The 108,143-nt window shown below is 71.0% G+C and carries 112 protein-coding genes, 34 tRNA genes, 1 other RNA gene, 4 pseudogenes and 1 riboswitch (2 of these 152 only partly in view); of the genes and pseudogenes, 90 read left to right on the forward strand and 61 right to left on the reverse strand.

The window, feature by feature from the left end; translation table 11 throughout:
* The 4 genes from AC4H2G_RS11010 to AC4H2G_RS11025 all read right to left on the reverse strand — a co-directional run.
* A protein-coding gene (locus AC4H2G_RS11010) for a serine protein kinase RIO (protein WP_494365811.1) crosses the window boundary here: on the reverse strand, positions 1-294 show its 5' portion. Its footprint begins 642 nt before the window's first position; the window shows 294 of its 936 coding nt (coding positions 1-294); its start codon is at positions 292-294; its stop codon lies beyond the left edge, outside the window.
* Between the two features lie 225 nt (positions 295-519).
* Positions 520-1,347: a metal-dependent hydrolase gene (locus tag AC4H2G_RS11015; RefSeq protein WP_494365812.1), complete on the reverse strand. Its 828-nt coding sequence runs from the start codon at positions 1,345-1,347 to the stop codon at positions 520-522.
* 226 nt (positions 1,348-1,573) lie between these two features.
* The gene (locus AC4H2G_RS11020) at positions 1,574-2,170 is read right to left on the reverse strand and encodes an RNA polymerase sigma factor (RefSeq protein ID WP_494365813.1); all 597 of its coding nucleotides are present in this window, start codon (positions 2,168-2,170) and stop codon (positions 1,574-1,576) included.
* A complete protein-coding gene (locus tag AC4H2G_RS11025; RefSeq protein WP_494365814.1) occupies positions 2,149-2,805 on the reverse strand; it encodes a hypothetical protein in 657 nt (218 codons plus the stop codon). The genes AC4H2G_RS11020 and AC4H2G_RS11025 overlap by 22 nt, the downstream gene beginning before the upstream one ends.
* A gap of 128 nt (positions 2,806-2,933) precedes the next feature.
* Here AC4H2G_RS11025 and AC4H2G_RS11030 point away from each other — a divergent pair, with 128 nt between their 5' ends.
* From AC4H2G_RS11030 to AC4H2G_RS11045, 4 genes are all read left to right on the forward strand, one after another.
* Positions 2,934-3,332 carry a DoxX family protein gene (locus AC4H2G_RS11030; RefSeq protein WP_494365815.1) on the forward strand — a complete coding sequence of 133 codons (399 nt, stop codon included), beginning with the start codon at positions 2,934-2,936 and terminating at the stop codon, positions 3,330-3,332.
* Between the two features lie 150 nt (positions 3,333-3,482).
* Positions 3,483-3,614 carry a hypothetical protein gene (locus AC4H2G_RS11035; RefSeq protein ID WP_494365816.1) on the forward strand — a complete coding sequence of 44 codons (132 nt, stop codon included), beginning with the start codon at positions 3,483-3,485 and terminating at the stop codon, positions 3,612-3,614.
* A gap of 221 nt (positions 3,615-3,835) precedes the next feature.
* Positions 3,836-3,906 (forward strand) — tRNA-OTHER (locus tag AC4H2G_RS11040).
* 117 nt (positions 3,907-4,023) lie between these two features.
* A complete protein-coding gene (locus AC4H2G_RS11045; RefSeq protein ID WP_494366108.1) occupies positions 4,024-5,196 on the forward strand; it encodes an RtcB family protein in 1,173 nt (390 codons plus the stop codon).
* A 101-nt stretch (positions 5,197-5,297) separates the two neighbouring features.
* On the opposite strand, the gene AC4H2G_RS11050 is transcribed toward AC4H2G_RS11045, so the two are convergent.
* The 3 genes from AC4H2G_RS11050 to AC4H2G_RS11060 are packed head-to-tail and all read right to left on the reverse strand — an operon-like array spanning position 5,298 to position 8,411.
* Positions 5,298-6,176 (reverse strand): DUF2705 family protein, encoded by an 879-nt coding sequence (locus AC4H2G_RS11050; RefSeq protein ID WP_494365817.1) that lies wholly within the window; start codon positions 6,174-6,176, stop codon positions 5,298-5,300.
* Positions 6,163-7,149 (reverse strand): ABC transporter ATP-binding protein, encoded by a 987-nt coding sequence (locus AC4H2G_RS11055; protein WP_494365818.1) that lies wholly within the window; start codon positions 7,147-7,149, stop codon positions 6,163-6,165. The genes AC4H2G_RS11050 and AC4H2G_RS11055 overlap by 14 nt, the downstream gene beginning before the upstream one ends.
* Positions 7,146-8,411 (reverse strand): LolA family protein, encoded by a 1,266-nt coding sequence (locus AC4H2G_RS11060; RefSeq protein ID WP_494365819.1) that lies wholly within the window; start codon positions 8,409-8,411, stop codon positions 7,146-7,148. Before AC4H2G_RS11060 ends, AC4H2G_RS11055 begins: the two co-directional genes overlap by 4 nt.
* A gap of 104 nt (positions 8,412-8,515) precedes the next feature.
* On the opposite strand from AC4H2G_RS11060, the gene AC4H2G_RS11065 reads away from it, so the two are divergent.
* Complete coding sequence (locus AC4H2G_RS11065; protein WP_494365820.1) at positions 8,516-9,223, forward strand: response regulator transcription factor; 708 nt, start codon at positions 8,516-8,518, stop codon at positions 9,221-9,223.
* A 16-nt stretch (positions 9,224-9,239) separates the two neighbouring features.
* A complete protein-coding gene (locus AC4H2G_RS11070; RefSeq protein WP_494365821.1) occupies positions 9,240-10,640 on the forward strand; it encodes a sensor histidine kinase in 1,401 nt (466 codons plus the stop codon).
* A 28-nt stretch (positions 10,641-10,668) separates the two neighbouring features.
* Here AC4H2G_RS11070 and AC4H2G_RS11075 read toward each other — a convergent pair whose 3' ends face one another.
* Positions 10,669-12,165, reverse strand: a complete 1,497-nt coding sequence (locus AC4H2G_RS11075) for an MFS transporter (RefSeq protein WP_494365822.1) — start codon at positions 12,163-12,165, stop codon at positions 10,669-10,671.
* Between the two features lie 210 nt (positions 12,166-12,375).
* Between AC4H2G_RS11075 and AC4H2G_RS11080 the strand changes: the two genes are divergently transcribed.
* On the forward strand, positions 12,376-13,119 hold the full coding sequence (locus AC4H2G_RS11080) for an MBL fold metallo-hydrolase (RefSeq protein ID WP_494365823.1): 744 nt from the start codon (positions 12,376-12,378) through the stop codon (positions 13,117-13,119).
* A 132-nt stretch (positions 13,120-13,251) separates the two neighbouring features.
* On the opposite strand, the gene AC4H2G_RS11085 is transcribed toward AC4H2G_RS11080, so the two are convergent.
* The 3 genes from AC4H2G_RS11085 to AC4H2G_RS11095 all read right to left on the reverse strand — a co-directional run bounded on the left by AC4H2G_RS11085 (position 13,252) and on the right by AC4H2G_RS11095 (position 17,500).
* Complete coding sequence (locus tag AC4H2G_RS11085; RefSeq protein WP_494365824.1) at positions 13,252-15,525, reverse strand: LamG-like jellyroll fold domain-containing protein; 2,274 nt, start codon at positions 15,523-15,525, stop codon at positions 13,252-13,254.
* A gap of 938 nt (positions 15,526-16,463) precedes the next feature.
* The gene (locus tag AC4H2G_RS11090; RefSeq protein WP_494365825.1) at positions 16,464-17,171 is read right to left on the reverse strand and encodes a cation efflux transmembrane domain-containing protein; all 708 of its coding nucleotides are present in this window, start codon (positions 17,169-17,171) and stop codon (positions 16,464-16,466) included.
* Positions 17,168-17,500, reverse strand: a complete 333-nt coding sequence (locus tag AC4H2G_RS11095; RefSeq protein ID WP_061269479.1) for an ArsR/SmtB family transcription factor — start codon at positions 17,498-17,500, stop codon at positions 17,168-17,170. The genes AC4H2G_RS11090 and AC4H2G_RS11095 overlap by 4 nt, the downstream gene beginning before the upstream one ends.
* On the opposite strand from AC4H2G_RS11095, the gene AC4H2G_RS11100 reads away from it, so the two are divergent.
* The 6 genes from AC4H2G_RS11100 to AC4H2G_RS11125 all read left to right on the forward strand — a co-directional run bounded on the left by AC4H2G_RS11100 (position 17,499) and on the right by AC4H2G_RS11125 (position 21,033).
* Complete coding sequence (locus AC4H2G_RS11100; RefSeq protein WP_494365826.1) at positions 17,499-17,945, forward strand: ArsR/SmtB family transcription factor; 447 nt, start codon at positions 17,499-17,501, stop codon at positions 17,943-17,945. The genes AC4H2G_RS11095 and AC4H2G_RS11100 overlap by 2 nt on opposite strands.
* Complete coding sequence (locus AC4H2G_RS11105) at positions 17,939-18,550, forward strand: cadmium resistance transporter (RefSeq protein ID WP_494365827.1); 612 nt, start codon at positions 17,939-17,941, stop codon at positions 18,548-18,550. The genes AC4H2G_RS11100 and AC4H2G_RS11105 overlap by 7 nt, the downstream gene beginning before the upstream one ends.
* On the forward strand, positions 18,547-19,158 hold the full coding sequence (locus AC4H2G_RS11110; protein ID WP_494365828.1) for a flavin-containing monooxygenase: 612 nt from the start codon (positions 18,547-18,549) through the stop codon (positions 19,156-19,158). Before AC4H2G_RS11105 ends, AC4H2G_RS11110 begins: the two co-directional genes overlap by 4 nt.
* Positions 19,127-19,600: an NAD(P)/FAD-dependent oxidoreductase gene (locus AC4H2G_RS11115; protein WP_494365829.1), complete on the forward strand. Its 474-nt coding sequence runs from the start codon at positions 19,127-19,129 to the stop codon at positions 19,598-19,600. Before AC4H2G_RS11110 ends, AC4H2G_RS11115 begins: the two co-directional genes overlap by 32 nt.
* 111 nt (positions 19,601-19,711) lie before the next feature.
* The gene (locus tag AC4H2G_RS11120; protein WP_494365830.1) at positions 19,712-20,089 is read left to right on the forward strand and encodes an ArsR/SmtB family transcription factor; all 378 of its coding nucleotides are present in this window, start codon (positions 19,712-19,714) and stop codon (positions 20,087-20,089) included.
* Positions 20,089-21,033, forward strand: coding sequence for a cation diffusion facilitator family transporter (locus AC4H2G_RS11125; RefSeq protein ID WP_494365831.1), 945 nt, complete (start codon positions 20,089-20,091; stop codon positions 21,031-21,033). Before AC4H2G_RS11120 ends, AC4H2G_RS11125 begins: the two co-directional genes overlap by 1 nt.
* A gap of 18 nt (positions 21,034-21,051) precedes the next feature.
* Here the strand turns inward: AC4H2G_RS11125 and AC4H2G_RS11130 are convergent, their stop codons facing one another.
* On the reverse strand, positions 21,052-22,017 hold the full coding sequence (locus tag AC4H2G_RS11130) for a cytochrome c oxidase assembly protein (protein WP_494365832.1): 966 nt from the start codon (positions 22,015-22,017) through the stop codon (positions 21,052-21,054).
* A gap of 104 nt (positions 22,018-22,121) precedes the next feature.
* Here AC4H2G_RS11130 and AC4H2G_RS11135 point away from each other — a divergent pair, with 104 nt between their 5' ends.
* The 6 genes from AC4H2G_RS11135 to AC4H2G_RS11160 all read left to right on the forward strand — a co-directional run bounded on the left by AC4H2G_RS11135 (position 22,122) and on the right by AC4H2G_RS11160 (position 25,622).
* Positions 22,122-22,514 carry a hypothetical protein gene (locus AC4H2G_RS11135; protein WP_494365833.1) on the forward strand — a complete coding sequence of 131 codons (393 nt, stop codon included), beginning with the start codon at positions 22,122-22,124 and terminating at the stop codon, positions 22,512-22,514.
* A gap of 174 nt (positions 22,515-22,688) precedes the next feature.
* The gene (locus AC4H2G_RS11140) at positions 22,689-22,880 is read left to right on the forward strand and encodes a hypothetical protein (RefSeq protein ID WP_494365834.1); all 192 of its coding nucleotides are present in this window, start codon (positions 22,689-22,691) and stop codon (positions 22,878-22,880) included.
* On the forward strand, positions 22,877-23,977 hold the full coding sequence (locus tag AC4H2G_RS11145) for a flavin-containing monooxygenase (protein ID WP_494365835.1): 1,101 nt from the start codon (positions 22,877-22,879) through the stop codon (positions 23,975-23,977). The genes AC4H2G_RS11140 and AC4H2G_RS11145 overlap by 4 nt, the downstream gene beginning before the upstream one ends.
* A complete protein-coding gene (locus AC4H2G_RS11150; protein ID WP_494365836.1) occupies positions 23,974-24,210 on the forward strand; it encodes a hypothetical protein in 237 nt (78 codons plus the stop codon). The genes AC4H2G_RS11145 and AC4H2G_RS11150 overlap by 4 nt, the downstream gene beginning before the upstream one ends.
* Before the next feature lie 30 nt (positions 24,211-24,240).
* Positions 24,241-24,897 (forward strand): DsbA family protein, encoded by a 657-nt coding sequence (locus AC4H2G_RS11155; RefSeq protein WP_494365837.1) that lies wholly within the window; start codon positions 24,241-24,243, stop codon positions 24,895-24,897.
* Positions 24,894-25,622: a cytochrome c biogenesis CcdA family protein gene (locus AC4H2G_RS11160; protein WP_494365838.1), complete on the forward strand. Its 729-nt coding sequence runs from the start codon at positions 24,894-24,896 to the stop codon at positions 25,620-25,622. The genes AC4H2G_RS11155 and AC4H2G_RS11160 overlap by 4 nt, the downstream gene beginning before the upstream one ends.
* Positions 25,623-25,862: 240 nt before the next feature.
* Here the strand turns inward: AC4H2G_RS11160 and AC4H2G_RS11165 are convergent, their stop codons facing one another.
* From AC4H2G_RS11165 to AC4H2G_RS11180, 4 genes and pseudogenes are all read right to left on the reverse strand, one after another.
* Positions 25,863-26,453: a DUF305 domain-containing protein gene (locus tag AC4H2G_RS11165; RefSeq protein ID WP_494365839.1), complete on the reverse strand. Its 591-nt coding sequence runs from the start codon at positions 26,451-26,453 to the stop codon at positions 25,863-25,865.
* A 71-nt stretch (positions 26,454-26,524) separates the two neighbouring features.
* Positions 26,525-26,653, reverse strand: a pseudogene (locus AC4H2G_RS11170) (cation transporter); the annotation flags it as partial.
* Positions 26,619-27,677 carry a cation diffusion facilitator family transporter gene (locus tag AC4H2G_RS11175; RefSeq protein WP_494365840.1) on the reverse strand — a complete coding sequence of 353 codons (1,059 nt, stop codon included), beginning with the start codon at positions 27,675-27,677 and terminating at the stop codon, positions 26,619-26,621. The gene AC4H2G_RS11175 and the pseudogene AC4H2G_RS11170, both read right to left, overlap by 35 nt.
* Positions 27,674-28,048 carry an ArsR/SmtB family transcription factor gene (locus tag AC4H2G_RS11180; RefSeq protein ID WP_494365841.1) on the reverse strand — a complete coding sequence of 125 codons (375 nt, stop codon included), beginning with the start codon at positions 28,046-28,048 and terminating at the stop codon, positions 27,674-27,676. The genes AC4H2G_RS11175 and AC4H2G_RS11180 overlap by 4 nt, the downstream gene beginning before the upstream one ends.
* On the opposite strand from AC4H2G_RS11180, the pseudogene AC4H2G_RS11185 reads away from it, so the two are divergent.
* A pseudogene (locus AC4H2G_RS11185) lies at positions 28,004-28,240 on the forward strand (hypothetical protein); the annotation flags it as partial. The gene AC4H2G_RS11180 and the pseudogene AC4H2G_RS11185 overlap by 45 nt on opposite strands.
* A pseudogene (locus AC4H2G_RS11190) lies at positions 28,131-28,844 on the forward strand (transposase); the annotation flags it as partial. The pseudogenes AC4H2G_RS11185 and AC4H2G_RS11190, both read left to right, overlap by 110 nt.
* 396 nt (positions 28,845-29,240) lie before the next feature.
* Here AC4H2G_RS11190 and AC4H2G_RS11195 read toward each other — a convergent pair.
* Positions 29,241-29,825 carry a TetR/AcrR family transcriptional regulator gene (locus AC4H2G_RS11195; protein WP_494365842.1) on the reverse strand — a complete coding sequence of 195 codons (585 nt, stop codon included), beginning with the start codon at positions 29,823-29,825 and terminating at the stop codon, positions 29,241-29,243.
* 86 nt (positions 29,826-29,911) lie between these two features.
* Here AC4H2G_RS11195 and AC4H2G_RS11200 point away from each other — a divergent pair, with 86 nt between their 5' ends.
* The 7 genes from AC4H2G_RS11200 (at position 29,912) to AC4H2G_RS11230 (ending at position 38,098) form a co-directional block, all read left to right on the forward strand.
* Positions 29,912-31,312, forward strand: a complete 1,401-nt coding sequence (locus tag AC4H2G_RS11200; RefSeq protein WP_494365843.1) for an MFS transporter — start codon at positions 29,912-29,914, stop codon at positions 31,310-31,312.
* Between the two features lie 662 nt (positions 31,313-31,974).
* On the forward strand, positions 31,975-32,361 hold the full coding sequence (locus tag AC4H2G_RS11205) for a four-helix bundle copper-binding protein (protein WP_494365844.1): 387 nt from the start codon (positions 31,975-31,977) through the stop codon (positions 32,359-32,361).
* Between the two features lie 68 nt (positions 32,362-32,429).
* Complete coding sequence (locus tag AC4H2G_RS11210) at positions 32,430-32,861, forward strand: DUF6153 family protein (protein WP_494365845.1); 432 nt, start codon at positions 32,430-32,432, stop codon at positions 32,859-32,861.
* Positions 32,862-32,959: 98 nt separating this feature from the next.
* Complete coding sequence (locus AC4H2G_RS11215; RefSeq protein ID WP_494365846.1) at positions 32,960-33,583, forward strand: DUF305 domain-containing protein; 624 nt, start codon at positions 32,960-32,962, stop codon at positions 33,581-33,583.
* Between the two features lie 111 nt (positions 33,584-33,694).
* Entirely contained in the window at positions 33,695-34,582 is an 888-nt protein-coding gene (locus AC4H2G_RS11220; protein ID WP_494365847.1) for a F510_1955 family glycosylhydrolase, read from the forward strand.
* Positions 34,583-34,731: 149 nt separating this feature from the next.
* Positions 34,732-34,890: riboswitch (cyclic di-AMP (ydaO/yuaA leader) on the forward strand.
* Positions 34,890-35,693 (forward strand): C40 family peptidase, encoded by an 804-nt coding sequence (locus tag AC4H2G_RS11225; protein WP_494365848.1) that lies wholly within the window; start codon positions 34,890-34,892, stop codon positions 35,691-35,693. It overlaps the preceding riboswitch by 1 nt.
* A gap of 110 nt (positions 35,694-35,803) precedes the next feature.
* Entirely contained in the window at positions 35,804-38,098 is a 2,295-nt protein-coding gene (locus AC4H2G_RS11230; protein ID WP_494365849.1) for a heavy metal translocating P-type ATPase, read from the forward strand.
* On the opposite strand, the gene AC4H2G_RS11235 is transcribed toward AC4H2G_RS11230, so the two are convergent.
* Entirely contained in the window at positions 38,089-38,265 is a 177-nt protein-coding gene (locus AC4H2G_RS11235; RefSeq protein WP_494365850.1) for a hypothetical protein, read from the reverse strand. The genes AC4H2G_RS11230 and AC4H2G_RS11235 overlap by 10 nt on opposite strands.
* Positions 38,266-38,322: 57 nt before the next feature.
* Here AC4H2G_RS11235 and AC4H2G_RS11240 point away from each other — a divergent pair, with 57 nt between their 5' ends.
* The 3 genes from AC4H2G_RS11240 (at position 38,323) to AC4H2G_RS11250 (ending at position 39,458) form a co-directional block, all read left to right on the forward strand.
* Positions 38,323-38,541, forward strand: a complete 219-nt coding sequence (locus AC4H2G_RS11240; protein ID WP_494365851.1) for a hypothetical protein — start codon at positions 38,323-38,325, stop codon at positions 38,539-38,541.
* A gap of 32 nt (positions 38,542-38,573) precedes the next feature.
* Positions 38,574-39,050, forward strand: coding sequence for a hypothetical protein (locus AC4H2G_RS11245; protein ID WP_494365852.1), 477 nt, complete (start codon positions 38,574-38,576; stop codon positions 39,048-39,050).
* A 96-nt stretch (positions 39,051-39,146) separates the two neighbouring features.
* Positions 39,147-39,458: a DF family (seleno)protein gene (locus tag AC4H2G_RS11250; protein ID WP_494365853.1), complete on the forward strand. Its 312-nt coding sequence runs from the start codon at positions 39,147-39,149 to the stop codon at positions 39,456-39,458.
* Positions 39,459-39,478: 20 nt separating this feature from the next.
* On the opposite strand, the gene AC4H2G_RS11255 is transcribed toward AC4H2G_RS11250, so the two are convergent.
* Positions 39,479-40,003, reverse strand: coding sequence for a DUF2306 domain-containing protein (locus tag AC4H2G_RS11255; protein ID WP_494365854.1), 525 nt, complete (start codon positions 40,001-40,003; stop codon positions 39,479-39,481).
* A 33-nt stretch (positions 40,004-40,036) separates the two neighbouring features.
* On the reverse strand, positions 40,037-40,411 hold the full coding sequence (locus AC4H2G_RS11260) for an ArsR/SmtB family transcription factor (protein WP_494365855.1): 375 nt from the start codon (positions 40,409-40,411) through the stop codon (positions 40,037-40,039).
* Between the two features lie 83 nt (positions 40,412-40,494).
* Between AC4H2G_RS11260 and AC4H2G_RS11265 the strand changes: the two genes are divergently transcribed.
* Together AC4H2G_RS11265 and AC4H2G_RS11270 are read left to right on the forward strand one after the other, a co-directional pair.
* The gene (locus AC4H2G_RS11265; protein ID WP_494365856.1) at positions 40,495-41,913 is read left to right on the forward strand and encodes an FAD-dependent oxidoreductase; all 1,419 of its coding nucleotides are present in this window, start codon (positions 40,495-40,497) and stop codon (positions 41,911-41,913) included.
* Positions 41,910-42,410, forward strand: a complete 501-nt coding sequence (locus AC4H2G_RS11270) for a GNAT family N-acetyltransferase (RefSeq protein ID WP_494365857.1) — start codon at positions 41,910-41,912, stop codon at positions 42,408-42,410. Before AC4H2G_RS11265 ends, AC4H2G_RS11270 begins: the two co-directional genes overlap by 4 nt.
* A gap of 61 nt (positions 42,411-42,471) precedes the next feature.
* Here AC4H2G_RS11270 and AC4H2G_RS11275 read toward each other — a convergent pair whose 3' ends face one another.
* From AC4H2G_RS11275 to AC4H2G_RS11310, 8 genes are all read right to left on the reverse strand, one after another.
* Positions 42,472-42,909, reverse strand: a complete 438-nt coding sequence (locus AC4H2G_RS11275; protein ID WP_494365858.1) for an arsenate reductase ArsC — start codon at positions 42,907-42,909, stop codon at positions 42,472-42,474.
* A gap of 26 nt (positions 42,910-42,935) precedes the next feature.
* Positions 42,936-43,946, reverse strand: coding sequence for a metalloregulator ArsR/SmtB family transcription factor (locus AC4H2G_RS11280; protein ID WP_494365859.1), 1,011 nt, complete (start codon positions 43,944-43,946; stop codon positions 42,936-42,938).
* Complete coding sequence (gene arsB, locus AC4H2G_RS11285) at positions 43,943-45,046, reverse strand: ACR3 family arsenite efflux transporter (protein WP_494365860.1); 1,104 nt, start codon at positions 45,044-45,046, stop codon at positions 43,943-43,945. The genes AC4H2G_RS11280 and arsB overlap by 4 nt, the downstream gene beginning before the upstream one ends.
* Complete coding sequence (gene trxA / locus AC4H2G_RS11290; RefSeq protein ID WP_494365861.1) at positions 45,043-45,366, reverse strand: thioredoxin; 324 nt, start codon at positions 45,364-45,366, stop codon at positions 45,043-45,045. The genes arsB and trxA overlap by 4 nt, the downstream gene beginning before the upstream one ends.
* Complete coding sequence (trxB, locus tag AC4H2G_RS11295) at positions 45,363-46,376, reverse strand: thioredoxin-disulfide reductase (RefSeq protein WP_494365862.1); 1,014 nt, start codon at positions 46,374-46,376, stop codon at positions 45,363-45,365. The genes trxA and trxB overlap by 4 nt, the downstream gene beginning before the upstream one ends.
* A gap of 811 nt (positions 46,377-47,187) precedes the next feature.
* Positions 47,188-47,883: a hypothetical protein gene (locus tag AC4H2G_RS11300; RefSeq protein ID WP_494365863.1), complete on the reverse strand. Its 696-nt coding sequence runs from the start codon at positions 47,881-47,883 to the stop codon at positions 47,188-47,190.
* Between the two features lie 132 nt (positions 47,884-48,015).
* Positions 48,016-48,909: a hypothetical protein gene (locus AC4H2G_RS11305; protein ID WP_494365864.1), complete on the reverse strand. Its 894-nt coding sequence runs from the start codon at positions 48,907-48,909 to the stop codon at positions 48,016-48,018.
* A complete protein-coding gene (locus tag AC4H2G_RS11310; protein WP_494365865.1) occupies positions 48,906-50,033 on the reverse strand; it encodes a site-specific integrase in 1,128 nt (375 codons plus the stop codon). Before AC4H2G_RS11310 ends, AC4H2G_RS11305 begins: the two co-directional genes overlap by 4 nt.
* Positions 50,034-50,265: 232 nt before the next feature.
* Between AC4H2G_RS11310 and AC4H2G_RS11315 the strand changes: the two genes are divergently transcribed.
* From AC4H2G_RS11315 to AC4H2G_RS11350, 8 genes are all read left to right on the forward strand, one after another.
* Positions 50,266-51,267 carry a ribonuclease HI gene (locus tag AC4H2G_RS11315; RefSeq protein WP_494365866.1) on the forward strand — a complete coding sequence of 334 codons (1,002 nt, stop codon included), beginning with the start codon at positions 50,266-50,268 and terminating at the stop codon, positions 51,265-51,267.
* A gap of 10 nt (positions 51,268-51,277) precedes the next feature.
* Complete coding sequence (locus AC4H2G_RS11320) at positions 51,278-51,562, forward strand: hypothetical protein (RefSeq protein ID WP_494365867.1); 285 nt, start codon at positions 51,278-51,280, stop codon at positions 51,560-51,562.
* The gene (locus AC4H2G_RS11325; RefSeq protein ID WP_494365868.1) at positions 51,552-53,156 is read left to right on the forward strand and encodes a P-loop NTPase; all 1,605 of its coding nucleotides are present in this window, start codon (positions 51,552-51,554) and stop codon (positions 53,154-53,156) included. Before AC4H2G_RS11320 ends, AC4H2G_RS11325 begins: the two co-directional genes overlap by 11 nt.
* Positions 53,153-54,121: a riboflavin biosynthesis intermediates N-glycosidase gene (gene ybiA / locus AC4H2G_RS11330; RefSeq protein WP_494365869.1), complete on the forward strand. Its 969-nt coding sequence runs from the start codon at positions 53,153-53,155 to the stop codon at positions 54,119-54,121. The genes AC4H2G_RS11325 and ybiA overlap by 4 nt, the downstream gene beginning before the upstream one ends.
* 172 nt (positions 54,122-54,293) lie before the next feature.
* Entirely contained in the window at positions 54,294-54,959 is a 666-nt protein-coding gene (locus AC4H2G_RS11335; protein WP_494365870.1) for an HAD domain-containing protein, read from the forward strand.
* 50 nt (positions 54,960-55,009) lie between these two features.
* Positions 55,010-55,318, forward strand: a complete 309-nt coding sequence (locus AC4H2G_RS11340) for a hypothetical protein (protein WP_494365871.1) — start codon at positions 55,010-55,012, stop codon at positions 55,316-55,318.
* Positions 55,319-55,392: 74 nt separating this feature from the next.
* A complete protein-coding gene (locus AC4H2G_RS11345) occupies positions 55,393-56,040 on the forward strand; it encodes a hypothetical protein (RefSeq protein WP_494365872.1) in 648 nt (215 codons plus the stop codon).
* Positions 56,041-56,125: 85 nt separating this feature from the next.
* On the forward strand, positions 56,126-56,446 hold the full coding sequence (locus AC4H2G_RS11350; RefSeq protein WP_494365873.1) for a hypothetical protein: 321 nt from the start codon (positions 56,126-56,128) through the stop codon (positions 56,444-56,446).
* A 152-nt stretch (positions 56,447-56,598) separates the two neighbouring features.
* Here AC4H2G_RS11350 and AC4H2G_RS11355 read toward each other — a convergent pair whose 3' ends face one another.
* Positions 56,599-57,156: a uracil-DNA glycosylase family protein gene (locus AC4H2G_RS11355; RefSeq protein WP_494365874.1), complete on the reverse strand. Its 558-nt coding sequence runs from the start codon at positions 57,154-57,156 to the stop codon at positions 56,599-56,601.
* A 364-nt stretch (positions 57,157-57,520) separates the two neighbouring features.
* Between AC4H2G_RS11355 and AC4H2G_RS11360 the strand changes: the two genes are divergently transcribed.
* From AC4H2G_RS11360 to AC4H2G_RS11390, 7 genes are all read left to right on the forward strand, one after another.
* Entirely contained in the window at positions 57,521-57,814 is a 294-nt protein-coding gene (locus tag AC4H2G_RS11360; protein WP_494365875.1) for a hypothetical protein, read from the forward strand.
* Positions 57,811-58,272, forward strand: coding sequence for a hypothetical protein (locus AC4H2G_RS11365; RefSeq protein ID WP_494365876.1), 462 nt, complete (start codon positions 57,811-57,813; stop codon positions 58,270-58,272). Before AC4H2G_RS11360 ends, AC4H2G_RS11365 begins: the two co-directional genes overlap by 4 nt.
* Positions 58,273-58,274: 2 nt before the next feature.
* A complete protein-coding gene (locus AC4H2G_RS11370; protein ID WP_494365877.1) occupies positions 58,275-59,072 on the forward strand; it encodes a DUF2637 domain-containing protein in 798 nt (265 codons plus the stop codon).
* The gene (locus AC4H2G_RS11375; RefSeq protein WP_494365878.1) at positions 59,069-60,028 is read left to right on the forward strand and encodes a hypothetical protein; all 960 of its coding nucleotides are present in this window, start codon (positions 59,069-59,071) and stop codon (positions 60,026-60,028) included. Before AC4H2G_RS11370 ends, AC4H2G_RS11375 begins: the two co-directional genes overlap by 4 nt.
* 80 nt (positions 60,029-60,108) lie before the next feature.
* Complete coding sequence (locus AC4H2G_RS11380) at positions 60,109-60,318, forward strand: hypothetical protein (protein WP_494365879.1); 210 nt, start codon at positions 60,109-60,111, stop codon at positions 60,316-60,318.
* The gene (gene orn, locus AC4H2G_RS11385; RefSeq protein ID WP_494365880.1) at positions 60,315-60,875 is read left to right on the forward strand and encodes an oligoribonuclease; all 561 of its coding nucleotides are present in this window, start codon (positions 60,315-60,317) and stop codon (positions 60,873-60,875) included. Before AC4H2G_RS11380 ends, orn begins: the two co-directional genes overlap by 4 nt.
* A gap of 37 nt (positions 60,876-60,912) precedes the next feature.
* Positions 60,913-61,383, forward strand: a complete 471-nt coding sequence (locus AC4H2G_RS11390) for a hypothetical protein (RefSeq protein ID WP_494365881.1) — start codon at positions 60,913-60,915, stop codon at positions 61,381-61,383.
* A 67-nt stretch (positions 61,384-61,450) separates the two neighbouring features.
* On the opposite strand, the gene AC4H2G_RS11395 is transcribed toward AC4H2G_RS11390, so the two are convergent.
* The 4 genes from AC4H2G_RS11395 to AC4H2G_RS11410 all read right to left on the reverse strand — a co-directional run bounded on the left by AC4H2G_RS11395 (position 61,451) and on the right by AC4H2G_RS11410 (position 65,058).
* Positions 61,451-61,744, reverse strand: a complete 294-nt coding sequence (locus tag AC4H2G_RS11395; RefSeq protein ID WP_494365882.1) for a glutaredoxin domain-containing protein — start codon at positions 61,742-61,744, stop codon at positions 61,451-61,453.
* Positions 61,745-61,817: 73 nt separating this feature from the next.
* A complete protein-coding gene (locus AC4H2G_RS11400; protein WP_494365883.1) occupies positions 61,818-62,573 on the reverse strand; it encodes a hypothetical protein in 756 nt (251 codons plus the stop codon).
* Positions 62,570-63,718: an AAA family ATPase gene (locus AC4H2G_RS11405; RefSeq protein WP_494365884.1), complete on the reverse strand. Its 1,149-nt coding sequence runs from the start codon at positions 63,716-63,718 to the stop codon at positions 62,570-62,572. Before AC4H2G_RS11405 ends, AC4H2G_RS11400 begins: the two co-directional genes overlap by 4 nt.
* Before the next feature lie 65 nt (positions 63,719-63,783).
* Complete coding sequence (locus AC4H2G_RS11410; protein ID WP_494365885.1) at positions 63,784-65,058, reverse strand: vWA domain-containing protein; 1,275 nt, start codon at positions 65,056-65,058, stop codon at positions 63,784-63,786.
* Positions 65,059-65,128: 70 nt separating this feature from the next.
* Between AC4H2G_RS11410 and AC4H2G_RS11415 the strand changes: the two genes are divergently transcribed.
* The 4 genes from AC4H2G_RS11415 to AC4H2G_RS11430 all read left to right on the forward strand — a co-directional run bounded on the left by AC4H2G_RS11415 (position 65,129) and on the right by AC4H2G_RS11430 (position 68,058).
* On the forward strand, positions 65,129-66,247 hold the full coding sequence (locus AC4H2G_RS11415; RefSeq protein ID WP_494365886.1) for a hypothetical protein: 1,119 nt from the start codon (positions 65,129-65,131) through the stop codon (positions 66,245-66,247).
* Between the two features lie 215 nt (positions 66,248-66,462).
* Positions 66,463-67,578, forward strand: a complete 1,116-nt coding sequence (locus tag AC4H2G_RS11420) for an AAA family ATPase (protein WP_494365887.1) — start codon at positions 66,463-66,465, stop codon at positions 67,576-67,578.
* Positions 67,575-67,850 (forward strand): hypothetical protein, encoded by a 276-nt coding sequence (locus AC4H2G_RS11425; protein ID WP_494365888.1) that lies wholly within the window; start codon positions 67,575-67,577, stop codon positions 67,848-67,850. The genes AC4H2G_RS11420 and AC4H2G_RS11425 overlap by 4 nt, the downstream gene beginning before the upstream one ends.
* Positions 67,843-68,058 (forward strand): hypothetical protein, encoded by a 216-nt coding sequence (locus tag AC4H2G_RS11430; RefSeq protein ID WP_494365889.1) that lies wholly within the window; start codon positions 67,843-67,845, stop codon positions 68,056-68,058. The genes AC4H2G_RS11425 and AC4H2G_RS11430 overlap by 8 nt, the downstream gene beginning before the upstream one ends.
* 1 nt (position 68,059) lies before the next feature.
* Here the strand turns inward: AC4H2G_RS11430 and AC4H2G_RS11435 are convergent, their stop codons facing one another.
* On the reverse strand, positions 68,060-69,109 hold the full coding sequence (locus AC4H2G_RS11435; protein ID WP_494365890.1) for a KTSC domain-containing protein: 1,050 nt from the start codon (positions 69,107-69,109) through the stop codon (positions 68,060-68,062).
* 246 nt (positions 69,110-69,355) lie between these two features.
* Here AC4H2G_RS11435 and AC4H2G_RS11440 point away from each other — a divergent pair, with 246 nt between their 5' ends.
* The 36 genes from AC4H2G_RS11440 (at position 69,356) to AC4H2G_RS11615 (ending at position 74,901) form a co-directional block, all read left to right on the forward strand.
* Entirely contained in the window at positions 69,356-69,502 is a 147-nt protein-coding gene (locus AC4H2G_RS11440; RefSeq protein WP_494365891.1) for a hypothetical protein, read from the forward strand.
* 90 nt (positions 69,503-69,592) lie between these two features.
* Positions 69,593-69,665 (forward strand) — tRNA-Trp (locus AC4H2G_RS11445).
* Between the two features lie 221 nt (positions 69,666-69,886).
* Positions 69,887-69,968: transfer RNA gene (locus AC4H2G_RS11450), tRNA-Tyr, on the forward strand.
* 263 nt (positions 69,969-70,231) lie between these two features.
* Positions 70,232-70,305, forward strand: a tRNA-Lys gene (locus AC4H2G_RS11455).
* A gap of 146 nt (positions 70,306-70,451) precedes the next feature.
* Positions 70,452-70,524, forward strand: a tRNA-Met gene (locus AC4H2G_RS11460).
* 56 nt (positions 70,525-70,580) lie between these two features.
* Positions 70,581-70,655: transfer RNA gene (locus AC4H2G_RS11465), tRNA-Val, on the forward strand.
* Positions 70,656-70,679: 24 nt separating this feature from the next.
* Positions 70,680-70,757: transfer RNA gene (locus tag AC4H2G_RS11470), tRNA-Glu, on the forward strand.
* Positions 70,757-70,831, forward strand: a tRNA-Met gene (locus AC4H2G_RS11475). Before AC4H2G_RS11470 ends, AC4H2G_RS11475 begins: the two co-directional genes overlap by 1 nt.
* 38 nt (positions 70,832-70,869) lie before the next feature.
* A tRNA-Arg gene (locus AC4H2G_RS11480) sits at positions 70,870-70,941 on the forward strand.
* Between the two features lie 36 nt (positions 70,942-70,977).
* Positions 70,978-71,063 (forward strand) — tRNA-Leu (locus AC4H2G_RS11485).
* Between the two features lie 4 nt (positions 71,064-71,067).
* Positions 71,068-71,140 (forward strand) — tRNA-Thr (locus AC4H2G_RS11490).
* Between the two features lie 2 nt (positions 71,141-71,142).
* Positions 71,143-71,219, forward strand: a tRNA-Leu gene (locus AC4H2G_RS11495).
* Between the two features lie 7 nt (positions 71,220-71,226).
* Positions 71,227-71,300 (forward strand) — tRNA-Leu (locus AC4H2G_RS11500).
* Positions 71,301-71,399: 99 nt separating this feature from the next.
* Positions 71,400-71,490, forward strand: a tRNA-Ser gene (locus AC4H2G_RS11505).
* Positions 71,491-71,614: 124 nt separating this feature from the next.
* Positions 71,615-71,687: transfer RNA gene (locus AC4H2G_RS11510), tRNA-Ala, on the forward strand.
* Between the two features lie 77 nt (positions 71,688-71,764).
* A tRNA-Asp gene (locus tag AC4H2G_RS11515) sits at positions 71,765-71,838 on the forward strand.
* 24 nt (positions 71,839-71,862) lie between these two features.
* Positions 71,863-72,218: a transfer-messenger RNA gene (gene ssrA / locus AC4H2G_RS11520) on the forward strand.
* A 39-nt stretch (positions 72,219-72,257) separates the two neighbouring features.
* Positions 72,258-72,330, forward strand: a tRNA-Thr gene (locus tag AC4H2G_RS11525).
* Positions 72,331-72,355: 25 nt separating this feature from the next.
* Positions 72,356-72,428, forward strand: a tRNA-Thr gene (locus AC4H2G_RS11530).
* A 19-nt stretch (positions 72,429-72,447) separates the two neighbouring features.
* Positions 72,448-72,520, forward strand: a tRNA-Glu gene (locus tag AC4H2G_RS11535).
* A 29-nt stretch (positions 72,521-72,549) separates the two neighbouring features.
* Positions 72,550-72,622 (forward strand) — tRNA-Asn (locus AC4H2G_RS11540).
* Positions 72,623-72,626: 4 nt separating this feature from the next.
* Positions 72,627-72,713 (forward strand) — tRNA-Ser (locus AC4H2G_RS11545).
* 117 nt (positions 72,714-72,830) lie between these two features.
* Positions 72,831-72,918 (forward strand) — tRNA-Ser (locus AC4H2G_RS11550).
* Between the two features lie 114 nt (positions 72,919-73,032).
* A tRNA-Gly gene (locus AC4H2G_RS11555) sits at positions 73,033-73,106 on the forward strand.
* A gap of 47 nt (positions 73,107-73,153) precedes the next feature.
* Positions 73,154-73,225 (forward strand) — tRNA-Gly (locus AC4H2G_RS11560).
* 1 nt (position 73,226) lies between these two features.
* Positions 73,227-73,299, forward strand: a tRNA-Pro gene (locus tag AC4H2G_RS11565).
* A gap of 85 nt (positions 73,300-73,384) precedes the next feature.
* A tRNA-Arg gene (locus AC4H2G_RS11570) sits at positions 73,385-73,460 on the forward strand.
* A 1-nt stretch (position 73,461) separates the two neighbouring features.
* Positions 73,462-73,536, forward strand: a tRNA-Val gene (locus tag AC4H2G_RS11575).
* 43 nt (positions 73,537-73,579) lie between these two features.
* Positions 73,580-73,652 (forward strand) — tRNA-Phe (locus tag AC4H2G_RS11580).
* A 2-nt stretch (positions 73,653-73,654) separates the two neighbouring features.
* A tRNA-His gene (locus AC4H2G_RS11585) sits at positions 73,655-73,730 on the forward strand.
* Between the two features lie 116 nt (positions 73,731-73,846).
* Positions 73,847-73,917: transfer RNA gene (locus AC4H2G_RS11590), tRNA-Cys, on the forward strand.
* A gap of 1 nt (position 73,918) precedes the next feature.
* Positions 73,919-73,993: transfer RNA gene (locus AC4H2G_RS11595), tRNA-Arg, on the forward strand.
* A 127-nt stretch (positions 73,994-74,120) separates the two neighbouring features.
* A tRNA-Pro gene (locus tag AC4H2G_RS11600) sits at positions 74,121-74,197 on the forward strand.
* A gap of 1 nt (position 74,198) precedes the next feature.
* Positions 74,199-74,275 (forward strand) — tRNA-Ile (locus tag AC4H2G_RS11605).
* Positions 74,276-74,334: 59 nt separating this feature from the next.
* Positions 74,335-74,407, forward strand: a tRNA-Pro gene (locus tag AC4H2G_RS11610).
* A 53-nt stretch (positions 74,408-74,460) separates the two neighbouring features.
* Positions 74,461-74,901, forward strand: a complete 441-nt coding sequence (locus AC4H2G_RS11615) for an HNH endonuclease (RefSeq protein WP_494365892.1) — start codon at positions 74,461-74,463, stop codon at positions 74,899-74,901.
* A 118-nt stretch (positions 74,902-75,019) separates the two neighbouring features.
* On the opposite strand, the gene AC4H2G_RS11620 is transcribed toward AC4H2G_RS11615, so the two are convergent.
* The 3 genes from AC4H2G_RS11620 to AC4H2G_RS11630 are packed head-to-tail and all read right to left on the reverse strand — an operon-like array spanning position 75,020 to position 78,019.
* A complete protein-coding gene (locus tag AC4H2G_RS11620; RefSeq protein WP_494365893.1) occupies positions 75,020-76,180 on the reverse strand; it encodes a hypothetical protein in 1,161 nt (386 codons plus the stop codon).
* On the reverse strand, positions 76,177-77,247 hold the full coding sequence (locus AC4H2G_RS11625) for a hypothetical protein (RefSeq protein ID WP_494365894.1): 1,071 nt from the start codon (positions 77,245-77,247) through the stop codon (positions 76,177-76,179). The genes AC4H2G_RS11620 and AC4H2G_RS11625 overlap by 4 nt, the downstream gene beginning before the upstream one ends.
* Before the next feature lie 40 nt (positions 77,248-77,287).
* Entirely contained in the window at positions 77,288-78,019 is a 732-nt protein-coding gene (locus AC4H2G_RS11630; RefSeq protein ID WP_494365895.1) for a hypothetical protein, read from the reverse strand.
* 84 nt (positions 78,020-78,103) lie between these two features.
* Between AC4H2G_RS11630 and AC4H2G_RS11635 the strand changes: the two genes are divergently transcribed.
* Both AC4H2G_RS11635 and AC4H2G_RS11640 read left to right on the forward strand, forming a co-directional pair.
* Positions 78,104-78,634 (forward strand): hypothetical protein, encoded by a 531-nt coding sequence (locus tag AC4H2G_RS11635; RefSeq protein WP_494365896.1) that lies wholly within the window; start codon positions 78,104-78,106, stop codon positions 78,632-78,634.
* An 82-nt stretch (positions 78,635-78,716) separates the two neighbouring features.
* A complete protein-coding gene (locus tag AC4H2G_RS11640) occupies positions 78,717-79,847 on the forward strand; it encodes a DUF8462 domain-containing protein (RefSeq protein ID WP_494365897.1) in 1,131 nt (376 codons plus the stop codon).
* 20 nt (positions 79,848-79,867) lie between these two features.
* On the opposite strand, the gene AC4H2G_RS11645 is transcribed toward AC4H2G_RS11640, so the two are convergent.
* From AC4H2G_RS11645 to AC4H2G_RS11760, 24 genes and pseudogenes are all read right to left on the reverse strand, one after another.
* Positions 79,868-80,059: a hypothetical protein gene (locus tag AC4H2G_RS11645; RefSeq protein WP_494365898.1), complete on the reverse strand. Its 192-nt coding sequence runs from the start codon at positions 80,057-80,059 to the stop codon at positions 79,868-79,870.
* Between the two features lie 8 nt (positions 80,060-80,067).
* A complete protein-coding gene (locus AC4H2G_RS11650; RefSeq protein ID WP_494365899.1) occupies positions 80,068-80,526 on the reverse strand; it encodes a hypothetical protein in 459 nt (152 codons plus the stop codon).
* Between the two features lie 233 nt (positions 80,527-80,759).
* Positions 80,760-81,476: a CPBP family intramembrane glutamic endopeptidase gene (locus tag AC4H2G_RS11655; protein WP_494365900.1), complete on the reverse strand. Its 717-nt coding sequence runs from the start codon at positions 81,474-81,476 to the stop codon at positions 80,760-80,762.
* Between the two features lie 141 nt (positions 81,477-81,617).
* Complete coding sequence (locus AC4H2G_RS11660) at positions 81,618-82,304, reverse strand: hypothetical protein (protein WP_494365901.1); 687 nt, start codon at positions 82,302-82,304, stop codon at positions 81,618-81,620.
* Positions 82,304-85,156 carry a hypothetical protein gene (locus AC4H2G_RS11665; protein ID WP_494365902.1) on the reverse strand — a complete coding sequence of 951 codons (2,853 nt, stop codon included), beginning with the start codon at positions 85,154-85,156 and terminating at the stop codon, positions 82,304-82,306. Before AC4H2G_RS11665 ends, AC4H2G_RS11660 begins: the two co-directional genes overlap by 1 nt.
* 8 nt (positions 85,157-85,164) lie before the next feature.
* The gene (locus tag AC4H2G_RS11670) at positions 85,165-85,863 is read right to left on the reverse strand and encodes a hypothetical protein (RefSeq protein ID WP_494365903.1); all 699 of its coding nucleotides are present in this window, start codon (positions 85,861-85,863) and stop codon (positions 85,165-85,167) included.
* A 15-nt stretch (positions 85,864-85,878) separates the two neighbouring features.
* Complete coding sequence (locus AC4H2G_RS11675) at positions 85,879-86,172, reverse strand: hypothetical protein (RefSeq protein ID WP_494365904.1); 294 nt, start codon at positions 86,170-86,172, stop codon at positions 85,879-85,881.
* Positions 86,173-86,251: 79 nt separating this feature from the next.
* A complete protein-coding gene (locus AC4H2G_RS11680; RefSeq protein ID WP_494365905.1) occupies positions 86,252-86,698 on the reverse strand; it encodes a hypothetical protein in 447 nt (148 codons plus the stop codon).
* 35 nt (positions 86,699-86,733) lie between these two features.
* Positions 86,734-87,801 carry a hypothetical protein gene (locus AC4H2G_RS11685; RefSeq protein WP_494365906.1) on the reverse strand — a complete coding sequence of 356 codons (1,068 nt, stop codon included), beginning with the start codon at positions 87,799-87,801 and terminating at the stop codon, positions 86,734-86,736.
* Between the two features lie 45 nt (positions 87,802-87,846).
* Positions 87,847-88,413, reverse strand: coding sequence for a hypothetical protein (locus AC4H2G_RS11690; RefSeq protein WP_494365907.1), 567 nt, complete (start codon positions 88,411-88,413; stop codon positions 87,847-87,849).
* A gap of 8 nt (positions 88,414-88,421) precedes the next feature.
* On the reverse strand, positions 88,422-89,324 hold the full coding sequence (locus AC4H2G_RS11695) for a hypothetical protein (protein WP_494365908.1): 903 nt from the start codon (positions 89,322-89,324) through the stop codon (positions 88,422-88,424).
* Between the two features lie 86 nt (positions 89,325-89,410).
* Positions 89,411-89,641, reverse strand: coding sequence for a hypothetical protein (locus AC4H2G_RS11700; protein WP_494365909.1), 231 nt, complete (start codon positions 89,639-89,641; stop codon positions 89,411-89,413).
* On the reverse strand, positions 89,638-89,859 hold the full coding sequence (locus tag AC4H2G_RS11705) for a hypothetical protein (protein WP_494365910.1): 222 nt from the start codon (positions 89,857-89,859) through the stop codon (positions 89,638-89,640). The genes AC4H2G_RS11700 and AC4H2G_RS11705 overlap by 4 nt, the downstream gene beginning before the upstream one ends.
* Positions 89,856-90,884, reverse strand: coding sequence for an ArdC-like ssDNA-binding domain-containing protein (locus AC4H2G_RS11710; RefSeq protein WP_494365911.1), 1,029 nt, complete (start codon positions 90,882-90,884; stop codon positions 89,856-89,858). The genes AC4H2G_RS11705 and AC4H2G_RS11710 overlap by 4 nt, the downstream gene beginning before the upstream one ends.
* Positions 90,881-91,450 (reverse strand): hypothetical protein, encoded by a 570-nt coding sequence (locus AC4H2G_RS11715; protein WP_494365912.1) that lies wholly within the window; start codon positions 91,448-91,450, stop codon positions 90,881-90,883. Before AC4H2G_RS11715 ends, AC4H2G_RS11710 begins: the two co-directional genes overlap by 4 nt.
* The gene (locus AC4H2G_RS11720; protein ID WP_494365913.1) at positions 91,447-92,262 is read right to left on the reverse strand and encodes a hypothetical protein; all 816 of its coding nucleotides are present in this window, start codon (positions 92,260-92,262) and stop codon (positions 91,447-91,449) included. Before AC4H2G_RS11720 ends, AC4H2G_RS11715 begins: the two co-directional genes overlap by 4 nt.
* Before the next feature lie 443 nt (positions 92,263-92,705).
* Positions 92,706-93,020: a type IIL restriction-modification enzyme MmeI gene (locus tag AC4H2G_RS11725; protein WP_494365914.1), complete on the reverse strand. Its 315-nt coding sequence runs from the start codon at positions 93,018-93,020 to the stop codon at positions 92,706-92,708.
* Between the two features lie 2 nt (positions 93,021-93,022).
* Positions 93,023-93,672 (reverse strand): annotated as a pseudogene (locus tag AC4H2G_RS11730) (IS5 family transposase); the annotation flags it as partial.
* A gap of 77 nt (positions 93,673-93,749) precedes the next feature.
* Positions 93,750-96,419, reverse strand: coding sequence for a DUF499 family protein (locus AC4H2G_RS11735; RefSeq protein WP_494365915.1), 2,670 nt, complete (start codon positions 96,417-96,419; stop codon positions 93,750-93,752).
* Between the two features lie 233 nt (positions 96,420-96,652).
* On the reverse strand, positions 96,653-99,403 hold the full coding sequence (locus tag AC4H2G_RS11740; RefSeq protein ID WP_494365916.1) for a hypothetical protein: 2,751 nt from the start codon (positions 99,401-99,403) through the stop codon (positions 96,653-96,655).
* Positions 99,400-102,627, reverse strand: coding sequence for a helicase-related protein (locus AC4H2G_RS11745; protein WP_494365917.1), 3,228 nt, complete (start codon positions 102,625-102,627; stop codon positions 99,400-99,402). The genes AC4H2G_RS11740 and AC4H2G_RS11745 overlap by 4 nt, the downstream gene beginning before the upstream one ends.
* 320 nt (positions 102,628-102,947) lie before the next feature.
* Positions 102,948-103,763 (reverse strand): metal-dependent hydrolase, encoded by an 816-nt coding sequence (locus AC4H2G_RS11750; RefSeq protein WP_494365918.1) that lies wholly within the window; start codon positions 103,761-103,763, stop codon positions 102,948-102,950.
* Positions 103,763-104,044 carry a hypothetical protein gene (locus AC4H2G_RS11755; protein WP_494365919.1) on the reverse strand — a complete coding sequence of 94 codons (282 nt, stop codon included), beginning with the start codon at positions 104,042-104,044 and terminating at the stop codon, positions 103,763-103,765. Before AC4H2G_RS11755 ends, AC4H2G_RS11750 begins: the two co-directional genes overlap by 1 nt.
* 118 nt (positions 104,045-104,162) lie before the next feature.
* A protein-coding gene (locus AC4H2G_RS11760) for an FtsK/SpoIIIE domain-containing protein (RefSeq protein ID WP_494365920.1) crosses the window boundary here: on the reverse strand, positions 104,163-108,143 show its 3' portion. The gene runs 75 nt beyond the window's last position; 3,981 of the gene's 4,056 nt are visible here — the last part of the coding sequence; its start codon lies beyond the right edge, outside the window; it ends in the stop codon at positions 104,163-104,165.

A 108,143-nucleotide genomic window follows, 5' to 3' on the forward strand; every position in this document is an offset into this window, starting at 1 on the left:
CACGTCCGCCTCCTTGCCCGTCTTGAGGACACCCAGGTCCGTGTCGACGGCCGCGTCGGCGGTGACCACCCAGTCGGGGCAGGGATCGGGGCCCCGCTGGCCCTTCTCGACGGCGTGCCACGTCGACCACCGCTGGTCGGCGTCGAGCGCGGCGTCGAGCACGCCGACGGTCTCGCCGGCCGGCTGGTCGGCGTCGTCGCGACGGCGCAGCCGCCGTGGCGGGGGAGTGCGGGGGTCGCGCGCGAAGGTCGGAGGCAGGTACGGGTACGGGTCGGACAGGTCGTGCTCGGGCACGGTGGCTCCTTCGGGCGAGGAGCGCTCGGTGTGCCGGCCCGGCGCCGGTATGGCGCGGGCGGCGGCCGCCTCAGCGGCGTGCGGCGCTCCCGGGGGTGGTGGACACGCGGGACTGGGTCGTCCAGCTCATGGCGTTCCTCCTCTCCTCCGTGCCCGACGGCGCGGGCGGCTCGGATCAGACCGTGCCACCGTCCGGTGCGGCGGGGCAAGGCCTTTTCCGGGCGGTCAGAACGCGACGGCCACCGCGGCCTCGACCGCCTCGACGAGCCGGTCCCACGTGCCGAGCGTGTCGAAGCCCATCTGGTCGAGCGCCGACCAGGTGAACCCGACGACCGCGTAGAGCCCGACCGCCGTCGCGAGCAACCACTCGCGCACGGAGCCGGTGTCGCCGAGGAGCGGGACGGCGAAGCTGCCGCCGGGCCGCCAGACGTCGTCCACGAGGAAGGAGCGGCGGACCCAGCGCGGCGACCGCAGCTTCACGGGCCACAGCAGCGGAGCCCCGTTCGTCGTGAGCACGTCGCCGAGGATGTGCACCGTCACGCCGAGCCCGACGGCGACGGGCAGCCAGTTCCACTCCTCGGGGGAGAAGAGCGCGACGAGCGCGGCGACGGTGAGCGACGTGAGCCACGGCGCGAGCTTCCCGCGGCGCGTGAGCTTGAGGGCCTTGAGGGCGAGCGCGACGAGCAGCACCGCGAGGATGCCGCCGCCGACGTACACCGTGCCGAACGACTCGGTCTCGACGGTCACGAGCCCCGCGGCCCAGGCGAGCGCTGTGAACACCGCGATCCCGAGGAACGAGTGCGTGCCCTGTCGGTGGCCTCCGGAGATCGCCTCGACGGCGTCGGAGACCCACTCGCTGACGGGCGGCAGGGAGTGGGCGAAGGTGCCGTTGTGGTGGTCGGCGTCCGGGAGGAGCGCGGCGCCCGCACACACGACCGCCCCGGTCATCACGCCTACGGACGACACCGGGTGCAGCCCGAGGGCGAACGGGGCCGTCGACGTCATCGCGATCCAGGCCGCGGCTCCCGTCGCGGCGTGGTTGGCACCCATCATGGTGAGGCGGTCTCCTCGTCGTCGGCCCCGCCGCGTCTGTCGGCGTCGGGAGGTCTGTCCGGAACGTCCGAACCCTACCGGCCTGCGCCGACAGCGAGCGCCGTCGACCGAGGGAGCCAGGACTGGAAGAAAAGTGTGCCAAGCAGGGTTGTCAGGTACCCTTGACCTTCAGTGGCCCGGACGTGGAGGCCGGCCGACGCAGCTCGGCCTCCACGTCACGGGCGACTCAGCGGGTGGCCGCGCGCAGGAAGGCCCCAGGTGCCGCGTCGGGCTCTCGTCCGCCACGTCGATCCATCGACAGGGGCGCGTCGTCGTGCCCGAGTGCGTCGCGCAGCAGCCTCTTCGCGCGCTGGTAGCGGCTCGCGGTGGTCGAGGCGGGGAGCCCGAGGATGCGGGCGGTCTCTGCGAGAGTGAAGCCGTCCCAGTGGACCAGGCGCACGATCTCGGCGAGCTCGGGTTCGAGCCGCGCCACGGCGTCACGCACGTCAAGTCCGGTCTCGGGGGAGGGAGCGACAGGTTCGACGAGGTGCTGTCGCAGCCGGTCGCTGAGACCCGCGCGCCGCGCGCGACTGCGCCGCGTGTTGAGCAGCGTGTTGCGGGCGATGCCGAACAGCCACAGCCGGGCCTCCGGACCGTTGTCCGGCAGGTCGTCGATGCGCCTCCACGCGACCAGGAGCACCTCGCTCAAGGTGTCCTGCGCCTCGTCCTGGCCGATACGTGCCTCCACGTAGCGCAGAAGATCCCGCGCCGAGGAGGAGAGGACGTCGCTCAGGACCGCCTCGGCACGGTCGTGCCGTCCGTTCACCACTGAGCGCCGGGGCACCGGATCTCACCGCCGTAGGTGACGTCGTCTCCCGAGAGATCCACGTCGCGCCGTTCCAGCTCGCTCTCGAAGACCTTGCCGACCGCGGCGGACACGGCCAGGGAGTGCTCCATGTCGGGCGAGTGATAGAGCTCGCTCCCGTAGGGCGCGGGAACCAGGTCTCCGTGCTCGTCCACAGCCGAGTGCCCGGTGTCGTGGCGCATGCGCTCGATCTCCCCGTCCACGTCGGCCAGGGCGAGGACGTCCTGGTTGCGGAAGAGGTCTCGCGCAGCCTCCACCACCTGCGGGTCAGCTCCTCGGACGTCGCCGATGCGCTGCTCGCACGTCGCGCCGCTGGGCAGCGTGTAGGTGAAGACCACGTCCGGGTCCTGTGCCCAGGGTGACCACCCCGCCCCGGCGGCCGCGGCGGCGGCCGCTGCCGTGCCGCCGAGCCCGAGCACGGCCGCCACGGTGGCCGTGACCACGCGTGTCCGACGCGCGCGCAGTCCGGAAGCCGGGCGCGCCTCCTGACGTGCACGCACGACGAGGCTCGCGAGCTGCGCGTCGGGAATCGCTCGCGCAAGCGGTGTCGGCGGGCGCGACGCGTCGAGGGCGGAGTCGAGCAAGAGGTCGTCGCGGGGTCGTGTGCCGGTCATTTCGTCTCCCGATCGAGTGAGTGAGTGCAGACACCCCTACATGTCCGGCCGCCCCGACGGACAACGATGCCACCGTGACGGCGTCCTGCGCGGCCGCGGTCTGAGCCGCATACCGATAACGTCGACGGATGGATCGTCGTCGTGCGTCCGCAACCGGTCTCGCCGCCCTCCTCGGTTCCTCCGGGGTGCTGCACCTCGTCCGCCCGCAGGTCTTCGAGCCGCTGATCCCCCAGGCCCTCGGCTCAGCGAGGGCGTGGGTGGTGGGCAGCGGGGTGGCCGAGCTCGCGTGCGCGGTCGCGCTCACGCTGCCGCAGACCCGCCGGCTCGGGGGAGCGGCGAGCGCCGCCCTGCTCGTCGGGGTCTTCCCGGGCAACGTGAAGATGGCCCTCGACTCGCGTCCTGGCGCGCGCTCGTGGGCGCGTCGTCCGCTGGTGGCGTGGGGTCGGCTCCCGCTCCAGGTCCCGCTGGTCGCCTGGGCGATGTCCGTCGCGCGGGAACCGGTCGGGGCTGTCGGCCGCCGGGCCTGAGGGAACGCGGCCCAACGGATTGCTCGTGGCGTCCTTTTCGACGAGTTTCGAAAAACGGTTGTGCGACGTCGGTCAATGTCGTACGGTATTCCTCGGTCCATCCAGAGATGGACCTTCTGGTGCGGAGATCGACGAGAGAGGAACAGCACCGTGCGCGCATTTCATCAGCACAACCAGCAGCGTCCCGTGCTGCGGGACGAGCAGAACCTCGTCCTGCTGAGCGTGTCGCGACTGCGCCGCTCCACGTCTCCTCTCGAGCCCTCCGGTGGCTCCGTCGTCTGACCCTCGCGTCGACACGACGGGCCGCTCCGGAGAATCTCCCGGGGTGGCCTTTTTCGTGCGCCGACCGTCGGTCGGCATTGCATTCTCGCGACCATTCATCGTCCTTCTTGCCGGCGTCGTGCGTGCATCGTCCGCGCGGCCGTGGTGAATGCGTGACGGTGGCCGGGTCGCGTCCTTCGTGGTGTTCTCGTCACGACGTCTGCCCGACGTGAAGGGCACCAGCGCACGTAGCTCAGCGGAAGAGCGCCGGCCCCCGGGCCGGGCGTCGAGGGTTCGAGCCCCTCCGCGCGCACCCCGTCCCGCCACCCGGCGGGCACCATGGGATGAACGACCCGAGGAGGTCATCACCGTGAGCACCGAGGCCCACGCGTTCCCCGTCCCGCTGTCCGGCGCGAAGGCGCCCACCCTCATGTGGGCGCACGAGCACGAGGTCGAGAGCGCGGCACTCCAGCAGCTGCGCAACATCGCCGCGCTGCCGTGGGTCGAGGGTGTGCGCGTGATGCCCGACGTCCACCTCGGCAAGGGCGCGACCGTCGGCTCGGTCATCGCGATGCGCGACGCGGTCTCGCCGAACGCCGTCGGCGTCGACATCGGCTGCGGCATGATCGGCGTGCGCACCTCGCTCACGGTGGAGGACCTGCCGGACGACCTGCGCGCGGTCCGTTCGCGGATCGAGGCGGCCGTCCCCGTCGGCTTCCACGCGCACGACGAGCCGGTTGACGTGCGTCGGCTGCGGTCCATCGCCGGGACCGGTCCGGCCGAGGTCGGTCGAGGCGTCGACGCCTTCTGGTCGCGGTTCTCCGGCCTGCACGGCACGGTCTCCGACCTGGAGATCCGTGCCCGTCGTCAGCTCGGAACGCTTGGCTCGGGCAACCACTTTGCCGAGTTGTGCTCCGACACCGAGGGCCGCGTCTGGCTCCAGCTCCACTCGGGCTCCCGCAACATCGGCAAGACGCTCGCCGAGCAGCACGTGGCGATCGCCAAGCGCCTCGGGCACAACCAGGGCCTGGTCGACCGCGAGCTGGCAGTCTTCCTCGGCGGCACGCCCGAGATGGACGCGTACCTCGCGGACCTGTGGTGGGCCCAGGAGTACGCGGCGCGGTCGCGCGCGGTGATGATGACGCTCGTCGTCGACGCGGTCCGGGTGTCCTTCCCCGACCGTGAGGTCACGTTCGAGGAGGCCGTCAACGTCCACCACAACTACGTCGCGGTAGAGCACGTCGACGGCCAGGAGCTCGTGGTCACCCGGAAGGGCGCGATCCGGGCCGGCGCGGGCGACCTCGGCCTCATCCCGGGGTCGATGGGCACCGGCTCGTACATCGTGCGCGGGCTCGGGAACCCGGAGTCGTACTGGTCTGCCTCGCACGGCGCCGGGAGGCGGATGTCGCGGACGAAGGCGAAGAAGACCTTCACGCTCGACGACCTCGCCGTGCAGACGGCGGGCGTGGAGTGCCGCAAGGACGCCGGGGTGCTCGACGAGATCCCCGGCGCGTACAAGGACCTCGACGCGGTGATCGCGGCACAGTCCGACCTGGTCGAGGTCGTCGCGCGGCTCACGACGCTGCTCTGCGTCAAGGGCTGACACGGTCACCACACCGACACGTGCGGGCAGGTGCGGACACGTGCGGACACGGTCGGCGCTAGGGACCTCCCGGCGCCGACCGCGTCCGTCGTGCCGTCATCTCAGGACGACACGTCCGCCGTCGTGAACCGGCTCCAGGCGAGCGCGCCGAAGACCGCTGCCCACGCCGCCTGGACGGCGAGACCCTCGCCGAGCACCCCGAGGTCGATCTCGGCGCGCAGCAGCTCGCCGACGTCGAGCCAGTGGTGGGTGAGGAGCGCGCCGTGCACGGCGGACAGCTGCGGGAGGGCGTCGAGCACGCCGGACACGATCGCGACGACGACGGTCGCCGCCATCGCCGCCACCGGGACCTCGGTGAGCGTGGAGAAGAACAGCCCGACCGCGACGAGCCCGGTGAGCGAGAGTCCGACGTACGCGACGATGCCGGCGGTCCGCAGCACACCCTCGGCGGTCGAGACGGTGTCTCCCGACAGCAGGGTCACCTCTCCGACGCCGAAGTACGCCGCTCCCGTGACGAGCCCGGACAGGGCGATCGCGACGACGGTGCAGGCGGCGAACACGAGCACCGCGAGCGCCTTCGCCGCGAGGAGCCGGGTGCGGGGCACGGGGACGAGCAGGAGGTAGCGCAGCGTGCCGGCCTGCGCCTCGCCGGCGATCGCGTCGCCCGCGACGATGCCCACCACCAGCGGCAGCAGCAGGGGCAGGCACGCGACGAGCGCGGTGAGCACGAGGAACAGGCCGTTGCCGGTCACCCGGTCGAGGAACGGCGGTCCTCCGGCACCGACCGCGGTGTCCTGGGTCACGAAGACCACGGTGCCGATCAGCACGGGCACGAGGGCGAGCCCGACGAGCAGGACGATATTGCGTCGCCGGCCCAGGACGAGCCGCAGCTCGCTGGCGAGCAGCCGCCCGAACGCGCCGCGGGTCCGGCCGGGCGACGTCGCGGGCTCCGCGCCGGTCTCCACCTCAGCGAGCGACATCGAAACCCTCCCCGGTCAGCTCGACGAACAGGTTCTCCAGGCTCGGCCGGCGGACCTCGAGCCCGACGAGGTCCAGCCCCGCGCCGACCATCGCGGCCGAGATCTTCTCCGGCGCGACCATGCCCAGGCGCGCGGACAACGCCGTCCCCTCGGCCTGCACGTCGACCAGGCCGAGGTCCCCGAGGAGCCGGGCCGCGCCCTCGACGCACGCACGCGTGGTGCTGACGACGACCGTCGCCTCGCCGTCGGCGGCGAGTTCCTGGGGCGGCCCCTGGACGAGGAGCCGACCGCGGCTCATGACGCCGACGTGCGTGCACACCTGCTCGACCTCCCCGAGGAGGTGCGACGAGACGAGGACGGTCGTGCCGGCGTCGGCCAGCTCGCGCAGGAGGTGGCGCACCTCGCGCGTGCCCTGCGGGTCCAGCCCGTTGGTCGGCTCGTCCAGGACCAGCAGCTCGCGCGGCCGCAGCAGGGCCGCGGCCAGCCCGAGGCGCTGCTTCATCCCGAGCGAGTACTGGCGGAACGGTTTGCGCGCTGCCGCCGTGAGCCCCACTCGGTCGAGGGCCGCGGCGGCCCGGCGGTCGCGGGTCCGGGGGTCGGCGGTCGCGTCCACGGCGTCGAGCCGGTCGAGATTCGCGCGCCCGGACAGGTAGGGGTGGAATCCCGGGCCCTCGACGAGCGCGCCGACCCGGGGCAGGACGCGCGGCCCGGCCGCGGGCATCGGCTCCCCGAGGAGCGCGGCCGTGCCCGAGGTCGGGGCGACCAGTCCCAGCACCATGCGCAGCGTCGTCGTCTTGCCCGAGCCGTTCGGCCCGAGGAAGCCGTAGACGGCGCCGCGCGGCACCGCGAGGTCGACCCCGTCCACCGCGACCTGACCGGAACGGAAGCGCTTGGTCAGGCCGCGCGTGCGCACCGCGAGGTGCTCCTCGGCGGCAGCGCTCGCCGGGCTCGTCGAGCTGGTCGTGCTCGTCATGCGAGGTCGCGCAGCACCTCGGGGGGCACGGCCCCGACGAGGACGCGGCCGTCGTCGGTCACCAGCACCGAGAGGAGCGCCGAGGAGAGCAGCCGCCCCTCGGGGACCTCCTCGGTCAGCTGCTCGTAGAGCGCGGCGGCATCGATCTCCGGCAGGCCGGGCGCGGCCCCGTCCTCCCCGACGAGCTCGTCGTACAGGTCCTGGGCGCCGGCGGAGCCGAGGCTGCGCTCGGCACCGGGGAGCGCGGCCGCCGAGGCGGGGTCGCCGGCGAGCAGGCCGGCGATGTCGACGCCCTCGACCGAGACGACTGTCTCCCAGCCGGTGCCGCTCACCGAGACGCCCTCGGGCGCCACCTTGAGCGCCTCGGGGTCCGTCGACGGGTGGTCGGCCGGGTCGGGCAGCGGGACCTCGACCTCGCTCGTGGTCGCCCCGGCGGGCGCGGCGAAGTCGAAGACGGCGTCGTCCGGCGTCGCGAACGACACGTCGGTGAAGCCGATCTCGAGCGCGGGCGTCTGCGTGTCCTGCGTGCTCCACACCTGCACCCGCAGCGGCGTGAAGGTCTCCGCGTCGACCGCGACGAGGACGCGCTCCACGAGGGTGCCGTCGGTGCGCGGCACGAGACCGAGCTGGTAGGCGTCGCGGCCCGCGACCTCGGTGGCCGAGCCGACCGACAGGTCGGTCGAGAGCGCCGCGTAGGCGACCAGGGCGTCGGCCGCCTGCGCGGGCGTCGGCAGGTCGCCCGCGACGTCGGGAGCCGCACCCTCGCGTGCGGCCTCGTCGAGCTCCTCGTACGCCGCGAGGTCGTCGGGGGCGACCGTGTAGTGCACGACCTCGTCGTCGCGGCTCGAGTACGTCCAGGCCTCGGCCCCGTCCCGGACGACGGAGAACTCCGACAGGTCGCCGAGCAGCGCGGCGCGCGAGCGGTCCTCGCCGTCGGACCACAGTCGCACGGTCGAGCTGCCGCCCAGCAGGTCGAGCGGGCTCGCGCCCTGCAGCTCCTCGAGCGGCAGGTCGGGCAGACCCAGCCGTGCGGTGTGGACCACGGTCCCGGACAACGGGACCGGGTCCGCCTCCGCGACCTTCGTCAGCAGGTCGGCGGGCGTGAGCTCGGGCAGGTCGGAGTCTGCGGACGCGATGAGCGCGGGCGCCGCGAACGCTCCGGCGACGACCGCGGCGACCACGACCGGCACCGCCCAGCGCGCACGACGGGACGGTCCGTGGGCGGACTCGCGAGGGGACGTGGGGACGGGTTCGGCAGCCATGGCGTCACCGTCGCACACGGCACCTGAGGCCACGCTGAGAGAGTGACGTGCCCGGGACCGCGTCCGGCGCGCGGGAGCGTCGAGCAGGGTGCCATGCTGTCGACGTGCGAGTGCTGGTGGTCGAGGACGAGCGGGGCGTCGCCCGCGCGCTGCGGCGCGGCCTGCTGGCCGAGGGGTTCGCCGTCGACGTCGCGCTCGACGGGCGGCGAGGTCTCGCGCTCGCCGCGTCCGGCGAGTTCGACGCCGTCCTCGTCGACATCATGCTGCCCGGCCTCAACGGGTACGACGTCGTCGCCCGGCTCCGCGAGCTCCAGGTCTGGACGCCCGTGCTCATCCTCAGCGCCAAGGACGGCGAGTACGACATCGCCGACGGTCTCGACCTCGGCGCCGACGACTACCTCACGAAGCCGTTCTCGTTCGTGGAGCTCGTCGCACGCGTGCGGGCCCTCGTGCGGCGCGGGCCGCAGCCGCGACCGGCGGTGCTCACGGTCGGCGACCTCTCCCTGGACCCGGCGACACGCGTCGTGACCCAGCGCGGCTACGAGGTCGTGACCACCGCGCGCGAGTTCGCGCTCCTCGAGTACTTCATGCGCCGGCCGGGTCAGGTCCTCAGCAAGGGCGAGCTGCGCGACCACGTCTGGGACGCGGCAGGGGACGGGCTCAACGTCGTCGAGGTCTACGTCGGCTACCTGCGGCGCAAGCTCGGCCAGACGGTCATCGAGACGGTCCGCGGCGCCGGGTACCGCTTGGTGCTGGCCGCGGCGCCTGCGACGTCCGCGACGTCCGCGGCACCCGGTCCCGTCGCGCCGTGACCGGTCGCGAGGGGCGGTGACGCCTGTGCGGAACTGGTCGTTGCGCGCCCGGCTCACCGCGCTGGCGTCGGTGCTCGTCGCGGCGGCGCTCGCGGTCGGTGCGCTCGCCCTGTCCTCGGTGGTGTCGGGGGGCCGCGTCGCCGCGCTCGACGACATCGCCCGCGAGCGCGCGCTCCTGGTCGCCCGGCTCGCGACGAGCGACCAGGTGCCGGACGTCCTGCCGGTCTCCGAGCCGGGGGAGGTCGTCCAGCTCCTCGGGCCGGCGGGCGACGTCCTGGCGTCCTCGGCGTCGGCGAGCCGGACCCTGCCGGTCCTGCCGGCCGACGAGGTCTCGACGCTGCGCGCCGAGGCCGTCGCGACGGACGGTGCCGCGGAGGACGTGCGCGTCGTCGGCACGGACCGCAGCGCCTACGACGCCGCGGCGCGAGTCGCGGTGGCGCCCGCCCCCGGGACGGACGGCGCCACCGCCGTGGCGAGCATGCCGCTGCAGGAGGTGGAAGGGGTGGTGCGCGCGCTGCGCGTCTCGCTCGCCGTCGTCGTGCCGCTGCTCACGCTCGTGGCGGCGGCGGTGATCTGGACGGTGCTGGGGCGGGCCCTGTCTCCGGTGGAGGAGCTGCGGCGGGGCGCCGACGCCATCGCCCGCTCGGGAGGTCCGGGCGCGCTCCCGGTGCCGAAGGCCGACGACGAGCTGGGGGCGCTCGCCCGCACGCTGAACGCGATGCTCGACAGCCTGCAGGCGGCCGCCGCGCGGCAGCGGTCGTTCGTCGCGGACGCGGCGCACGAGCTGCGTTCTCCCGTGGCGGCGCTGCGCGCGAGCATCGAGGTCGCGCGGCTGCACCCTGCGGCGTACCCCGGGAACGAGCTCGCGGTCGAGCTCGAGGACGAGGTGCGGCGTCTGCAGGCGCTCGTCGACGACCTCCTCGTCCTCGCGCGGCTCGGCGCGCTGCCCGTCGTCGACGAGGACCTCGACCTCGGCACGCTCGCGCGCGAGGTCGTCGCGGTGTCGGTCGCGGTGTCGGGGGAGCGGCCGCCGGGGGAGCAGGGGCACCCTCCCGTCACGGTGACGGTCGACGCCCACGGCTCGGCGACCGCCCGGGGCGACCGGGCCGCCGTCGCGCGGATCCTGCGCAACCTGGTCGACAACGCCGTCCGCCACGCCACGTCCCGGGTCCGGGTGACGGCTGCGCCCGGGAGCCTCGTCGTGGACGACGACGGACCGGGCATCGCCGTGGCCGACCGCGAGCGCGTCTTCGAACGCTTCACCCGGCTCGACGAGGCGCGTGAACGCGACGCGGGCGGCACGGGCCTCGGGCTGGCGATCGCCCGCGAGACCGCCCGGGCGCACGGTGACGACGTGACGCTGGGAGAGTCGCCGCTCGGAGGCCTGCGCGCCGAGGTGCGGCTCTCGCGGGCATGACTTCCTCGCTGTCCGTGACGCGGACGGCTCAGGCCGGGACGAGCACGGGCTCCGGTGCGGGGTCGACGTGGGGCTCCGGCAGGCGTGCTGGTCCGGCCTCGTGGGGCGTCACCGGCACGGGTGCAGGTCTGGTCTCACGAGGGGCCCCGGTCGTGCGCCTTGACGTGCTGAGCCGACGGTGCAGGGCACCCGCGCCGACCACGCCGACCACGACGAGACCGCCCGCCACGAGTGCGCCGCGTGCACCGAGGACCTCCATGAGCAGCCCGAGCAGCGGAGGCCCCGCGAGGCCCCACGTGGTGCTGGCGGTCCGCCAGACCCCGAGCACGCGTCCCCGCAGGTGCGGCGGCGGGTCGGTCTGCAGGACGGTGGTCCCCGCGGTGTCCGAGATCGACTCGACCACGGCCATCGGCCCGACGACGAGCAGGAGGACCGTCAGGGTCGGGGCGAGGCCGGCGACGACCTGGAGGAGTGCGCCCGCCGCGGCGAGCAGGGCGACCAGGCGCACCGTCGGGCGCCGGAGCCGTCCGGCGAGCACGGCCCCGAGGATCCCGCCGACGGCGAGAACGGTCGACACCGTGCCGAACTCCTGCGCACCGCCGGCGAGCGCACCCGTGACGAGGACGGCGAGGGTGAGGGTGTAGTTGCGCCCGAGGACGGCGCTGACGGCCGTGACCACCAGGAGCGCGACCAGCCGGGGCCGGCCGAAGAAGTAGGGCACGGCCCCGCGGTCCTCGTCGCCGGAGGCAGGACGCACGACCGCGGTCGGCCCGACGACCGGTCCGACGACCGGTCCGACGACCGGGCCCGCGGTCGGCACGTCCACCTCGGCACGCGGTGGTGCGACGGCTCGCCCGGCGTCGGGGTGCAGCACGAGGAACGGCACGACGAGCGCCACGCCGAGCAGGGCCACGCCGTTGGCGACGTAGGCCACCGCCGGTCCGGCCACCGCCACGGCGCCACCTGCGAGCGCGACGCCCACGAGCCGGCCGGCGCTGTGCACCACCGAGCCGATCCCGATGGCGGACGGGACGTCCTCGACGGGGACGAGATCGTTGCCGAGGAGCGCGGTGGCGGGCCCGTCGACGGTCGCGACGAGGCCGGTGACGGCAGCGAGGGCGAGGAGGACGGGGAGGCTGAGCAGGTCGAGCGCGACGAGCCCCGCCGTCGTCAGGGCGACGACGCCGAGCACCGCCTGGCTGAGCGTGGCTGTCAGCTTGCGCGGCCACCGGTCGACGACGGCGCCGCCCGCGACCCCGAGGAGCAGAGCGGGGGCGGCCTGGACGGCGAGCGAGAGGCCGGTGACGGCGGCCGACCCGGTGATCTGCAGGACGAGCAGGTTCTGGACGGTGAGCTGCATCCAGGCGCCCGCGTTCGACACGAGGTTCGCGCCGGACCACCAGCGCATCGACCGGTGGCGCAGCGCGCGCCACGGGGACCGGTCAGAGGCCGTCGGTGGGAGAGGTCGGTCGAGAGCAGGACGGTCGAGAGCAGGACGAGGGCGCTTCAGGGCAGGGAGAGGCACAGCACACAATCAGGAAGAGGGAGGCGCCCGACAGAGCCGGGGGCACGAGTGTCCGGGGCGGCATCCGCGCGGACGGTTGAACATTCAAACAAGCGGCTCGGGAAGCGCTCCACCTCCGGGCCCCGATCGTGAGCAAGGTCGCAGCGCGCGAGCGCGGGCCGGCGTGCCTACGGTGAGCCGGTCCTGCCGACGGACGACGAGGGAGGGACCGTGCTCACCGAGGTCGCGGACCGTGTGCACCGGCTCGAGCACGCCTATGTCAACGTCTACCTCGTCGCCGACGACGACGGGCGGGTCCTCGTCGTCGACACCGGGCTCCCCGCGGCGTGGGACCTGCTCGGGCACGCGCTGCGGGAGCTCGGACACCGCCCGTCCGACGTCGCAGCCGTCGTCCTCACGCACGCCCACTTCGACCACACGGGCTCGGCGGCGAGGGCGCAGTCGAGGCTCGACGTGCCGATCTGGCTCCACGACGACGACTCCGAGATCGCCGCCCACCCGTACCGGTACGCGCACGAGAACGTCCGCGCGCTCTATCCGCTGCGCTACCCGGCAGCAGTGCGCATCCTCGCGTCCATGACGGCGGCGGGTGCCCTGCGGGTGCCGGGCGTGCGGGGGCTGCGGCACGCGCCGCCCGGTTCGACGTTGCCCGTGCCGGGCTCGCCCCGCGTCGTCTTCAGTCCCGGCCACACGGCCGGGCACTGCGCGCTGCACCTGCCCGGGCGCGACGTCCTGCTCACGGGTGACGCGCTCGTCACGCTCGACCCCTACACCGGGAAGCGTGGGCCGCAGATCATCGCCGGCGCGGCGACCGCCGACAGCGCGCAGGCGCTCGCGTCCCTGGACCGCCTCGTCGACACGGGCGCGACGACGCTCCTGCCAGGTCACGGGAACCCATGGACCGAGGGGGTCGAGGCCGCCGTCCAGCGGGCGCGCGCCGTGGGCGCGCACTGAGTGGTTAGCGACCTGCACTGAGCGGCCGCGGACGAGCGACCCCCCGGTGACGGACGACGGAACGACGAAGAGCGCCCCCGCCCACCCGTGAGAGTGAGCGGGGGCGCCTGTCGCGCGGGGCTTGCGTTCGAGTCAGAGTGCGGCGATGGCCGCGATCTCCGGCTGCGTCAGGATGCTGTCGTAGAGCCGGATGTCGTCCACCGTGCCGGCGAGGTTCACGAGCGGGATCGCCGTCCCGGTGAGCGCGACACCGATCCTCGTCTTCGTGAGGTCCGGCACCGAGACGGACGGCTTCCTGGCCTCGAACACGCCGTTGCGGTAGAAGTTGACCACCCCGCCGTTGAACGTGAACGCGAGGTGCTGCCACGACCCGGACGTGATGCCCGTGGGGGCGATCGAGTCCCCGGTGTTCGCCACGGTGCCGTAGAGGCCGAACCGGAACGAGCTGCCGGAGTAGTAGAGCGCGAGCCACCCAGGGGCAGCCTGCTCGCCGAACGTGACGACGGCCTGCACGCCGGCGGACACCTGCCGCACCCACGCCATGAACGTGAAGGTCGTCAGGGGTGCGGCGGCGATGGGTTCGGCCGTGGGTGATGCCGGGCCGGTGAGCCCGGCGCCGGTGCGTCCTGAGGTCCACCCGGAGGTGTTGACGGTCAGGTCGCGGTTTCCGACCTCGTCGGCCGTCGTCGTCCCCGTGCCCTCGTTCAGCCTGTACCACGAGACGGGGGCGGGTCCCGTGGGTGCTGCCGCCGTGGTGAACGTGACCGACCCGGGGGTGGACTCGTTCCCGGCTGCGTCGCGCGCGTGCACGAGGACCGTGTACTGGGTGTCGGCGGTGAGGCCGGTGAGGTTCGCGCTCAGCCCGGTCACGTTCTGCTCGGGTCCTGCCCCGGTCACCCGGTACCCGGTGACGCCTACGGCGTCCGAGGAGGCCGACCAGGGCACGGTGGCGCTGATGGTTGTGACGGACGTGGGGGTGCCGACGACGGGCTGTGTCGGGGGCGTCGTGTCGGACGGTGCGGCGATGGTCGAGACGCCGAGGTTCGACGACCACGCGCCCTCGTTGCCCGTCGCGTCACGTGCCTGCACGGCGAACGTGTACGCCGTGGACGCGGTGAGTCCGGTGACGGTGCGCGTCGTGCCCGTGAACCACGTGCCGATGACCGAGCCGTTCTGCCGCAGCCGGTACTCGGCCCCGGGTTCGGGAGCGGTCCAGGTGAGCGACACCGAGCTGTGCGTGACGGCCGTGTCGTCGAGGCCGATGGGTGCGGCGGGCGGCGTCGTGTCGGTGGGCGGCGGTTCGACCGGGCTCGGGTTGCCGTCGACGATGCCCATGCCGAGCAGCATCGACGCGACCTTGCCCCAGATGGCCTCGCGCCCGTTGTCGTTCAGGTGCACGTGGTCGTGCAGCAGCGACGGCGGGACCTGGTTCGCGGCCGACGCGGCGTTGTCCGCCGACGACGGCGTGACGCCGGCCCACTTGCAGCCGTGCTTCGCGAGGAACAGCCGTGAGTTCAGCGCGCGCGGCCCCGACTCCTGCACACAGATCTCCTCCATGTCGACCAGCCGCTCGAACCGGGTCTCGCCGGGGTCGTCGCCCGTGCGCCACGCCGGGGTGATGACGAGGCCCCTGCCCGGGTGGGCAGCGAGGAACGCGCGCAGGTCCGTGCGGAACTGCTCGAGCGAGAACGGCTCCTTCTCGTCGTTCGTGCCGGCCCACCACACCCACGCGCACTCGGGGTCCAGCGCGTCGGGGACGAACACGGACCCGGGCAGGCACGCCGTGGCTGTTCCTGCGGTGGTGCGGGTGAACGTCGCGTTGCCCGACCGGTCCACGGTCTCGACGATCGTCCCGTGCACTCCGGCGAGAGTGCCGGCGAGGGTCGCGGACGTGATCCACCACGGCGACGGCGCGTCCACCTCGGTGATCGCGACCGCACCCGATCCGGGGATCGTGTCGCCCGTCACACTGATGGCAAGCGGGCGCCCGCCTGACGCGATGGACGCCCACGTCGCGTAGGCGCCGTAGTCCCCGCGGCTGATGACCTCGACGTCCCCGCCGAGTGCTGCCGCGAGATGCTGCGCGCCGGTCTGCCCGCTGCTGTCCATCTGGTCCGACGCCATCGAGTCACCGATGAGGCGGACTGCGTTGAGCAGGCCCGATCCGCCGCCCGACGGGATGCGCCATGCCCCGTCCGACGCGAGGAAGCGTGTCGGGTCGCCGAACGTCCCGCTGCCGAGGCGAGCGGGAGCCACTCGTCCGGAACCAATCAGAGAAGCATCCACGGGGTCACTCTGCCCGCGCTTGGAGTCGAGCGCCTCCCGCAACCCGGGGACCTGCGCGAAGCTGTGCTGGTGGATCGCGGCTGCCTTGCCGTTGAGAGCGACCTGCTGCGGGCCGCTCACGGGCTTCTTCGCGTCGGACGTGTCGTTGACGTTCGGCAGGCCGACGTCGCTCTTCGTCGGCTGACCGCGCCCGTCTTGCCGGCCGCCGACAGGACCGGGCCGCCCTCAGCACGCCGAGCCTGACGTCGTCGTGATCGAACCGCCGGCGCCTCCTGCTCCGACGCCGGCGCCGGAGCCGGCGGTCGATCCGCCTGCAGATGAGGCCGAGGTCACAACACCCAGGAGCGTTCCACGCCGATCCGGGACCTCCTGCGGTGCCTCACCGGGCCTGTGCTCTAGCGGCCCGGGCCCACGCCTCGTGTCCTGGCCTGTGTCCTGAGACTGTGCCGCGGCAACGAAAAAGACCGCCGACCGGGGTGTTATCCCTGGTCAGCGGCCCTGTTCGTCGCTGTCTCAACGAGTGTCCGGAGGGGGACTCAACCGACTGCGTTACACACCTTCGTGGTCGAGTTAGCCGCCTGACCTGCGAAGACGGCGGGCGCGTCATAGTCAAGTCCACGGGGCCGGAGTGCGCGCCTGTCGGCCGAACCGCAGCTCAGGCGAAGCACGAACTGGTCAGGTCGGGTCTGGAGGCTCAATCGTCATGAGCGGAACCTGGCGCCCGCTAGCCGTCCGAGAAGCCACGAAGCGACCCCACATCGTGGGGTCGCTTCGCGTCCGCTGTCTCAACGGTCTTGCACCGGCATGAGTAGTCTCTGCCGGAAGCCTCGCGTCTAGCCTATCGCGGATGCGCGAATCGCCGACCCGGACCAGGCCGCAGATCAGGCGAGGACGTTCTGGACCCCTCGATCTGCTCGGCCACGGCCCGAGCCGGGTGAGCACCCCTCGACGCGTCAGTTCCGAGCCTCCATCGAACTCCGGCAAGGCATCAAACACTTGGCAGGCGTCGCAGAAGAAGGTTCTGCGACGTCGAACACACGACGGGTTCTTCGTGCTGGCTACTTCGTGCGAGGCGTGCAGCATCCGTCGGTGCAGCCGTCGTCCTCGTCGTCGTGACCGAGGAGGGCTCCGACGGGGGTGCAGCATGCGTCGCCGCGCCAGGCTTCGATGCCTTCCTTGATAGCGACGGCGGCGATGATGAGCGCGGCGAGGGGGTCGGCCCAGGTCCAGCCGAGGGTGGAGTTGAGGACGAGCCCGACGAGCAGGACGGCGGACAGATAGGTGCACAGCAGTGTCTGCTTGGAGTCGGCGACGGCGGAGGCGGACCCGAGCTCGCGCCCGGTGCGGCGTTCGAACCAGGACAGGAACGGCATGATCACCAGGCTCACTGCGGCGAGCACGATGCCGACGGTCGAGTGGTCCGGCTCGCTCGCGCCGAGCAGGGTGCGCACGGCGTCGACGGTGACGAACACGGCGAGACCGAAGAACGAAACGGCGATGAGGCGCATAGCGGTGCGTTCGCGGCGGTGCGGGTCGGGGGCGGCGAACTGCCACGCGACGGCGGCCGCGGAGAGCACCTCGACGACGGAGTCGAGGCCGAACCCGACAAGGGCGGCCGAGGACGCGATGCGGCCGGCGGTGATCGCGACGACGGCCTCGATGACGTTGTAGGTGATCGTGGCGGCGACGATCCACCGCACGCGCTTTTCGAGCAGGGCGCGTCGGGCGGTGGGCAGGGGCTTGGGGCCGAGGCTGAGGGAGGTCATGAGCAGGTGCACCCCTCGGGCGAGCAGCAGGTCGGGTCGACGGTCACGACGAGTTTGAGGAGGTCGTCGAGCGCCGGGGCGAGGTGGGAGTCGGCGAGCCGGTACCAGGTGCGTCGACCGTCCGGGATCGCCTCGACGAGGCCGCACCCGCGCAGGCAGGCGAGCTGGTTGGACATGACTTGGCGGGATACGCCGAGCGCGTCGGCGAGGTCGGACGGGTAGGCGGGCGCCTCGCGCAGCGTGAGCATGATCCGTGCCCGGGTCTCGTCCGACAGGGCGTGCCCGAGGCGGGCGAGGGCCGCGGTGTGGGTGAGTGTCACCGTCTCCATGACCACGACGGTACACGAACGCGTGTACTCCGCCTACCTCGACCCATCGATGATGGCCGGTTATTATCGGCTGGTGTCGATCATAGATTCTGAGGTGTGTACGGCGACCACGGCCGATGTTGAGCCGGCGGTCGCGTTGTTCCGGTCGTTGGGGGATCCGGCGCGGTTGGCGATCGTGCGCCGGCTCGCGGTCGGGGAGACGCGAGTCGCGGAGTTGACGGCTGAGCTGGGGCTGGCGCAGTCGACGGTGTCCTCGCACGTGGCGTGCTTGAAGGACTGCGGCCTGGTGGCCGGGCGCATGGAGGGGCGGCGGGTGTTCTACTCGTTGGCCCGCCCGGAGCTGTTGGACATGCTCGCGGCCGCGGAGACGTTGCTCGCGGCGACGGGCAGCGCGGTCGCGTTGTGCCCGACGTATGGCGTGGACGGGCAGGTGTCGGCGTGCTGAGCACGATCGCGGCCGCGGTCGGGTTGTTCGTCGCGACCAACCTCGACGACATCGTGGTCCTGACGGTCCTGTTCGCGGTCGCCGCGCGGGGGACGTCGCGGCTGCGTGGGTGGCAGATCGTGGCCGGGCAGTACCTGGGCCTGGTCACCCTGATCGCGGTGAGCTTCCTGGCGGCGCTCGGCCTGACGATCGTGCCGGACGAGTGGGTGGGCCTGCTCGGCCTGATCCCGCTCGCGATCGGCGTGCTGGCCCTGGTGCGCACGCTGCGCGGCAAGGACGACGACGATGAGGCCGAGTCCGCGCTCAAGGCCGTCGGGCTGCTCGGCGTCGCGGGCATCACGATCGCGAACGGCGGGGACAACATCGCGATCTACACCCCGGTGTTCCGCACCATCTCGACCACGGACGCCCTGGTCACGATCGCGGTGTTCCTCGTCCTGCTCGCGCTGTGGTGCCTGTTCGCGCGCGCGATCGGCACGAACGAGAAGGTCACCGAGGCGCTGGAGAAGGTCGAGCACTGGCTCGTGCCGGTGGTGTTCATCGGCCTCGGTGTGTTCATTCTCATCGAGTCCGGCACCCTGGCCCACATCGCGTCGCTGCTGTGAGCCGCAGCAACGGCGCCGACCACGACGTCGTCGTGGTCGGTGCCGGGCAGGCCGGGCTCGCGCTCGGGTACTACCTGACCCGCGACGGCGTCGACGTGCTCCTGCTCGAGCGCGCCGCGCACGTCGGTGCGAGCTGGGCGAGCCGGTGGGACTCGCTGCGGCTGTTCACCCCTGCGCGGTACGACGCCCTGCCCGGGCTCGCGTTCCCCGCCGAGCCGTGGTCCTACCCCGGCAAGGACCAGGTGGCCGCCTACATCGCGCACTACGCCGCCCGGTTCGACCTGCCCGTGCGCACCGGTGCCGAGGTCGTCCGGCTCGAGGGCAGCGCGGGCGACTTCACCGTGCACCTGGCCGGCGGCGAGACGCTGCGCGCTGCCCGGGTGGTCGTGGCCACCGGTGCGTTCGGCCGTCCCTGGACGCCAGCCTTCGCGACCGGCCTCGACCCGGCCGTCGCGCAGGTCCACACCGACGCCTACAGGCGCCCCGACGCGCTTCCACCCGGGGCGGTGCTCGTCGTCGGCGGCGCGAACTCCGGGCGCCAGATCGCGCTCGAGCTCGCCCGGTCCGGGCCGCCCCGTGCACCTGTCGGAGGGTGCGCGCCTGCGTGAGCTCCCGCAACGACCGCTGGGGCGCGACCTGTTCTGGTGGCTGACCGCTACACGGGCGATCCACGCGCCGGGGGGCTCGCTCGTCGGGCGCCGCGTGCGCGCGAACGAGCCCGTCATCGGCACCCCGCGCCGGGCCCTGGCCGCCGCCGGCGTCACCTTCCACCCCCGAGCCCAGGACGCCGCCGGCGACACGGTGAGATTCGTCGACGGCCACGCCGTCCAGCCCGCCGCCGTGGTGTGGGCGACCGGGTACCGGCACGACGACACCTGGATCACCGTGCCCGGCGCACTCGACGGGGCCGGGGCCCTGGTCGTCGACGACGGCGTCACCCCCGTACCTGGGTTGTACGCGATCGGGCGCTCCTGGCAGCGCGACCGCGGATCGGCGCTGCTCGGCTACGTCCGCCGCGACGCGCAACGTCTCGCGAGCCGCTTGGCGTAGCCCACAGCCCGGGTGCTACCTACTGCCGGAGGTTGACGCTCGTGGCCGACTGCCCGCCCGCGACGATGCGCGGGCGTGGTCAATATCGCTCCTGGGCGATATCATCGGTGTATGACGATGATTACCGCGCATCAGATCGAGACGCGAGATGAGGCGCCGAGCGGGCATGTGGCGCTGTTTCGGGCGTTGTCTGACCCGAGTCGGTTGGCGATCGTGCGGCATCTGGAGGGTGGTGAGCATCGGGTGCGTGACCTGGTCGAGCACCTGGGCCTCGCACAGTCGACGGTGAGCGCTCATCTGGCCTGCCTGCGCGAGTGCGGGCTGGTGGACGTGCGTGAGCAGGGCCGCGCGTCGTGGTTCACCCTCGCCGCGCCCGAAGCGCTGGCGGGGCTGTGGGCGGCGGCGGACGGCCTCCTCCTGGTCACCGGGGACCGCGCCGCGTCCTGTCGGCACCTGGCCGGTGCGTCGAGCTCTTCGAGGGAGGCGTGATGGGCGCGGGACACAACCACGGCGGAGGCGCCGACGCCGACGTCGCGCAGGCACCGGACTTTCGTCGCAGGCTCGCGATCGCGTTCGCGCTGACGTTGACGGTCGTGGTCGCCCAGGCGATCGGGTCGGTCGTGACGGGGAGCCTGGCGTTGCTCACCGACACCGCGCACGCGGTGGCGGACGCGACGGGTCTGCTGGTTGCGTTGATCGCGGCGACGTTGGTGCTGCGCCCGGCGGACAAGCACCGCACGTGGGGCTTTCGGCGGATCGAGGTGATCGCCGCGCTCGCGCAGGCGACGCTGCTGATCGTCGTCGGGGTGTACGCGGCGGTAGAGGGCGTGCGGCGCCTGATCGAACCGCCAGAGATCCAGTCGACCGAGCTGCTGGTCTTCGGTGTCGTGGGCCTGGTGGCGAACGTGACCGGGATCGTGATCCTGTCCAGGAGCCGCGGCGCGAACCTGAACATGCGCGCGGCGTTCCTCGAGGTGCTCAACGACGCACTCGGGTCGCTGGGGGTGATCGTGGCCGCGATCGTCATCGCGACGACCGGGTTCCAGCGCGCGGACGCGATCGCGGGCCTGTTCATCGCCGCGCTGATCGTGCCGCGGGCGGTGGTGATCTTGAAGGAGACCACGAGCGTGCTGATGGAGTTCACGCCGAAGGGTCTGGACCTGGACCAGGTGCGCGCACACATTCTGGGGCTGGACCACGTGCGCGACGTGCACGACCTGCACGCCTCGACGGTCGCGACCGGGCTGCCCACGATCTCGGCGCACGTCGTCGTCGACGACCAGTGCTTCAGCGACGGGCACGCGCCGGCGATCTTGACCGACATCCGGTCCTGCGTCGCGCAGCACTTCCCGGTGTCGCTGGAGCACTCCACGTTCCAGCTCGAGACGGAGCATCTGCGCGAGCACGAGCCCGCAGCCGCCCGCCACGCCTGAGCGCGCCACCGTAGACGTTCAGCCGGTGCCGCTGAGCCGTCGCAGGTAGTCGTTGTAGGCGTCGAGGTCGGGGTCGCCGTACTGGTCGATACGGCGGTCTGCGGCGCGGGTGCGCCGGGTCTCGTCCTTGTTCCAGCGCACGAAGATGATCAGCAGCATGATCAACGACGGCAGCTCGCCGTACGACCAGGCCAGGGCTCCGGCGGTGCCCTGGTCCTCGAGCACGTCCACCCCCCACGACACCGGGGGATGGGTGAAGGCCGAGACCAGGGGGGCGCTGGCCATCATGACGATCACGCCGAAGAACGCGTGGGTGGGCATCTCGAGAAACATGTCCGCGGCCCGCCCCAGATGGCCCTGCGGGTTGGGCAACGGGTCGAGGGAGAGCACCGGGACGGTGAACAAGATGCCCGCGACCAGGAACAGCAGCTCCAAGGACAGGTGCCCGGTCCAGGTCCGCAGCAGGCTGCCGGCCAACGGACTGAAGTACAGGGCGTAGAAGCACAGCAGGAACAGCGGGATCATCAGCGCCGGGTGCAGCACCACGCGCCCCGCCCACGAGCGCAGACCCCAACGGGCGGCGCCGAGCACGCGGCGCCCGACGCGGTTGTGCGGGGTCGCGCGCAACAGCAGGGTGCCCGGGCGGCCCAGCACGAGCAGCGGCGGGACCGCCATCATCAGGGTGAGCTGCTGGAACATGAACACCGAGTACATCTCCAGGCCGTAGCCCTCGATACCGGCGCCCATGACCACGACCAGGACCGCGCACCCAGTCAGGAACGACAGCGTCGCCCAGGGCGACCAGCGCCGACCGGTCGCCCAGACCCGCACGGCCCCGGCGAGGTAGAGGGCGGCGGCGAGCAGCGCGATGACGGGGATCACCGGGATCGGCTGCAAGGTCGGGGCGAGGTACGTCTCGAAGGACGGCGGCGCGGTCGGCAACCACACCGGACCATCGAACTCGGTCACCACAAACCCGGACACGTCCCATCCCTTCACCACACTGGCCAGCGCCCGGACCGTAGCAGGCCCGCCTGCGCGCACCGCCCCGGACGCGTCCAGCCTGAACCTCTATCATCAGGCACGCCATGGTCACCACGACTCGTCACAGCATCGGCACCGCCGCCCTGCGCGCCGTGCTCGTCCTCGTGCTGCTCGCGCTGGCCGGTCTGCTCGGCACGACGGTGATCGATTCCGGCGCGCCCGCCCCTGCGGCGCACGTCACGATCGCGGTCGAGGCGGAGGTCGCGCCGCAGGCGACGGCATCTCCCACCCAGGAACAGGACTCGGGGCACATCGACACACTGACGCTGCTGTGCCTGTGCGCGCTCGTCGTTGTCGGTGTCGCGCTGCTCGCCCGCGACTCGCTCCGGCATCGGCTCCCACCGCGTCTCACGTGGCGCGCACGACCGGCCAAGGTCACGGCGAGGCGGGCGTTGCCAGTGCCGGACCCGTTGTGCTGGGGTGTGTGCCGGACGTAGACGTCCGCCGGTGAGGGGCTGCGCCCTCGCCCACCGCGTCCCGTGACCGAACGGCACGACGCTCGACGCCGGCTCTCTGGACCTCGAAGCGAGGACGTCCCTCGAACGCGCGTGCGACTCGCGCGCCCGGGGGGTGAGCCACCGTAAGGGCAGTGCCGCCACGCTGCGTGCAGCATGACATCCCACTTCGAGGACCTCATGGAGCTGTCCAACTTGAGCGCGCTGCCGGTCTGGTCGAGCGCGACGGCCCTGGTGATCGCACTGATCGCCGTCGCCACCTTCCTCGCCAAATGCGCCGAACAACGCCATCGTCAGGCTCTGACCGGACCTGTCGGCGTCTTGGCCTCACGGAGGGCGGCCGGATGAGTACCGCCCAGCATCAGGTGGTCGTGATCGGCGGTGGCCAGGCCGGGCTTGTGACCGCGGCTCTGCTGGCCGACGCCGGTGTGGACTACGTGGTCCTCGACGACAGCCCACGCGTCGGGGACGCGTGGGCGCGCCGGTGGGACTCGCTGCGTCTGGTCACGCCCGCACGGTATGCCGCCCTTCCCGGGTTCGCGCCCTCCTGGCCGGACGAGCACTTCCCCACCAAGGACGAGGTCGCTGCCTACCTGGGTGACTACGCGTCCCACCACGACCTGCGGATTCGGCATGGGTTCCGTGTCGAGCAGCTGGAGACCGACCTGCCGGGGGCGTTCATCGCGTCCGGTGCGGCCGGCGCGATCACTGCCGAGAAGGTGGTGATCGCCACCGGTGCGTTCCAGACGCCCTGGATCCCCGACGTCGCGGGCGGCGCGAGCCCGAATCTCGTGCAGCTGCACGCGCACGACTACCGCGCCCGTGCGACGACCCCTGGTGAACGGGTCCTGGTCGTCGGCGCGGGCAACTCCGGCGTGCAGATCGCGCTCGAGCTCGCGGGCGACGCGCGCGAGGTTCAGCTCGCGTGCGGCGGTGGGAGGCTGCGCAGCGTGCGTCAGGTGATCGCGGGCAAGGACCTGTTCTGGTGGATGACTCGCACCGCCGTCATCCGCGCCTCGCGTGACGGCCCGCTCGGGCGACGTCTGCACACCACCGATCCCGTGATCGGGGTCAGCGAGGCTGACCTGCACGCCGCCGGCATCCGCCTGCGGGGCCGTGTCACCGCGGTGAGCGGCACCGAAGTCTCCTTCGCCGACGACGACCCAGCCTGGCACCCGGACACGATCGTGTGGGCCACCGGCTACCGGCCCGACGACTCGTGGATCACGATCCCCAGAGCGCTCGGACCGGACGGCGTCCTGGTGCACGAGGAGCACCACACCTGCATTCGGGGCCTGCATGTGATCGGCCGGCCCTGGCAACGCAACCGCGGCTCCTCGCTGCTCGGCTTCGTCGCCGACGACGCCCGCCGCCTTGTCCGCGCACTGCTCACCTACCCGAAGCCCGCCACCGCCGCTACCAGTACGAGAAGGAGAAGCACATGAACGTCCCCTGGACCGTGATCATCTCCGGCGTCGTGCCCTCCATCGGGGTCGGCCTGCTGTTCTGGCTCGCGATGCGCGCGATCATCCACGCCGACCGCAACGAACGCAACGCCCTGGCCGAGCTCGACCGCCAGCAGGCAGCCAGCGTCGGCGCCCGCGCGGACGAACCCCCACCCGCCCTCGCCGATGCAGGCACCGACATCGCACCTCCGCGCAGACGACCTCGCTACTAACCCGCCGACCGACCACCGCCAAGGAACCTCATGACTATCCGCCGCATCCTGCAGTCCGTCCTCGTGCTGGGCGTCGCCGCCCTGCTCGCCCTACTCGTCTGGTTCATCTTGTCCTCGGAGAGCGACGACGCGGCCGCCGACCCGAACACCGGCGACCCGCAGGTCGTGCGCGAGGACAGCCACGTCATCAACCAGGCACCGGACGAGAAGGCCGTCCTCGTCGAGTTCCTCGACTTCGAGTGCGAGGTCTGCCGCGCCTACTATCCGACCGTCGAACAGCTGCGCGAGCAGAACAGCGACGAGCTCACACTCGTGATCCGCTACTTCCCGATCCCCTCGCACGCCAACGCGAACAACTCCGCGATCGCCGTCGAGGCCGCTGCCCGCCAGGGCCAGCTCGAAGCGATGTACCAGCAGATGTACGCCACCCAGGCCGAGTGGGGCGAGGCGCGTGAATCCAAGGCCGAGGTGTTCCGCGGCTTCGCCCAGGACCTCGGGCTCGACATGGCCCAGTACGACGCCGACGTCGCCGACCCCGAGGTCGCGGCCCGCGTACAGCGCGACTTCGACGAGGGCACACGACTGGGCGTGCGGGGCACGCCCACGTTCTTCCTCGACGGCCAGCAGGTCGCGGTCCAGACCCCGGAGGACCTCACCCGAGCCGTCCAGGAGGCACTGGACCAGTGAGCATCACCGAGACCGTGTTCTCCGGCGGGCTGCTCGTGGCGCTCCCGCTCGCGATGCTCGCCGGGCTCGTCTCCTTCGCCTCCCCGTGCATCCTGCCGCTCGTACCGGGCTACCTCGGCTACGTCGGCGGCATGGGCCGCGACGCCTCACGGCGGCGCCTCATGCTTGGGGTAGGACTGTTCATCGCCGGGTTCACGCTCGTGTTCGTCGCCTACGGGGCCCTGTTCGGAGCCCTAGGATCCTGGCTCGTGCAACGACAAGACGTCCTGATCCGAATCCTCGGGGCCCTCGTCATCGTGATGGGCCTGGTCTTCGTCGGGCAGGTCGGGCCGCTGCAACGTGTCGTGCGTCCGTCCTGGACGCCGCGCGTCGGGACCGCCGGTGCCCCCCTGCTCGGGGTCGTGTTCGGTCTGGGCTGGACGCCGTGCCTCGGCCCGACCTTGGTCGCCATCTCGGCGCTCAGCGTCGACGCGGGCACCGCCGCGCGTGGCGCGCTGCTGGCTCTGGCGTACTGCCTGGGCCTCGGGCTGCCGTTCGCACTCCTCGCGTGGGGGTTCGGGTGGGCCAAGCGATCCACGACGTTCCTGCGCACGCACCTGCGTGCCATCAACGTCGTCGGAGGCGTCATGCTCGTGCTGGTCGGCCTGGCGATGGTCATCGGGCTGTGGACCGCCCTGATGACGACGATGCAGGGCTGGGTCGGCGGCTTCGTGACCCCGATCTGACGCAAAAACGTCTCGACGCCAAGGCGCGTGGAGGTCCGCAGTTGCTCGTGCATGTGCGCGCTGGCCTCCGCGCCCCTCGTCGCGATCGACGGCGGCGTCCGCACCTCGAGCGAGGAACACGTGCGCCCCTGCTGACTGGCGTCTGGACTGCCGGCGAGGACTCGAATGAACGTCTACCGGTGCCATGCGGGTGAGCGCTTGTCCGGTGGGCCGTCGAGGAGCCCATGGTCACAGGTTTGGTCAGGAGTCGTCGGATGGCTCGAAGTTGGGGACTGGCCGTCCCGCCGCTTCCTCCTCCGTGGAGGCGACGCCGTTCTCGGCTATGTCCGTGATCAGCCACTCCATCTCGGCGATCTCGACATGCTGCGTGGCGCTGATCTCGTCGGCGAGCTGACGGACACGAAGGTCGTCGATGTCGGCGCGTTCGCTCGTCAGGATCGCGATGGAGTGGTGCGGGATCATGCCCTTCATGTACGCCCGGTCGTCCACGAGCGCCTGCGACCTGGAGAGCGTGAGGGCACCGCTCCCGATGATGAGCGCGACAAGGACGATCGCAACGTTGACGCGCACGTCGCGATACATGTGCCCCCACATGAAGCCGAGCATGATGATCGCCATGGCCGAGCCCATGAGCACAGCCATGTAGACGCGCTCCTCACTGAACCGGATGTGGTCGGTCGCGAAGACGTTGGTGTAGGTGAGGCCGAACATCACGACAGTGGAGGTCGCGATCATCGCCGCGAATCGCCCGTAACTACGCCACCGCCCCGTCGCGTCCGGGCGCTCCTCTTGCGCGTCACGACCGTCGTTCTCGTACACCTGGCCAGTCATGTTGCACCCTTCCCGTTCGTCGGTTGCGTCACGACCGTAGGTGCGTGGTGGCCCGCTCGCCGCCGCTGACCACTCAAGGTGACGCCGTCGAGCCGGTTGAGCCTATTCTCGATCCGCATGGCGCACGAGGCGCAGGTCATCCCGCCGATCTCTAGGGCGTGTCTCTTAATCCTCTGTGGGGGCGTTGACGCTCTCGGCAGGGCGGGGGGTGATCTGGGCCTCGCCGACGGACGGGAGCGCGTGGTGCAGGGCAGCGCTGGCTGCGTCGGTGATCTCTGTCGCCCGGGCGAAAGTGGCGTCGTCGACAGGTGTGATGGATGCGCTGACGTGCAGGCGGTGGCCGCTCCAGCGCAGGCGGACGTCCTCGACGTGGTGGATGCCTGGGGTGTGTTCGAGGGTGTGGCGAGCGCGAAGGGTGAGGTCGGGGTCGACGCCGTCCAGGAGGCGACGGCCGACATCGCGGGCGGTACCCCAGAGCAGGACGAGGATCGCGGCGGTGATGAGCAGTCCGACGATCGGGTCGGCCAAGGGGAATCCGGCCCAGACACCGATCACGCCGAGGACCACGGCCAGGGAGGTGAAGCCGTCGGTGCGTGCATGCACGCCATCGGCCACGAGGGCCGCTGATCCGATACGCCGCCCGACCCGGATACGGTAGACGGCCACGGCTTCGTTGCCGGCGAAGCCGATGACGCCCGCGGCCAGGACCCAACCCAGATTCTCCAAGGGCTGCGGATCGGCCAGTCGTCGGATCGACTCGACACCGGCAACGACAGCGGACAGGGCGATCATCGCGACGATGAACAGTCCTGCCAGGTCTTCGGCGCGCCCGTATCCGTAGGTGTATCGGGTTGTCGGTTGACGACGTCCCAGGACGAACGCGATCCACAGGGGGACGGCGGTCAGGGCGTCGGAGAAGTTGTGGATGGTGTCGGCCAGGAGGGCCACGGAGCCGCTGATCGCGACGATGCCGAGCTGGGCCAGGGCGGTCAGCCCGAGCACGACCAGGCTGATCTTGACGGCACGGATGCCGTGGCCGCTGGCCTGCAGGGCGTCGTCGATGGAGTCGGCAGCGTCGTGGGAGTGCGGGACGAAGACCTCGTGCAGCCACCCTGAGAACCCGCTGGGATGGGAGTGATCATGCGGATGCTCGTGGTCGTGCCCGTGCGGATGGGGCTCGTCGTTGTGGACGCGAGCGTGACCCAAGGTCGTGTCCCTGCTCATCGGATGGCCCCATGATGCGCGCTGCCGGTTTCGTGGTGGTGGGGGCGGTCCTCCACGGCGTGCTGGGCCTGGAAGACCGCCTGGGTCACGAGTTGGCGGGCATGTTCGTCGACCAACGAATAGAAGGACCGGTTGCCGTCCTGGCGGGCCTTGACGATCCGCCCCCAGCGCAGCTTCGCGAGGTGCTGGGACACCGCCGTCGGAGACTTGCCCACCAGCTCGGCCAGGTTGTTGACCGACAGCTCCTGCTCGCGCAGCGCAAGAACGATCCGGACCCGGGTCGCATCGGCCAGCAGCGAGAACACCTCGACCGCCAGGTCGACGTACTGCGACTCCACCCCGAACGAACACGACTTCGTACCTTCACTCATGCGCAGATACTACGATGCTTCGATGTCGAGCTCGAGACACCGTGTTCTGAACGACGAGCAGTGGCAGCGGATCGCCAACCTCCTGCCGTCGAACTCCGGGCAGCGGGGCCGCCCCTTCGCCGACACCCGACGCGTGATCGAGGGATCATCTACCGCTACCGCACTGGAATCCCCTGGCGAGACCTACCCCGTGAGCACTTCGGGCCATGGCAGACCGTGTGGAAGCGCCACCGACGGCACCTGGGACCTGGTGCTTGCCCGGCTGCTCGGCGAGGCCGACGCCGCGGGCAAGATCAACTGGAACGTAACGGTGGACGCCACGATCAACCGTGCCCATCACACGGCACCAACACGACCCGCCCGGAGCAGGACACAGGGGACGACGTCGAACTACACACCGACGCCGGTCGGTTTCATCCACAGCCCACTCGGCGGTGAGCGCGAACCGGCAGGTCACGGCATCGGTAGCTCCCGTGGCGGGCTGACCACGAAGATCCACGCCGCGGTCGACGGACGCGGTCGCCCGCTGTCGATCGTGGTCACCGGCGGGCAGCGCAATGACGGCGCGTTGCTCGAAGACGTCCTGGCCGACATTCGAGTCCCACGCCTGGGGCAAGGTCGGCCGCGCACCCGCCCGGACGCGGTGAACGCCGACCGCGCCTACACCAGCGGCAAGACGCGCCGCATGCTCGCCGCCCGGGGCATCAAAGCCGTGATCCCGCAGAAGTCAGACGAGATCGCCGCCCGCAGGCGCAAGGGCTCGGCCGGCGGGCGGCCACCGAAGCTGGACACCGTGACCTACAAGGGACGCAACGTCGTCGAACACTGCTTCGCCCTCGCCAAGCAGTGGCGCGCCCCTGGCGACCAGGTACGACAAGCTCGCCATCACCTGCCGCGCCGCCGTCGTGCTCTCAGCCTGCATCACGTGGACACGGATATAAGAGACACGCCTAGCTCGACGAACGTCCCCGGTGACGGGGCGGCCAGTGCCGTCATGAGGTCCTCCTTCCGGCCCGGCAGCGTGCTGCCGGGCCGGCGGGTGTGCTCAGTGGTCGTGCGTCGCCGGGTCGTGACCGGCCGCGGGGGTGTCCTCGGGGCCCGCCGAGCAGTGGCGGCACTTCGCTCAGGCTCGAGCCATGACTGTGACCGTCAGCGTCCGACCTGCTTGCTGACCTGCTCGTTGTTGGTCATGTCAGTGGGCGTCAAGCAGGGTGAAGACGGTCTCAGAGATGATCTGGGGCGCGTCAGCGGGGTCAAGGCGGCCTCTGGCGATCTCGGCTCCTGCGCCGTGGAGGACTTGGTGGAGGACGGCGACTTGCCATGAGGTGGGCATGTCGGTGCGGAACAGCCCTTGGTGGCGGCCCCGTTCGATGAGTGATTCGACCCTGGCTGCTGGGGTGTCGTGGAGCTGGCGGATGCGCTCTGGGGAGAGTTCGTCTTCCGCGGCGGCGATGACCGAGCGCGACTGGTCCACGAGCCGCCAGCTGCTGTGGACGAGTCGGGTCAGCGCTTCGCGGGGGTCTCCGTCGAAGTCGACCGCGGCCAGCGTCTGCTCGCCGTGTTCGATCACTCGAGCCACGACCGCCTCGATCAGCGCAGCACGCGAGGCGAAATGGCCGTAGAGCGTCACTCGCCCGAGTCCCGCCTCTTTGGCGATTTCAGCCATGGTCGCGTTCTGCCGCTGTGACAGGCAGATGACCGCAGCGTCGAGGATGCTCTCGACGTTGCGTACGGCGTCGGCCCTTTTGGTGCTGAGCCGCGGTGTTGTGGCCGTCATGGAACTCTCGCTTCCCGTACATGGGTGTATGAGTTATGGTATCAACACGAACTCAAACGCGTGTGTACGACTTAGGAGGGGCTGCGATGACTACTGCGAAGACGACGCCGGAAGCCAGCGAGGTGGTGGATCCGAAGCGATGGATCGCGCTGGCGTTGCTGGGCACGGCGCAGTTCATGTTGATCCTGGACGTCACGGTGGTGGCGATCGCGCTGCCGCAGATGGGTGCGGACCTCAGCCTGTCGCGTGAGGCGCTGACATGGGTGGTTGCTGCATACACGCTGACCTTCGGTGGCTTGATGCTGCTGGGTGGGCGCAGTGCGGACCTGTTCGGGTCCAAGCCGATCGTCGTTGCTGGCCTGCTTGTCTTTACCGCTGGCTCTCTTATCGCCGGGCTCGCTGAGAACGGCGGGTTCCTGCTCGCTGGACGGGTCACGCAGGGCCTTGGTGCGGCGATGCTCTCTCCGGCGGCTCTGTCGGTGGTGGTGCGGTTGTTCGCCGGCGATGAGCGCAACCGCGCCCTGGGCATCTGGTCGGCTCTAGGCGGCGGTGGTGCCGCGGTCGGTGTGCTGTTGGGTGGGCTGATCACCGCCGGACCGGGATGGCCGTGGGTGTTCTTCATCAATATCCCGGTCGGCCTGATCGTCCTGTTCGGCCTCCTGCGCGTCCTGCCACCGCTGCCCCCGTCACCCGGGCCGCGACCCTCGCTCGATGTGCTCGGTGCCCTTCTGGTCACAGCGGCGACGGGCTCGGCGATCTATTCGCTGACCGTCGCTGGTGAGATCGGCTGGACCAGCACACCCACGCTCATCACCGCGGGTGCTGCGCTGGCGTTATACCTGCTGTTCGGCTGGCGACAGAAGTCCGCAGCGTCTCCCCTGATGGACCTCGGCCTGCTGGCCCGACGCCCGGTGGGGGCGGGCGTGTTCGTGATCATGATCGCCACCGCACTGATGGTCGCGGTCTTCTTCCTGGGCACCTTCTACTTCCAGCAGTCCGCCGGCCACGGCCCGCTGGCGACCGGGCTGCTGTTCCTGCCCATCGCCCTGGCCACCATGACCGGCGCGAACCAGGGCGGACGCCTCATCGGACGCCTGGGAGCTCGCACCCTCGGAGCTACCGGCATGATCATTGCGGCCATCGGACTGCTGGTGCCCGCCCTGTGGGCGACGACGGTAGCGACAACGATCGGCGTCAGTTTCGGCGCCTTCGGAATCGGTGCGCTGTTCGTGGTGGCCTCGGCCACTGCGCTGGGTCAGATCGGCCCGGAAGAAGCTGGCATCGCCTCAGGCCTGCTGAGCACCTTCCACGAGTTCGGCGCATCCATCGGAGTGGCCACCGTCTCCAGCATCGCCGCGCTCAGTCTCGTCGCCGGCGGAGGCGACACAGGCTTCCAGCGGGCATTCCTGTTCGCTGCCATCGCTGCCGCTGTCGCCGCCGTGATCTCCGCGTTCGCGATCCCACCACGGCCGGCAACCGCCCCCTAGAACGCCTCACCGAGGGGCCGACACATTGCATCAGATTCCGTGCGACAGCACCTGGACCCTCTCGGGCCGCACCTTGGCCGACGGGCCGAGGCTGTGACCGAGCACCCCGGTGCGGTCTCGGTCCGGCTCGATGACGCAGCGGTCTGGAGCCAGACGTTGCCGTGGTCGCACGGCACCGTCCCCGATGCGGCGGGCCGGCCGGAATCGTGGTTGACGACAGCCTGGCCGTCGTCTCCGTGCTGCGGCACAATGCGGCGGTCGCGGTCGTGCTTCACCGCGCGGCCGCAGCCCGTCGAGCCGCGGCGGCCACTGGGACGCCGCGGCTCAGGGTGCCCACGTCGCACGCACCGTGCTGCACGCCCTTGCCACGCGCCAGCCACCCTGGCCCCCACCTGCTCGGCGCCGGTTCATTATGAGCCGATACCGTGCCCAGCTCGCCAGGGTCGGGCGGGGGCCGTCGAGAAGCATCACCGGCCGTGACGCGCGCGCTGCACGCACTGCGCGAGGACCTGCACCGGCCGTGACGTGCACCCGGCCCTTCCGGCTGGGTGTGAGCGGCGAGTGGTGCGCGCGGTTCGTATGGTGGATCGGTGCTCACCGTCCAGCGTCGGGCAGGTCGGCCGCGGTGGGTCGAGGAGGTCGTCATGAGCGTGACGCGAGAGATGATCGAGACGTTCCCGGGCCAGGGGGTCGCTCCGCTATCGGAGCTGGTGACCTGCATCGACGCGTGTGTCGAGTGCGCCCAGGCGTGCACGGCCTGTGCCGACGCGTGCTTGAGCGAGGAGCACGTGGGCGAGCTGCGCCGGTGCATCCGGCTGAACGCCGACTGCGCTGACGTGTGCGCCACGACCGCCGCGGTGCTGACTCGTCAGACGGCTGCGGATGTGCAGGTCCTGCGCGCGGTGTTGCAGGCGTGCGTGGCGGCGTGCGCCGCGTGCGGGGCCGAGTGCGCGAAGCACGCGCAGATGCACGAGCACTGCGCGGTGTGCGCACGCTCGTGCCGCGCGTGCGAGCAGGCGTGCCAAGAGCTGCTCTCCGCCCTCGGATGAGCCCGAGGCGGGCCCGGCCTTGGAAGAACTGCGGAGGCAGTGGTTAGGCTGACCCAGACATGAACCTCATGGCCACGTTCCGTTCGCTGCTCGCCGGTCGCCGGCGAGGGCTTTCGGGCGTCCTGCTGATCGCCGCGCTCCTGCTGGGCGTCGTGACGATGCACGCGATGAGCGGGTCGGCCAACACGCACGTGGGTCCCGCGGCGGCGATCATGACCAGCCCCGACCACCACGACGCCCCCACCTCAGAGGTCGGGACGCAGGAGGCCGGGGCGCACGGACACGACGCGCCGGGCGGGTGCACCGACTGCGGGGGCCACGAGATGGCGTCGGCCATGTGCTTGATGGTGCTGGTCGCGCTGCTGGCCTTCACCCGCCCGGGAGCGAGCCTGCTGGCGCGTCTTGCTCCGGTGTGGTCGTCCCTGGTCGAGGCTGGCCGGACCCCGACGGTCGCCGGTGGCGCACCGTCGCTGCACGTCCTAGGGATCTCTCGGACGTAGGAACCGCACGCCGTCGACGCGCGCGTCGACCGTTTCACGCCCCCTTTTCTGCGGGGCCCGTGTGTGGTTCCTAGTGCTGAGTTGAGAGGTCCTTTCCCATGAACTTCAAGCGTGTGCTTGTTCCAGCGATCGCGCTGGTGACCGCCGCGAGTCTTGCGGCGTGCTCGAACGACGACGATCCTGGGCACGACATGGCGTCGATGTCCTCCTCGACCGAGGCCGGGGAGCAGGAGAGCCCGGCAGAGGGCGACTGGTTCAACCAGCAGGACGTCGACTTCGCCCAGATGATGATTCCTCACCACGAGCAGGCGATCGAGATGTCCGACGTCATCGTGGCCAAGGAGGGCGTCGACCCTCAGATCACCGACCTGGCGAACCAGATCAAGGACGCCCAGGGACCCGAGATCGAGCAGCTGACGACCTGGCTCGGGGAGTGGGGCTCGCCGCCGCCGGAGCCCGACTCGATGGACTCCATGGACCACGGGTCCATGGACGGGATGATGAGCGAGGAGGACATGCAGGCCCTGCAGGACGCGCAGGGCGCCGAGGCAGGACGCCCATTCCTCGAGCAGATGATCGTCCACCACCAGGGAGCCATCGAGATGGCTCAGACCGAGGTGGCCGAGGGCAGGAACGAGGACGCTGTCGCGATGGCGCAGCAGATCGTCGACACCCAGCAGGCCGAGATCTCCACCATGGAAGACCTGCTCGCCTCATTGTGACCCTCGCCCCGCGGGGCGTGCTGCGTCGCGCACGCACCGTGGGCCCCTTGACGAAGGACTGCCTCGATGGACCTAAAGAGATGGGCGAGTAGGTGGGCAGCAGCAGGAACCGTGCTGCTGCTGGCTGCCTGCACCCCGACTCCGCCACCTGCGAACACCCCCACGAGCCAGCCGCCGCAGGACGTGGCCGAGTTCGGCCACGTGCACGACGTACAGGTCGGCCCGGTCGACCCCACCATCTTGGTCGCGACCCACACCGGGGTGTGGACTGTGCCGGGTCCGTTCGGCGACGAACCAGTGCGGCCGCAACGCACCGGAGAGGGCCGGCAGGACACGATGGGCATGACTCTCGCGGTCGATGGCACCATCTACGCCTCCGGCCACCCGGCGCCGGGTGAGCAGACAGAGTTGAAGGCGCCCAACCTGGGCCTGATTCGCAGCACCGACGGTGCCGCGACCTGGGAGCAGGTCTCCCTAGCCGGGGAGGTCGACTTCCACGCATTGAGCACAGCGACTACCAGCGCGGGCACCGTGCGCGTCGTCGGCCTGGACTCGGCTACCTCCCGCCTGCTGATCAGCGACGACTCCGGAGCGACCTGGACACCGGGGGCAACCGTGCCGGCTCGCGACGTGCACGTCATCGACGCCGACCCGGACACCGTCCTGGTCACCACACCGACAGGCCTACAGGTCAGCCACGACGCGGGACAGACGTTCACCCCGGACCGGGACGCACCCGCCCTCTCGCTCGTCGAGGCAGGGCTCGGGGCCGAGCTGATCGGCCTGGACACCAACGACACTGTGTGGACCAGCGCCCCAGGCCTGGAGCCTTGGACCGCGCACGGAACCGCTCCCGGCCAGGTGCAGGCCATGACCTACGTGCCCGACGACAGCCCCGGGAACCAGCCGTGGATTCTCATCGTCACCGACACCGGCCTGTTCACCAGCCACGACCTCGGCGCGAGCTGGGACCCGGTGCTGAGCCAGGAGGTCGGGTGAGACGCCGGTCGATTGCGCGGCGGGAGACGAGAACCGTCCCACCTGCCGCGATCCACCCGTGCCCGCACGGTCGCGCGCGGCGAACCACCCCATGCTCCTCGCGGGACATCCGCGAGGGATCCAAGAGAGCGCCGAACCCTGTCACCTCTTGGAGCACACCACCAACACCCATGACAGGGACGGGGGAACCACTCAACCGGGCACCACGGTGCCCTCGGGGTGAAGCCGCACCGCACCCAGCGGTGAGGCCGGGTCACTCTCCGATCCGAACCCGACAGCTCACCCCGCAGGCGCGAAGGAGAACACCATGACCGTACGAAAGCCGGGACGCCACCGCGCGTCCCACCGACCCATCACACCCCTGACCCCGATAGCCCGCGCAGCCCAGGAAGGAGCAGCCAACACCGCCCGTAAGGGCGCCCTGCTCGCGGCCGGATCTGGCCTGCTCGTGTCCGTGTTCGCGGCACCGGCCAGCGCCGCACCGAGCACCGACCGCCCCAAGGCCGTCTCCAGCGTCGACCTGAGCGCGCTGACCGAGCCGGCCCGCCAGGCGCTCAGCGCCGCCCCAGCGGTCACCGTCTCAGCCGACGCCGCGTTCGCGATCGAACAGGCACCGGTCGCGGTCACCCCCGCCCCCGAGCCCGAACCCGAGCCCGAACCGGAGCCGGAGCCGGAACGCCAGGACCGCTCGTCCCGCAACCAGGAGCGCGCTCCCGCCCCGCAAGAGCAGGCGGGCACCGCTGCAGCCCAGGCCCCGGTCGAAGCTCCGCCGTCCGCGGCGGGCTCGGGCGTGGTCAGCGACGCGATGCAGTACCTCGGCGTGCCCTACCAGTGGGGCGGCACCACACCGGCAGGGTTCGACTGCTCCGGGTTCACGTCCTACGTGTACGCCCAGGTCGGCATCAACCTGCCCCGCACGTCCTCCGAGCAGCGGTATGCCGGCACCGTCATCTCCCGCGACCAGGCACAACCCGGTGACCTGATCTGGAGCCCGGGCCACATCGGCATCTACGCCGGGGACAACATGCAGATCGAGGCACCCTCACCTGGCAAGACCGTCCGTTACGGGCAGATCTGGCAGTCCAACCCGACGTACATCCGCGTCGGCTGACGCGTGAAGGGCCCCACCGGCCAGGTGGGGCCCTTCGTCGCGGGAATACCCCTAGGGGGTATAGTGTTCTTGGCGTACCCGGTCGCACTGTCAGGAGAGGAAGGTCGATCATGAAGCCTCACGGTCACGACGAGCATGGACCGAGCACGGCCCATCATCACCACCCCGCACCAGCCTCCGTCGACGCCGACGGCGACGACCGGGCCCCCTCGGGTGGTGCGCCCGACCCGGGCCACCACGGCGAGGTGCACCCTGGACGCGCCGATCGGCACAGCCAGGGCCACGAGCATGCGCAGCACGGCAGCCACGACGGGCACCCTGAGCCCGCCGGCCACGAGGGCCACGAGGGCCACGAGGGCCACGAGGGCCACGGTGGGCATGGCGGGCATGGTGATCACGTCGGGCAGTTCCGCCGGCTGTTTTGGATCATGCTCGTCCTGGCGGTCCCGGTGGTTGCGACGTCGAGCATGTTCGCGATGATCCTCGGGTACGAGCTGCCCGACGTGCCAGGTCTTGGTCTGGTCTCTCCGGTGCTCGGCACGGTGATGTACGTGTGGGGCGGGCGCCCGTTCCTGACGGGCGCGGTCTCGGAGGTCCGCTCGCGCAAGCCCGGGATGATGCTGCTCATCGGCCTGGCGATCACCGTCGCGTTCGTCGCCTCGTGGGGCGCGAGCCTGGGCCTGCTCGACCACCAGCTCGACTTCTGGTGGGAGCTCGCGCTGCTGATCGTGATCATGCTGCTCGGCCACTGGATCGAGATGCGGTCCCTGGCGCAGACGACCTCCGCCCTGGACTCCCTGGCCGCGTTGCTGCCGGACGAGGCTGAGCGGCTCGAGGGTGATGACGTCGTCGCCGTAGCGCCTGGCGATCTGCGAGTAGGAGATGTCGTCGTGGTCCGCCCCGGTGGCCGGGTCCCGGCCGACGGCAAGGTCGTGGACGGCGCCGCGAGCATGGACGAGTCGATGATCACCGGTGAGTCGCGCACCGTGCGCCGCAGCAACGGTGACCTGGTCGTGGCCGGCACCGTCGCGACCGACTCGGGTCTGCGCGTGCAGGTCACCGCGGTCGGGCAGGACACGGCACTGGCCGGTATCCAGCGCCTGGTCACCGAGGCGCAGAACTCCACCTCGCGCGCCCAGCGTCTGGCGGACACCGCGGCTGGGTGGCTGTTCTGGTTCGCCCTCGGCGCCGCGGTGCTCACCGCTGCGGCATGGACCGTCCTCGGGATGCCGGACGACGCCGTGATCCGCACGGTGACCGTCCTCGTCATCGCCTGCCCTCACGCCCTGGGCCTAGCGATCCCTCTCGTGGTCTCCATCGCGACCGAGCGCGCGGCGCGCGGCGGCGTCCTGATCAAGGACCGGCTCGCGCTGGAGAGCATGCGCACCGTCGACGCGGTGCTGTTCGACAAGACCGGCACCCTGACCAAGGGCGAGCCCACGGTGACCGGCGTCGAGGCGACCGGCGACCACGACGAGGACACCGTCCTCGCGCTGGCGGCAGCCGCGGAGTCCGACTCCGAGCACCCGCTCGCCCGCGCCATCGTCCGCGCCGCCCGCGACAAGCGCCTGCCCGTGGCCTCCGCTCAGGACTTCCAGTCGTCCCCGGCGGTCGGCGTGCGCGCGAGCGTCTCGGGCCGCAGCGTGGAGGTCGGAGGGCCCAACCTCCTGCACGAGCGGTCCGTCCAGGAGCTGGCGATCGCCGATCGGTGGCGCGAGTCGGGAGCGATCATCTTGCACGTCCTCATCGACGGGCAGGTCGCGGGCGCTCTGCGCCTGGCCGACGAGATCCGCACCGAGTCCCGCGAGGCGGTCGCCGCGCTGAACCAGCGTGGCGTGCAGGTCGTGATGATCACCGGCGACGCCGAGGCCGTGGCGGCATCCGTCGCGAACGAGCTCGGCATCGAGCGGTACTTCGCCGGCGTGCGGCCCGAAGACAAGTCAGCCAAGGTCCAGCAGCTGCAGAGCGAAGGCCGCAAGGTCGCGATGGTCGGAGACGGCGTGAACGACGCCCCGGCACTGGCCCAGGCGGACGTCGGCATCGCGATCGGCGCCGGCACCGACGTCGCGATCGCCTCGGCCGGAGTCATCCTCGCCAGCGACGACCCCCGATCCGTGCTCTCGGTCATCGAGCTGTCGCGGGCGAGCTACCGCAAGATGAAGCAGAACCTGTGGTGGGCAGCGGGATACAACCTGATCTCCGTCCCGCTCGCCGCCGGAGTGCTCGCGCCCATCGGCTTCGTCATGCCGATGTCTGTCGGTGCACTGCTCATGTCCGCATCGACCGTCGTCGTCGCGCTCAACGCCCAACTCCTGCGACGTCTGGACCTGCGCCCCGAGACGAGCACCCGGGCCATCCTTCGCCAGCCCGCCGTCGATGCCGAACACCAGGACGTTCACGCATGACCGCTCACCCTTCCGGCGCCCGCGCGCAGCCGCCCACCGGCGGCGCTCGGCACGCCGTCCCCGGCCTGACCGCCTGCCGCCTGTGCGCTGGCGAGACCCTGGGAGAAGACGACCCCCGCCCCGGTGGCCAGCTCGAGCGAGTCCGCGAGATCGCATCCAATGGTCACGCGCACCTGACACTCGTGGACTGCCTCGACGCGTGTGAACGTGGAGACATCCTCGTCGTGCGACCCACACCTGAGGTGCGGGCGAGGCAACGCCCGGTCTGGTTCGAGCGCCTCGCGGGCGACGACCTCACCACCGAGCTGCAGAACTGGCTGCGCGCCGGAGGCCCTGGGATCGCTCCGCTGCCCGAACCCCTGCGTCCCCTCGTTCTGCACCTCCAGCAGCAGCTGCCGCCCGACCGCGCCCCGGGGCCGGCAGACGTCAACGCCGGTGTGTAGCGGGCCCACTCGCCCGATGGAAGGATGCTCGGATGGCGGACCCGGTGTGGGAGGAGATCGACCTCGAGAGCGCTCGGAACCATGCCCGGGCGGTCGTCGACGGCGCCGCCCCAGCGGACGAGCGCACCATCGCCCACCACGTCCGCAACAACGCCTCAGTCGTGCTCGTGCGGGCCGACCCCCACGGCGCATGGGGCTTGCTCTACATGTGCACGACGGCGGGAGCACGCGCGGACTACTCGAGCACGCTGCTGGACCTGGCGGCCGAGCACACGATCCACGTCGGAAGCGCCGCCCCGCAGTACGGGCAGGGGCCACGACTGCACTACGCGGCAATCCGAGCCGCAGGCATCACCACCGCCCGAACCCGGCAATCGGGTGAACCGTGGCGCACCCTGACCGCAGACGACAGCGGCTGGATCTTCGACGTTCGCGTGACCGACGACTTCCACGATGCGACTGCGTACGAGTTCGAGGCTCCCGACGGAACCTGGCACCCAATCACCTGACAGCGTCCGACGCGCGACGTGCGACGCCTCGCAGGCGAGGTGAGCGCCGGACCGCCACGACCACAGCACCACCTGCAGAGCGAGGAGGATAGACCGATGAAGGTCGAGCTTCAGGTCGTCGATGCGTGTCCGAATGAGGCACCCGCCCGGGACGCGCTGCGCCGGGCTCTGGACCAGGCCGGCATCGACGTGCCGATCGTTACCGTGGTCATCGCGGACGACGAGCAGGCCCAGAGGTACGGCTTCCACGGGTCGCCGTCGTTCCACGTCGACGGGCAGGACGTGTTCCCCCTGCCGGGGGCTCGTCCTGGTGTGGCGTGCCGCGTCTACCCCACGAGTGCAGGTCTGCGCGGTGTTCCCGACGACGAGACGCTGGCCGCCGCTGTCGCGGCCCGGGCCGCGCGCTGACCGAGCTCGACCGACCCGACCTACGGTGTCGGCGCCGGTTCGCGCGAGGCTGTCGGGTGGTGTGGGCGGTGTCGTCGCATCGCCCAGACCGTGAGCGGTGTCCCGATCGCCGCGGGCAGGAGCCAGAACGACCAGGCGGGCAGCCGTTCCCACACCGGCAGGTGCGGTCCGTTGTCGACGTAGAACGCCGTCAGCATCGCGATGTAGGCCAGGCCCATCCACGCGATGTGCGCGCGGTCGCTGCCGCCTCGGCGCCGGTTGCGCCACCCGAGGGCCGCGGCGGTCAGCGCGACGCCTCCGAGCGCGGCCAGGTGGATGGTGGCGGGCCAGCGGATCACCACCATGACGACCATGGAGCCGAAGAGGGCAGCGATCCCGCCGAGGAAGACTCGCCCTGCCCCGACGTGCCACCGCCCGCCCTTGCGCGCGACCATCGCCACCAACCCGGCGAGGACCGCTGTCAGCCCGGCAGCGATGTGCACCAGCAGCGCGAGGTCGAAGATCGGGCCCGCGTCCGGCTCCGGTAGCCCGGGGATGTCGATCACCGCCGCCTCCAGGAGGCGAGTGGTTCTGCTGGGTCAGCTGCTCGGGGCTGTGTCGGTGAGCGAGGTCGCGAGCTGGCCGAGTGCGCCGGGGACCAGCGAGTAGTAGGCCCATCGTCCACGCTGCTCGCGGTGAAGCAGGCCGGCGTCGACGAGGATCTTGAGGTGGTGGCTCACGGTGGGCTGAGCCAGACCGACGGGTTCGGTCAGGTCGCACACGCACGCCTCCCCACCGTCGTGCGCGGCGACGATCGAGAGCAACTGCACCCGGGCGGGTTCGCCGAGCGCCTTGAACACGCGGGCCAGGTCGCGCGCCGTCTCGGGGTCGGCGGCGTCGCGCACGAGCGGCGCGCAGCACCCGCCCGTCGCAGAGGTGTCCGGTGCCCCGAGGGGGAGCGCGGTGGTCGTCATGGCCCTATCTTGCCATGTATCGACGTTTATGGATACGGTGGCGTCCTGTCGTTGATCGAAGTTTGTCGATGCGAGGAGGCGTGATGGGCGAGGTAGTGCGGAACGAGCTTCCGGTCGTGGTGATCGGTGCGGGTCCGGTGGGTCTGGCGGCGGCGGCGCACCTGTTGGAGCGCGGCCTGGAGCCGGTGGTGCTGGAGGCGGGTGAGGGTCCGGGCGCGGCGATCGCGTCGTGGGGTCACGTGCGGTTGTTCTCGCCGTGGCGGTACGACGTCGACGCCGCGGCGCGGCGCCTGCTGGAGCCGACGGATTGGGCCGAGCCGGACCCGGACACCCTGCCGACCGGCGGGGAGTTCGTCGGGCGGTACCTGGCGCCCCTGGCCGCGACGCCGCCGATCGCCTCGCGGCTGCGCACCGGGACGCGGGTGCTGGCCGTGGCGCGTGACGGCGCGGACAAGACGCGTTCCCTCGGGCGCGAGCGGAGCGGCTACCGAGTGCGCACGGTCGGTCCGGACGGACAGGTGCGCGACGTGCTGGCCCGCGTGGTGATTGACGCGTCGGGCACGTTCTCGACGTCGAACCCGCTGGGCGTGTCCGGGCTTTCGGCCGCGGGCGAGGTCGAGGCGGCCCGCTTCGTGACCGGGCCGTTGCCCGACGTCCTCGGGGCGCAGCGCGACCGGTTCGCCGGCCGGGACACCCTCGTGGTCGGGATGGGGCACTCCGCGGCGAACACGCTGCTGAGCCTCGTCGAGCTCTCCGAGTCGGAGCCGGGCACCACGGTCACGTGGGCGATCCGCGGCGGCTCGGCGCGGCGCCTGTTCGGCGGTGGGACCGACGACGAGCTCCCCGCCCGCGGGCTGCTCGGCACCCGCCTGCGGGCGGCCGTGGAGGCCGGGAGCCTGACCCTGCTCACCCGGGTCTCGATCGAGCGCCTCGTCCCGGGCGGGGACACCGTGCAGGTCCTGGGCACCGCGCGCGACGGCGCCCTGAACCTTGACGTCCACCAGATCGTCAACGCGACCGGGTTCCGACCGGACCTCGACATGCTGCGCGAGGTGCGCCTGGACCTCGACCCCGTCGTCGAGGCTCCGACCGCGCTCGCTCCGCTGATCGACCCGAACCAGCACTCGTGCGGCACGGTGCCGCCGCACGGGGAGCATGTGCTGTCCCACCCCGACGATGGGTTCTACCTCGCCGGGATGAAGTCCTACGGGCGCGCGCCGACGTTCCTGCTCGCCACGGGGTACGAGCAGGTGCGCTCGATCGCCGCGGCGCTGGCCGGGGACCGCGCAGCGGCGGACGCGGTCGAGCTGAACCTGCCCGCCACGGGCGTCTGCTCGTCCGACCTCGCCCTGGAGGCCGACGGCGAGTCCGCGGGCGGTTCGTGCTGCGGCACCGCACCTGCAGAGCCGCAGCTCGTCACGCTCGGCGTCGGGGCGCCCGTCGGCGTTGGGTTCGCGACCGGCGTGGTGCACGGGCGTTCGGGCGACGGTTTGGACGCGTGAGCCTGACCGTGCGGAGTGCGACCCCCGCCGACATGGCGGGGGTCGCGCGCATCTACGACCACTACGTGGCGACGTCGACCGCGACGTTCGAGCTCATCCCACCGGGTGAAGGCGTGTGGGCGGACAAGTTCGAGGTCCTGCAGGGTGCGGGCTGGCCGTTCCTGGTCGCCGACCTCGACGGCGCCGTGGCCGGGTTCGCGTACGTGGGGCCGTGGCGTCCCCGTCCGGCGTACGCGCACACGGTCGAGGACACGATCTACCTCGACCCCGCCGCGACCGGGCGCGGGATCGGGACCCGGCTCCTCGCCCAGGTGCTCACCGGCGCCGCGGAGGCCGGCGCGCGGGAGGTGATCGCGGTCGTCGCCGACGGCGAGACCGACGCATCCCTGGCGCTGCACCGCCGCGCCGGGTTCACCGACGCGGGACGGCTCGAGCGCGTGGGTCGCAAGTTCGACCGGTGGCTGGGCACGACGCTGCTCCAGAGGACGCTGGCCTGACACGCGCGTCGGCCGGGACCCACGGCGGGGTCCCGGCCGACGCCGTCGTTGTGGAGTGGGGTCAGGCGGTCGCGGTCTGGACGGGCGTGACGCCGAGCTCGTCGAGCAGGGTGAGCACGCGGGTGCGGATCTCGTCGCGGATGGGGCGCACGGAGTCGATGCCCTGTCCGGCGGGGTCGGCCAGGGCCCAGTCCTCGTAGCGCTTGCTGGGGAAGATCGGGCAGGCGTCGCCGCAGCCCATGGTGATGACGACGTCCGAGGCCTGCACGGCGTCGGTGGTGAGGATCTTGGGCTGCTCGGCGCGGATGTCGATGCCGTCCTCGAGCATGGCCTCGACGGCGACGGGGTTGATCTGGTCGGCGGGCGCGGACCCGGCGGAGCGGACCTCGACGGCGCCGCCGGAGAGGGCGCGCAGATAGCCGGCGGCCATCTGGGAGCGGCCGGCGTTGTGCACGCAGACGAACAGTGCGGACGGCTTGACGGTGCTGGTGTCGGTCATGGGGTTCTCCTGGTGGCTGATGGTGGTCAGGCGATGGTGAGGGTCAGGCCGGGCAGCAGGTCGGCGAGCAGGCCACGTACCCGCGCGTCGAGGTCGTCGCGGATCGCGGCGACCCCGGCGGCCGAGGCCAGGGCGGGGTCGCCTACGAGCCAGTCCTCGTACCGCGTGCCGGGCAGCACCGGACAGACGTCGCCGCAGCCCATCGTGATGACGACGTCTGCGGCGCGGACGGCATCGTCGGTCAAGGGCTTGGGGAACGCCTCGCCGTCGGTGGTGCCGAGCGCGGCGAGCTCGGGGCGCACCGCGGGGTGCACGTCCGCGGCCGGGGTGGAGCCCGCTGAGCGGACCACGACCCGGTCGCCGGCGTAGCGGCGGACCAGGGCCGCGGCGAGCTGGGAGCGGCCGGCGTTCGCGACGCAGACGAAGAGCACCTGCGGTCGGGCGTCGGCCTCGCGGGACATGTCCGCGAGGCGTTGGCGGGCGAACCGGTCGGTGAGGGTGAGCAGGTGGGCCGAGACCGTGGCCGAGCGGGCCAGGGCCGTGTAGGACTCGCGCACGGTGCGCAGCACGACGTCGGCACCCAGGCCCGGATGGCGGGCCGCGAGGTCGGCGGCGAGGTGGTCGAGCGCTGCATCGACGTCGTCGAGCCCGGTGAGTTCATGAGGCGTGACGAGCGCCTCGAGCGCGGCCGGGGCGAAGGTCTCGAGCAGGGTGGAGACCGCCCCCTTGTAGCCGGGGGTGATGCGGTACCAGACCCAGGTGCCGCGCCGCTCGGAGGTGAGCACGCCGACGTCGCGCAGCACCTTGAGGTGGTGCGACACCGTCGGCTGTGACACGTCGGTGAGAGCCGCGAGGTCGCACACGCATGCCTCCCCGGCGGGAGAGGTGGCGATGAAGGACAGCATCCGCAGGCGCAGCGGCTCCGCGAGGGCCTTGAGCGTGGTGGCGACGGCGCCGGCGACCTCGGTGCCGATCGTGTGGGACTCGATCTGCGGGGCGCAGTCCGGGTCACGGGCGGTCAGGGGGTTGGTGGTCATGACCTCACCTCTTCCAGCTCACGTGCAGGGGTCGTGGCGGCGTACGGGTCGACGCCGAACCAGCGGCGCGCGAGCCACAGGGAGACGTAGACGAGGCCGACCAGGACGGGGACCTCGATGAGCGGGCCCACGACGCCGGCCAGGGCCTGACCCGAGGTCGCGCCGAACGTGCCGATCGCGACGGCGATGGCGAGCTCGAAGTTGTTGCCCGCGGCGGTGAAGGCGAGCGTCGTGGAGCGGGCGTAGCCGAGCGCGAGCATCTTGCCGACGACGATGCCGATGCCCCACATGGCGGCGAAGTACACCAGCAGCGGCAGCGCGATGCGGGCCACGTCGAGCGGGTTCGAGGTGACGGCCTCGCCCTGCAAGGCGAAGAGCAGAACGATCGTGAACAGCAGGCCGTACAGCGCCCACGGCCCGACCTTCGGCAGGAACCGGTCCTCGTACCAGGTGCGGCCCTTGGCGCGTTCCCCGACCAGGCGCGAGGCGAACCCAGCGGCAAGCGGGACACCGAGGAAGACCAGGACGTTCAGCGCGATCTGCCCGACCGAGACGTCCAGGCCCTGGGTGTCCAGGCCGAGCCACCCGGGCAGCACGGTGAGGTAGAAGTAGCCGAGCAGGGAGAACGCGACGACCTGGAACACGGAGTTGATCGCGACCAGCACAGCGGCCGCCTCGCGATCCCCGCACGCGAGGTCGTTCCAGATGACGACCATCGCGATGCAGCGGGCGAGACCGACGATGATCAGACCGGTGCGGTACTCGGGCAGGTCGGGCAGGAAGATCCAGGCCAGGGCGAACATCAGCGCCGGGCCGACCAGCCAGTTCAGCACCAGCGAGGAGACCAGGAGCCTCTTGTCGCCCGTGACCGCGCCGACGCGGTCGTAGCGGACCTTCGCCAGCACCGGGTACATCATGACCAGCAGGCCGAGCGCGATCGGGACCGAGATCCCGCCGACCTCCATCGCCGTGAGCACCTCGGACAGCGCGGGCACGAACCGGCCCAGGACCAGGCCTGCGACCATCGCGAGCCCGATCCACAGCGGCAGCCACCGGTCGAGCGTGGACAGGCGCGGCGCAGTCGCGGTGGGGTCGCTCACGCGAGGACCTCCTCGATCTCGGCGACCAGCGCCGGCTTCGGGCGGGCACCGACGACGGACTTCACGCGCCGGCCGCCGGCATAGAAGTTCAGCGTCGGGATCGACACGACCCCGGCCGCGGCCACGGTCTTCGGGTTGGCGTCGGCGTCGAGCTTGGCGATCGTCAGCCTGCCCTCGTACTCCTGCGCGAGCTCGGCCAGGATCGGGGCGACCTGGCGGCACGGACCGCACCAGGTCGCCCAGACGTCCACCAGGACGGGGATCTCGGAGGCCAGGACCACCTCGTCGAAGGTGTCGTCGGTGACGGTCACGGTGCTCATCGGATCTCCTCCAGCGCCAGCGGCAGCTCGTCGAGGTTCGGGACCTCAGGGGTGCCGGCGAGGTCTTGCAGGCCGGCGGCGTCGGCGAGCTCGGTGAGGTAGCGCTGGGCGTCGAGCGCGGCCGCGCAGCCGGAGCCGGCGGCGGTGATGGCCTGGCGGTAGGTGTGGTCGACGGCGTCACCGCACGCGAACACGCCCTCCAGGTTGGTGGCGGTGGTGCGCCCGACGACCTGGATGTAGCCCTCGTCGTCGAGGTCGATCTGTCCCTTGACGAGCTCGGTGCGGGGCTCGTGGCCGATCGCGACGAACAGGCCCGTCGCGGGCAGGGCGCGCTCCTCGCCGGTCACGGTGTCGCGCAGCTTCAGCCCTTCGACCTTCTTCTCGCCCTCGATGCCGGCGACCTCGCTGTTCCACGCGAACTCGATCTTCGGGTCGTTCAGGGCCCGGTCGGCCATGATCTTCGACGCCCGCAGCTCGTCGCGGCGGTGGACGAGGGTCACCTTCTGCGCGAAGCGGGTCAGGAACGTGGCTTCCTCCATCGCGGAGTCCCCGCCGCCGACGACGGCGATGTGCTGGTCGCGGAAGAAGAACCCGTCGCACGTGGCGCACCACGAGACGCCACGGCCCGACAGGCGCTTCTCGTCGTCCAGGCCGAGCTCACGGTAGGCCGACCCCGTCGCGAGGATCACGGCGCGGGCCCGGTACGTCTCGCCGTTGCCCGTGACCACGGTCTTCACAGGGCCCTGCAGGTCGAGCAACGTCGCGTCGTCCCACTCGACCCGCGCGCCGAACCGCTCGGCCTGCTTCTGCATGCTCTCCATGAGCTCCGGGCCCATGATCCCGTCGGGGAACCCGGGGAAGTTCTCCACCTCGGTGGTGTTCATCAGTGCACCGCCGGCGGTGATCGAGCCCGCGAGGACGAGCGGGGCAAGGCCCGCCCGTGCCGCGTAGATGGCGGCGGTGTACCCCGCCGGCCCGGAACCCACGATCATCACGTCTTGCATCGACATGCGTCTATGTTGACATCTATCGATGTAGGCCGCAAGGAAGGTGAGACGGTGAGGGGTCCCTGGTAGGGCAGGCCACCCAAGATGACCCCGCCGGGGTCGGCGGTTCGTTGCACGTACGCAACCCGGGTGCCTAAGACTGGGGCAGCTCACAGCAGTAGCGGCGAGAACTGAACTCGAGACCCTTCCGGACGGATGTGGCGCTCGCGCTTCGCGCTGTCTAGAGCCGGACGATGCCAGCGGCCAGAGGCTGCGCTCGTGGCGGGATACTTGCGGAGCTCGTCGATGAACGCCCAGGTCTCGTCGACGTCGAGGAGGCGGTACAGGCGGATGCCGAAGCGACCTCGAGGCCCCATCCTTCGCGTCGTGCTCGACGACCGAGACGTAGCCGTTGTGCTCAGTCCAGTAGCGGCACCGGGAAGGTCCAGGCGTTGTGACCCGATGTCGTTGCGGGCTCCTGAAAGTACCGCACGTGCTGGCGTGACAGCCGGCCCCCAGCCGAGTTCCGCGACGAGCATGTAGCGCAGCGGCTGCCCTGCGGGGTGCCGAACCCGCTGGAGAAGTCCGCGTCCGGAGCCCCGGCCTCCCGGCGCACCATTTCCAGGCTCGCCTGGTCGTAGTCCTCGGCACGATGGGTTGGCCGTCGCGACTTCGATGCGTGCGTCCTGCAGCTCTGGTGACACACGAAGATGGCCTCTGACCCGCGTTTCCGCAGGTCAGAGGCCACTTTTGAGGTGTCCGGAGGAGGACTCAACCGACTGCGTTACACACCTTCGTAGTCGATCTAGCCGCCTGACCTGCAAAGACGCTCTGATCAGTGCTCTGGAGCAGCGATGAGATCGAGCAGCTCAGCACCGAGAGACAGCGTCCGACGTTCGAAGACGCCCGCAGCGGTCATCATCGTGTTCAGCGGTACGTCCGAGAGGTTCGAAGCCTTGAGATCGCCGACGACGTGGCCGAGGAGCGTCTTGTCGCGGGCGAGCTCGGGGTAGGCAGACTCGACGACGACGTGAGGGCCACCCATCATGATGTTCGGCATCGCGGTGCCCGTCGACTCGTACCAGCCGCGTGGGTCGTCGAAGAGACGCAGGACCTTGACATGAGTCGGCGTGAGACGGACGAGGATGTCCATGAGCAGCGCACGTCGGTCTGCATCTGTGTCGGGCCCGAGCGTGCTGTTGAGGACCGCGTTGCGGAGTGCCTCGACCTTCGTTGCGTCGGCAGTCTCGAGCGCAGCACGAGTCGCGACCGCGATCGTGTCCAAGAACGCGTCGTCGTCGGAGAGCGCATCGAAGTCAAGACCACGCGGCAGGAGAACGTGCTCGTTCACCGCATCCGTCATCTCCGCCACCCAGCTGTCGAACCGCGCCTGTCGGCCACGTCCGACAGCGAGCTGAAACAGCTCCACTGCCGCGCCGCCGATGATCGGAACGGTGCTGAGTGCTGCCCTGGCGATGGCCTCACCCGTTGTGCGAAAAGGCTCGGCTCGGCTCGGGGGCTCGATCGTCATGCAGGAAACGTAGCGCGCTCATGGCCGAAGCGGGAGAAACCACGAAGCGACCCCACATCGTGAGGTCGCTTCGCGTCCGCTGTCTCAACGGTCTCGTACCGGCAGGAGTGATCACCACCGGAAGTCTCACCGCTACCATACCGCGGATGTGCGAGGCCCTGCCCCGGACCAAGCTGCGGTCTTGGCAAGCGTGTTCTGGGCCTCGACCAAGCGGTCGGTGCCAGCCTCGAGCCGGGCGAGCAGGTCGTCGAGCTCGGTCTTGAGCAGGTCCGCATCGGCGTGGGAGCGCGGAGCAAGGTGCGCGCGTGGGGTAGGTGGGCTCGGCTCCATGCGGCGTGCGCCGATTCGTGCGACGGTGCGCGGCGTGATGCTCAGGTTGCTCGGCCATCCGTGACGGTCGAGGCCGATGAGCAACGGCGAGCCGGGGTGGGGCTGCCGTACAGGTGTGCTGCAACGGTGCCCGTCGGGCTCGTGGGCGAGCACGACTTGCTGGGCCGCGCCGCGCGAGGCGTTGGGGACCAGCGCGCGGTGGACGTCAATCCAGCGCACCAGGACGCACCGCCCGCAGGCGGTAGCCGGCAGCGTCCTTGCAATGTCGCGTCCGGCGACGCGCCACGCGAGCAGGTCGATGTCGTTCGTGGTGAGCCTGGATACCTCGGCCGCGGTTAGCCCCAGCTGTTGGTGCAGGAGGAGGGCGAGCGCGTCGCGCCGACCGCGGACTCCGGCCCCGCCCGACACCGGGCAGCGTGCCACGGCTTCCTCGACGTCGAGCCACGGCGCACCACGGCGCGTAGCGGTAGTGCGCGCCGGCTTCTTCATCTCGCCAAGCGTCGGCGTGATGAGGAAGCCGGCGCGCACGTGTGCGCGCCGGATGGCACGTACACGGTCCAGCACCGTCGCTGGGCGGGCTGGGACCTGCTCCACGAACGCTGCCACGGTCCTGCTCGATGCGGGCAGCGGCTGGGCCCCGGTGGCCTCGCACCAGTCGACGAACAGTGCCCACGCTCGCCTGTCCTGCGGGGTCACAGTCCGAGCCTGGTCACGGCGTTGCCCGACAGAGGGTCGTTGTCGCGAGAGTAGATGGCGACTGTCGACGGGTCGGTGTGCATGGTCTGGCGCATGACTTCCAGCGTCGAGGCTCCGGAGCGCACTGCCTGTGTGACGAACCCGGCACGCAGCGAGTGACTCCCGAAGCGTGTGGGGTCCAGCCCAGCCGCCAGCACACGCCGTTTCACGACGAGGTTGATCGCATGCCCGCTCATGGCGTGCTCGCCCGGGAGCCCGCTGCGGTGCACGACGGGAAAGAGCGGGGTGTTGGCGAGCAAGCCCACGTCGGCCTGACCGGTGCGGCACACGTGACCTTCGAGCTCGGCGAAGCGGAAGAGCGAGCCCATGACGTCGGCACGGTCGGCCGCGCCAAGGATGTGGGTCCAGCGCATGAAGGCGCAGGGCGGACACGTGAGCGGCCGCTGCCCGTACGGCAACGCCTTGACCGCTCCCCGCCCGCCCTGGTCGGTCTTCGATCGGCGCACGAGCACATGCAGACCGTCGTCGCGGTGCACCGTCACGTCACCGACCTGCAGCGACGACAGCTCGTCGCGACGAAACGCCCCCGCGAACGCGAACAGCAGCAGGCAGGCGTCGCGAGCAGCATGCACCCCAACGGGATAGGTGTCGTCGCGCGCGGCCTCGAGCGCAGCAGCGAGGTCGTCGCGCATCAGCGGGAGCATGCGCCGTGGCTTGCGCTTCTCGCCGAGCACACGCCTGACGCCGGACAGCACGGTCTTGACGTGCGGGTGGCTACCAGGAGGGACGAGCCCAGCGCGTGCGTGGGCGGCGTTGATCGACGACACCCAGCGCGAGATCGTCGCCGCGGAGTAGGTCGGCCGCTCGTCAGGGTCCTCGAGCGCGGCATGCTCGGCGATGTACTCCATGACGTCGCGGGGCTCGGCCGGTAGCGCCGTACACCCGGCGGCTTCGCACCAGCGCACGAACCGCTCCCAGTCGGCGGCGTACGCGACCTGGGTCCGCCGCGACAACGACGCCTCGGCGAACATCCGCACCGCCGCCGTCGCGCCGGCGGTCGACCACAGCAAGGAGTCCTCGCGTGCCTGCTCCGGCAGGAGGTTCTTCCCGCTCTGCTCGTCCATACGTTCGAATGTAGCCGGTCCGTACGACGGGACACGGGAAACCACGGCCGCCCCGGCTGACTCGCATAAGTGTGATTAGCGAAGCCGTCCACGACGACCCCTGACACGAGGCGGGACCACGAGGCGAGCACCACGACCACGGCGTCGTGCCAGTTCAGGGCCTGTACAGGGGCCGCGTGGGGGAGTGCGTCCCACCTCATGGGCAAGCAGGAACCGAGCCCAAGGAGGTCCCATGTCCACGCCGCGCTCGCTCGCCGAGACGATCACACCGCTGACCATCGCAGGACGGACGCACCAGCCCACCGCGCAGCCGCTCGACCTCGCGATCACCGAGGTCGCCCTCGACGTCTGGTTCGCGTGGGACGCCACGATCACGTGGGTCCTGGCAGCGACGACGCCCACCGGACCCGAGCTCATCATCGGCCGTGAGGCGGTCGGCCCCTGCGAGAAGGCCCTCGCGATCTCCGCGCGACGAGCCACGGACGCGATCAACGAGCGGTTCGAACGGTGGGCCCGCACGAGCCTGGTCATGGTGGGCCTCGTCGCGAACCCGTGGGTCCGCGGCAGCGACCTGCGTCGCGCGGCCGAGGGCAACGCCTACGGCGTGCACGTGCAGGCGGCCTGGCGCGACTGGCCGTCGCAGACGATGCGCGCCCTGGCGACGGCACGGGACGCGATCCGCGGTGACCACGCGCGGCGATACCAGGCACGGCCCGTCGTCGTCGCCACCGACGCGTCGATGCGTCGTGGTCACGACGTCGCAGGGATCGCCTACGTCAACGACGTGGGCGACGTCGGCCACGACGTGGTGCGCGCACGTGACGTGTTCGAGGCCGAGGTGCTCGCCATCGTGCTCGCGCTGACCAAGTCCCGCCCCCGGCAGGGTCGACCGCTCGTGATCCGTACCGACTCGCGCTGCGCGGAGCGCTACGTCCGCGCCGTGCTCACCGGACGACCGAGCGACCATCTCGGTCCTGCGAGCCCCCGGCGATCCGGACTGGCGGCAGAGATCGTGGCTCGGGCCCGCCGGTTCCCGGACGGGGTGAGCATCGAGTGGACCAAGGGACACGCAGGAGACGTCCTGAACGAGGCCGCCGACCGGCTCGCCGTCCTGGCACGCCGGTCGAGGACCGACGGCGGAACCTACCCGCCGGCGGTCATCGCCCGCGCCCGACGCGAGGCCGCGGCCGATGCGCGGGCCAGCCGCTTCACGCCGACCCCGACCGCGATCTGAGAGGATCCCGATGACCAAGCCCACGCCGACCGAACCGCCGCGCATTGGCGCCGTCGTTCGTGACCGCGCCGGCGACCTCTGGCGCCACGGCCGCACCCGCTGGACGTGCCTGACGCCCGTCGACGGCGTGCGAGTCCAGCGGGTGGCCCGCCTGCCCTGGTATGCCCTGGTCAGCCAGTACGGGCCTGTCGAGGTGGTCGACCTGAACGACCAGACCCTCGGGGACGCAGTGACTTCCGCAGGCGACGGCCACCCGGCGTGCAGGGGAGCGAGGAGGAAGAGCCGTGGTTACTGACATCTCGGAGCCGATCTGGCGCTGCGACGTGTGCGGCACCCGACACGGAGCGGACCGCACCCGCGCCGAGACGTGCGAGGCGGCGCCCGTACCGCCGGTCCTCGAGGTTCTCCTAGCCGCGACCCACGGCGAGTACGGCCTGCACCGGCTCGAGCCCACCGGTGTTCTCGGCCGCACAAACTCCTACGACCCCGAGGGGCACCGCCGCACCTACCGGTGGGCTGGGGCCGGGACCGTCGACAGCGCCTACCTGTCCCCGGGGCTGCCCGGCCACGTGCAGCTCGACGTGAAGTCCACCATCTACGCGCACGCGACCAAGGCTGAGCCCGCGAGCGTGACGCTGACGTCCCTCGCGCAAGCCACGGGCCTGAACTACGGCGACATCGACACGGCGACCGCGTGGGACTGGTCCACCGCGCCCGTCGTGGGACCGATCACCGACGAGGTGCGCGAGGTACTCACCGTGTTCGAGGCGTACCTCGACCGGCGCCGAGTCTCGGCGTACCGCGACACCCTCGTCGCTGCGGCCTGGTGCCGGATCGACGCGCCGGCGAAGTCCGCAGCGCGGGCGATCGTCCGTGCCCGCCGCCTGGACGACGTCATGACCGAGGTGAGGGACGCGACCGAGCGCTGGTGGCGCGGCGAGGACGAAACCGTCCCCACCCCGCGGGTCGCCTCCCGCTCCTCGCGGACCTTGTCGTCCCTGACGAAGGCGCAGCGCGCGCTCGTCGAGCGCGTCGGGGTCACCTGGCGGCCACGCACCGGCGCGGACGAGTACGTGCGCGCGGTCATCGAGGAGAAGCTGGAGAAGAAGATGAGTGACGAGGACCGCATGTTCGACGGGCGCCCCGTCGTCGCCGTGGGCGGTGTGCGCGGAGGTGTCGGGAAGTCGACCACCGCGAGGTGGCTCGCCCAGGCGCTGGCGGACGACGGCATCGACACGGCGTTGATCGACCTCGACGTCGCGTCACCGACCCAGCATCACGCGTTCGGGCTGGGGCCCGTGCGCGTGGACGCGGAGCGGCTGCGCATGCTGCCTCAGCGGGTGGGGGAGCACCTGACCGTGTTCTCCCCTGGGCAGCTCGACCGACCCGCCTTCCCGGGCCGGTGGTCGCCCACGGACGTCGAGGCGTTCGTCCAGTTCGTCGGACAGAGCCTGGACCTCGGGCCGGCCAGGGTCGTCGTCGTCGACCTGCCAGCGGGCGACGGTGTCGAGCGACGGATCATCGCCACCGAGCATCGGGCCGACCTCGTGAGCGAGGTCGTCGTGACCACCGCGGACGACCACGCGCTGTCGGCGGCTGCCGTGGCGCTCAACCGACTCCTCCACGAGAACCACCCGCGCATCCTGGTCGAGAACCTCTCCCAGGCAACCGGCACGGGACCCGTCGGCGCGCCGGTGACGGTGCGGCTGCGGGGCGACGGCACCGAGGTCAAGGCGCTGGCCGCCCGGACCCGCACCCTGTACGGCGGATCGCTCCCATGGTCCGCCGGGGACGTCGTCCCGGACGAGGTGCGTGCGATCGCCCAGCAGCTGACGGTCGACCATCTCTTCGACGGCGCGCGATCCGCATCCGCAGCTGGCCGGCGATGAGCCACCAGGCGATCGAATCGTTCACCGGCGAGCACCTGCTCCTGTCGAACTTCTCGCCCGACCAGGTGACGTGGTCGGGCGAGAAGTTCGCCACCTCCGAGCACGCGTACAACGTTGCGAAGACCCTGGATCCAGCCGAGCGGGAGACCGTGGCGTCCGCTCCGACACCGGGCCGGGCCGGGCGTGCTGGCCGGCGCGTCACGTTGCGCCCCGCGTGGGACGAACGTGTGCGGTGCGAGGTGATGGCCGACATCGTGGCGGCGAAGTTCACCAACGCGGCGCTCCGTGAGCGTCTCCTTGCGACCGGGGACGCGTTGCTCGTGGAGGGCAACAGTCACCATGACCAGGTGTGGGGTGACTGTCGGTGCGACGAGCACCGGTCCTGGCCGGGGAGGAATCACCTGGGCCGCACCCTCATGGCTGTGCGAGCGACGCTGCGCGGCGACCGGCCCGATCACTGGCCGCGCGTCATGGTCACCGGTCACCGGCCAGGGCGCCTGGACTGCGCCCAGCGAGAGTTCGCCCAACGCGAGCTCTCACGCCTCGCCGCCAAGATCCGCGACGAGCACGGAGCGCGGGTCGCGATCAGCGGTATGGCGATCGGCGCCGACACCTGGTGGGCGCAGTCTGCGCTCGACGCCGCGCTCGACCTGTGGGCGTACGTGCCTTTCGCCGCCCAGCCCGAACGGTGGGTGCGCAGGGACAGGGACGTGCGGGCGCGGCTGCTGGAATCCTCGGCCCGGAGCGTGGTGCTCGCCGATGACTATGACGTGCGGCTCCTGCACGCTCGGAACGAGCTCATGGTGCGCGACACCGACCTCGTGATCGCCGTCGTCGACCGAGAGGCGACGTCTGGTGGGACAGTCGCCGCGCTGCGTACCGCCCGTGCGTACGCGCGCCCGATCGTGACCGTCGACATCAGAGCGCGTCGGACGAGCATCGCCGCGCCGAAGCAGCGCCCATGAGGCAGCGCAACCCGACGGCTGACGAGGAGTTCGGTCCAGCACAAGGCCTCGGATGCTGCGAGCGTCGTCGAGTTCGCCGGTCACCCTCCCGCCGCGGGCACGAGCCGACTGGGGCCGTCCACCGAGGCTCGTCCTACCTGATGGGTGACATCCCCACGGGAAGAGAAGCGGCATGGCACATCTCGAGCAGAGCGAGACGGGCGAGCGCACGGCGGCGCACGCCTCCTTGAGCGCGCGCCCGGTGTGGTTCCTCGACGTCGACGGCGTGATCGCCTCCTGGAACGCACCCAACCCGCGCCGCTTCCCTGGATACGAAACCATCGAGGTCGCGGCCGCCGGGAGTGCACGTGTCATCCACTACAGCCCGGCCGTCGTCGAGGCGATCTCCGCGCTGTCCGAGACGGTGCAGGTCGTGTGGCTCACGTCCTGGGTCGAGCACGCGCGCGACACCCTCGCACCGGTGCTCGGGCTGCCCGAGTTCGAGGTCGCCGGAGCCGACCTGTACCCCGTGTCCGGCCCGCCGCACGTGGCCAAGCCGTACACCGACCGACCCCTGGGGCACTACGACGTCCCGCGACACCGGGGTGCGGAGTGGTGGAAGTGGGTCGCAGCCAGTCGGTGGCTGGGCTCGACCGGTGTCCGTCGGGTGATCTGGACCGACGACGAGCTCGTGCGCCGGTACAAGGACCTCGCGCGCGAGGCGTTCGACGGGCTGCACCTGCTCGGCATCACGACTCGTAGCACGCCTGGGCTGTCGATCACCGACTTGGACCGGATCGAGGCGTTCCTCATCGACGGTGTGGCCGCTCCTGGCCAGGTGCGCCTCGCAAGCCACTGAGCCTGTGTGCGAGGATCGCAGCGCAGGAGGTTCAGTCGTAGGGGGAGCACATGGGCGGCGACACGGTCACAGCGGCGCAGCTGCGACGGGCAGGTGCCGACGCGGTCTACGCCCGGCTGCTGGCGGTACTCGCCATGGTCGCCACGGTCGCGACCCTCACCACCGGTGCATGGACAATCGCTTCTGGCTCGACGTCCGACAGTGTACGAGCGGTGCTCGTCGGCACGGGAATCACCTGGGTCGCGGTGTGTCGGTGGGCGCAGGTCGCCCGGCCCGCGACCGCGCTCGGCCGACGTGCGGGCACGCTCCTTCCGTTGGCAGCCGCCGGGTTCCTCGGCGTGTTCCTCGTCCCGTCCTGACAGCTCGCCCCGGTGACGGGGCCGAGGTCTCGTGAGCGTCCCTTTCCCGGGGCAGGACAACCGGGGAGGATCACATGAGCACCACGACCACGACGCCTGAGCGCCCCAACGTGCGCGAGCTCGCGACGCAGCAGTTCCCGCGGGACGTCGACGAGCACAAGCTGCATGTCCTGCGGGACGACGGCCTGTACCGGCACCTGCGCTTCCGGCGCGCGGAGTCGAACCTCTTCTGGTTCGACCTGGTCACGTGGCCGGGACACCTCGCGATGACGGGCGACATGGGCGAATGGCTGTTCGCGCGAGACCTCGACATGGTCGAGTTCTTCTCCGCCGACTCGATCGACCCGAGCTACTGGGCGGAGAAGTGCCGGGCCAAGGGCGGGGACATCCGCCGGTACGACGCTGACGCCGCACGCAAGGTCGTCAGCGACATTGTCGACGAGTGGGTCGATCAGCTCGACGACCTTGAGACCGCGGAACGTCTGCGCGCCACGGTGGCCGAGCGTGTGCTCACTGAGGCGAACGACGAGGTCGAGCTGCGCGCCGCTCTGGACGACTTCGGCGCCGAGATCGTCGAATCCGACGCCCGAGCCGAGCCGTCCCGGTTCACCTTCCACGACACGTGGGAGCTGGACCTGACGGACTACACGTATCGGTTCTGGTGGACATGCCACGCGATCCGCTGGGGCGTGGCGACGTACCGGGCTCAGGTCGGGCGATGACCTGGCAGAGGAACGGCCGCTCGTCGGGTCGCGGCGGCGCCGTTCGGCACCCGCGGCCGAACCCGACGTGGGGCAGGGTACGGGCGTGAGCGCGATCATCGAGGCCGCGTTCGCCTACCGTGCGCAGGTGCGCGGCGAGTTCCAGGACGTGCTCGAGGCGAAGTACGCCGCCGCCGAGCGGGACTGCAACGCCGTCCTGCTCAACGCCCGCGGCCGGGAGAGCAAGGTCGACCCGTTCTCCCTGTTCTACGGCCCGTACGTTCGCGTGGCTGCCTACGCCTCGCCCGAGCTGATCGAGTGGTTCGCCGCCCACGGTCGGATGACGTTCGCGCAGTTCGAGCGGCAGTACCTTGACCACGGTTCCCTGATCGACGCCCGCGACGACACCTGGAGCGCAGCCTCATGACCACTTCCCTCGAGCCCGAGGCCTTCTTCGCCCAAGGGTTGGTGCGGGTGATGGACAAGGAGTCCTGCCAGCGCTCCGGGACGTCGGCCTGATCTAGCAAGGGTTCAGCGGGTGCTATCCACTCGCGGGTGGCGAGGGTCTACTGGCCGGCCTCACCGGCTTCCGAGAATCTGCCGGAGGACGCTCATGACGGCGTCGGTCTCGGCCGTCGATGCGAACGGGCCTGGCATTCGGAACACCTGTGCGCCCCAGTCCGTCTGACCAGGTTGAAGGCCCGGAGGCCCCTGTGCGCCCAACAGCGCTTGGACGGGATGGCGGAAGACGCACACCACCAGTTCGACGTCACGGCTGCCGAGCTGCTCCTCCAGCCGAGCACGTCCGTACTCGATCTCCGCCCGCGACACGTCGTTCTCGCCTGCGGTCGGCCGCTTCACGATGTCAGTGAAGCCCACTCCTGCCCCGAGCGCCGCGTCCTCGAAGTGCGGGCCCGCTGGGCGATCAAAGAGCCCTGCCTCCGCAAGTCGGTACAGCTGCCGCTGCCCGACTCGGCCTTGGTAGTAGTGACCGGCCTCGACACTGACGGGGGCGGGGTTCAGCCCGACGATCATGGCACGAGCAGGCGAGGGCGGCCAGAGGTCTTGGAGCGTGAGCACACGCTCTCCCATCCAGTCGGTGTTTGCCTGATACCCGCGGCGGGCTGACTCGGTCATGAAGTGTCCTTCCTCCAGCAGCCACGCGCATCCAAACCGGGTCGCTCACGGCCCGGCTAGGGGGAGCGTGACCCGCGCATCGACGCCTCGGCACTGGTGCGGCACCGGCACCACGCGGTGGCACCGTGCCGCGTACACAGCATGCGTGGCGGGGAGCGCGGCCCGCAACGCGTGCGGCCGGGCTTGGCGGGACCCGCCTGAACCTTCGCGGACGCGCGCGCCCGGAGCGGTCGATCCCAATCGGCCGGGATAGGACAAGGGGAGGTATCCGGGGATGGCATCTGCTCGACGCGATGGGGCCGCGTAGGTCGTTCCGTCCTACTTCCTGCACGAACGCGAAACACGCGCAGGAAGGTGCGACGAGATGGTCAGCAGTTCCTCGACGCCAGACCGTGTCGCCGTCGAGCACAAGCAGCACCGCACGACGACGCGACAGGTCTCGGTGAGCGACCCCGTGTCCCAGCCGCCGTGGCTGACGTTGACCCCGCGCAACCAGCTGCCCGCCCGCGGGTGGGGCTGGGCGTTCACGATCGGCGCCCGGCGTCACGAGGGCGTCAGTACCTCACGCTCCGCGGCGATCCGAGTGGCGACCGCCCGGCGGCAGGCAGCGCGCCGGGCGGTCGACGTCGCCGCAACCCGCCCGGTGGCGACCAGATGACGGCGCTCACTCCTGCACGCCTCGTCGAGCCGTATGCCGCGCGCGTGCGCCGTTGGCTCGTTCTGCACCCTGACGGGGCGGCGACCGGCATCGTCGCGACCAGCACCTGCACCACCTGCGGCGTGCCGATGCAGTGCGTGCTGAACACACGCCGCGACGACACCTCGTGGCGCGCGGTCGACGGCACGATTCGCGGCGGCACCCCACCCAAGGGCTTCGCCGACCCGTGGGACTGGGTCGAGTGGGCCGCCGCGAACGACGTCGCGGCCTACTCACGCGCGGTCGCGCACCACGACATCACCAGGTCCTGGACCTGGCAGCACACTCACCAGCCGGCTCCGACGGAGACGTCCGTGAGCGAGCAGGACGCCCTGGACGACTCGTTCCGCTCCACCTATCTCATCGACCCAGACCACCTCGTCCCCACCGACCACGTCCTCGACGTCAAGGAGAGCTGACCATGGCCGCATCACCAACCCGTCGTCCCGCGCGCGCCGTCCCCACCGGGTTCGTCGTCGCCGCGCTAGGAGGCACCGTCCTCCTGATCCTCGCGTCGTTCATCCTGTCCTTCGACGCCCTCACCGACCTTGCGCGCCGCGCGGGCGTCGCGGCCGACCTGGCGTTCCTGTGGCCGCTGATCGTCGACGGGCTCATCGTCGTGTCGACGATGGCGATCATCGCGCTCGTCGGGCACCCGAAGCGGGTCGTCTGGTTCCCCTGGGTGCTGCTGTTCGCCGGGGCGATCACCTCCGTCGCCGGCAACTCCACGCATGCGGTGCTCGTCGCGCGAGAGATGAACGACGCCTTCCCCGTCACGGTGTCCGCTCTCGTCGCGTCCGTCCCGCCGCTGGTGCTCCTCGCGGTCACGCACTTGCTCGTCGTGCTGATGGACAACTCCATGAGCCCGCCGGCCAAGGGCTCGAAGTCCAAGAGCGGCACGACGAGCCCGAAGCGTGTCAAGCGGGCTGCCACCCGGCCCGGCCCGTCGGTTACGCCCAGCGGGGACACCACGGACACGAGTCCTGGCCCGGTCCTGTCGGACATGGACGTCCCCGCAGCGGCTGACGTCGACGCGACCACGGACAGCCCCAGCGCCGAGGAGCCTGCGGACGAGACGGACGGCGCCACGGCCGACAGCGAGACAGACCCTGCCCTGACCGCAGCAGTCGGCGAGGACACGACCGTAGTTCCCGACCGCGAACCGGAGACCGACCGCGAACCGGAGACCGAGCACGGACGCGAGCTGATCTCGGCATGAGCACCACAGGAGGCACCGTGTCCACCCCCGTGTTCGACGTGCGAGAGGTTCTCGCGCTCATCCCGTTCCTGCTCGGGTTCCTCCCCGAGCGATCCCTGGTCATGACCACGGTGCGCACTACCGGAGGTCGATCCTGGGTCGATGAGGCCACGCGCGTGGACCTGCCCGGCGCCGTGCCCGCAAGGCCCGAACGACGTGACGCCCACCAGGTCCTCGTCGTGTACGCGGACGACAAGCAGACCGCCCTGCGGTACGCCCGTGCTGCGGCCGAGAAGCGCCCTGCCGCGACGGTCGTGGCCGTAGCGGCAGGGGCCTGGGTCCAGCTGGATTCCGACCGACACGGTTCGGTCGCGGATCTCGACGACACCGCGGCCGCCGCCCGCATGCTGCTGATCGGCGAGAGCTACGACGGTCGCCGAGCGCCCAGCGTGCTCACCCGCGGCAGCGCCGAGGCGCTCTGGGACGCAGCCCAGAGCGCCGCACGGAGCGAGCCTCGCGGAGTCGTGCACGTCCTGCAGTCCAGCCTCCGAGGCGCGGCGCGCCCCGAGCTCACCCCGAGCGACCTCGGGGCTCTGGCGGTCGACCTGGCCGACGCTCGTACCGCCGCCGACCTGCTGCGGTACGTCACCGGTGTATCCCCGGTCGCGAGCCTGGTCGACGTCGGGCGTCGCCTGCTGGACATCGAGGCCGGTCCCGAGCCGAGCATCGACATCGCCCGACTGGAGGACCTCGCGTTCCGCGTGGCGCAGGTCGCACCGGAGCAGCTGGTCTGGCGCGTGCTGGGCCTTGCCGCGGTCCTCGGGTGGTGGACTGCGCGACACCCTAACCGTGCCGGGCGCGCCGCCCACTCCGCCGACCAGGCTGAAAGAGGTACGGGCATCGTCGACCTCGCCGCAGACCTGTTCGCCACCAGCGAGGTCCCTGGTTGGCTGGTCCGCCACAACGCCCAGTCCTGATGGGGCCGTGCATGTCCCGGCGTCCCACCTGACTCGATGAGGGCAGACAGCCCCCGCAGACCAGGAAGGGCCGCCGGGACATGCCGAACACCATCAGCGCGATCAACGCGCAGTTCGTCGCAGCGCTCACCCTCATCGTCCTCGCCACGGTCCTCGGGCTGAGCGCGGACCGTGTCGACGGTCGTACCTTCGTCGCGGCGGTGACGATCATGGTCGCCGGGGCGTGGGCGCTGCACATCAAGCACGCCGCCGCTGCCGCGGCCAGCCACCAGCGAGAGGATGACCTGTGACGAACGAGGACCGACTGGTCTGGATCGACGTCGAGACGACCGGGCTGGCCCCGCACAAGGGCGACCGCCTGCTCGAGGTCGCGTGCCTGGTGAGCGACACCGACCTGAACCTGCTCGACGAGACCGGCTTCCACCGCGTCGTACGTCACGATCCCGAGCAGACACGGGCGCTGCGTGATGCGGCAGTTCCGGTCGTCCAGGACATGCACGAGCGCACCGGCCTGTGGGGACGGCTGCCAGCCGGGACGCCGCTCCACCAGGTCGACGCCGAGCTCGTCGACTATGTGCGCACCCTCGTGCCGCAAGCGCGACAGGGGCGTGTCGCCGGGAACTCGGTGCGCCTGGACATGAACACGCTCGACGAGTACCTGCCGAGCGTCGCTTCACACCTGCACTACCGCTTCATCGACGTGTCCACGCTGACCGCCCTGACCGGGTGGTGGCTGGGCGAGTCGGCGGTCCCGACGAAGGAGACACCGCACGAAGCGATGGCGGACATCCGCGGCTCGCTCGCCGAGCTGCGCGCGCTGCGCACCTCCTGGTTCGCCGCCCACTGAGCGTCCGGGCCACGCGGGCGCCGTCAACACCCGCTGCATGACGACGTTCGACGAGACCCAGCACCCGCGCGAGACCACCGGGAAGTTCGCCACCAAGACCACGGTCGAGGCCGACGGCGGTCTTGGTGCGCTCGACGGCGAGCCAGCCCCCCTGGCTGCCGCGGTGGTCGCGCCGATCAACGGGCTCGTCGCCCGCCAGACGAAGGCGGGACGCTGGGCGCTGCACGACGTCGAGACCGGCGCCTCGGTGTTCGGACGCGGCATGGAGAACCGGCGCCGGCACTCCCACGGGTCCCAGGAGGAAGCCGAGCAGTGGGCGCAGGAGACGTACCCACTGGTGCGCAAGACCCGCGACCGGCTCGAGCACGCCCACCCAAGGTCCGCGACGTGCGCACGCTGCGGTGGCCCGCTCGACCAGGACCTCGACGGAGGGGTCGACAGCGCGACGTACGTCGTCTCGACCTGCCCGCGCTGCCGCACGACCGTCCCTGAGGGCAAGGCTGCCTGAGCGGACGCCCGTTCGACACACGAAGGGGGCGGCACGGATTCGTGCCGCCCCCTTCGTGTGTCTGCGGTCAGGCAGCGACCGCGGCCTCGGCGCGCACGCGCTCCACGGCGGCCTTGACCTTGTCGTCCTTGAAGCCGGACCAGTGGGTCCCGCCGTCGGGCGTGGTGACCACGACGACCGGCGCGGCGAGGTATCCCAGGCCGCGCACCATGTCCAGGGCGTCCGGGTCGGCGCTCATGTCGACGATGCGGAACTCGGTGCCCTCCACGGCGCCGAGCTTCGTCAGGAGCCGAAGGGTGGCGTCGCACTGCACGCAGGCCGGCTTGGAGTAGATGGTGATCGGGGGGTTGGGGACGGGCACGGTTACTCTCCTCGGTTCTCGTTCTCGTCTGGTAGGGGGTGTGTTGACGGCGACGGTGAGGCCCGGACGGTGCTCATCCGGCCGCGCCCAGCGCGCTGCCGCGGACACGACCCAGCACGGCGCCCGCGGCGCGCGGAGAGAGCTGGGCGGCGTGCGCGAAGATGTCCGCGACGCGCAGCACATCCGTGGGCTCGAGTCGGCGGCGACGGTCCGGCCTGGTAGGCCAGACGTCCGCGCGCACGAGCCCGAGCTCGACGCCCAGCCCGTCAGGCAGCACGTCGTCACGGGCGAGCACGTCCTCGTCGACCACGAGCTGCAGGTCGCCGAGCGCGTCGATCGCGACGTGCAGCACGGCCTCCACGAGCTCGGCCGCAGTGGTCGTCGCGAGATAGCGCGCGTCCTCGGCGCGGTGCTCGAGGGCAGCCGACAAGATCCCGGTGGCGATGAGCCTGGCCTCGGGCTCGCACACGAGCTGGGTCGCGTAGCGTGCGACGTCCGCGGCGACGTGAGCGGAGCGCCGGGCGCTGTCGAGACGGCTCGCCACCAGCTGCGGCTCGCCTCGCTCGAGGGAGTCCGCTACCAGGGAGCCGGCAACCTGGTAGGCGGCGCGCGCCGCCCGTGCCGCGACCTCCCCAGGGGGCGGGTCGCTCACTCGGACCGCCGTCCCGTGGAACAGGTCGTCGACGAACCGGCGCGCTTCCAGCGACTGCAGCACCTGTGCCGCCCTCGGCGCAGGGATGCTGGCCCAGGCGTCCGCGTAGTGCGTGTACCCGCGTGTCGCTGCCTCGATCAGGTCGAGCGCCTGCAGGTCCGCACGATCGGGGCTCACGCCGCATCCTCGGCGCTGGCCCACAGCCCGGCGGCGCTCAGCAGATCTGAGAACGCGTCGCGGGCGCGCTGGGGCAGGAGGGCGCCAGGCGGCTGGTTGCTCAGCACACGCCGCATCGCGTCGATCGCGACGTCCGGCTTCCCGGACTCGGCGCAGAGCGTCAGCGCCTGCACAGCGCCCTTCCACACGCGCGTGTCGCTGCCGTCGACGAGTGCGGCGATCGAGCGGCACAGCACGGCGAGACGGTCGGGACGTGCCTTGGACCAGTCCACCGAGCGTGGGTCGCGAATCACCTCGCGCGGGTCGGCGAGGTCACGGCTGGCCAGGAAGCGGATGAAGTCGGAGCCTGCGCTCTCGCCTACGCACCCGACGACGACAAGGTGCTGTGCTGCGGTGTCGTCCGGGTCGAGTTCGGCGAGGACGTCGGCGAGGTTCGTCCATGACCGCGGGCACGGATGGGGCCGCCCGGCCGCCTCAGGGTCGCGAGGCGCATCGGGAGCGATGAGGGACGGGTGCGCGGCGAGAAAGTCGCGGACCGCGATCTTGGCCGCCCGCCGTTCGTCTGCTGTGCGCTCACCGAGCAGATCCTTCATCCCGGGAACGGGCAGGGTGTCGAACCCGTCGACGAGCCCGGTGAGCCAGCGCTCAGCGTCCAGGACCCACTGCAGGTGCAGGAAGCGCGTGGTGACGGGTGCCGGAAGGTCGTACCCGTCGACGGCGACGTCGACAGGGTTGGCCGCGGCGACGATCGCGACGTGTCGGCCGAGGGCCTGCTCGCCCACGAACCGCTCCTGCACGACGCGCAGCATCCCCTTCTGCACGGCGGGCGCCGACGTGGTGAGCTCGTCGAGGAACAGCAGCCCCGCGCGCGCCGCGGCGAGTCGGAGGGCCCACGCCGGCGGGGCGTATCGCACACCACCCTGGTGCTCGACGGGGATGCCGAGGAAGTCGGTCGCCTCCCGGTTGGATCCAACGACGGTCTCGACGTGGCGCCCCCAGGCGGCGGCGTAGGACTCGATCACGGCGGTCTTGCCGTTGCCGGGCATGCCCCACGCGAGCAGCGGGACGTCGGCGCGGACGGCGGCCGCAAGCACGCGCATCATCTCGGCGGCCGAGCCGGCAGGCAGGCCTTGGCTGGTTCCCATCTGAGCCTCTCCTCGTCGTTCTCTGTCAACCGGTGGATGGGACGGGACCGCTGGACCCGGCCCCGTCACGGCGCTGGGTCGACCTGCACGACGCCGCGCGCCCAGGACGGGACGGCGCGCGCCACCCGCTCACGGTCCCGCTCGGTGCCGACGAGGACGACGACGAGCGGGGTGGGCGTGGGCTCGCTGGGCCACGGGGTGTACCCGTCGGTCGCGACGACGATGACGGACGGGCGAGGGCGCGTCTCGAGCGCTGCGCGGATGCCGACCCGCATGTCGGTGCCGCCGCGCCCGTGCACGGTCTCGAGGTCCCGCGCGTGCGTGTAGCGCCGCACCGAGGCGACGTCTGCGTCGACGTCGAGGACCGTCAGGTCGCGGCCGCGGACGCCCACGCGACGTGCGATTGCGTCGACCTCTCCGGTGACGGCGGCGAGGTCGCGCGCGCTCATCGAGCCGGACGTGTCGCGTACGAGGGCAACTCTGGGCTTGGGCGCGTCGGTCGCCGGCCACACGATCCGCTCCCCGCTGCCGCCCATCCGGGCGTGGTGGTGACGGCGCGAGCGGCGCGTGTAGTCGGTGTCGACCAGCCCTGCCGTGCGGGACGCCCCCGCACGGACCAGCCCAGCCAGGATCTGCTGCCAAGGGGTCGGTGACGGCGCGAGGTAGAGATGTGCGGTCTCGACGAGACCGGCGGGCGCCAGACCGCGGTTCTTCACGTGCTCGAGAACCGCACCGGACACCTCGATGAGGATGCGGTCGATCTCGCTGCCGCTGGCTGGTGGGGCGTGCCCGTCGACGTCGTCGCTGCCGATCTCGAAGGGACCGGGCTGCGCGCCGGCTCCCGATCCGCAGCCCGAGTACGGCACCCCGTCCCCGTCGTCCCGTTGAGGGGTGTCGAGCGCACGGAAGTAGTGGTGCGGTGTGCGGTGGTCCGGCTCGTCGATCATCGACGGCAGCAGGAAGTCACCGCCGTCGGCGAACACCGCGCACCCGGCGTCACGGAGGTCGTCGTTGAGCGACATGTCGGTCGCGACGTTCAAGAGGCGGCGCTTGGAGTCCGGCACTCCCAACTCGTCGACGATGAGGTGGTGGCGGAAGTACACGTGACCGACCTCGTGGAGCAGCAGCTGCGCCTTCTCGTCAGCGGTGTACGCCTCGAGCGTGGCGAAGTCGATGTACAGACGCATCCTGTCGTCGACCGCCATCGTCCCGTGACCAGGGGCGTCCAGCACACGCATCGCGAAGAGCAGGCTCGCCATGTACGGCATCCGCTCAAGGGCGAGGAAGCGCCACACCTGCAGGTCCTTGGACTGGCGGTCGGTCGGAGGTCTCACGTCCATGCCGCGAGGATCGGACGACGACCCGGCCTCGGGCCGGGCCGGGGACCAGGAACCGACCGATCCGTGAGGCATGAGCGCACAGAACCCCGGTGGCACGTCGAGCCCGCTGGACGAGTTCGACCTCCGGCAGCGGCAGGTCGCGACGACACGCGGACGGCCCGTCCCACGCATGGAGCAGCCCGTGATCCCGGTCCATCGCGGTGAGCCCGAATCCGGACCACCCGTCCAGCCGTCGTTCGTGTGGACCGACCCGCAGGACGACATCGCCCGCATCAAGACCGCCGACGCAGCCGTGCGACGCCTGACTCGGACCGGGCTGCTCGAGATCCTGGCCGACGAGTTCCAGCTCGTGGTCGACGACCGTACGACGGTCCGACGGATGGCGACCCTGCTGTCCGGCGCACGAGGTCAGGAGCACGGCCCCTCGGCGCGACGAGTGCTCGCCTACCTGACCGGACTCCCGGTCAGCTCCCGGCTGGTCATCATGGCGGACGTCCTGGCTCACGCGCGGTGGGCCCCGCTGGGCGTGGACACCCGCTCGTTCACGCACTGGGCCCAGGCCTACCAGGCACAGGACGAGCCGGTCGACGACCTGCTGCGGCAGATGCTGTCGAGGTTCTCACCGGCCGTGCGGTCGGGCCGCCTGAACTCCGTGGGCCGCATCGAGTCGTTTGGGGTCGACAAGGCGCGATACGGGGGCATGTCGAACGCCTGCCACACGTTCGCCACCGCCGAGCAGATGACGAGCACCTGGCACGCACACCAGCGCCTGGACCCGATCCTGCGTGAACGCCTCGTCCTTACCGGTGAGGTCGCCGTCCTGAGCCGCGCGCACGTCTTCGAGGACGCCGTGAGCGGCACGCTCAGCGTGCCGTTCAAGTCGCGTGTCGGGCGCGACGTCCTGCTCTGCTCGGGGACGAAGTCGGCGTCCTGCGTCCTGCAAGGGCTCGACGTCGACGGCGACGCCCTGCTCGGGTCGTTCAGCATGCCACCCCCGCGCAGCCCGAAGCGGACGTGGCTGCTGAGCGCGCTCCGGCAGGGAACCGACCTGTACGTCACGGACCGCCCCTTCGACGCGGCGCCGACCAAGGGCAGCAAGCGCCGGTGGGCAGACCCGGCGTCCGCGCACCTCGACCCTTCGACACGACGCCAGGTCCCGATGGACGTCGCGATGGCCGGCACGGCCTGAGGGGCCGCGCAGGCCCGGTTGTCCCACCCTCTGGGTGCACGACCGGGCGAGAGGGAAGAGGTAGACGAGTGCTCACCGCAGGAGCTTTGCGACCAGGCGTGGCGGTCGACAGGACAGCGACGACGACGGTCGACCAGCCTGCGCACGGGCCGAGGCCGCTGACGCCTGGGTCCCCGCTCGCGCGCGCTGTCTTCGAGGTCTGGTCCGGGCGACCCGTGACGGTGATCGACGCGCCTCCCGGGTCGGGCAAGTCGAGTCTCATCGGCGACACCGTCGCGCACCTGTTCAACCGCACCGACCTGACGATCGAGGTGGGTGCGTTCACCCGTGAGGCCGCGGTTTCGGCCGCGGAGCGGATCGCTGCGCTCGTCGGTCCGGGCATCGTGATGCTCGGCATCCGGTCCTGGCCCGCCGAACGCCTGCCGGCCGGTGTGCTGGCGTGGGATCCGGTGCGCGACGGGGACGAGCGCAGGATCGAGGTGAACACGCTCGCGTCGTTCTCCCGCCGCGCCGACCGGGTCGTGGACGTCCTGGTGATCGACGAGGCCTACCAGGCGACGTTCGAGCTCGCGTCGGGGGCTGCGGACCCAGCGAGCCAGGTCCTGCTCGTGGGGGACCCAGGTCAGATCGGGCCCGTCGTGACCGCCGACACCACGGCGTGGAACCTGATGCGCACCGCCCCGCACGAGCGGGCCCCGCGCGTGTTCTCGACCTACCCCGAGGTCGCGCACCTGCACCTGCCGAGCACGTACCGCCTCGGACAGGACACGGTCGACGTGATCGCGCCCTTGTACGACTTCTCGTTCGACTCCGCGCGAGCCGACCGGCACCTGGCAGGGCGCCGCGAGATCGAGACCTTGTCCGTGCCCAGGACGAGCGACCCGTACTCGAGCGCCACCGCCCGGGCGGTGGCGCGACGAGCCGCGGACCTGGCCGAGTCCGTCCTGGTCACCGCGTCGGGGCGCGAGCACCTGACGACGCAGGACGTCGCCGTGGTCGTCTCTCACAACGCGCAGCAATCCGCCGTCGAGGCGCATCTGGCCGACATGGGGGTGATCGGGGTGACGGTGGGAACTGCCGACCGCCTGCAGGGCGGGCAGTGGCACGCCGTGGTCGCGCTCGACCCCCTGACCGGCAAGGACGGGGTGTCCGCGCACGCACTGTCGTCGGGGCGGCTGTGCGTCATGGCGTCACGTCACATGACGCACCTGACCTGGGTCCACGACGGAGCGTGGCGAGGGTCGCTGACCGAGACGGCCGGGCTCGAGGGCGCAGAGGTCGCGAAGGGCCTCGCCGTGCGTGAGCGCATGATGCGGGCGGGAGCGAGGTGAGGCGGTTGTGGCCGACGGCGTTCTACGTGGTGAGCGGCGACCGGGCGGTGCGCCGCCTGCTCCTCGGCCCGTTCGACGAGAAGTCGTTGGCGGAGTGCGCCCTGCCCTACGCGCGCGAGCTCGCCGCGGACGAGCCGCACGCCCACCCGGGAGACATGGCCGTGTGCCGGGTGCGTGTTCGGCGCGGGGCAGCGGTGCTGCGTGGTGGGGAGTGGAACGAACGAGCCAACGCGCCGTACGCACTGACGGGGACGGGGTTCAAGCGTGGGTGATCTCGACGACGTGCAGTACCGCAGCCTGCTGCGCCGGTCGATGAACCGCAGCGACGAGGCAGCGATCGCCCGGCTGCTGGCGGCGTGCACGCCCGATCCGGACCGACGCCGCCAGCATCAGGCGCGGGCCGAGAGGCTCGACGGTGAGGCGCGTGACCTGATGCAGGCCGCGGACGCGCTGCTCGACCCTGCCCTCGTCGCGGCCTGAGTCAGCGGACGAGCGGCACCGGGTTGGCACGGTCGATCGCGCCGGCGGCGCGTGCCCGCACCATGTCCGGAGGCCGCTGGTGCGTGGTGCGCTGCACCCGGTCCGGGCAGGTGTGCTTGGCCCCGGCGAGGACGAACCGTCCACAGGCGGGGCAGGTGTCGACCTCCGCGCGTTCGGACCCCTTCACGAGCCGGTTGAACATCGCTCCGGGCGACGGCGCGTCGCGCACCTGCTGGTAGACGTCGGGCGGAACGTGGTGGGCGTACGCCTGGTCACGGACCTTGGTGACCATCGTCTGCGTGCTCGGGTCGTAGCCGACACCGCTGACCCAGCTCGAGCGCACCTGCTCCATCCTCACCCCGGTGGTGCGCTGCCGGTAGGCCTCGATGATCGACGTCGTCTCGGCGAGGGAGTGCGTCGGACGTGTGGACTCCAGCGCCGCGTTCACCGCGGCACGTGCGACGCGCGCCTGGTCGGTGTCCATGTTGAGCGGCTGCACGGACCAGGACGTCGGCGAGGTCCGAGTCGCCCGGACCCAGCCGGCGAGCTGGCCGCCCGGGTGGGTCAGCGAGATCGGGATGTCGATCGTGTCGTCGCCCTGCTCGCTCGAGAAGTCACGTACGCGCTCGACCGCGGGCATCCGGAGCCGGTAGCCGCGCCCGGAGTAGTCGGCTACGTCGACCGTGTCAGGCACCTTCGCCGGCTCCTCGCGACCGAACTGCGCGGTCACGGACTGCACGTCCCACCAGCCGCCGGGGGAGTGCGTCGACAGGTCGTCGTTGATGACGGCCGCGGGGATGAAGGCGTGGGAGTCAGCCAGGGCGCGGTAGCGGCGTTCGAGGGCGGGGGTCATCGCGAGCAGGGCGAGCTCGTCGGGCGCCCCGTCGGGGACGCGCTGGTCGGCGGACATGCCGTCGAAGTCCGCGGCGCGGATCCGCGACTCTGCCCCGAGTGCGTCGAGGCCGCCGTCTGCCTCGACCGTCGTCTTGGTCGCGAACCGGCCGGTCTTCTCGCGCGGGTGCGCACTCTCGTCGAAGGTGTGCGTGCTCATGCGAGGGGTGTTGACGGCCGCGCGGTCCGCCGAACGGGGCCGGGTGCACCGACTCGTCCGTTCAGACGGGTGAGCGACAAGTTGACGGTCGCCAAACCGCACAGATCACGGAGCTGTCGCAGCACGCGACACCCCGGGAAAACTGGAAGGAGAAGAATCGGGAAAAGGTATTGCATGACCGACTGTGGCGATGTAGCCTTCTTCTCGAAGTTGAACTGGACGACGAGACGAAGGCAGGTGATTGGGATGGGCCAGCAGATGCGCAAGCCCGCCGCCCTTCACTCCAGCCTGCCGTCGCAGCCGGAGCGCTTCCGCGTGCACTCGCTGGTGAACAGCGGATACGCGAACGAGCCGATGACCTGGGACGAGAGCCCCGAAGCCGCCGTGACCTGACCCCGTACGGGGGACGAGTCGAGGCCGCTTCGGGATCACCCGGGGCGGCCTTTCTCATGCACGGCCGTCCCCGGAACAACCTCATATCGAGTGGACGTGGCGCAACTGGTAGCGCAGCGGTCTCCAAAACCGAAGGGTGCAGGTTCGAGTCCTGCCGTCCGCGCTTTTCCCATGCATTGGCATGGTGCATTTGATCTGCCTTCGGGCAGGCATTGTCAACTGCACAGTGAACGAGAAGAATGACCGGCACGACGACTCGTCGTGGCGGCGCCCGGCGATGAACCCGCACGACGCGGGGGAGCCTGACTGCGCCACCACGCCGCGAGCTCGTCGACTGGTCGACGCCCGGCGCCCGCGGCCACGTGTCGCTCGCGCCGGGCTCTCGGGGGTGTCGCGTAGCGGCCATCGCAGCTGGCTGTAACCCAGCCGTCCACGGACATCGCAGGTTCGAGTCCTGCCACCCCCACGAGGCGTCGTCGCGGGAAGCAAGGCCCGCGACGACGCCACCGGTGACCGGGCGCCTCCCGGTGGCCGTGCCCTCACGAGGAGGCGTCGCCCCGGCGACGTGAGGCGGGTTCGATTCCCGCGGGGGAGAACTCCCGGACCGGGACCCGCCCAGACAGGCAGGGCGGCGCTCACGTACGCAGAACGGCACCGACGCGAGGTTCGAGACCCCGGGGAGCGTCGTGAGCGAGCACCACGGCCCGTGCAGAGCCGCGATCCGCGCACGCCCCGCTAGCTCAGCAGGTCAGAGCAGGCGGCTCTTAACCGTCGGGTCCGGGGTTCGAATCCCTGGCGGGGCACACAGGGCAGGCAGCGCGGGTTCGCCGCCGCGCGACGGGGAGCACCCCGAAGCTGTACTCCGTCCGGGCGGACACCTGCCGACACCACCCGGACGAGGACGACGAGGAACCACCAGGGCTGGCCCCTTGGCAGGCCCGACGTCTGCGCCGGGGGAGCACGGCAGGTTGTGCGGCCGACTCATGATCGGCAGGTCGCAGGTTCGATCCCTGCCCCCGGCACACCTGGACCGACCAGGTCCAGCAGCCCGCCACGCCGATTCGGCAACGGTGCGCACGCACGTCTAGCTCAGCGGCAGAGCAGCTGGCTTACACCCAGCCCCGCGGGGGTTCGAGTCCCTCGACGTGCACCAGGTCGCCGGCAACGCGGCGACCGAGCCCCCATGGTCTAGATGGTCGAGGACGCCTGATTCTCAGTCAGGAGGTATCCGGTTCGAGTCCGGCTGGGGGTACCAGCGCGGTAGAGCAGCTCGGTCAGCCCGCCGGCCTCATAAGCCGGAGGTCCCTGGTTCGAATCCAGGCCGCGCCATCACGTCGTCCCGGCCACCAGGCCGACTGGCGGCACCTGCCTTCGTGGTCCAACGGACACGACACCGGTCTACGGAACCGGGGACGGAGGTTCGACTCCTCCCGAGGGCACAGGGCCAGCGCGACGGCCTCGAGGTCGCGCCCCACGCCCCTGTGGTGGAACTGGAAGTCACGCCGGACTCAGACTCCGGTGCGCGGGAACGCGCGTGCGGGTTCGACTCCCGCTGGGGGCACCTCGCCCGCCTAGCTCATCAGGAAGAGCGTCCCCTTCGTACGGGGAAGGCGCCCGGTTCGAGTCCGGGGGTGGGCCCCGCTCTCGTAGCCCAACGGGTAGAGGCACACGGTCGAGGGCCGTGACAGTGCGCGTTCGAATCGCGCCGAGAGCACCATGACGACGCCCTCGTAGCCCAACGGGTAGAGGCAGCCGGCTCAAAACCGGCACAGTGCGCGTTCGAATCGCGCCGAGGGCACTCCTGCGAGACCTACTGATCAGACGCCCCCGCGGCGTGGTCTCGCCCACGACGGCACGCCCGTCGAACCTGCGCCAGCACGGGGCACGGCGCAGCACTGGAGGAGCCAGCCGACAGACGGCGGCGGCACCTGGTTCGAAAGCAGGCTGCGGGCATGGCCCGCGTATGGGTTCGACCCCCATCTCCTCCGCACGACCGACGAGAGACCCCGCCGCAGTGGTAGCGGGGCGAGCCCGGCACATGAACCGGGACGCGCAGGGCACGCGCGACGTCGGCCAGGTGCCAAGTCGTCCCGACTGCAGCGGGGCGGCCACGGGCTCGTAGCTCACCAGGGAGAGCGCCTGTCTTGCACACAGGAGGTAGCCGGTTCGAGTCCGGCCGGGTCCACGCAGCGCGACGTCACCTGATCGTCGCGCACCACCGCCAGGTGGCGCGGCACCGCAGCGCGACCTGCTGCGGTACGAGCTCTCGCAGGGCAGATGGAGTGCCCGCCTCGTTGTCAGCGAGGAGACCGCCGGTTCGAGTCCGGTCGAGAGCGCGGGGACCACGTGTCCCTCCCCTCGGGGCCGGTCGGTTTCGACGGGACGATCACGACCAGCAGAGTCGAGCCGGGGAAGGCGACGTCACCCCGTCACCAAGCCGTCGCAACCCATAGTCGCCAAGGCCGACTACACCCTCACCGCGTGAGGCGTCCCAGACGCGTGCAGCCGCACCGCGCGTCACCGGGGCGGAATCCAGTGCGGCTGACCGGCCGGCCCGTCGCAGGGCTCGGGGTTGGCCGGGACACCGCTCGTCCGCACCACCATCGCCGCCACCCGGGTCCCTCGGGCGATGGGAGACCGGACCCGGGCACGCTCGTGAACTCCTCTGCTGTCGCCGACGCCCCGGACCCGGGTTCGATTCCCGGCGGCTCCACGCTTGATCCCGACCCGCTGAGCGAAGCAGCGGGTCGGGCCCGCCCGCCTAGCTCAGCAGGAAGAGCGCGCCCTTGGTAGGGGCGAGGTCGCCGGTTCGACCCCGGCGGTGGGCTCCGGTCGTCGCACCCGCGACAACTCGCCTCCCTAGCTCAGCAGGTAGAGCAGCCGCCTTGTAAGCGGCAGGTCGCCGGTTCGACCCCGGCGGGGGGCTCACGGTGACGACCGCACCTGCCCCCATCGTCTAGCGGCCCAGGACCCCGGGTTTTCAGTCCGGTTGCGCCGGTTCGAATCCGGCTGGGGGTGCTTCACGTCGACCGCGCGTCGACGTCCGATCCGCGGTAGCTCAGCAGGCAGAGCGTCCGGTTGTTACCCGGCAGGTCCCAGGTTCGAACCCTGGTCGCGGAGCAGGGGATGGTTGGCAGAGCGGACGATCGCACCCGTCTTGAAAACGGGAGCCCGCGCGAGCGGGTCGAGGGTTCGAATCCCTCACCATCCGCGCACGGAGAGTGAACCGGCCAGGGGCCGGCGCCGGTTGCTAGCCGGACGGGCCGCGTGAGCGGCAGGGGATCAGGACCTCCTCTCTCCGCACGGTCAGCCCACGTCACGGGCTCAAGGAGGATGAACCGGCCAGGGGTCGGCTCCCGTTGGAAACGGGACGGGTCGCGCGAGCGGCTGGGGATCGAGACCTCCCTCCTCCGCCAGGTCGCCCGAGCCTGCGACCGGCGCGCGCTCCCACCGCGCACCGGATGCGAAGAGGGCGCGACCGGCGCCGCGGAGCGAGGTTCGACACGGTGTGCGACCCGGCGTCCGCACGTGTGGGTGTAGCTCAGCAGGTCAGAGCGCGACCTTGCCAAGGTCGAGGTCGCGGGTTCGAGTCCCGCTACCCACTCTCGAGCGCCTTGTGTGCCCCGTCTGCCCGACGAAAAAGGGTGCCAAGCAGACGTCGTCCAGCGGCCAGGACGCGACGCTTCCAACGTCGTCACGCGGGTTCGAGTCCCGCCGTCTGCTCCGGGGTGTAGGCCTGTCGGTAGGCCGCCTGCCTTGGGTGCAGGAGAGCGGGGGTTCGAGTCCCTCCATCCCGACGTTCGGTCCCCGGTGCTGCGCAGGCGTCGGCAGCCGGGCCTTGACCCCGGCCTTCCCAGGTTCGAGTCCTGGTCGGGGAGCACCGCGCGCGTAGCTCAGCGGACAGAGCACCGGCTTCCGAAGCCGGGGGCCGCAGGTTCGATCCCTGCCGCGCGCACCATGCACGGCTGGCTCAGCGGTAGAGCGCCCGCCTGACACGCGGGAGGTCCCAGGTTCGATCCCTGGGTCGTGCACCAGCGCCCGCAGAGGGCGCGGTCCTCGTGGCCGAACCTCTCGCACGCCGTCGTAGCTCAGCTGGAAGAGCGCTCGCCTGAAGAGCGAGAGGGCGCAGGTTCGATCCCTGCCGTCGGCACTGTGTCCGTAGCTCAGATGGCAGAGCGCCTGGATGTGGCCCAGGAGGTCGCGGGATCGAGACCCGTCGGACACCCCACGTAGCCGAACGACCAACCACGACCCCACGAGGAGACCGCGCGACGCGACAGGCGCCGACATCCCGGTGCCCGACGTACGGGACGTGGACTTTCTCCGCCCCCTCGGGCGGTCCACCGCGCTGTGGCCGAGAGGCAAGGCAGCGGCCTGCAAAGCCGTCCACGCCGGTTCGAGTCCGGCCAGCGCGTCGCCTCCGTAGCTCAGCGGACAGAGCACCCGGTTCCTATCCGGGAAGCCCGGGTTCGAATCCTGGCGGGGGCACCACACCGGCAACGTGCCGGTGCTCGATCGGGGTTGGTGTGTTGGCTCGCCAACGGGACTCTGACTCCCGCCTGCCCAGGTTCGATCCCTGGACCCCGAGCTCGGTCGCCGTCGACCATGGCGACCGCGACTGGCTGTAGCGCAGCGTGGCAGCGCGCCCCGTTCGGGACGGGGAGGTCGCAGGTTCGAGTCCTGCCAGCCGGACCATCCTCGTCTAGCTCACCAGGTCAGAGCGTCGCCCTGATAAGGCGGAGGTACCAGGTTCAAGTCCTGGGGCGAGGACCACGTGCCGGGCCCGCGTGCGGGGCCGGCACCACGACCGGGGAAGCCTCGAGCGTGGGCGACTGGGTGTGGCGCAGCAGGTAGCGCGCCCGGCTGGGGGCCGGGAGGTCGCAGGTTCGAACCCTGTCACCCGGACAACTTCTCGTTCACCGTGCAGTCCGCCGACGAGACGAGAAGGGAGCAGGGCCGTGGCCGACGTTCTGGTGCTCAACGCCGGCTACGAGCCGCTGCACCGCGTCTCGGTGCAGCACGCCATCCGCATGCTCGTGCGCCAGGTCGCCGTCGTCGAGGAAGAGGTCGACGGGCGGACGTTCGGCCCGTTCCCGATGCCTAGGGTGCTGCGCCTGGTGCGCTACGTCGCCATGCGGTGGCGATACCGTCGATCCCACGCGCCGGCGTGCACGAAGTCGGGCGTGCGCCAGCGCGACGGCCGGTGTGCGTACTGCGGCGGCCCGCCCGACACGGTCGACCACGTCGTCCCGCGCTCGCGCGGCGGGGACTCATCGTGGCTGAACCTCGTCGCGGCGTGCGCGGCGTGCAACGGGTTCAAGGCCGACCGAACCCCCGACGAGGCAGGGATGATCCTGCGGCTGGTGCCGCACGTGCCGGCGGTGGTCCTGGCCGCGTGACCCCGGATGAGGTCACGCGGCCAGGATGGAACCGTTGCTGGCCGGATCGGCGGCGGTCAGCCTTCCTCTGGGCTAGCGAGTAGCCTTCCCGCACGGTCCGGCACCTCCGCGTGGATCCTCACAGGCGCGTGAAGCGCAGCCGTCGCTCGATCGCACCGACGGCGGACTGTGCCCGATCCCTCGCCTCGGTGATCACCGCGGTGTTGCGCCGCCCGGACGACCGGGCGGCGTGCTCGGCCGAGGTCAAGGCGTCCACGAGGGACCGTGCCTCGACCAGCTCTTCCTCCCCGACGCCCGGCCCCGGGCCCTGCTCCTTGTGGGCGCGGTCCACGAGCTCGTCGGCGCGGGCAAGGTTGTACGACCCGCGGGCCGCGGTCTCCATGGTGTCGGCGAAGCGCGCGTAGGCGACGACCTTGGCGTGGTGCGCCTCGAGCTCTCCGACGTTCGGCGCGCCGGCGGCCAGCGCCTGGTCGAGCGTCGCCCTTGCCTCCTTGCGCAAGACGTACGCGTTGTCGACCGCCTGCGTCCACTGGCCCAGCGCGGCGGACGCCTGGTCGCGCACGTGCTCGCGCCGGGCCGCGTGCGCACGCTGCGCAAGTTCGCCGGAGTCCACGGCGACGACCGCCGCCGCGTCGACCAGGTCGCTCGACAGGACTTCGGCAGCGCCCTTGTCGCCGTCCGGGTAAACGAGGGCCGCGGTGGCGTCGCCGTACCCGGTGATGCGCCCCATCGACCTGTGCATGCCAAGGTTCTTCTTCGCGCCGTTCTTCCACCACTCCTGCTCGTGGGCGAGCTGGTCGGCGAAGTGGTCGATCGCGTCGGCGCGACGATCCTCGTCCAGACCCGCAGCCTGTGGCAGGCGGCCGCGCGCGAAGCGGTGGCGAGCGAGCTGGGCGACGTCCTCCGCGACGAGCTCGACGTGCTCGGCTCGCGCGGTCGGGGTCTCGTGCCCGTCGAGGATCGTCGGGTCGGCGAGGACCGCCGAGAGCTCGCTGAGCGCTTCCCGGCGACCACGGAGCATGCTGATGGTGCTGTCCGAGCCCTCGGGGGGCTGGTGCTGCTCTCGCTCCCACGCCTCGACGAGCAGCCCGTGCGCCCGGTCGTACTCCGCGCGCTCGGCGTCGCTGAGGTCCTTGGTCCGAGGCAGGTCCTGCACGAGGGCCTCGGTGCCGACGGGATCGAGTGCCCCCAGCCCGCCGTCCGCCTCGTCCACGGTTTTGGTCGCGAACCGACCGGACGTGTGCTCGCGCGGATGCTGGGTCTCGTCGAAGGTGTTCATGCCGGGGGTGTTGACGGCGCCGTGTGCTCACGGACTGCGCGCCTTGGCCCGAGCAACCGGTCGAGCACGGGAGCGACCAGCTCGTCGTGGAGATCCTCGATGTCCCCGCCGCTGAGCCGGTCGAGCTGGGCCGCAGGGACGACCCCGCGGTCGCGCACGACGTCGAGCATGGCGGCCACGGACGGGTAGCCCTGATCCCGCGCGGTGCGTGCGTAGTCCGCGTCGGGACGGGTAGCGCGCGCACGCGACCGCGAGGTGTCGCGTGCGAGATCGCTGACCGCGTGCTCGACGGCGTCGATGACGGGCCCGACGTCCTCGGTGTACATCCGCTCGACGTCGTCCGGCGTCAGGGAACCGAGCCGATCGTCGGCCCGGTTCCGGTTCGCCGCCGCACACAGCACGTCGTGCATCACCGGCAGACCCGCCCGCTCGCACGTTGTGTGCAGTCGGTCGCGCGCGGTGGGTGCCTCGTACCCCTCGTTCACGCGCCACCGGCGCAGCTCCTCCCTGTAGCTGTCCGTGCTGGTGTCCGGCGCCGGGCGCCCGGTCGATCCCACCAGCCTGGCGACCTCGTCGAGGTCGTCGGCAGACCACGACGACGTGCCGGCCAGATGCAGGGCGATCGCGTCGAGCGTGCGCTCGTCATCCGCCGGGCCCGTCAGACGCGGGTGCGCAGCACGCCAGCGTGCGAGGTCGGCCGCGTACCGCCCGGCGGTCGAGTCCCCAGGGTGGGGACGTCCGGTGGCCGCGATCGTGTCGGCCACGTCGGTGAGATAGTCGCCGGCGCTATCCCACTCATCGTCCTGCCCGAGCGTGAACGCGATGGTGTCCATGGCCCGCACCGCTGGAGATGCTCCGACGGCTCGGCGCTCCAGCTCGGCGACGCAGCCGTCGCACAGACCGTCGCTCGACAAGGTGCCGACGGCGTCGGAGCACGATGAACACTCCTGGCCTTCGTCTGCGCACAGCGCGCCCATCCCACCGTCGGCCTCGAGCGTGGTCTTCGTGGCGAACCGGCCGGTGCTCTCGCGCGGGTGCAGGGTCTCGTCGAACCTCTCGGTGCTCATGCCTGGGGTGTTGACGGCCGCGACGCGATCCGCACTCCCGTCAGGACAGCGTGAGCTCACGCTGCACCTGCCGCAGGAGCGACTTCGCGGGACCGGGCACGCTGGTCCAGCCGCCGGTCATCCGGGTCGAGAGCTCTCCCAGCGCCGCGTTCTGCTCCCAGTCCGGCACGGCGGACCCATCGGCACGCAAGAGCTTCAGGCCCCGCTCCTCGTGGAACTCCGACAGCGTGTACTCGTGGGTCCCGTCGACGACGATCCGCAGCCCGCCGTCACCCTCGTGCAGGCGGGTCCCGTCCGGCAGGCCGCCGCAGCGCGTGGCTGCGGCGGCGACGCGCGCCTGGCGCTCTCGAACGACGGTGCGCGTGGTGGCGAGGACCTGGTCCGGATCGAAGTGCAGACCGACGCTGGACGAGTCCGAGGTGAACGTGCCGTCGTCGCGCAGCTGCGCCGCGACCGCTTCGGGGTCGCCGCGCCCGTCCGCCGCGACGTCGATGGCGGCGGCCACGACTCCCTTCTCCGCGCCGCCGTCCACCCACCACGGAATGCCCGGGTAGGTGGACGGCGCGACGTCCGGGTGTCCTGCCAGCCTGTGTCGGAAGTCCTCCTGCTGGTCCACGCCGCCGTGCTTCGTCTCGCTCGAGGCGGCCGCCAGGGGTGCGGGCTCTCGGCTGAGCGCGCCGAGCCCACCCTCGGCCTCGACCGTGGCCTTGGTGGCGAACTTCCCGGTGGTTTCGCGCGGGTGCTGGGTCTCGTCGAACGTCTGGATGCTCATGGTGGTGATGTTGACGGCGCCCGGGTGCCGCAGACCGGGTGTCCCCGGCTGCGCCTACCCTGGCCGTGGCGAGGGGAGATCCGAATGAAGCCGGTGGCGTGCCGACGGTGCGGGACGCAGACTCTGCGCCTGGCCTGCTTCGACGGGGTCGTGCGCGAGTTCCACGCCTGGGAGTCCACCAACCCCGACATTCCCGAGGTTCAGCGGTGGTACGTGCACCTCAAGCGCGGGATGGTCAGCGGCGGTGAGGTGATCCGCCCCGCCGACGCGCCGTTCGTGACCGTGCACGCGTGCCGGCGGACTCGAACAGGGGGAGGGGAGACGCAGCGGGTCGACGAGGCGGGCAAGATCTACGCCGGTGGGGCGATCGCGCTGCGTACGGACGAGCCGACGGTCGCCCAGACGCCGCTGGGGATCCAGGGGTACCGCTGGACGTACCGGTGGCCCTCGAGCTACGCCCATGTCGTCGCGACGAGGATGCCGAGGTCGCTGTGCGGCAGCGCGGTGCTGCTGCCGGAGGAGATGAGCGCGCGTGAACGTGCGCGGGTCGACACGATGCGGGTGTGCCCGAGGTGCGTGCGGGTGAACGCTCGCCGGGAGGCGTCGCTGACCTGATTCCCGTCGCCGTGCGGTCGCGGTGGGCGGGCAGATGTGCAACGCTCTCCAGCAAATCCAAAGACTGCAAAGGAATCCTAACGTGGTCGCTCGCAACCCGTTCAAGCCGACAGCCGGCGCGACGCCGCCCCTGCTCGTCGGGCGCGACGACGACCTCGAGGAGTTCGCCGAGTCCCTGGACGACGGGCCCGGCGCGCCGGGACGACTCACGATCTTCACCGGGGCACGCGGGGTCGGCAAGACCGTGATGCTCACCGAGGTCGCCGACACCGCGCTCAAGCGGGGCTGGGTCACGATCGCCGAGACCTCGACCCCAGGCCTGATCGACCGCCTCGCCGCAGCCACGACCACCCTGCTGCACGAGCACGACCCCAGCCGTCGCAAACGGTCCATCACCGGCGTCTCCCTGCCTGTCGTCGGCGGGGGAGTGACGTTCAGCGAGGCACCGGCGGTCGTCACTGCATGGCGCGACGACCTGGGACGGCTGCTCGACGTGCTCGAACGTCACGACACCGGGCTGCTCATCACCATCGACGAGGTCCACCACGTCGCGCGCAACGACCTGCGCGCCCTCGCCGCCACGTTCCAGCACCTCGTGCGCGACGAACGCGACGTCGCCCTGGCATTTGCAGGTCTGCCGTCGTCGGTGTCCGACCTGCTCAACGACGACGTGCTGACGTTCCTGCGGCGCGCGACACGCGTCCACCTGGAGGACGTCCCGCTCGACGACGTGAGGACCGCGCTGCGCGAGTCCATCACCGCGAGCGGGCGCTCGATCACCGACGCCGCCCTTGACGATGCTGCGCGAGCAACCGGCGGCTACCCGTTCATGGTCCAGCTCGTCGGCTACCACGTGTGGCGCAAGGCCGACGGGGACGTGATCGACGAGCGAGCCGTCCGGCTCGGAGTGCCGGCGGCGCGCAAGCGGCTCGGGTCCACCGTCCACGCGGCCGCCCTGGCGGACCTGTCCGACGTCGACCGGACCTACCTGCTGGCCATGTCCCACGACGACGGGCCCTCCCGCACGAGCGCGATCGCGAAGCGGCTGCAAGTCACCGAGTCGTACGCGTCGACCTACCGGGGCCGGCTAATCGACGCCGGGATCATCGAGCGCGTCCGGCACGGGTACGTCGACTTCGCCCTGCCGTACCTACGCGAGTATCTGCGCGAGCACGCGGCGCAGATCGAGATGGCGAACCGCGGGGGCACCTGAGCCGTGCTGGCCCGTTGGGCTCAGGTACGCGCCCGGTACACGTCCTCGCCCCACGCCTTCGCCTCCTCGCGTTCGGAGAACCCGCCGACGGTGGACAGCTGGTTGAAGGGGTGCTCCAGACGCCACTCGGAGCCGTCGCGGTAGACGCGAAAGTCACCGATCTCCGTGCACGCCAGCAGGTCGCCCGTGTCCCCGTCTGGGGCCCACCTCAACGCGCCGGTCACTGACCGCCCCACGCGAGTGACGTGCCGGTCGAGGTCAGGACCGTCGTCGCGCCGTCGGCGCACGTGACGTCATAGGTCCCGAACGGGACCGAGTCCCCGATCTCGAGCGTGACGCCTTCGACCGTCGGCTCGGCGCAGGTCGCGTCGTCCGCACTCGTGAGCTCGGGTCCGGACACCGCGGCGAGGACCGCGGGCTCGCTGCTCTCGTCGACGGTGAAAGACAGCACGTCGTCGTGCAGGTCGTTGTCCGCGTCCGAGACGCGCGGGGTGACGACTCCGGGCCCGGAGTCTCCGTTGATGAGGTCTCCGGCCCAGGTCGCGTCCGTGTACGGCAGCCAGCGTGCGCTGCGTGCAGCGGACTCGTCGGCTCCTACCAGCAGGACGTCGAGCGTGCCGTCATCTGCTCCCTTGCCCATCAGGGTGGCGAGCTTGATGCCCATGTCGGAGGCATTCACAGCGGGCTCACCGGCGGGGGTATCGGGGTCAGCCTGTGGTTCTTTCTCCTGGGTGGTGGTCGACTCCGGCGATGGCGGCGCAGGGGGGCTGTCGTTGTCCGTGCTCGAGCATCCTGCGGTGGCGACGAGTGAGATGAGCGAGACCGTCGCCACGACGAACCCCGGAAAGCGTTTCAATGCGGACATACACGTCATCCTCCTAGGTGTGTCGACAGAACGCATGTCGATCTCGCTCAGAACGCCAGTGCGGCGAAGTTGTACACGGCGTGCCCGACGATCGCTGGCCACACCGAGCGCTGCACGACGACGACCCACCCGGCGACCAGGCCGCCCATCCCGGCCGACCACGCGTTCGCAGGCGACCAGTCCAGGTGCGCCAAGCCGAACAGCACGGCGGAGACGAGCACGGCGACCACGACGACCAGGCTGCGCAACCACTTCGTGCGCACCTGGGACGAGACGACGGCAGCGACGACCAGCACCAGGCCCCGCCACGCGATCTCCTCCCACGCGGGGGAGTAGATCGCGAAGTGCAGGCCCTGCACGACTGGCGAGGCGCCCGCCACCGACTCGTGCCGGGCGTCGGCGACCGCGGTCACCGACAGCGACGGGATCCGCAGTACGACCCAGGTCGCCGCGCCGAAGCCTGCTGCGGCGACGGCACCGCCTCGAAGCAGCGCCAGGAGGCGGTGCGTGCTGGTCACCTCGAGGCCCAGGACCCGCATTGTCCGCGCCCACATCTCCCGCGTCGCGGCGCGGAACGTTGTGAATCCTGCGACCACGAAGTGCAGCGGAACCGCGCTGAACCAGAACAGCGCGCCGAACGCGGCGAAGAGGACGAGCAGCGCTGGTGGGGCCGGGTTGAAGTCGCCGACGCCAGGCAGGTTCGTCGCCACCAGGTGGGAGGCGACCGCGACGACCATCGCCAGACCGACCACGGCGCACGTCATCGTCAGCAGGTCCAGCCAGCGCCACCCGTCGACACCCGGCCTGAGCACGCGCCCGGCCGGCGCGCTCGATCCGCTGAGCCCGAGGCGGCAGCTCCAGAGGGGCCTTCTCGGCGCTTTCCGGCTCGTCGGTCACGGCGAACCTCAGTGGCCGCCGCCGTATGCGCTCAGGTCACGCTCGTCGCGGACCTGGTCGCGAGCGAGCTGCCGCATGCGCTCCTGGGACACGACCTCGTCGTACGACGGGCCGGCGGGGACAGCCTCTGCCGCCCGCCGATCCTTCTCGTCGCCGACGGCGCGGTGTACGGCGAGCGCGCGCTCTTCGGTGATCCACGGCGCGCGCTGCTCGCGCCGGACGTCCAGCAGCGAGACCCCCCAACGCTGGTCGAGGTCCTCGACGCTCACGTACTCGTCCGGAGCGATCTCGATCGGCATGGTTCGTAGGATCTGTGCCTCGTGCGCGCTCAGCTTCTCGGCGTCACGCAGCATCCGCGTCACCCGGAAGGCGGTGCGTGCGTGCGCGCCGCGGGGCACGGTGTACTGCCCGTGCTGCTCGCCGTGAGCCTCGTAGAAGACACCGCGCGACTTGGCGCGCCACAGCTCGTCCTCGTCGACCTCGCGGTCCGGGACGACGACCTGCGTCCAGAAGGCGTGCACCTGCGCGGCCGACTGCGGGGGCGGCGGATACCCGAGCGTCCCCTCGGCGTTGTAGCGCGCGATCCCTGCCTCGCTCAAGGCGTCCAGCCCCCCGTCCGCTTCGGACACCTGCTTGGTGTCCCAGCGGCCGAGAGTAGTGCGAGGCTGGTCGACGCGCCCGTTCGCCACGCCCATCAGGTCCACCGTGCCCTCTCCGCGTCGGCGCGCTCCGCAGCGACGCGGCCCGCCTCCTCCGCGTACGCCTTCTCGAGCGCGCTGTCCGCCGCCCGGCTGGCTGCGGTCCGCTCGTCACCGGTCAGTTCAGCGCTCGGGTCCTCCTTGCGCTTCGCGCGCAGCAGCTCGGCCTCACGCTCACGCACGAGTGAGTCCCGCTGCGCCGCCAGACGCTCTCGCGCGGCAGCCATGTTCGACGACTGGTCTCCGCGAACGGCGTCCGTACGAGCCTTGAGCCTGCGGCCGAGCGCCTGGTCCACCTGGGCCTGACGCTCACCGCGCGCCTGGCGGACCCGGTCGACGCCGCCCCGGACGGCCCCCACACCCTTGTACGCGCCGTACCCGGCGAGAGCCACGCCTGCGACCGGCGGCATCGCGACCAGAGCGCCGCCGACGAGCGCGGCCTTGCCCGCGGTCTTCAGACCCGCCCGCGCGGCCAGCGCAGGGTCGGCCTTGATCCGGTCCAGCCCGGTGGCGAACGCGGTCCGGGTGCGACCGAGCGCGACAGCAGGCACGCGAGTCGCCTTGTCGCGCAGACGCAGCCGCCCGTTCGTGCCCCGCTCACCCTTCCACCCGGCAGTGCGGGCCGCGGCGTCACGCTCGGCCTGGCGACGTCGGCGGGCCTCGTCCCGCGCCGCGCGCAGCTCAGAGGCGCGGTGCGCGACATCCTGCGCGCGCTCCGCCTTCGACTTCGTGGCAGCCGCCACCTGAGCGCGACGGCGCTCCTCCGCGGTCATCTGCCCGGCACGCTGCAGCCGGTCTGCGGCCGAGCCGTTGCGACCCCGGGCTCCCGCGATCATCCCGGCACCGGCCCCAGCCGCCGCGGCACCGGCAGCCCCGGAGTACCCCGCCTTCTCGCCGCGACCGTCACCGCGAGAACGCGCCTTCCCGGTAGCGCGCGTCGTCGCGGTGCGGGCAGCGGCCTTGCCACGGTCCGACCAGCCCTGCACGGTGGAAGCGGCAGCACCGCCGACGGCGCCCATCGCAGCACCCCAAGCCATCGCGGAGTTGAGCTTGAACGGCGACGGCGCTCCGGCGGCCTTGAGGATCATGTTCACGACGATCACCGCGATGAACGGCCCCGCTCCGGTCCACAGGATCGCCATTGCGGTCCCGCTGCCGAAGACGGCGACACCGGCAGAGATGATCGCCCGAGAGAGGATCGCGAGCACAGCGAACAGCAGCGAGCCGATCGTGATGAAGACCGTCACGCCGAGGAAGTTCCGGGCGTACTTCGACACGACCATGTCGTCGGCCTTGCCCGCCCACAGCGACGCGAGCAGCGCGAAGATGAGCAGGATGATCATGACGACCTGGATCACCTTGCCGATCAGGACCGCGAGCGAGAGCAGGCCGAAGCTGAAGAACATCGCGAGCCCCGATCCGAGGTACGCGATCGACGCCGTGGACCCGTCGGTCGTGTCCACACCGGACAGGTGACCGAGGAAGGTGCGTGCCTCGGCGTTGCCGCCGCCCTCCGTCGCCTCCCTGATCTGCTGCCCGTTCTCGTGCTCGAGCGCCGACGCCTTGGAGTTCCACCCCGCGTCGGAGTACCACGCGCTGCACATCTCAGGCGTGACCTTGCCGCCCTTCATCCCGTCGACGCCGTCGTCGCGCGTCACCTGCGCCCACCGCTTCTCGACCTGCCACTCCTCCTCGCCGGACACCGCCCGGCACGCACCCCAGCCGATCAGTGAGTTGTCCGTGGCGACGTCGTCGGCCGGGTCGAACGCGTTCGTCCCGTACGCGTCCTCGCCCTCGGGCGGGACGAGGTCACCGGACAGCGCCAGGTCGGCCTCCTTGGCCGCGTTGCCCCAGATGAACGCGTGCCCCGACGGCGTGACCCCGCTCTGCATCTCGAGCTGGTGGCACGAGACGAACCGGGAACCGATGTCGCTACGTCCCGAATACTGCGCCTGCGACCACGACGCCATACCCGAGTCGACCCACATCGAGCTGATGATCTTCGCCACGGCCGCGTCCTGGGAGTCGGCCTGCGAGGTCAGGTAGGCGGTGTAGGCGTTGCAGTCCATGGCCTTGTCCGGCGAGACCGTCGACTTCGTCGACGGCACGGCGATCGAGGACGCGACCGAGGAGAACACGTCCGTGAGCACGCCGTTCGTCTTCGACACGACCCAGCCCGGCGACCCCTTCCCCGGCTTGTAGTTCCACGCGCCGTTCTCCCCCTGGGACGTCGTGGAGTTCATCGCGCCGTTGACCATGACGACCATGAGCGCCAGGACCCCGAGGGTCCCCAGGAGCTTGCGCAGCACGCTCCCGCCACGCTTGCGCGCGCGAACGACGACCATGACCAGGGACAGGGCGACGACGAGCCCGACGACCATCATCCCGCCGTCCATGCCCAGCACGGATCGGCCGATCTTGCTGAACGCCCTGTCGGCCTCGTACCCGGCCCGGTCCAGGACGCAGAAGCGCTCGGCCGCGGTCGCCATGTCGGCCGAGGTACGCCAGAAGAAGTTTCCGACCTGCATCAGCCCGGACTGGGAGTACCGCTGGACCTTGTTCTCCGGGTTGTCCCACAGGTTCGACCCCAGGCGCATGTGGAACTTCGTCGTCGCGTCCGACCAGCGCGACAACGGCAGATACCGCAGTTCGGACTGCGGTGCACCGGTCCCGCACTGCGTGCCCTGCGTGGAGCCCGAAGGTGTGGAGTCGGGCGTCACCGGTGCGGCCGCGATCGCCTCACCAGAGGCGAGCACCAGAGGCTCGACGGCGTGCGCGGGCATGCTCGTGCCCACGACGCCGGCCACCGTGATCAGGAGGGCGGTCAGCGCACGCACGATCGGACGCATGGCGATGTTCACGAAGCGGTCTCCGGGTTCTTCGGGATGATCACCGAGTCGACGTCGACGGAGTCGTCGAGCGGTCCGGTGGCGTGGGCCAGGCGCGCGGCGTAGCGGGCGCGCATCCGCTGCCCCGGAACCAGGACGCGGGTCACGAACGCGCGCCCCGGGACTGCGCCGGTGGGGCCACGGACTCCGCGGCGATGAGCCTGCGCGCGGCGGGCGGCGCGCACCATGGCGGGGGAGGAGAGAGCGCCCGCGTCGACCTCGTGGTGTGGGCGTGCGTTCGACGACGAAAGAATGTCGTCCCCAGTCATGGTCGATGACCGGACGGGCACGGTGGAACGCACCACGACGCCGACCTCGGTCCCGAACGGGTCGACGGGCTGCCCACAGAGCGTGACCTCACCGGGGGTGTACCGGACCCGGTCACGCATCGTGCGCAGATAGCGCTGTTGCAGTCCCGTGCGCGAGCGACCGATCAGCAGCCACATGACGATCCCCGCGACGACCAGGGCGACCGACAGGCCCACGCCGATCCCGGCGAGCGAAGTCAGGGTCCCGCCGACGACGAGGGCCGCGATAACGGTCGGGATGAGCGCGAGCGCGACGGGACGGGTGAGCTCGGTCGTGCCGATGATGACGGGTCGCTCGGCGTCCGCCTCGATCCCCGTCATGTCGGTAAGCACGATCAGCGCTGGCAGCTCGGTGCTCATCGTCGTGTTCCCGTGTCAGCTCTGGAACGCCTGGAGGATCCCGATGACGAAGTTGACGACCCACGAGGCGATGTCGAGGGCGATCGGGATGATGAGGTTCGGCAGCCCGACGAGCGCAGCAAGGGCAAGCACCCAGCCCAGCTCCTTCGGGTTCCCGGACGACTTGCGCTTGTCCTTGATGAACTTGCCGACCGCGACTGCCGCGAGTGCAGCTGCGATCACGCCGAGGATGGTCTGCAGGTTCGGGACCGACCCGGTCAGCGCGTTCCAGATGGTCGACCAACCGGCCGCCAGGTCGATCTTGTTCACGAGGTTCTCCTTGTTCGTCCGGCGGGCTCGCCGGATGCGGTTTCGCGCTCTCGTGGTAGATCAGGCACACGAAGCGACGTCACGCCGCGCCGATCTCCTGCAGCACCGCGGCGACGTCCGGTTGGGCTGCCACTCGGGAGCGGATGTCAGGCGGCAGGTCCCACCCGGCGGTGGCCGCAGCCCGCACCACGGGGTCGGGGTCACCTACGGCCCGCAGCGCGACCCCGGGGTGGGGTGTGGTGGCGACGGTCAACCGCACCCCGGTCGGGCGGTCCCCGCCCTGCAGCGACGCGATCTGGTCGTCCGTCGCGTAGGGGTCGAGCAGGGTCTCGACGTCGACCGGCGTGATGTCAGAGATCCGGGTGACGTCGGCGAGGCGGCCGCCCGGGTCGCTCGCCTCGCCCCCGCCGAGCGCCGCGAGACCGCCGTCGGCCTCTCCGACGTCCTTGGAGCGGAACCGGCCGGTGTTCTCGCGGGGGTGCGCGTTCTCGTCGAAGGGGTTGCCCGACGTGCGTGGTGTGTCCATGACCTGCGTGTTGACGGCGCCGGCCACCGGCGGACTCAGGCCGCGGCGCGGTGCCGGTTCGAGGTGCACGCCAGCGCGCTCGCCCACAGGTCCGCGGCGCGCTGCGGGTGCTCGGCGAGCACATCGACAGCGGCGTCGCGGTCGTCCACGGTGGACGTCTCCCACGGGGCGACCAGCGCCCTGGCGTACGCCGAGTCGTGTCCGTTGCTGTAGTCGCGCATCCCCTGACGCACACCGCCTTCGACCCCGTCGGGGTGCGCAGCCAGCACCTTGCCCACGGCCGTCACCTTGTTCTTGGACAAGCGCGCGCTCGGCCGCGGGGCACCGGTGGCGTCGGCATACCGCAGCCACGCGGTGCGGCGGGCGACGAGACGTTCCGGGGCGCTGAGCTCGGCGACCTGCTCGATCGCGTCGTCGAGCCGATCCTCACGAGCGTGATCGACCTGGTCGACGACGCTCGTCGAGGCGTCGACGACGTGAGCACGGTCCATGAGGAACGGGGAGTCGCCGGCGTAGGTCATGCTCGCGATGGTCGAGACCTGGTGGAAGGCGCGGCTGGGGCGATCCTTCGGGTTCGGCCAGGTCGTCCGGATGTGCTGGGCCTGCTCCTCGACCTCGCGCTGCGAGGGCGCGCGCCCGTTGTCGCTCTCGAACTGGCTGCGCCACGAAGCCAGCTTGCCCAGGGCCGCGCGGTCGCGTCCCGCCAGGTTGTGCAGCGGGGACGCCAGGCGTCGGGTGACGACCGAGACGTAGGCAGGGGTGATGTCGACGCCTCGGCGGCGCGCGTCCATGCACACGACCATGACCTCGCTCGCGAGGTCATCGGGGGACTGCGCGTACCAGCACATCGCGCTCTCCCCGTGCACGGCCGCGCGCTCACCGAACCGTGCGCGCGCCCGGGAGCGTGCGACGTCGAGCAGCTCGGCGTCCGTCAGTACCCGGCCGTACGGGCTCTCGTCGTCCGCGGCCGTCTCGTCCTCGACGTCGGTGACGACGTCGAGGACGCTCAGCCCGCCGTCGGCCTCCGCGGTGGTCTTGGTCGCGAACTGGCCGATGCCCGTGCGCGGGTGAAGTGCCTCGAAGTCGTGGTGGTTCCGTCCCATGCACGTCCTGTTGACGGCGCGCACGAGCGACAGACGTGGGGCGGGCTACCTGATCGGGCGACCCCGAAGCGCTGGGTGTGGGCTGGCCGCTGATGCGAGCCTGGACAGCGCGACGCAGGTGCGGCGGACGTCCTCGACGTCGTGCGCGTCCAGGCCCGCGACGAGTGCGTGGGCCATGCACTGTGCGCTGGCGCCGAGCAGCGGGGTGGTGGCGAGCACGGAGCGGGTGGCGCGGCGGAACATGCGAGAGTGCGAGCCGGCGGCCACGACCAGAGAGACCTCATCCAGGGCGCTGCGTGCTCCCGGCGTGAGGCGCGGCCCGAACAGGTCGATGACCGGCCCGCGGAGCAGCGCCAGAACCGTGGCTCCCAGCCCCGCGACGAGGACCAGCAGCGGGTGTGCGCCTGTGGCGATGGCTGCCGCTGTGGTGACGGCGGCGGCGAGCGCGACGAGCGTCGCCGTGTGCATGAGCAGTCGGCGCGCCGTCGAGTGTCTCCACGCGAGGTGCCGCACGGCGCGGGCCATGTCCTGCGGCGCGGTCTGCGGCGGCAGCACGTAGTGGACGTCGCCCGATCCGGTGTCGAGGGCGCTCAGACCCCAAGGCGCGCGCACAGCCCGCATCAGGAAGCCCCCTCCCGCCCGGGCGGGCCGGCGAGCACAGCGAACAGCGCAGCTCCGGTCAACGTGGTCGTCTCCACGAGACGGGCGGTGAGCTCGTCGAAAAGTGCCTGGCGGTCTGCGAGGATCGCCGCGGCGCGCTTGGTTGCCGCGGCGATCAGTCCGTCGCTGGTCAGCGGGCCCTCGTACCCGTCGGGCCGGTGTCCGCTCGACACGGTGACCGCGGCGCAGTCCAGCGCGTCGCGCACGTCGCTGCGAGAACCACCGTCATGGATCCCGGCGCCATGGTCAGCGGCGCGCCCGGCGAGACCGGAGACCATGGCGATCCACGCCTCGTCGGGCGGGGCGACCCGGGGCACGGGGAGCGTGTACTCGACGAACCCGAACCGCGCGCCGCTGGGTGCGATCGTCGCGCGGGTGACGGTGCATCCGAGTGCGTGACCGACGACGGCGTGCGCGGCCTCGTGGCGGGCGGAGGCGTGCACGTCCCGCTGCAGGTTGACGAACTCGAGCCACGGGGCGTGCACCGTGTCGGCGTACTCCAACGCTTCGGCGGGGCTCGTCATAGCGCACACTCGGGAGAGCACCCAGGTGACGAACCTCGGGTCGGGGTACTTGGCGAGGAGGGCGGCAGCTCTGGGATCGTCCGACTCGGGGTTGGCCGCCAGGGCGATGGTGCCTCTCAGCGCCGCAGTCCGTGCCGCTGGAACAGCCCGCAGGGCAGAGTGTGCGCGTACCACCGACCGCACGCACAGGACGGTGATGACCATCGCGCCGAGCACCGCCACCACGATGATCTGGACGTCGGCCGGGGCGTCTACCAGCCGGTGTCCAGCCACGACCACGGCAGGTGCGCCCGCCAGCAGCCACACGTAGGCCAGCAGGACCCATGGCAGCAGACGCACGAACGCGACCCCCCATCGCATCAGGGTGTCGCGCCGGGTCTTGGCGTTTCGTTCCGGTCGACGCGCCGTCGGGCGCAGCGTCGTGCTCAGCACTGGACCAGGCCGCCGTGCTCGGTCGTCTGCCCGCTCGCCGCGGGCGCTGCTGTCGATGAGGGCTCCGGAGACTCCTCGACCTGTTCCGGCCGCGTATTCGCGAACTCGAACGCGGAGGTGACGATCTGCACCGCTCTGTCGATCGTGCCCGTGAGCACCAGCCCGATGGACAGCACGCAGACCGCGGCCACCACGGCCAGGATGTGGCGAACGATAGTCTTCATGCCCCACGGAAGGGACGATGCGGACCCCGCGGCCCGCCGTCCAGGACTTCCCGGGCGGCGACGACCTCACCGTTCGTCGCAACCCGCGTCACGCAGGGCTGGCTCTCGCCACCGAGCGACCAGTCATCGGCCGAGGACTCGTCCTCGAAGACGTGGATGAGTCCGCTGGCCTCGTCGACGATCTCGACCGTGCGGGTGGTGGAGTGCTGCATGCTCATGCTCCCGGGTGCTCGGTGTGGTTGGTCCACGTGCGCGTGGTGAGGAGCTCCTTGACGACCTTCGACACGGTCTGCGCGCTGGAACGCACGACATCGCGCTCCGCGGTGGTCCGAGCCCAGCCGGCGACGTACGTCCCGGCCGTGTCCGCGGGGGTCTTCATGCCGTTGGCGCGGCACAGGACGTGCGCGATCCCCTCGGCCTCGACCTCCATCTCGCCACGGTGCCCGCCGGCGCCCGTGTGGTACTCGCCGGTGTGCTCGAGGTGCCCGGCCTTGATGTGCGCGAGCTCGTGCGCGAGTGTCGCCGCCCGCGAGCCCGCCGAGAGGTCCTGGTCGATGACGACTCGCCGGGACTTCGGCTCGGTCCACCCGTGGTGTGCGCTGGGGATCTCGGCGTAGACGACGTCGAACCCTTCGTCGCGGATCGTGGACTCGAGGTCGTCGACGAACCCTGGGGGAGGGGTCTCGGTGAGCTCGCGCTGGGGCTCGGGAAGCGGCTCCCCGGTGGTCTGGGTGATGTCGAAGACCGACGCCGTAGTGAAGCCGACGACCTTCGCTGACCGGACCGGTTTGCCGTCGGAGCCGATGACGGGCTTGCCGTCGGGGTCGACGGCGTCCTCGCGCACCGACTTCGGCGCGAGGATCTGGATGGCCTTCTCGCCCTTGTCGACCTGTCGGCCGAGCTTCTGCCACGCGCGGTAGCCGGCGACGCGGGTGGCGTCGGGTCGTTGGGCGGCGATGAGGAGCTGGTTGGACATCGAGTAGCGGGGGAAGGTCGCCATGGTCTCGAGGTACCTGTTCCACCCTTCGTCGGTGGCGAGCTCGTCGACGTGCGTCGCGAGCTCGTCGTGGAAGGCGGCGAGCTTCTCGTCGAGGGTGTCGAAGCGGCGGGCGAACGGGCTCTGCGCCTCGGCCACGGTCTCGAGCGCGTCAAGACCGCCGTCGGCCTCGAACGTGGTCTTGGTGGCGAACTTCCCGGTGGTCTCGCGCGGGTGCAGGTCCTCGCGGAAGTCGGTCGCTGTCATGGTCGCTCCTGGCGTGGGGCTTGGAAGGTCGGTGCCGCGGTGATGAGGTCTGCGACGTGGCGGGCTCTGGCGGCGTCCGCGGGTGGAGGGTCGGGGTGCCAGGGGCGCGACCAGCCGATCTCGTCGGCGGGCAGGATGGTCACGGTGTCGCCGTCGTAGTCGTCGAAGTCGTGTCCGTACGCGTCGCACGCGTCACCCCATCTCATGAGCCAGTCGTCCTGGCTGTGGGAGCCCTCGACGTCGATGACGTTCCCGTCGGGTGCGAGGACTCCGGCGTGCACCCAGCCCACACGGCCCCCGGGCCCGTCGCACACGAGGACGACAGGCCAGCCGGTTCGCGCTCCGAGCTCGTTGGCCAGGGCATCGCACCGCGAGTTGGTGAAGAGGGCGACGTCGGTGTCGGTGATGCCGGGCCAGGTGGTCTCGGCGGCGGGCTCGGTCGCTGTGGCGAGTGCGCGGAGACCGCCGTCGGCCTCGAGCGTGGTCTTGGTGGCGAACTTGCCGGTGGTCTCGCGCGGGTGCAGATCCTCGAACGGGGCCCGGCCCGTGGCCGCCGTGGTAGTCATCGGGGTGCGCCGCTCTCCCGGCCGAGCGCGGCGCGCGCCTGGTCGTAGGTGCGGGCGACGTCCTCCGGGGGTACGTCGTCGAGGTTGCCGGCGCCCTGGTGGGAGGCCCAGTGCGAGGCGGCTACCTCGCGTGGGAACGTCGCATCGACCACCGCGCAGTGCTCGCCGACGTAGAGCCCGTCGTCGGATCCGTAGCAGCCGCCTGCGCGCAGTTCGTCCGGGACGCGGGCGTTGCGCGCGGCGGAGAGGTGGATGACGCGAGCATCGCGGTCGGTGTGCGCTTCGTCGATCCCGGGCGCGACCTCGACGGATGAGGCGGTGATACCCCCGGGAGTGGAGTACGGGACGTTCGCGTGTCCCCACGCGGCCGCGTACGGGGGGTGCGGGTGCGCGGTGTAGGTCAGCGCCAGCGCGCGCAGGTGCGCGGAGACCTCGTACGCGTGCTTCTCGGCGTCGGCGCGCTCGTGGGCTGTGCGCGGATCGTCGTCGTGCTCGTGCGCGAGGGCCCGCGCGGCACGTTCGGCGGCGCTGCGGTCGGCCTCGTGCAGGACCTCCTCGCCTCCCGCGATCGCTGCCTCGGCACGTTCGTCGCGCCAGCGGACGAGTCGTTGGGCACGCAGCTGGGCGACCTCGTCGGCGATGGCCTCCACGTCCGGATCAGGCCGGGTCGCGATGAGGCGGGTGAGGCGGTCGACGTCGTCATCGTCCTGGAGTGCGCGGAGACCGCCGTCGGCCTCGACCGTGGTCTTGGTGGCGAACTTGCCGGTGGTCTCGCGCGGGTGCTGGGTCTCGTCGAACGTCTGTGTGCTCATGGCCGGCGTGTTGACGGCGCCCGCGCGGCGCGGACGGCGACCAGCAGGACCAGCGCAGGACCAGCCCGCGGCTGGTCCAGTGTCCGCGCAGGTCAGACGCCGAAAACAGGGCGCGTTTCGGGGTGGACCAGCCGGACCGGCCCGGGGGTAGGACCTATAGGGGGAAAGGGCATATGTATATACCCCTGGAAGATCCCCGAGAATCTATATGCCTAGCGCGCATAGCGTATGGGGGTATGGGCTGGTCTGACTGGTCTCATCAAGATAGATAGAGAGATAGTGGTTCTGGCCTGGTGTTTCACCGTCGAGAAGTGGACCAGCCAGCGGATGGTCCAGGGCTGGTCCCGGCTGGTCCACACCCCGCGGTATGCCAGATTTCGACCCGAATCGCCGGTCCGCGTCGGCTCAGCGCAGACGAAAGCGCGACCCCCGCGGAGCGAGAGTCAGCGTGTTCGACGCGCATGCGCCTTCGGCATCGGCAACGTCTCCGCAGCCGTGAGCTTGGCGTAGGTCGCGAACAGCGCCGTGAGCCGCGCCGCCTCGGCCACCGGGGCTTTGAGACCGAACGCCTTGTCCACGACGGCGTCCAGGGCCCAGTGCGCCTTGAGCAGCTCGGAAGCCATCGCGAGCGGGTTGCCGCTCAGGTCGACGCCCTCACCAGACCGGGCGGCGTCGACGAGCGCGACGTCGTGGTGGCTAAGGCGTTGGGAGCCGTCCAAGCCCGCAGGGTCACGCAACACGTGTCCGGGCGCGCTCATGGCATCCGGCCTGTCACACCCGAGGAGTACGCGCGGTCGGCAATGACCGCGTCGAGCCTGGTGCGCGGGCGTCCGGCACCCAGCCTTGGAACGCGGATGTCGGCCAGCACGCTGGCGAGCATCGCCCCGTCGTTCCGCTGCCCACCCGTGACGACCGCGGCCAGCGGCCGCCCGAGCACGTCGACCGCGGCATGGATCTTGGTCGTCAGACCGCCGCGGGAACGTCCGATGCCGTGACCGGCAGGCTCACGCTCTCCGCCGAGCGGGCTGTGGGCGAAACCCTCGGGCGTTGGAGTGTGATTCGACGTCGCCCCCTGTGTCCTGCTACGGGCGCGTCGTGTTCTTCGCGTGCTGGTGGGCGCGGTTGATCGTCGCGTCCACGCTCACCGCCCAGTCGATCTTGCCGTCGGCGTCCGTGGGCCAGCAGGGCCTGCAGCACCCGGTCCCAGATGCCGTCTTCGGCGTAGCGACGATGGCGCTTCCACACCGTCTTCTAGGAGCCGAACTCCTCGCGCGGCAGATCCCGCCACGGGATCCCGGTCCGGTACCGGTAGACGATTCCCTCGACCACTCGCCGGTTGTCACCGAACGGGTGCCCGCGACGGCCGGCGTTCGACGGCAGCAACGGCTCGATCTGCTCCCACTGCTGCATCGGACAACGACCGGAACCGCGACGAACTCACCCGGCGATCATGCCGCACGCCTCGCCACCCAAATGGGAGACACGCCCTAGAAGTCGTCATCCTCCACGGTGACCTTGGCACCAGCAGCGGCGCCGCGAGCTTCGAGATCACGCACGTCACCTGCGGCAGTCGTGAGCGTGACGTCGAGGCTGATGAGTTGGTGGCGCAGCGAGTCCGAGGCGGGATCGACGACCTTGGACAGCTCGCTGAGGAGCTTCCATACCTGCTCGCGGGCGTCGTGGGTCGTGATCGAACGGTTGGTGACCGTCACCCGGTAGCGCCTGTAGTCGACGGCGGCTGGTCCGGCCGGTCCGGCGGGTGCGCCGGCGACGTGCTCTCCCGCCGGCGCACCCATCCCTGTCCCACCCCCAAATGTTGCATCCCCGGTCGCCGTCGCCGCACCTTCGTGCTGGCCGGTCGGCGGCTCCTCCACCGCTGCCGTCTGGCGCCGCTGCAACGTCTGCTGGATCGAGTTGATCTGGATCTGCCCCGCGGAGGCCACCACCAGCGGGGTTCCAGAGGAGTCCACGAGCTCCCAGTCCCCGTCTGAGACGAGCTCGAACACCGCGTTGCGGATCTCGTCGGTCGACGGCACCAGCGGGAACATCGGGTTCTTGTAGAACGCCTGAACGATCTCCTTGGGTGTCAGGTCCCGCTCGAATGACGCCAGCAGGGCGGCCAGGTAGGTGCCGCGCAGGTTTCCGGCGCTGGACGCGCGCGCGTCGGCGATGAGCTGGGACCACACGTCCGCGCCGCGCAGCGCGCTGCGGGCATCGTCGTCGAAACGCCGGAATTCGACAACGAGCTCGTCGCCGACCCGAAACAGATACGCGTAGTGCTGGAACGCCTTGGCGACCTCCAGATCCAGGCGCCGGTTCGCCTCGGTGACCTTGGCGCGGGCCTCGGTGATTTCGTCGCTACCTTCGTCGAGCTGCCGCAGCACGCGCTGCCATGCGAGTGCCTCACCTGCGCGGGCGTACGCCGAGCGGCGACGCTGCGTGTTCACGCACGCGATGACGCAGGACGCGGCGTTGTCGACGGTCACGGCCGCGGTACCCAGGCCGAGCATGGCACGCACGTCCTCGCGACTGGCGGTGTCCTTCCCGTTGAGCAGCGTCCAGTGCCGAGGGTCGAGGACGACGAGACGGTTGCTGGACGAGTCCACGCCGGCGAACACCTGCCCCAAGGGGGTGTGGTCGTCCGTCGGCTGCTCGACGGGGACGACGTCGTCGAACGAGCCCTTGGTCGCGAGCCGCTGCGCAGTTGTCCACACCAGCGCCTCCCTCTCGGCCGGGTCGACCAGCGCGACTGCGGCCGTGTAGTACATGCGCAGGGTCTGCTTGATCGACAGGAAGTACCGGGCGGGGGCACCGCCCACAGCTGCGGTGACTTCGAGTGCGCCGAGCCCTTCGGCGTCGTCGGTCAGCGCGTTGAACACCTCCTCGGCTGCCGCGAACGGGACGGCGGGCTGGTGCACTGCCGTGAGTAGCTCGCCCTTCGTCGCCCCGCGGCGGGCCTGCGCGCGCCCGACCAGAGAGTAGGTGAACAGGGCGGTGGCCATGCGGGTCGCAGGTGTGGGCTGAGTCGCGTCGACCCCGGCGGCGCGCAGGGTCTGGTCGATGCCGACGGCGCGTCCGCCGGACCCGTCGCTGGAGGTGATGTCGGTGGACGCGACGGCGCGGTACCCCTGGATGGCGCGTTCGTTGCCGAGCAGCAGACCGGAAGACAGCACTTCCTCCAGGGCGACGGTCAACGGGAGGTCACCAGGCCCGATGAGGGCCGGCGCCCAGCGGCCGCCCTGGTGCTCGCCGACCCAGTGCATGACGGTGCGCGCGAAGATCGCGACGGTCGAGCGCACCCGCTGGAAGCCTTGGACCTGCGACCACTCCTCGCGCACGACGCGCATGAGCTCGGGGTGGAAGGGGTAGACGTCTTCGACGCGGTCGGTGAAGCCGATCGTGCCGCGGTTGGCTCCGAGCCGGTCGTAGACCGCCTTCCATGCCGGGTCCAGGTCGGCGAGGTAGGACCGGGCGAGGTCGGCGGCGGGCAGATCGCTGGTCTGCTCGAACAGGCGCCGGCGGATGATGGCCGCGAAGTCCTGCGCCTCGGTGACCGCGACGGTGCGACCGTTGCGTTCCAAGCGTGCAGCGACGTACTCGCGGAAGTCCTGCGCCGCCGGGGTGTAGCCGCGCTCGTCGGCTTCCGAGCGGATCATCACGATGACGAACGCGACCTGGGGGACGTCGTCGCACGCGTCCATGAGGGCGTTGAGGAAGGCCCTCTCGCCGGGCATCGTCTCAATCGCCGTCGCGTCCGCGAGTTGCTGGACGTAGTCCATGAGTTCGTCGAGCAGCACCAAGACCGGCGCACCGGCGTCTGCCAGCGCCTGCTGCAGGGTCGACTTGTTTGGGCCCATGGCGACGTACCGCTGGTAGGCATCCATGTCACCGCCGACCAGCGTCCACACGAACCGCTCGAACAGGGTGGTGGCGGGGCCGAACGCGTCGCTGCGCCTGCCCGGGGAAAAGTGGTCGGCGGTCAGTGCGACGACCTTCGTTCCCGTCAGGTCGACGTCGAGACCGCCGTGGCGTGCCTCGTTCTCGACGGCTTGCCCGAGCACGGTCGCGAAGAAGTCGGCGGACCGTGCCGCCATGTGGAACAGCCCGACCAGCGCGTGCGACTTGCCACCGCCCATGCCCTGGTCGAGGTGGAACAAGGCGCGCGCCTCGGACTGTGACCCGAGTCGGCGCGCGACGGTGCCGAGGAACCCGATGAGGCTCGGCGTGGGCTGGGTGATCTCGGAGTAGTACGCCGCCTTGCGGTACGGGACGTCGACCGAGCCGTACGCCACCTTGTGCAGCGACATCTGCAGCTCACCGACGGCACCGTCGGTGGACCGGACCTCGGGGCGCACCTGCAGGACGTCGGCCCAGTGCGGGACCGTGGTGCTCATCTCGTCGGCTCCTTCGGCAGGTCGAGCAGTGTCAGCTCACGGTTGGCATCTTCGATGCGGCTCGCCAGGTTGGCAATCGCGTTGGCATTGCGGATCGCCGCCGTGAGGGCGAGAGCGACCTTGTCGCCGGCCGGCAGCTGGCGGCTGATGTCGGCGACGACGGCCCACAGATGCTCGTCGTTCGGTGCACGGTCGGCTGCGGCGATCACCTGCGCGACCGCTTCGGTGCCGCCGTTGTTCCACGCGCCGGCCATCGCCCGAGCCACCTCGAACGTCGACGAGCCCGGGCTGACATACTCCGGCTCGTCGAGACGGAGCTTGAACCCGGCACGTGACTCGGTGAGCAGAGTGCCGCGCAGTTCCTCCAGGCGCAGGTTGTCCGACTGCGCCGCGAACCGCGCCTCGCCCTTGGGAACGTCCCCGCGCCCGTTCAGCCGCTGCCAGAAGACCGCGAACCGGGTGGGTGCGTCGAACGTCTCCAATGGGAGCTCGTCGAGGCGCAGCGCGGCGGCGTCCCGCACGGCGGTGCGGGCCAGCGCGAGGTACCGCTCGAGGGTGGCGGTCTCACCGTTGGGCAGCAGCACGATGCTGTACCGCCCGAAGACCTCCATCGCCGGACCATGGGCCGCCATGAGCTGGTCGCTGAGCGCCAGCCCGTCCCGGTCCCAGTCGCGGCACGCGGCCTTCACCGTCTTGGCGACCTCCCGGTCGACCTGGGCGGCGAGCGCGACTGGACGTTCGCCAGCGGCTACGCGGCACCCTATGGTGACGGTCACCTTGATGCTCGCGACACCGGTCGGCGCGGTCTCCGTGCGCGACGGCCACGAGCTCGTCACGACGAAGCCCGCCGTCTGCAGCGCACCGAGCAGACGTAACCAAGCGTCGGGGTCGGAGTGCCCGAATACGACGACGAGGTGTCCGTCGGGCCGTAGGACGCGTCGCGCCTCGCCGAACGCCCGCGCGAGCATCGCTTCGTAGTAGTCGCGGGTGCGGTGCTCACCTGCTGCGTTGCCCCGTTTGACGATGATCTCTTCGGACTTGTCTTGCAGCCCCTCGACGTCGAACAGGTCCGGCAGCACGTCGAACAGGGCTCGTTTGAGCCACACATGGAACAAGTCCGACGTGTCTGAGTAGTCGATCATGTTGTAATACGGCGGGTCGGTGATCACCGCATCGACGGTGCCGTCCCGGAACGGCAACGCGACCGCTGACGCCTGGCGGAAGCGCCCCGGCCTGCCGCCGGGTGACTCCTCAAGGATCTTGCGCAGAGCGTTGATACCGCTGGCACTCACCGACGCCCACGTTCCGGGTCCCTCCGCGGGACCCGCTTCTATGTAGTCAAAGTTGAACGAGTGCTTGCTCTCGTTGGAGAAGACGTCTCCGACCTGGACCCGGTTCTGCTGGGAGCCCCCCGCGTTGCCGTGGGAGAGAAGCTTCGCGCCGCGCGTGGCGCGCCTGAGCTTGCGTGGAAGGATCGCGGCGGCGTACGCCGCGAGGGCCGCCGCGTAGTCGGGGGTGCAGCCAGCATCCCGGAGCTCGTAGTGCACGGACCGGATGGCGGCGACAGTCTCAACGAACACGGTCGTCTGACGGGCGTTCATCAGCTCGCCGTAGGTGCCGTACCCGTAGCCGCTCGCTCGAATGGTGTCCTGGTTCCCTGGTGGGATCGCTTCGTCGGGGACGGCGGAGATGTGATCGTTGAACCGGGCGTAGGAGCTGAGATCCGCTTGTCGGGCAGCGTCGATCTCGTCGGGGCGGGGCGTCCGCCAGATCTTGCGGGTGCTGCCGATCGGGCTGTCGGCGACCGCGATGATGGCGTCCTCATACTGCTTGGCGAAGCCCTTGGCCTTGACCGCCTCAAGAGTGTGGACGTGTGCACAGAACAGGCAGCGGGCGCTCTTGCCCATGCGCCCATCTGCGGCCGCGAAGGTCGGCGCTTGAGTGCTCGGACCGTCCTGGATCTCGACGAGCCACTGGTCGCCGTCCGCGACGAGCTGGAACGACTGACCGAGGTCGGAAGTCCGCTTGTACGGGTGGCGAAGGGTGGTCGTTCCGATGAGCGGGAAGCGTCGGCGGCACTGGTCGCAGGGGATGGTCACGGCCCAGAGGTAGGCCCATGGGAAGCGACCGGAATCGTCGAGCGGGTAGAGCGCCTTCACCGCGTCGAGGACTCGAGCTCCGACCTCCGCCAAGACGGCTTCGACGTCGCGGAGAAGGCGGGGTGCGGTCTCGGCGTCCTTGAACAGGGTCGTGTTCTCGCCCGCGACGGTGGGTGAACCGAACGGGATGGCTGGTTCGTCGGACCAGTCACGTAGCGCGTAGTCGGCGAGGAGCCGACCGCCGAGCGTAGCGACGGGGCTGAGGTCGGTTCCGACTGAGACGACACCCAGGCGGGCTGCTTCGAGGGGGATGATCCCGCGCCCGGAGAACACATCCAAGACGACCGGGCGCCCCGTCGGGTACTGAGCGTTGACGAGATCGCCCAGCCGGCCAAGCGCAGCCGTGTCGCCGTCGCGAACAGCAGCATCGACGTCGGCCTGTAGGGCGGGGTCGTCGGGCAGCAGGGTGCAGAGCACGGCGGCGCGGGCCTGAGCGATGGGTCGCGACGCGAACCAGGTGAACAGGGCTTTCTCGGAGCGGCCAGAGCCAGCGGGGGTCCCGACCGCGACGTCGACGGCGTCGCACGGGAACCAACGGTCGATGAGACGTCGCGTGACGTCTGGGGGAGTGCTCGGTGCGGGGGTCACTGGTCCGTTCCCATCAGAATTCTGAGGTCGCCGATCTTGATCTGGAAGCGTTCGATGGTCCGCGGCCCGGATGAGAGCTGAGCGGCGGGGTCCTTGGCTCTGACTGTGATCATCGGAGTCTCGCCGCAGCCGGTCACGACATACAGCCAGTAGTCCTCGCCGCGCTGCTGGGCCTGCGCCCACTCGTGCTGCTCCAGCCACACCGGGCGCAGGTCGCCGGTCAGACCCTTGACTTCGACGAGCCGCTGCTCACCGGTGGACTTGTGTCGGGCGAACAGGTCGTACCCGACTCCTGCGGTCTGCCGGTCGTCGACCGCGAACCCGAGCCTCTCGAGCTCGGCCAGCACGAGCGAGACGGCGACCTTCTCGCTGTCCGGGTCGTACCCGAGATCGGTGGTAGGGGCCGCTCCTGCGACGTTCGCCCACCCGATCAGGCGCGGTGCTGTCGACGTCACCGCGTCGAGCTGCTCGAGCTGCGCCAGGCGCTGGGCCTTGAGGGAGTCGAACTGCTGGAGCCGGGTGCGGCGCACTTCCAGCGGCAGATCCTCGATCTCCTCGTAGTACCGGTACCCGACCTGGTCGAGCTGCTCGCGGGCCTTGCTCACCCACGCTCCACGCTCGCTGCGAAGCCGTGCCGCTTCCGCAGTCAGAGCCCGGTGGGCCGCGTCCTGCGCATCCTGGCGCATAGCGGGGGTCAGCGGAACCTGCGCGTTCGCCGCCGCGGCGACGGGGACGAGGGACATCAGTGACTCCCAGGCCACCTCGAACGCGCCCGCACCGGAGTAGCGAATCAGAATCGGGGTCTTGCGCCGCGACCGGCGAACCCCGTCGTGGGCTTCCACCTCCGCATCGAACAGCAGCAGCGTGTACCCCGTCAGGGACGAGGCGTCGGTCAGGTTGGTGCCGCGCACCAGGTCCGCCTCCCCGCCCCGCAGGCCCAGGTCGACGAGTTGCGCGAACGGCTCCTCCGTCGGGCCGAGCACGACGACGTCCTCGAGGTCGCTCGCTCCGGCGTTCATCGCCTCTCGTAGCGCTTTGCCATCCGAGGCGAACAGCCGCTCGAACTTGCCGCCCAGCGCCGATGGCAGCGGTGCCGTCGCGGAGCGGACCCAGCGGATCCGGGCGGCTGGGCCGGTCGACAAAGTCCACGTCTGGGCGAGGGCAAGCGTATCGACGAATCCGTCGACGATGACGGGGTTGATGGCCTCCAGGCGGTCGTCGCGGAACCGGGCCATCGCCGCGTCGGTGTCGGTGCGGGTGCGCAGCCGGTCCTCGTCGCTCACCAGCTCACGGGCTGCCGCGACCAGCCGGTCAGCGTCCGGTATGGCCGGTACTGGCGCGTCGGGTGAGGCCTGGGCCGCTAGAAGGGCCTTGGTGTAGTCGAACCCGGCACGTGCTGCAGTCGCGTCCAGCAGGTCGAAGATCCGCCCGCTGAGCGCCTCCCCGGCGCTCTCCAGGTTCGTCAGCATCACCTCCTGGACGCGGCCTTCGCGGGTCGCGGGGGCGACCAGGTGGTAGATGTGCACCGGGCTCTCTTGTCCGATGCGGTGCAGCCGACCCATGCGCTGCTCGAGGCGGACCAGCGACCAGGGGATGTCCCAGTCGATCATCACGTGCGCGGACTGCAGGTCGATACCCTCACCGCCCGCGTCGGTCGAGACCAGCACCTGGAACTCGCCTGCAAGGAATCGCTGCTGCAGCCGGTCCCGGTCGTGGTGCCCGACAGCGCCCTCCAGGGTGTCGACGGAGAACCCGGCGTCGACGAATGCGCGCGCGAGCCAGCGCGCGGTGTCGGCGAACTCCGTGAACACCAGCAGCTGGCCGTGCCCCGGGCGGATGTCGTGGCGGGACAGGATCGTGGCGGTCTGCGCCCACTTCGCGGAGTCCCCGGCCCGCTGTGCGGCGCGGATTGTCTCGATGACCGCGGCGACGCGGTCTAGCTCCTCGGTTTTGTTCTTCGTGCGCGCAGCGATGACCGACTCCTCCGCGCGCTGCCACGCGTCGTCGTCCTCGACAGCTTCGAAGTCGTCACGGCCCAGCCCAGCGAACTCGTCCGGCACGACGACGCTGCCGCGCGCGGACGCCGGCCCACGCAGCGCCTCGTGGCGCCGCCCGATCGTGGCGGCTGCCGCGGCAAGTGACGATGCCGCCCGCTTACCGTAGATGGACCGCGCGAGTGTCGCGTTCTCGTCGTAGAAGACATCGACGTAGTCCATCACCGCGGTGTATGCGGCCACCTCCGGACCTGTGAGGTCGACGGTGACGGTTTCGGCGAACCGCGGCGGAAACAGCGGGTTGCCCTGCAGATCGCGCAGGTCTTCCTTCATGCGACGCAGGAACGACAGCGTCCCGGGTCGCAGCGCCGACTCGTACGTGGACTGCCGCGGGTCGAACGGGTACAAGGTGTCGTCTAGGAGGTTCATCAAGCCGCGGAAGTAGTGCTCCTTGCCGCGGTGCGGCGTCGCGGTCAGCAGCAGCAAGTGGTGCGTGCGGGTGGCGACCTCGCGCGCCGCGCCAAGGTACTGCGACGTCGGGGTCAGCCGGTGGGCCTCGTCGAAGACCGTCAGAGACCATGACGCCCGGTCGCCGGCGACCTTGCGGCGCACGTCGACGTTGTACGTGTACAGGTCGACGCTGACGACCCACACGTCGACTCGGGGGTCCAGGTCGCGAGGGTCGCGCGCGATTTCCGGGGTGAGGCGCTCAGCCTGGATGCCGAAGTACCGACGCAGATCACGGCGCCACTTCTCCACCAGGTGCGCCGGAACAACGATGATCGTCAGGCCGGGGATCAGGCCGCGGCGGGTGCCTTCGGCCAGGTACATCCCGGTCATGATCGTCTTGCCTGTGCCGGGCTCGTCGGCGAGCAGGAACCGCAGCCGTGGCTGGCCGAGCATGTGCGCGAACACGGCTTCGTCCTGGTGCGCGAACGGCTGCAACGGGCGGGTCGCGAGGACCGCGGAGCGGATTCGCGGCATCGCGTGCTGCATCCAGCGCGACCACATCGTGGCCAAGGCCCGCGCACCGTCGCCGCCAGCGTCGTTCACCGGCACCCGAGCGGCTGCGACTTCCGCGTTCGTGAGAGCGACGTCGCCGAGCGCCCCGTCCGGCCGGCGGACAACCAAGTCCACGCCATGAGGCGTCGCCGTCGCGAGCACGACCGTGATCAGCTCTCCGTCGACCAAGATCCGAGCGCCAGGGATCGGCAGGGTGTCCTGGCCCACGGTGTTGTCCTCCTCAATCGCTCCCACCATGCGGTGGATAACAGGCGCGCGCGCCCCGACGTCCGATCGCCAAGGGGCTGCCGCCTGCGTGAACGACCGAGACAGTGCGCGCCGTTATCGTACGGCCCGCCCGCTGCCGAGCGCCGCCAGCGCCAGGCGCGCAGCGGACGCGCGTCGAAGACAGGCCTGCCTGCGTCCGCGCGTCGCGTCCAAGCGCCGCCGCATATGCCCGCCACTCAGGACGGAGTTTCCGACAGCGACGACCCGATCCTGGGCAGCACACAAGAGCCTGCACGATCGAACTCATCGAATGCCCGCACTCACCCGGGACGCCCCTCCACGATCCGGGCCAGCGCTGCCGTGACGATGTCGAGGTCGAGCCCGATCGAGGACGCCAGCGCGTCGAGCACCCCGTACAGGGCGTACAGGCTGATCGGCACCACGAGGAGCCACTCGCGCCACGACCCGGCGTTGCCCAGGATCGGCAGGCCCGTGTACCCGTTGCGCTGCCAGATGCGCGTGAGCACGGGGGTCGCGGACCACCACCGTGGCGGCTTGGGCACCCACGGCCACAGCAGCGGCACCCCTACGGTGGTGAGCATGTCTCCTGCGACGTGGACGGCGGCACCGAGCCCGACCGCCAGGGGCATCCAGTTCCACTCCGTCGGTGCGACCAGCGTGATGAAGGCCGACACGGACGCCGCGACGATCCACGGACCGAGTGCTCTGTCGCTCGTGAGCTTGAGCGCCTTGGCGGCGAACGCGACAAGAAGCAGCGACAGCACACCGGCGCCGGCGGCGATCTCGCCGAACCGCGGGGTGGTGACGGTGACCAGCCCGGCGACGTAGGCGAGCGCGGTGAACACCGCGATGCCCAGGATCGAGTGCGTACCGTTCCGGTGCCCGCCGGAGACGGCGCCGATGCCCGAGCACACGACCCGTGACACGGGCGGCAGGGAGCGGGCGATGGTCGCGCTCGCGTGGTCCGCGTCGGGTGTCAGCGCTGCTCCGGCGCAGACCACGGCGCCCGCGGCGACGCCGAGCGAGGAGGTCGGGTGCAGGCCGAGCGCGTACGGGGCGGTGGAGACGACAGCAACCCACGCGGCGGCACCGCTCGCCGCGTGATGGCCTCCCATCACGCGGCGAGCTCCGCCCTGGCGGCCCGCAGCGCGTCGAAGAACGCGACGATGTACGCCGTGGTAACCCGGCCGGCGTAGATCACGTCGAGCGGGTCGATCCTCGGTGCGCCCCCGAGGCGCTGGTCGACCGCGTAGCGGACCTCGCGCAGCATGACCGGCGTGCAGATGCGCAGGAACGGGTCCGGGCGATCGAAGTTGAACTGCAGCTGCCACGTCACCTCGTCTTGCGCATGACGACGTGCCTGAACGAGGTACGGGTCGAGAGCTTCGGCGTCCATACACCGCCGATAGGACAGGGCCGCCGTGTCGGCCCCCTCCGGTGGTCGGCTCTGCCAGGTCCAGCCACCGGTCCAGTCCTCGACGTTGAACTTGACGTTGATCGTCTCGGACGAAATCTCAGCCCATGTCCCAGTCGTCCGGGTCGGGCGTGTGGACTGCAGGGCGGGGATGCACCACCAGGGCACGCGCGCCGGCGCTGCCCATGTCCCAGGAGTCGGCGCCGTCGGCTACGGAACCGGTGCCGTCGGATGCGGGCGCCGGAGCTGGCGGGCCGGACGACATGGTCGGCACGAGGCCGGACAGCGCGCGCGTGACGTCTCCCGGTGCGAGCCCGGCATCCGGGTCGACGACCGGAGCGACGAGCTCGACGCCGGTGAGCAGGTCCGCCGCGTACTCCGCGTGGGTGATCTCGATCGGCATCTGCTCGTGGGCGTGATCGTCCAGCCACACGACGCGGCGCACGTGCGGGCGCTCGGCGACCAGCTGGGCGAGAGCGTCGAGCTTCCACCACCCGTGGCCGGCGCCGTCGTTCCTCGCCCACGACACGTCGACGCCGAGCAGCGGGTTCCACGCCTCGGCCGCACGCTCCTGGTGGTCGGTGAGCCACACCATCTCCACGCCGGCGGATGCGAGCTCGGTCAGCACCTGCGGGTCGTAGGACACCTCGCCGAGGTCGGGCACGTGGAAGGTCGGCAGGTCGGGCCGGGCGGCCGGTGCGACGACGCCGTCGACGTCGACGACCAGGAGCGTGCTCGTGCCGGCGGCCGGCGGCTCAAGAGCCTGGACAGGTGCCGGTGCAGGTGTCTCCTCGGCGAGGTCGGCGAGCGAGAGGTCCAGGACGTCGGACGACAGGTCGAGCGCGATCTCGATGACCTCTTCCTCGACTTCGGGTTCGTCGACGACGCCGACCGCGGCCGACGCCTTGGGCGTGTACGCGGACAGGTCCCAGCGCTCGGCCCCCGTCAGCGGCTCACGTCGCTTCGCGAGCTCGGCACCGAGCGCCGCCTGCTCCCCGCGGGTGAACCACGTCTGCACGATCTGCGGCTTGCCCGACATCGGCTCCCAGAGCCCGCGACCCTGCGGCACGACGTCGCCCAGGGGCGGGACCTCGTCAGGGTTGCGCAACGCAGCCTGCTTGTCCCCGTACGTCGAGTTGCCGAGCAGCATGCGTGAGAGGTTCACCTTGAGGTCGTTGCTGCCGGGAACCTTGTCGAGGATCGTGGCGGTCAGGCGCTGCGTGGCGAGCACGAGGATCACACCGGCGGAGCGGGACTCGCGGGCCAGACGTCCCGTGAGGGATCCGATGATGGCGCGGGCGTTGTTCTCCTCGATCTGCGCCAGTCGCGCGGCCTCGAACTCGGGGTCGTCCAAGGGCTGCCGCGAGACGGACTCGGGCAGGACCAGCGACGTGAACTCGTCGAGTACGACCATCATGGGACGGGGGCGCACCTCGTCGGGGAGGTCTCGGAACGAACCGACGCCGTGCTCGGAGTTGAGGTCCTTGCGGCGCTTCACCTCGGCGTACACCGCGCGCATCATGGCCGCGGTCTGCGGGACGTCGCGCGTGATCGCTCGCGCGTACGGCTCCACGAACTTGAAGTCGGCGGCCCCCTTGGACGGGTCTCCGACCACCAGGTCCCACGCGTGGTTCAGCGCCCCGTACACGAGGGTCTGGACGCACAGCGACTTGCCGGTGCCTGTCCCGCCGACGATCAAGATGTGCACGTCGCGCTTCGGGTCGAACACGATCGGTTCGCCGTCGACGCCGTCGCCGAGCGGTACCCCGCCGCTGGTCTCGATCAGGTCGAAGTCGTGGAAGGCGGGGAACGGCAGCGGGTCCTCGGCGGCGCACAGCACGCGCACGGTCCCGGCCCCGCGAACGCTCGGCCGGAACAGGATGAACGCGTTCCCGGTGGAGGTGCGCAGCTTGTCGACGCTCGCTCGCGCCTGCGTGTCCGACACCGACTTGGGCAGCTCGAAGTCGAGCACCTGCACCTTGTCGTTGTGCTCCAGGCGTCCGGCCTCGATCAGGCGCGGGACGGCGCCCGTCGACCAGTTCTGCACCTTCGCGTCGACCCACGCCTGGCGCCAGTCGAGGTCGGTGACGATGAACTCGTCCTGGTCTGGGTTCGCCAGCCGCACCGTCTGCGGCTTGGCCCCGGCGAAGATGGTGACGGTGTCCGACGGTCCCGACTCGTCGAGTCGGATCCAAGCGACGCCCCAGGTCTGGGCGATGGCCTGGATCTTGGAGCGCACCTGCGGGGTGGTGACGCCTCCGTAGAGGCGCAGACGTACCCGCCAGATGTGCTCGCGTGATCGAGCGCCCGTGAGCGGCGCGACCTCGACGACCTCGGGCCGCGAGAGCTTCGCGGCGTCGAACGCGGCGTTCACCATCCCGGTCAGCACCCACCGCTGCGCGTCGTCCGCGCCACGTCCGAGGTCGCGCGGCGGTGCGAGGTTGGTCGGCGACGTCGGCACCTGGCGGTCGGAGTGCAGCAGGACCACGCCCTGCAGGTCGCGGTCACCGGGTCGGGCGCCCGGGGCGCGGGAGGCGAACCCAGTCGTCGTCATGAACCTGGAAGCGGATGCGGTGGCGAGCCCGGTCTCGTACCCGAGGTAGTCACGCATGTCCTGCCCCTTGCCGATGGCGAACGGGCGGTAGTGCACCTCGGTGCCGTCGTTGAGGCGCGCGCTGCGCGCGACCGAGGGCTGCACGACGGGCGGCTTCATGTTCATCTTGATGGCCGCGGCCCACACGGACGTCCAGTGCGACTCGAGCATGACGAGCTCGAGCTTCGCGACGTGCTCGTCTGCTGCGGACTCCAGGTCGCCGAGGTAGAGCGTGCCGCCGCGACGGTCGACGAGGACGTCGCAGCCCAGGTGCGACCCGACCGCCCCCTGGATCTGCTGCAGGTCGGCGTAGGAGCCGCCGGCGGGGAACGTCACGGTGGCCGCGTACGCGAGGCGGGGTGGTTCGTCGTCCGGGTCTGGGGCGGGAGAGACGACGTCGAGGGAGGCGAGCATGACGCGGGGCAGCTTCGCGTCGTCGCACGCGCGGGCGAGCGCGCACTCGACCAGGAGCCGGACCTCGGCCTGGTCGACGGCGGGGTCGCTGACGTCGATGTCGACGCCTGTCTGCCAGGCGATGACACGGAACCGCCACGGGTGCACCTGGTCGTTGATCTCCTGACCGGTCGAGTCGGTGTTGGCGGTGGGCAGCACGTCGACCGCGGTGCCGGCGCCGAACGCGGTCGTCAGCGCCTCACGCGACTTGGGCGACCAGAAGTCGCTGGCGGGGGTGGTGGCGGGTGAGGTGAACGTGTCGATGGACGCCGACCCGAGGGTGCTGTGCTCGGTGAGGGTGGGCGCGGGGTCGCGCTTGAGCAGCTGCCAGCGCGGCGTCCACTGCTGGGCGGTCGCGACGAGCTCGCGCCATGGGCCCAGCGCGGTGCCGCGCAGCGCCCATGCGCTCACCAGTGCGGTGACCCCGATGAGGGTCGCGGCGATGATGAGCACGCGTGCCGCCCCCCATCCGGACGGGGTGTACCAGGCGACGACGAGCGTGCATGCCGTCGCGACGGCGGCGGCGGCCGTGGCCGTGATGGCCCCTCGGCGCGAGAACAGGTCGGTGAGTCGCACCCCGGGAGAAGGGTAGGACGGGGACGCGGTGCTGCGCTTCGACGAGGTGATCTGGGCGAGGACCGCGAACGCGTAGAGGCCGCTCAGGTAGCGCAGATCCTCGGCCCGCGGATCGGCCGGCACCGCGGACACGATGAGCCCGACGCAGAACGCGACGACCCACGACATCGCGACCGGTGGCTTGCGCCACCACCGGGCGCCGGCCTGGCGGATGTCGACGAGCGTGAACGGCAGCCACCCGCCGTTCGGCACCAGCGCCCGCCAGCGCAGCGTGGTGAAGAAGCGGTAGCGGTTCATCGCGGTCTGCTCGACGGCGTTCGCCGCCGTGGGTCGCCGCTGGGAGTCGTTGGGTCCCGTGAAGGTCGGCGGCTGGGTGAGCCAGCCCGAGAACGTGGCCGCGACGGCGGCCGCGATACCGCCCGGCCAGCCGAACCACACCGCGGCGAGTGCGACCAGCAC

This window comes from Cellulosimicrobium sp. BMG9.23, from assembly GCF_059159985.1.

Coding starts and splice junctions, on each gene's coding strand:
- AC4H2G_RS11015 (WP_494365812.1), bottom strand. CDS start 1,347: ATGATGGGTGCCAACCACGCCGCGACGGGAGCCGCGGCCTGGATCGCG.
- AC4H2G_RS11025 (WP_494365814.1), bottom strand. CDS start 2,805: ATGACCGGCACACGACCCCGCGACGACCTCTTGCTCGACTCCGCCCTC.
- AC4H2G_RS11030 (WP_494365815.1), top strand. CDS start 2,934: ATGGATCGTCGTCGTGCGTCCGCAACCGGTCTCGCCGCCCTCCTCGGT.
- AC4H2G_RS11045 (WP_494366108.1), top strand. CDS start 4,024: ATGTGGGCGCACGAGCACGAGGTCGAGAGCGCGGCACTCCAGCAGCTG.
- AC4H2G_RS11050 (WP_494365817.1), bottom strand. CDS start 6,176: ATGTCGCTCGCTGAGGTGGAGACCGGCGCGGAGCCCGCGACGTCGCCC.
- AC4H2G_RS11055 (WP_494365818.1), bottom strand. CDS start 7,149: ATGACGAGCACGACCAGCTCGACGAGCCCGGCGAGCGCTGCCGCCGAG.
- AC4H2G_RS11060 (WP_494365819.1), bottom strand. CDS start 8,411: ATGGCTGCCGAACCCGTCCCCACGTCCCCTCGCGAGTCCGCCCACGGA.
- AC4H2G_RS11090 (WP_494365825.1), bottom strand. CDS start 17,171: ATGACCTCCCTCAGCCTCGGCCCCAAGCCCCTGCCCACCGCCCGACGC.
- AC4H2G_RS11100 (WP_494365826.1), top strand. CDS start 17,499: ATGACCACGACGGTACACGAACGCGTGTACTCCGCCTACCTCGACCCA.
- AC4H2G_RS11095 (WP_061269479.1), bottom strand. CDS start 17,500: ATGGAGACGGTGACACTCACCCACACCGCGGCCCTCGCCCGCCTCGGG.
- AC4H2G_RS11120 (WP_494365830.1), top strand. CDS start 19,712: ATGACGATGATTACCGCGCATCAGATCGAGACGCGAGATGAGGCGCCG.
- AC4H2G_RS11125 (WP_494365831.1), top strand. CDS start 20,089: ATGGGCGCGGGACACAACCACGGCGGAGGCGCCGACGCCGACGTCGCG.
- AC4H2G_RS11135 (WP_494365833.1), top strand. CDS start 22,122: ATGGTCACCACGACTCGTCACAGCATCGGCACCGCCGCCCTGCGCGCC.
- AC4H2G_RS11140 (WP_494365834.1), top strand. CDS start 22,689: ATGACATCCCACTTCGAGGACCTCATGGAGCTGTCCAACTTGAGCGCG.
- AC4H2G_RS11145 (WP_494365835.1), top strand. CDS start 22,877: ATGAGTACCGCCCAGCATCAGGTGGTCGTGATCGGCGGTGGCCAGGCC.
- AC4H2G_RS11150 (WP_494365836.1), top strand. CDS start 23,974: ATGAACGTCCCCTGGACCGTGATCATCTCCGGCGTCGTGCCCTCCATC.
- AC4H2G_RS11155 (WP_494365837.1), top strand. CDS start 24,241: ATGACTATCCGCCGCATCCTGCAGTCCGTCCTCGTGCTGGGCGTCGCC.
- AC4H2G_RS11165 (WP_494365839.1), bottom strand. CDS start 26,453: ATGACTGGCCAGGTGTACGAGAACGACGGTCGTGACGCGCAAGAGGAG.
- AC4H2G_RS11175 (WP_494365840.1), bottom strand. CDS start 27,677: ATGAGCAGGGACACGACCTTGGGTCACGCTCGCGTCCACAACGACGAG.
- AC4H2G_RS11180 (WP_494365841.1), bottom strand. CDS start 28,048: ATGAGTGAAGGTACGAAGTCGTGTTCGTTCGGGGTGGAGTCGCAGTAC.
- AC4H2G_RS11195 (WP_494365842.1), bottom strand. CDS start 29,825: ATGACGGCCACAACACCGCGGCTCAGCACCAAAAGGGCCGACGCCGTA.
- AC4H2G_RS11200 (WP_494365843.1), top strand. CDS start 29,912: ATGACTACTGCGAAGACGACGCCGGAAGCCAGCGAGGTGGTGGATCCG.
- AC4H2G_RS11205 (WP_494365844.1), top strand. CDS start 31,975: ATGATCGAGACGTTCCCGGGCCAGGGGGTCGCTCCGCTATCGGAGCTG.
- AC4H2G_RS11210 (WP_494365845.1), top strand. CDS start 32,430: ATGGCCACGTTCCGTTCGCTGCTCGCCGGTCGCCGGCGAGGGCTTTCG.
- AC4H2G_RS11215 (WP_494365846.1), top strand. CDS start 32,960: ATGAACTTCAAGCGTGTGCTTGTTCCAGCGATCGCGCTGGTGACCGCC.
- AC4H2G_RS11225 (WP_494365848.1), top strand. CDS start 34,890: ATGACCGTACGAAAGCCGGGACGCCACCGCGCGTCCCACCGACCCATC.
- AC4H2G_RS11230 (WP_494365849.1), top strand. CDS start 35,804: ATGAAGCCTCACGGTCACGACGAGCATGGACCGAGCACGGCCCATCAT.
- AC4H2G_RS11245 (WP_494365852.1), top strand. CDS start 38,574: ATGGCGGACCCGGTGTGGGAGGAGATCGACCTCGAGAGCGCTCGGAAC.
- AC4H2G_RS11250 (WP_494365853.1), top strand. CDS start 39,147: ATGAAGGTCGAGCTTCAGGTCGTCGATGCGTGTCCGAATGAGGCACCC.
- AC4H2G_RS11260 (WP_494365855.1), bottom strand. CDS start 40,411: ATGACGACCACCGCGCTCCCCCTCGGGGCACCGGACACCTCTGCGACG.
- AC4H2G_RS11265 (WP_494365856.1), top strand. CDS start 40,495: ATGGGCGAGGTAGTGCGGAACGAGCTTCCGGTCGTGGTGATCGGTGCG.
- AC4H2G_RS11275 (WP_494365858.1), bottom strand. CDS start 42,909: ATGACCGACACCAGCACCGTCAAGCCGTCCGCACTGTTCGTCTGCGTG.
- AC4H2G_RS11280 (WP_494365859.1), bottom strand. CDS start 43,946: ATGACCACCAACCCCCTGACCGCCCGTGACCCGGACTGCGCCCCGCAG.
- trxA (WP_494365861.1), bottom strand. CDS start 45,366: ATGAGCACCGTGACCGTCACCGACGACACCTTCGACGAGGTGGTCCTG.
- trxB (WP_494365862.1), bottom strand. CDS start 46,376: ATGTCGATGCAAGACGTGATGATCGTGGGTTCCGGGCCGGCGGGGTAC.
- AC4H2G_RS11300 (WP_494365863.1), bottom strand. CDS start 47,883: ATGACGATCGAGCCCCCGAGCCGAGCCGAGCCTTTTCGCACAACGGGT.
- AC4H2G_RS11310 (WP_494365865.1), bottom strand. CDS start 50,033: ATGGACGAGCAGAGCGGGAAGAACCTCCTGCCGGAGCAGGCACGCGAG.
- AC4H2G_RS11315 (WP_494365866.1), top strand. CDS start 50,266: ATGTCCACGCCGCGCTCGCTCGCCGAGACGATCACACCGCTGACCATC.
- AC4H2G_RS11320 (WP_494365867.1), top strand. CDS start 51,278: ATGACCAAGCCCACGCCGACCGAACCGCCGCGCATTGGCGCCGTCGTT.
- ybiA (WP_494365869.1), top strand. CDS start 53,153: ATGAGCCACCAGGCGATCGAATCGTTCACCGGCGAGCACCTGCTCCTG.
- AC4H2G_RS11335 (WP_494365870.1), top strand. CDS start 54,294: ATGGCACATCTCGAGCAGAGCGAGACGGGCGAGCGCACGGCGGCGCAC.
- AC4H2G_RS11340 (WP_494365871.1), top strand. CDS start 55,010: ATGGGCGGCGACACGGTCACAGCGGCGCAGCTGCGACGGGCAGGTGCC.
- AC4H2G_RS11345 (WP_494365872.1), top strand. CDS start 55,393: ATGAGCACCACGACCACGACGCCTGAGCGCCCCAACGTGCGCGAGCTC.
- AC4H2G_RS11355 (WP_494365874.1), bottom strand. CDS start 57,156: ATGACCGAGTCAGCCCGCCGCGGGTATCAGGCAAACACCGACTGGATG.
- AC4H2G_RS11360 (WP_494365875.1), top strand. CDS start 57,521: ATGGTCAGCAGTTCCTCGACGCCAGACCGTGTCGCCGTCGAGCACAAG.
- AC4H2G_RS11365 (WP_494365876.1), top strand. CDS start 57,811: ATGACGGCGCTCACTCCTGCACGCCTCGTCGAGCCGTATGCCGCGCGC.
- AC4H2G_RS11370 (WP_494365877.1), top strand. CDS start 58,275: ATGGCCGCATCACCAACCCGTCGTCCCGCGCGCGCCGTCCCCACCGGG.
- AC4H2G_RS11375 (WP_494365878.1), top strand. CDS start 59,069: ATGAGCACCACAGGAGGCACCGTGTCCACCCCCGTGTTCGACGTGCGA.
- AC4H2G_RS11380 (WP_494365879.1), top strand. CDS start 60,109: ATGCCGAACACCATCAGCGCGATCAACGCGCAGTTCGTCGCAGCGCTC.
- AC4H2G_RS11390 (WP_494365881.1), top strand. CDS start 60,913: ATGACGACGTTCGACGAGACCCAGCACCCGCGCGAGACCACCGGGAAG.
- AC4H2G_RS11405 (WP_494365884.1), bottom strand. CDS start 63,718: ATGGGAACCAGCCAAGGCCTGCCTGCCGGCTCGGCCGCCGAGATGATG.
- AC4H2G_RS11410 (WP_494365885.1), bottom strand. CDS start 65,058: ATGGACGTGAGACCTCCGACCGACCGCCAGTCCAAGGACCTGCAGGTG.
- AC4H2G_RS11415 (WP_494365886.1), top strand. CDS start 65,129: ATGAGCGCACAGAACCCCGGTGGCACGTCGAGCCCGCTGGACGAGTTC.
- AC4H2G_RS11435 (WP_494365890.1), bottom strand. CDS start 69,109: ATGAGCACGCACACCTTCGACGAGAGTGCGCACCCGCGCGAGAAGACC.
- AC4H2G_RS11440 (WP_494365891.1), top strand. CDS start 69,356: ATGGGCCAGCAGATGCGCAAGCCCGCCGCCCTTCACTCCAGCCTGCCG.
- AC4H2G_RS11620 (WP_494365893.1), bottom strand. CDS start 76,180: ATGAACACCTTCGACGAGACCCAGCATCCGCGCGAGCACACGTCCGGT.
- AC4H2G_RS11625 (WP_494365894.1), bottom strand. CDS start 77,247: ATGAGCACCGAGAGGTTCGACGAGACCCTGCACCCGCGCGAGAGCACC.
- AC4H2G_RS11630 (WP_494365895.1), bottom strand. CDS start 78,019: ATGAGCATCCAGACGTTCGACGAGACCCAGCACCCGCGCGAAACCACC.
- AC4H2G_RS11635 (WP_494365896.1), top strand. CDS start 78,104: ATGAAGCCGGTGGCGTGCCGACGGTGCGGGACGCAGACTCTGCGCCTG.
- AC4H2G_RS11655 (WP_494365900.1), bottom strand. CDS start 81,476: ATGACGTGCGCCGTGGTCGGTCTGGCGATGGTCGTCGCGGTCGCCTCC.
- AC4H2G_RS11660 (WP_494365901.1), bottom strand. CDS start 82,304: ATGGGCGTGGCGAACGGGCGCGTCGACCAGCCTCGCACTACTCTCGGC.
- AC4H2G_RS11665 (WP_494365902.1), bottom strand. CDS start 85,156: ATGCGTCCGATCGTGCGTGCGCTGACCGCCCTCCTGATCACGGTGGCC.
- AC4H2G_RS11670 (WP_494365903.1), bottom strand. CDS start 85,863: ATGAGCACCGAGCTGCCAGCGCTGATCGTGCTTACCGACATGACGGGG.
- AC4H2G_RS11680 (WP_494365905.1), bottom strand. CDS start 86,698: ATGGACACACCACGCACGTCGGGCAACCCCTTCGACGAGAACGCGCAC.
- AC4H2G_RS11685 (WP_494365906.1), bottom strand. CDS start 87,801: ATGGGACGGAACCACCACGACTTCGAGGCACTTCACCCGCGCACGGGC.
- AC4H2G_RS11700 (WP_494365909.1), bottom strand. CDS start 89,641: ATGAAGACTATCGTTCGCCACATCCTGGCCGTGGTGGCCGCGGTCTGC.
- AC4H2G_RS11705 (WP_494365910.1), bottom strand. CDS start 89,859: ATGAGCATGCAGCACTCCACCACCCGCACGGTCGAGATCGTCGACGAG.
- AC4H2G_RS11710 (WP_494365911.1), bottom strand. CDS start 90,884: ATGACAGCGACCGACTTCCGCGAGGACCTGCACCCGCGCGAGACCACC.
- AC4H2G_RS11715 (WP_494365912.1), bottom strand. CDS start 91,450: ATGACTACCACGGCGGCCACGGGCCGGGCCCCGTTCGAGGATCTGCAC.
- AC4H2G_RS11720 (WP_494365913.1), bottom strand. CDS start 92,262: ATGAGCACACAGACGTTCGACGAGACCCAGCACCCGCGCGAGACCACC.
- AC4H2G_RS11725 (WP_494365914.1), bottom strand. CDS start 93,020: ATGAGCGCGCCCGGACACGTGTTGCGTGACCCTGCGGGCTTGGACGGC.
- AC4H2G_RS11750 (WP_494365918.1), bottom strand. CDS start 103,763: ATGGGAGGCCATCACGCGGCGAGCGGTGCCGCCGCGTGGGTTGCTGTC.
- AC4H2G_RS11755 (WP_494365919.1), bottom strand. CDS start 104,044: ATGGACGCCGAAGCTCTCGACCCGTACCTCGTTCAGGCACGTCGTCAT.